A 112642-nucleotide genomic window follows, 5' to 3' on the forward strand; every position below is an offset into this window, starting at 1 on the left:
CATGAAATGTGTATCTACCTCGGCGCCTTGTGATGGCGCGATCCGATATGCGAATTCGCCAACCCGACGGCGCCATGCGCCGCCGGGCCGGTTCGATTCAATCGAGGATTAGCCTGGCGAAGCGTAGCGCGCGACATAAGCAGCCGTGCGTGCTTCGGTTGGACGGTCAAGCACATCTCCGGCGGTTCCCTGCTCGATGATAAGACCACCGTCGATGAACACGACCCAGTCCGACACCTCCTTCGCGAAGGGCAGCTCATGCGTAACCAGGATCATCGTCATGCCGTCGGCCGCAAGTTCCCGCATGACCCGTAGAACTTCGCCGGTCGATTCAGGATCGAGCGCCGATGTCGGCTCGTCGAACAGCAACACTGTTGGTTCCAGCGCGAGCGCCCGTGCAATCGCCACACGCTGCTGCTCGCCGCCCGACATCTGTTCCGGATAAGCCATCGCCCGTTTGGCAAGGCCCACTCTCGTCAGAAGTTTAACGGCCCGTTCCACGGCCTCTTTCTCGCCGATCTCGGCTGCATGCATCTGAGCGAGGACGACGTTCTCCACGGCCGTCAGATGCGGGAACAGATTGAAGCGCTGAAACACCATGCCGACACGTTGCCGAAGCTTTGCAAGGTTGCGGCAGGTCACCTCGCCGTTGGCGAAGATCGTCTCATCGCCGACAGTGATCGTTCCCTGATCGGGACGTTCAAGCAAATTGACGCAGCGCATGAGGGTGGTCTTTCCTCCACCGCTCTGGCCAATGATGCTCACGATCTTGCCGGCGGGAACCTCGAGATCGACGCGGTCAAGCACCAGGCGTCCATCGAAAGACTTGCGCAATCCGCTGATTTTGACGGCCGGACGTCCGAGCGGCTGCTTTGACACAAAGGCAGTTTTGACAGGAGTGGTCGTCATGGGTCAGACCTTCCCCTCGGCGAGGTAGGTCCTCGCTAATTTGAGCCGACGCCTTCTGGCCAACGACAATGGCACGCCCGCATGGATCTTGCGTTCCAGCAGAAGCAGACATTGCGACACCGGGTAGCAGATAGCGAAATAGGCCGCAGAGATCACGAGATACACTTCAAGCGCTCGGAATGTTTCCGAGGCTATCAACTGTGCCTGCGTCATCAGTTCGGCGGCGGAGATCGTGACAAGCAGCGAGGTCGACTTGATCAGGTCGACGAACATTGTGTTCGTACCGGGAAGCGCGAGCCGCACCGCCTGCGGCAGGACGACATGGGTGAACGTTTTGCCGCGCCCCAGCCCGAGAGCTTGAGACGCCTCTTGCTGTCCTTGGTGTACGCCGGCGATAGCGGCCCGAAAGATCTCGGACAGGTAAGCGGCGTAGAAGAGCACCAAGCTCAACACTCCAGCCTCGAAAACCTCCAGCCTGATGCCTACCGAAGGCAGGCCGAAGTAGGTGAGGAAAATGATCGCCAGAAGCGGTACGTTTTTAAAAAGCTCGGTATAGAACGCTGCAGGGACGCGGACGAGCCGCAGCCGGTTGAGCCTCATCAACGCAAGTGCAAGACCAAGAATCGTCGCGCCAATGAAGCTGGCCACGGTGTAGCCGAGGGTCCTGAGCAGACCCCCGGCAATGCTTCCGACGTAGTCATTCCAGGGAACCTGGAAAACATCGGTGAAGGATGACAGCGCCGTCATGCCCCGATCTCACTTCGCGATGGAAGGCGGGTTCCAGTCGGCGGGACGGTCAACGCCGCGCCGCTGTGCCGCCATCTCGGGCGATGGAACCAGGAACTGCATGGGATCGCCGCCCCATTTCGTGATCAAAGCCCCAAGGGATCCATCCTTGTACATGCCGTCGATCTGATCGGACACAGCCTTGGCCAGCTTCGGCGACTGCTTGGGAAGGTAGAATCCGGTCATGTAGGCTTGAAAATATTTGTAATCGGGGTGTGCGGCCACCTGTTCGTTTGTCGGCGGCTTCAGATATTCGATGCGGACCTTCATGTCGGGGCGCTGCTGTTGTTGATAGGTGATCAGCAACGGATCGAGAAAGCCAACGTCCAGACGCCCGGAAGAAATATCCTGGAACACACCTTCGGCGTTCGGGAACGTATGCGGTGATGCGTTAGGGACCTGCGCGATCGATTTCGCCCAGACATACCCCGTCACAGTGCCGAGATTTTTGCCTTCCAGGCTCGCAACATCCGGAAAGCTCGCCGTGCCGCTCACCGCCATGGCCGGCGGCGAATAGTACGGAGGGTCAGTGAACAGGCCGACCTTCTGGCGAGCGTCGGACCATGCAATTCCGCCAATGGTTATATCAGCCCGCTGTGTCTGGACGGAAGCCAGCATGCCTGGGAAGTCGGTGACGTTGATTTCCATTTTGAGGCCGAGCTTATCGGCCACGGCTGTGAGGATGTCGCTGTCGAGACCGACCAGCTTTCCATCCTTGGCCGCCGTATAGGGCATGTAAGGCTGCACCGTAACGACGAGCGTGCCCGGCTTCATCAGTTCCAGATCGTCGGCATTCGCAGTGGATGGCACCGCCGTCGCGAATAGCCCCAAACCCAAGACCGCCAAGGCAACCAACCCATTCGCCTGCGATTTTTTCATCAATTCAGCATGTTTCATTTGAAACCCCTCTTTGTGGTTATATATTGCTGATATATTGACAATATGCAGACATGATATGGAGTCAAGCAGATTCGTTGAGCGCCTTTTTTCTAGGCGGAAAAGCGTTTAGCTATGCGGAAACGGGCAGAGAGAGGAAAACGCTGAATATGTCGGCATTCGAAGTGGATTACGAAGCGGCGGAATCGACACTGGCGGAACGGACGTACATTCGGCTGCGCGACGACATCATTACGACGCTGCTTCCTCCCGGCACACTTCTGCGCGAAGCCGAGATCATGAAACGCATGGATGTCGGGCGCACCCCGGTCCGGGAGGCGATTCAGCGTCTGCAATATGATGGTTTCGTTGTCGTCAGCGCGCGGCGCGGCACATTTGTGAGCAAGATCGATATCAATGATCTTACTGCGGTTTATGAGGCACGAGCACGGATCGAGTCCTGGGCGACCCGGCTAGCTGCGGAAAGGCTGCGCGAGTTCGAGCGGCAAGAAGCGCGGCAACTGATCGATGAGCTCAAGCAAACAACCGGTCCGATGGCGCTGGAGGACATCCTTGCTCTCGATCGCCGGGTTCACCGCTTCATTTACAAAGTGGCGAAAAACCCTTTCCTGTCGGATACGCTGGATCACTACCACAATCTGTCGCTGAGAATCCTGTACGTCGCCATGAAACGGTTTCCAAGCTTGGTGCCGCGCCTTGAGGACGTCTTGCATGATCAGGTCCTCATGCTTGAGGCGGTATGCAAAGGTGACGCAGATGAGGCCGAAAAGATCGCGATGGCTCACGTCATGAGCTTTGAGAGCGAGGTCCGGAAGGTAATCTGAATTCGGATCTGGGAATTGGATGCAGCTTCAGCTGAACGAAGATATTTCCGGCAGAATGAGCCGTCCGAAACGATCTCGTGCTGCGAGTGGACTCGGGCATCGACACCTGCCTGAATTCCACATCTCAGTGAGAGGCCGGTGTGAGCCGGCCTCCTGAACGGATGAAAACCAGGATCAGTCCTTGGCGCGTTCGACGTAGGAATTGTCTTCCGTGGCGATGACGACGCGGGTGCCGGCATTGATGTGCGGCGGCACCATGGTGCGCACGCCGTTCGACAGCATGGCCGGCTTGTAGGAGGACGATGCCGTCTGACCCTTGACGACCGGTTCCGTCTCGGTGATTTCGAGCGTGACGTGGCGCGGCATCTGGATCGCCAGCGCAATGCCTTCATGCATTGACAGAACGCAGGTCATGCCTTCCTGCAGATAAGCCTTGTCGTCACCCATCGTCTCAACATCGACGACGACCTGATCGTAGTTTCCAGGGTTCATGAAGTGAAAGCCTTCGCCGTCCTCGTAGAGGAACTGATGGTTCACGTCTTCGACGAAGGCGCGCTCGACCTGTTCGGTGGTGCGCCAGCGCTCGGAAACCTTCACGCCGTCGACGATGCGGCGCATGTCGACCTGGGTGACCGGCGTGCCCTTGCCCGGATGAAAGTTCTGGGCGGTGAGGACGACGTAGAGCTTGCCGTCGACGTCGAGAACGTTGCCCTTGCGGACCGAAGAGGCGATGACCTTGACCATAAGACTTCCTTGTAACTCGGCTTTCAGCGTCGTAGAGGACTGTCGAGCCTCAAAGACGGAAATATTTTTCTTTGGGGCGCAACTAACCTAAAATCCGGGAAATAGCCATCCCCATACCGGCTTCTCCGGCGAAGAAAGCTTGGAATGAACTCTTCGGCCAAAGCGTCCCCCTGGTGGACCCCGTCCGTGCATGCCGATCGCCGTGCCTTTCTGCTCGGGCGCAATGCGATCCAGGCGGCGTTGCGCGGGTTTTTCGCGCGCGAGGATTTCATCGAGGTGGATACGGCGGCGCTGCAGGTCTCGCCCGGCAACGAGGCGCATCTGCATGCTTTTGCCACGGAAGCGCTGACGACGGACGGGCAGAAGGCGCCGTTCTACCTGCACACTTCGCCGGAATTCGCCTGCAAGAAGCTGCTTGCGGCCGGCGAAGAACGCATCGCGTGTTTTGCCCATGTCTATCGCAATCGCGAGCGCGGGCCGCTGCACCATCCCGAATTCACCATGCTCGAATGGTATCGGGCCGGCGAAAGCTATGAGAGCCTGATGATGGATTGCGTGCGCATCCTGGCGCTTGCGGCCGAAACCGCAAAGACCGAGATGCTTGCCTATCGCGGCGGCGAGAGCGATCCCTTTGCGGGGCCGGAGCGGATCAGTGTCGCCGAGGCCTTCGAGCGGCATGCCGGCATCGATCTTCTCGCCTCGGTCGCCGTCGACGGTTCGACCGATCGCGATCATCTGGCCGCCGAGATGAAGCGCGTCGACATGCGGGTTGCCGATGACGATGGCTGGGCCGATCTCTTCAGCCGGGTGCTGGTCGAAAAGATCGAGCCGCATCTCGGCTTCGGCCGTATCACCATCCTCGACCAATATCCCGTCTCGGAGGCGGCACTTGCGCGTCCCTCGGCGCGCGACCCCCGGGTTGCCGAACGTTTCGAGCTCTATGCCTGCGGCGTCGAGCTTGCCAACGGCTTCGGCGAGCTTACCAACGCCGGCGAACAGCGGCGGCGCTTCGAGATCGAGATGGCCGAGAAGGCGCGGGTCTACGGCGAGGCCTATCCGATCGACGAGGATTTCCTCGCCGCACTGTCGCTGATGCCCGAGGCAAGCGGCATCGCGCTCGGCTTCGACCGGCTCGTGATGCTGGCGACGGGCGCATCGCGCATCGATCAGGTGCTCTGGGCGCCGGTTGCGGAGTACGGAAGATGAATGCCGTCAAGCCGATCAAGAGTGTCGACGATCTCGTGAAGGCGGGGCTTGCCGCACCGGCCGACCGCAAGGCGCTCGAGGCGGTTGCCGCGCGTTACGCAATCGCCCTGACGCCTGTCGTCACCAGGCTGATCGATCGAGCCGATCCGGATGATCCGATCGCACGGCAATTCGTGCCGGATGCCGCCGAACTCACGGTCGTGCCCGAAGAACGCGCCGATCCGATCGGCGATCATGCCCACAGCCCGGTCGAGGGCATCGTCCATCGCTATCCCGACCGCGTGCTGCTGAAGGCCGTGCATGTCTGCCCGGTCTATTGCCGTTTCTGCTTCCGGCGTGAAATGGTCGGGCCGCAGGGCCTCGGCACGCTCGATGCGGCGGCGATGCAGGCAGCCCTCGATTATATCAACAGCCATCAGGAAATCTGGGAGGTCATCCTCACCGGTGGCGATCCGCTGGTGCTTTCTCCGCGCCGCCTCCGCGAGATCATGGAGGCGCTTGGGGAAATCGCGCATGTGAAGATCGTGCGTTTCCACACCCGTGTTCCCGTCGTCGATCCCGGGAAGGTCGACGCGGCGTTGATCGCGGCGCTGAAGGCGAGCGGCAAGACGGTTTATGTGGCGCTGCACGCCAACCATGTCAGCGAACTGACGAGCGAAGCGCGGGCGGCCTGCGCCCGTCTCGTCGATGCCGGCATCGCCATGGTCAGCCAGTCGGTGTTGCTCAAGGGCATCAACGACGATCCCGACATGCTTGCGGAACTGATGAAGGCTTTCGTCGAAATCCGCGTCAAACCCTATTACCTGCATCATCCTGATCTGGCGCCCGGCACCGGTCATTTCAGATTGACGATCGAGGAGGGGCAGAGGATCGTCGCCGCGCTGCGCGGGCGGATTTCCGGCCTCTGCCAGCCGACCTATATCCTCGATATCCCCGGCGGCCACGGCAAGGCCGTCGTCAGCGGAAGCACCGTTCGGGCGATGGGTGAGGGATGTTATTCCGTCTCGGACTATCGCGGCGGCGAGCATTCCTACCCGCCTGCGGATTGACACGAAGCGGCGCTTTCCGTGTCATTTCTGTACTCGTGACGCCCGAAATCGTGTCAAGTGCCGACGATAAATCGGCTTTAAAGCATTGGAATATAAAATGTATTTCCACTTTCGGCTCAGAGATCGCTAAAATCCTAACTATGAGCAACAGTCATATTTAACCAGACAAATTAGCGGAATGTTCTGTTTTCCGCACTAAAAGAACGCTCATGACAAGGCGATGAACGCCGGTTCGGGATCATGAGAATCTTGGAGTGATGGGATGAATACGACAATCCGCGACCTCGTAGCCAAATTCGGCAAGCTTCCTGTCGCAATCGACCAGGTCGCCGACGACGCCGATCTTTATGCGGCAGGTCTGACCTCCTTTGCTTCGGTGCAGCTGATGCTGGGCATCGAAGAGGCCTTCGACATCGAATTTCCCGACAATCTCCTGAACCGCAAATCCTTCGCCAGCATTTCGGCCATCGCCAAGACGGTCGATCTCATCCAGGACAGCCGGAAGGTCGCCTGATGAACTTCCCCGTCAAGATCATGCAGGACGGTCTTGTCTCAAGGGTCGCCCGTGTCGCCGAAGTCGCGGCTAGACATGCCGATGCCGTCGATCTCGAAGGCCGTTTTCCTCGGGAAGCCGTGGATGTCATGAAGGCCGAAAGGCTGCTCGGCATCCAGGTGCCGCGCCATCTCGGCGGTGAATCCGCCTCGATCACCGAGATCGCCGAATTGTGCTCGATGCTCGGCCAGGCCTGCGCGGCAAGCGCCATGGTCTTCGCCATGCACCATATCAAGCTGTCGAGCCTCGTCGAACACGGCGCCGACAGCGAATGGCATCGCAGTTTCATGCGCGCCATCGCTGCCGACCAGCTGCTGATCGCGTCTGCGACCACTGAAGGCGGTATCGGCGGAAACCTGCGCAACAGCATTTGCGCGGTCGAAGTCGACGGCGATATCTGCCGCCTCGAAAAGGACGCGACCGTCATTTCCTACGGTTCACATGCTGATGCCATCCTCATCACTTCGCGCAGCCATCCGCAGGCAGCGTCCTCCGATCAGGTGCTGACGGCCTTTACCAAGGACCAGTACACGCTCGAGAAGACGCATGCCTGGAATACGCTCGGCATGCGCGGCACCTGCTCCGACGGCTTCCTTTTCAAAGGCGAAGCGCCGGCGCGTCAGATCCTGCCGAAGCCTTTCGCCGAGATCGCGGCGCAATCGATGCTCGCCTCTTCGCACCTGTTATGGAGCGGCGTCTGGTACGGCATTGCGGTCGATGCGGTCGCCCGCGCCCAGGCCTTCGTGCGCGCCGCCGCCCGCAAGGCGCCGGATGCCCAGCCGCCGGGTGCGCTGCGCCTCGCCGAAGTTTCGAACCTGCTGCAGATGGTCAAATCCAATGTGGTTGCCGGCCTGAAGGCCTATGAGGACGCCAAGGCCGATCAGGACAGGTTGTCGTCGATGGGCTTTGCGGTGGCGATGAACAACGTCAAGATCGCCTCTTCCGAGACGATCCTGGAGATCGTCAACCACGCCATGCTGATCTGCGGCATCATGGGCTACAAGAACGGTACGCCCTTCAGCCTCGGACGCCATCTGCGCGACGCACATTCCGCGCAGCTCATGATTTCGAACGACCGCATCCTCGGCAACACGTCGAGCATGCTTCTCGTCCACAAGCAGGACACTAGCCTACTGGGGTAAAGCCATGGATATGCAGACCTCGTTTCTGGACCGGCTCTTCGAGTCCGGCCTGCTGATCGATACCGGCGTTGACGGTCTCTATGGCCGCAGCGGCCAGTTCGAAGATGTCATCACCGCCTTCGAACGGCTGATCGACACATTCGGCGGCGCCGATGGCGCCGAGGCGATGCGTTTCCCGCCAGGCATGAACCGCGCGCTCTTCGAAAAGAGCGGTTACATGAAGAGCTTCCCGCAGCTTGCCGGCACGGTGCACAGCTTCTGCGGCAGCGAGCTCGACCATATGAGCCTGCTGCAATGCATGGAAGTCGGCGACGACTGGAGCAAGGACCAGAAGGCGACCGACATCGTGCTGACGCCGGCTGCCTGCTATCCGCTCTATCCGACGATCGCCAAGCGCGGCAACCTGCCGAAGACGGGCGGCCTGTTCGATCTGCAGTCCTACTGCTTCCGCCATGAGCCGTCGAAGGATCCCGCCCGCCAGCAGCTGTTCCGTATGCGCGAATATATCTGCATGGGCACCGAGCAGCATGTCACCGATTTCCGCCAGCGCTGGATGGACCGCGGCGTCGAGATGATGAAGCAGGTCGGCCTCGACGTGACCATCGATGTCGCCAACGACCCGTTCTTCGGCCGTGCCGGGAAAATGATGGTCAACAATCAGCGTGACCAGAATCTGAAGTTCGAATTGCTGATCCCGATCACCTCGGCCGCCAATCCGACCGCCTGCATGAGCTTCAACTACCATCAGGATTCCTTCGGCTTGAAGTGGGGTCTCAATCTCGAAGACGGCAGCGTCGCCCACACCGCCTGCGTCGGCTTCGGGCTGGAGCGTATCGCGCTTGCGCTGTTCCACCATCACGGGCTCGACGTGAAGGAATGGCCGGCCAGCGTGCGGAAAACGCTGTGGGGCTGAGCCGGTCGATGACATCGGTATTTTCGGGAATCGACCCGGAAACCTATCGGGCGCATGCGCTGCATGCCAGTGAGCGCGCCTGGCCGGAAACCAACTGCTATGTCGATCTCTGGATCGAGGTGCTGGCATCATCGGGTGTCGCGCCCGAGGCGATGCTGGGTTTTACCCTGACTCAGGATTTCGAGGGCGACCAGTTCACCTTCTTCAAGGTGCCGCTCGAAGATCTCGAAGCGCTCTACGGCATTCGCGCCACCGAACTTGCCATCTATGACCGCGTCGAACGGCATGTCGAAGTGCAGATCGCGCGCGGGCGTCTCTGCCTGATCGAGATGGATTCCTTCTACATGCCGGATACGCGCGGCACCGCCTACCGGCAGGAGCACGGCAAGACGACGGTTGCGATCAACCGGCTGGATGTTGCGGCCAAGCGCGTCGATTATTTTCACAATGCCGGCTATTTCCGCCTTGAAGGCGAGGATTTCGACGGGCTGTTCCAGCTGCACCTGACGGAAAACGATCCGCCATTCCTGCCCTATACGGAATTTGCGCGCTTCCCGGAAAACCCCGCGAATGAAAAGCATCTGCGGGAGACCGCGCGGCGGCTTGCCGGGGTTCATTTCATCCGGCGTCCCGGCGAAAATCCGATCCGCGCTTTTGCAACCGTCTTTCCGCAGCAGGTGGAAGCGGTGGCGGAACGGCCGTTCGGCTTTTTCCACAAATATGCCTTCAACACGCTTCGCCAGGTGGGCGCCAATTTCGAGCTGGCGGCCGATCACCTCGCCTGGCTTTCCGCCGATGAATTCGCTGAAGCCGCCGAGCATGCCCGGCGCATTTCGGACGCGGCGAAATCCGTGCAGTTCCAGCTTGCCCGCGCCATTGCCCGCAGGAAGTTCGAGCCGCTGCAGGCAGCCCTTGATCCGGCCGCCGATGCATGGGATGCCATGATGACATCGCTTGCGGGGCGAATCTGAAGCCGGAGATCTGACCATGCGGGGGCGTTTGGCAAGCATCGGTGCCGAGGAAAGTCTGCTTTCCGAAGGCTGGAACCTGATCCTGACGGAGCCGGGCGCCTGCGCGGTGCCGCACGACATTCACCTTTCCGCCCAGTTCATTCCCGCGCCCGTTCCCGGCACCGTTGCGGCAGCACTCGAAAAGGCCGGTCTCTTCGACCGCGAAAATCCCGAGCCGCTGAACACCAGAGATGCCTGGTATCTCTGCCGGCTCTTCGATGCCGAACCCGGCGAGGCGATCCTGCGGTTCGCAGGGCTTGCCACACTTTGCCATGTCTTTCTCAACGGCCAGGAAATCCTCTTTTCCGAAAGCATGTTCACGGCGCACGAGATTCCCGTGACGCTGACGGGCGGCGACGAGCTGGCGCTCTGTTTCCGGGCGCTCGGCCCCCGCCTGTCCGAGCCCGGCCCGCGCGCCCGCTGGCGGCCGCAGATGATCACGCCGGCGGGCCTCAAGAATTTCCGCACGACGCTGCTCGGCCATATGCCGGGCTGGTGCCCTGACATTCATGCCGTCGGGCCATGGCGGCCGATTTCGCTGGTGCGGCGCAATCCGGTCTCGATCGACAATGTCTCCATCCGCGCCGTGTTGGACGAGAATGGCGTCGGCCGCCTCAGCGTCTCCCTGCACAGCAATGCCGAAGAGCCGGCAATGCTGCTGCGCTGCGGCGGCATGGAGCAGCCCTTCGAGAAGGTCGGCGACAATCATTACTCGGCTATCCTCAAGCTTCCCGACATCGAGCCCTGGTGGCCGCATACGCATGGCGTTCCGCGTCTCCACGAACTGACGCTTATTGCCGACGGCGTCGAGTATCCGCTCGGCACAACCGGCTTCCGGCGGATCGACGTCGACCGCGGCGCCGATGGTGACGACTTCGCGCTCACCGTCAACGGCGAGCGCATCTTCTGCCGCGGCGCGGTGTGGACGACGGCCGATATCGCGCGGTTGCCGGGCGGGCGGGCCGATTATGAGCCGTTCCTGCGGCTTGCGGCGCAAGCCGGCATGAACATGATCCGCATCGGCGGCACCATGATCTATGAAACGCCCGATTTCTTCGCGCTCTGCGACGAGCTCGGCCTGCTCGTCTGGCAGGATTTCATGTTCGCCAATTTCGACTATCCGCGCAACGACAAGGCTTTTCTCGGCCACGTGCATGCGGAGGTCGAGGAATTCCTGCACGGCGTCCAGGCGGCGCCTTCGCTCGCCGTGCTTTGCGGCGGCAGCGAAATCCATCAGCAGGCGGCGATGCTCGGTCTGCCCATGGAATTCTGGAGCGGGCCTGTTACCGACGAGATCATCCCGGCCATTGCCACGCGCATGCGTCCCGACGTGCCCTATGTGCCGAACTCACCCTATGGCGGGGCGATGCCGTTTTCGCCGAATGCCGGTATCGCCCATTATTACGGCGTCGGCGCCTATATGCGGCCGCTTGCCGATGCGCGCCGTGCCGACGTGCGGTTTGCCTCCGAAAGCCTCGCCTTTGCGCATGTGCCGCAGCAAAGGACGCTGCAGCGTCATCTCGATGTGCCGGCCGTCCACAGCCCGCTCTGGAAGGCCCGGGTGCCGCGCGACCGCAGTGCCTCCTGGGATTTCGAGGATGTTCGCGACTTCTACCTGCAGCTTCTTTACGGTCTCGATCCGGCCCAGTTGCGCCGCGAAGATCCGGAACGCTATCTCGATCTCTCTCGCGCCGCGACCTGCGAGGTGATCGAGGAGACTTTTGCCGAATGGCGGCGCAAGGGCTCCGCGTGCAACGGCGCGCTCGTCTGGACGCTGCAGGACCTGTTGCCCGGCCCCGGCTGGGGGGTGATCGATTCCACCGGAGAGCCGAAGCCGGTCTGGTATGCGATGCGCCGTGCATTTCGGCCGGTGCAGGTGGTCTTCACCGACGAGGGAACCAACGGTCTCGACGTGCATGTTATCAACGAGACGGATGCCGCACTCGACGTGGAACTCGAGGTCGCCTGCCTGCGCGGGGGAAAACAGCAGGTCGTCAGCGGCAGCAGGGCCTTCAAGCTGGCGGCAAGGGACACGGAGCGTCTTGCCTGCACGGCACTCTTCGGCGCCTTTTTCGATACGACCTATGCCTTCCGTTTCGGGCGGCCGTCACATGATGCAAGTGTCGCACGCCTGCGTTCGCTGGCAGACGGCGCCATTTTGGCGGAAAGCTTCCACTTCCCCTGCGGGCGGGGGAAGGCGCTGTATAATGCAGCTATCGAAGCAACACTCGGCAGAGACGGCGACGACTGGTTCGTCGATCTGAGGACCGACCGGCTGGCGCAATCGGTGCATATCGACGTCGAAGGCTATCGGGCCGACGACGACTGGTTCCATCTCGCTCCCGGCGCATTGCGGCGCGTGAAACTGCATGCGCTCCCCGGCGCGGAGAGCGATATACCGCCTGCGGGCGAGATCAGAAGTCTGGGCAGTTCGCATCGCCTCGCGCTCGAGGGCTGACGCCCCCGCCGATGACGACGCCGATCCATTGAGAAAGACCGTGATTTGAGAACGATATACCGCTTTCTCCGTGCCCACCTCCTGCAGCGGCTGATCCCACGGTCGCGTCTTGCCTTCAATCCGCGCAAGCCGGTGGAAATCGTCGGTTATCTCTCGATGGCCGTCGGCGTCGGCGAATCGGCAAGGCTCTGCGCCGGCGCATTGTCGGAGGCGGGGCGGGCGATTTCGCTCTCCGACGTCAGTACGCATCCTGACGAGAATTCCTTCGCCGGCTGGACGCCATCGCATCTTTCCACCGAGCCGGCGGGAAGCCGGATCTGGCATCTCAACCCGCCGATGCTGCCGCGCGCCATCCTGAAGAAGGGTGCCGGAAATTTCACCCGCGCCTACAATATCGGCTATTTCGCCTGGGAACTCGAAGTCGTGCCGGCCGAGTGGCGCAACGCGATGCACTACATGAATGCCGTCTTCGTGCCGTCGGAATTCACCCGCCGGGCGATTGCGCCGCTCACCAAGGCGCCCGTCATCGTCGTTCCGCATCCGGTGACCGAGGCGCCGGCGACGGAAGGCATGCGGGAGAGGTTCGGCATCGAGAAGGACGCTTTTCTCGTCAGCTTCATCTTCAGCGCCGGCTCCTCGATCAACCGGAAAAACCCGCGGGCCGTGATCGAGGCCTTCAGGATATTTGCCGCCGAATGCCCAAACGCCTTCCTGTTGATGAAGGCCAGCGGCGATGTGAACAGGGATGAAGGCCTGCGTGAACTGGTTGCTTCGGTCGCCGGCAACAGCCGGATCAGGATCGTCACCGACAGGCTGTCGAACGCCGATATCAACGGCCTGATCCGTTCTTCCCAAGCCTATCTTTCGCTGCATCGTTCCGAGGGTTTCGGGCTGACGGTTGCCGAGGCGATCATGCAGCGCACGCCGGTTGTTTCCACGGCCTGGTCGGGAACCGCGGATTTCTGCGACCCCGACAGTAGCTGGCTGGTCGCCTCTCCCCTCATTCCGGTGGTCGATACGCATCCCGAATTTGCCGGGCTTGAGGGCGCCGTCTGGGCGGATCCCTCACCCGCCGAAGCGGCGGGGTATCTGAGGGAAATTTTCCGCGCGCCCGAGCTTGCACGGGAGAAGGCCGAGAAAGCGCGGGAGTTCCTGCTGCGATACCTTGCCGAGAACAGCTACGAGAAGGCGCTCCAAAAGCTGGCTGCGATGCAGGCCAGCTAAGATGAGGTCACCACTCCGCTTTATTTTAACATTTTCGCATTAGAGATGACGGGTAGCCGGCTTAGGCCGATCCTGGCGGATGGATAGATGTCGAAGGGTATTATCGCAAATTCGGTGATGAATGCGGCGGCGGGCATGCTCCTGTTGCTGACGGGCTTCGTGTCTTCGATCATCACTGCGCGGCTGCTCGGGCCGGAAGCCAACGGCATAGTCGCCTTCTCGCTCTGGCTGGTGGTCACCGGCGCCTCGATTGCCGAGCTCGGCTCCAGCATCACGCTCTTGAAGACTCTGCCGCAGCTTTCGGCGGAGGGCTACGATACGCGCCGCCGGCGGGGTTTTGCCGCCATCCTCGTCAGCTTCATGATGTTTTCGACCGTCGTGCTGCTGGCGCTCTATGCCCTGTTCTTCCTGACCTCGGAGAAGATGCACTGGGCGGAGACCGCGCCGTCCGTCGCTCTGGTCACCGGCGTGCTGTTCTTCATCCAGGCGATCGGATCCTTCGTCAAATTCTACCTGATCGGCGAAAAGAAGCTCGGCGCCTTCTTCAAGCTGACGGTCGCCGTCTCGATCGTGCAGCTTGCCGGTGTTGCCGCCGGCGCGGTTTTCTATGGCGTCGAGGGCGTTCTCGTCGGTTATGCGCTCGGCCAGCTCGTGCTGTTTTTCGCCACGCTGCCGATCCTTCTTGCGCGGCGCGACTGGTGCGGGGTCTCACTGAAATATCTCGCCTCCTCCTCCGTCATCCTGTCGATCCAGTTCATCATCGATTCGATCTTCCTCAACCGGCTCGAACTGCTCTTCCTGCAGCAATTCTGGTCGGTGGAGATGGTCGGCTATTATGCCGTCGGCCTGTCGATCGCCAATATCGCCCTGCAACTGCCGATCCAGATGACCGGCAGCCTGCTGCCCTATTATTCCGAGCGGCGCCACAACAGCGACGATTCGACGTTGCCGGTCGAGGTCTTTGCCGCGGTCACTCGCAGCATGGCCTATATCGTGCTGCCGATGAGCCTCGGGCTTGCCGCGATCTCCAGCGAACTGGTGCTGGTGGTGTTCGGCGAAGCTTTCCGCCGCAGCGGAACGGTGGTGGCGCTGCTGGCGCTGGTCGCGCCCGCCTATACTTTCATGCAGATCCTCAGCCTCTATCTGCTGTCGATGGATAGGGCCCGCTCCCGCCTCAAGATCAGTGTGATAGGTGGCCTGCTGATGGTAGCGGGTTGTTTACTGATCGTACCTAGGCTTGCCGCAGAGGGTGCCGCACTCGTGCGCATCCTCGTCTTCGTTGCGATGTCGGTGATGATGATCAGGCAGACAGGATTTGGATCCCAGCTCTCGAGTCTCTACACAAGCCTGACGAAGGTGACGCTCGCCTCCGTGCTCTGTGCGTGTGGAGCGATCTCCGTGCTGGAATTCGTCCAGGGTCCGATCGGCCTCGTCGCCGCGATCATCGCCGGGACATTCTGCTATTTCGCGGCACTGCGCGTGTTGCGCGCCGTGCCGGCCGAGGATGTCGAGGTCATGCGCTCCATTCTCGAGAAGATGCCGTCCATGCTGCGGCGGCCTGTGGGACACGCGATCAATTTCATCGCGCCGCGGCTTCCCGGCGATCCCGACCGCGCCAAGGTCGCGCCGGGCGAATTTTCGCTCGAACCGGCCGAGGGCGCCGGACGCAGTGCTGCCCTGCCTGTCGTCTTCGCCGGCACGATCGGGCTGTTCATGGCTGAAAATCCCGAGGTCAAGAAGCGTTCGGCCGCCGTGCTGTTCGTCAGCCCCTGGGGTTTCGAGGAAATGTGCAGCCGCAAATTCTTCCGCGTCGCGGCCGAGCATTTCGCCGATATCGGCGTGCCGAGCCTGCGCTTCGACTATCGCGGCACCGGCGATGCGCTCGATTTCGGCGCGCTGCCGGCACGGCTGGAAACCTGGGAAAATTCGATCCGCGCCGCCGCCGCCGAGCTGAAATCGCTCTCCGGCTGCGACCGTATCATCCTTATCGGACAGGGCCTCGGCGCAACGCTTGCCCATCGCATCGGCGCCTCGATCGAAGGTGTCGACAGCCTCGTCATGCTGGCGCCGGTGCTGAGCGGCCGGGCCTATCTGCGCGAACTCAACATGTGGTCCAAGATCATCGATGCCGATCTCGGCCTCGGCAAGGAGCATGTCCAGACCGCGAAGGTGCAGATTGCCGGGCTGGTCATGCCCGAAGAGATCGCCGCCGAACTCGGCAAGCTCAACATCGCCTCGCCGCAGGGGCTTGCCGCGTCGCGTTATCTGATCCTCGAACGTCCCGCCAGGGCCGATGATAGCGGCTTTGCCGATGCGCTGAAGGCGCTTGGCGCCGACGTCGAACAGACGGTTTTCGAAGGTTATGACGAGCTCGCCACCAATCCGCTGTTTGCCAAGACGCCGACCGGTGTCGTCGAGCGGCTGAGGGCCTGGCTGGAGGCGACGACGACGGAAACACCAGCCGCCCACTCGCTTGATGTGATCGAGAGCCCGCCGCTTGCCGGCGAGGGTTTTACCGAAACGCCGGTGCGTTTCGGCAGCCACAATCATCTGGTCGGCGTCGTCAGCCGGCCGCTCGGCGAGACCAAGGGCAATGCCGTGCTCTTCCTGTCGACGGCCTATGACCGGCATGCCGGCTGGGGACGCACGACGGTGGATATGGCGCGCGAGCTCGCCCGCCAGGGCGTCGTTTCGCTGCGCTTCGATTCCGCCAATGTCGGAGACAGCCCGCCGCGGCCGGATGCGCCGGAACAGGTGCTTTATTCGAATACGCAGACCGCGGATGCGGTCGCCTCGCTCGATCTGCTCGAAAGTATCGTCGCGGGTCCGATCATGGTGGCCGGCCGATGCAGCGGCGGCTATGTCGCCTTCCGCGCCGGCGTCGCCGACGAGCGGTTGAAGGCCGTCGTCTCGATCAATCCCTTCGTCTATTACTGGGACCCTGAGATACCGGTGCGCAAAGAGCATGTCGTCTCGGTTCCCCGCAGCCTCGATGATTACGGTCAGCGCCTGGCGCGGGTGGATACGCTGAAACGGCTCATCAGCGGCCAAGTGGATGTGGTGTCGGCGCTGCAGAATATCGTCATCGCCGGCGGCCGGCGTCTGTCGCCTTTCATCGCGCCGCTGCTCGAGCTGCTTCCCGACCGGCGCCATATCGCCCGCGAAGTCCGGCATTCCTTCGCGCTGTTTACCAAGCGCAAGGTGCCGCTGACGCTGATCTACAGTGAGGGTGATGTCGGGCTCGACCACGTCTATTTTCATTTCGGGCCGCGCGGCGCCAAGCTTTCCCGCTATCCGAACGTGCGGCTGCTGATGCTGCCGGATGCCGACCACAATCTGACGCCGCCGCAATCGCGGAAATTCGTGCTCGACGAGATCATCCGCTTAGCGAGGGCGTGAGGGATTTTAGGATCAGATCCGGTCGGCGGCGGCGACGTTCAGCGACCGATAGAGATCGATGTAACGGCCGGCAACGATGTCCCAGGAATAGCCGCGTGCGGCGTCGAGAAGCTTGGTGCGGACGACGTCCGGTTGGCGTGCGAGAGCCTCATAGGCGGCTTCGATCGCTGTCGCGGCGGTCTCTGAATTGGTGAAATCGGCAAGCCGGATGACCGGATGTCGGCCGGCAAGCGTGGCAAAGGCATCGTTGGCGTTCAGCACCGGCAGCAGGCCGGCGCTCATCGCCTCCAGCGCCACCAGGCCGAAACCTTCATATTCCGAGGCGGAAGCAAAGAGCGAGGCCTCAGCGATGATGCGCCGAATAGTGCCGTTATCGGGGGAGACGTGCAGGGTGACGCGGCCGGAAAGCTTGCGGCCTTCGATCGCGGCTTCGACATCGGCCCGGATCAGATCGGATTCGGCCCCGACGATGTCGAGATGCCATTCCGGGTCGCGGGTCTTCAGTACGGCCATCGCATCGAGCAGATGGTCCAGCCGCTTGTTCACCGAGAACCGCCCGATGGTGACGATGCGGCGTCTTGCCTGGCGCGAAGCGGTGTCGGCGAACTTGCCGATATCGGCGCCGTTTTCGATCAGCAGGCTGTCGGGCACGATCTCGGCAAACTGCTTGAGGTCGGAAGCGCTGCAGCAGACGACGCGCCGGTAGGCCAGCGCCGAAGCGCGGGTCAGCGTCCGGAACCAGATCTTCTTGATCGTCGCGTATTTCCTGGTGTGGAAGAAGCCGCCATGGGTGGTGACGATCATCGGCTTGCCATGCAGCCGCCGGCCCCAGGCGAGCGCATCGAAGAAGAAGTCGATGGCATGGACATGCACCAGATCGGCATCGCCGAGATGGCGGAAAACCTGCGGCGCCAGCGGATAACGGCTGCTGCCGGACCAGGGAATGCGCACCACCTCGATGCCGTCGATATTCTCGCGCGGCGGCAGCTTGTCTTCAGGCGCGGTGAACAGCGAATCGAGGGTGACGACGCGGACACGATAACCGCGGCGCACGGTCTGGCGGCTGAGATTGGCGACGACGTCTTCCAGGCCGCCGCGATTGGGCAGGAACTGGCGCACGACATGGACGATCAGCGGCGCCTTTTCCGGCTGCAGCCTCTCGCGCACCGTATCTGCCTCGACGATCGCCATTTTCCACCTATCGCTGCGCACGCCGCCTCATGTCGAGGCGGGACTCTTATAGCAACGACCAGATATCTCAGGCGTTAAGCTGCGGTTTAAGCGGTATCCTGAAAGGCGATTCTTCGCGAAAAAGGTTAACCGCCTCTGATGGAGATCAGAAGGCCTTGAAGGTCAACGTCGTCAGCGAGCGGACGATGCCTGATATATTGGCGATGTTGTCGTTGATGAACTTGCCGATATCCTGGCCTTCCTCGATGTAGACCTTCAGCAGCAGGTCGTAGTCGCCGCTTGTGGAATAGAGCTCCGAGACCAGTTCGGTCTGGTAGATGGCGTCGGCGACCTCATAGGTCTTGCCGGGGGCGCATTGGAGCTGGACGAAGATCGGCTTCATGGGGATTTCCTGCAAAGTTGTTTGGCCGGCATAATGGTCGAAAGCGCCGTGCCGATGCAAGCCGTTCGTCACGCCGCCGGGTTGGCGGCGGCTTCCGCGACGATCCAATCGCGAAAGGCGGCAAGCGGCGCATAATCGGCACGCTCTCTGGGAAAGGCGAGATAATAGCGCTCGCGGCTCTCCATTTCTCGGTCGACGGCGGCGACGAGATCGCCGCGCCTGATCTCCTCCTGCATCAGGAATGTCGGCAACAGGGCGACGCCGAGACCGGCGATCGCCGCCTGTGCGGCGGTGGCGAACTGGTCGAACAGCATACCGTGGACGTTTTCGAAGGAAACGCCGTTGCCGGCAAACCATTGCTCCCAGGCATCCGGGCGCGTCGTCAAGTGCAGAAGCGGAACGGCAAGCAGATCCTGCGGCCCGGAGATCGCGTATTGTTTCAGAAAATCGGGACTGCAGGCCGGTACCGTGCGCTCGGACATCAGAAAGGCGAGTTCGGCGCCCGGCCAGTGCGGATGACCGAAATGGATGGCGGCGTCGATCGAATCGAGGCGGAAATCGAAGGGCGAAAGCCGGGTCACCAGATTGATGGTTACACCGGGATTGGCAGCGAGGAAGCGGCCAAGGCGCGGCGCCAGCCAGCGGGTGCCGAAGGTCGGCAGGATGGCGAGATTGAGCGTGCCGCCATGCGGATTGGCGCGCAGGTTCAGCGAGGCGCTCGATATGCGCCGCAGCGCCTCGCGGATCTCACGGGCATAACTGTCGCCGGCCAGCGTCAGCCGCATGGTCTGGCGTTCGCGCAGGAAGAGCTCGACGCCGAGCTGCTCCTCCAGCGCGCTCACCTGGCGGCTGACGGCGCTCTGCGTCAGATCGAGTTCGCGCGCGGCCGCCGTCACGCTGCCGGTGCGGGCAACCGCCTCGAAGGCGGCGAGATGTGAAATCGACGGCAGAAAACGCCTTGAAGCGAACATCGTCATTCCATTTCAGAATGAGCTATTTCCAAATTGTCGATATTTCCGGCTTTGTGGCTGAAGTAAAGAGGCTCATCCTGCAAAAACGGAATGAGCCGGAGTTCTCTGATGCCGCAAGCCTTCGTTTCCACAGACCGTATCCGCTCGCTTTTCACCGAAGCGATGTCGCAGATGTATCGGGCGGAGGTGCCGCAATACGGCACGCTGATCGAACTGGTGGCTGACGTGAATGCCGGTTGCCTCGAAAACGACCCCGATCTGCGCGAGCGTTTGACCCAAGCCGGCGAGCTGGAGCGCATCGACGTCGAGCGCCACGGCGCCATCCGGCTCGGCACGGCAGAGGAGCTTTTCACCATCCGCCGCCTGTTTGCGGTCATGGGCATGCAGCCGGTCGGCTATTACGATCTCTCGGTCGCCGGCGTGCCGGTTCATTCCACCAGCTTCCGGCCGATCGACGAGGCGGCGCTCAACGTCAATCCGTTCCGGGTCTTCACCTCGCTGTTGCGATTGGAACTGATCGAGGACGAAGGACTGCGCGCTGAAGCCGAAGCCATTCTGGCGGCGCGGCGCATCTATACGCCGCGCGCCGTCGCGCTGATCGAGCGTCACGAGCAGAATGGCGGCCTGACCGAGGCGGAAGCGCGGGAATTCGTCGCCGAGGCGCTTGAAACCTTCCGCTGGCACGGCGAGGCGACGGTCAGCGCCGAGACCTATAAGCGCCTGCACGATGCGCACCGGCTGATCGCCGACGTCGTTAGCTTCAAGGGACCGCACATCAACCACCTGACGCCGCGCACGCTCGATATCGACGCGGTCCAGGCCCGCATGCCGGAACGCGGCATCACGCCGAAAGCCGTCATCGAAGGGCCGCCGCGCCGTCATTGCGATATCTTGCTGCGGCAGACGAGTTTCAAGGCGCTGGAGGAAACGATCATCTTTTCCGGTGACAAGGATGCGGTTCAAGGGACGCATACCGCTCGTTTCGGCGAGATCGAACAGCGCGGCGTGGCGCTGACGGCCAAGGGCCGGGCGCTCTACGACCAACTGCTCGCCTCGGTTCGCGGCGAGGTGCAGGTCGGCGCCGGCGGCGCCAAGGCTGGCGCCTACGACGACGAACTCGCCACGCGTTTCAAGGCATTGCCGGACAGCTGGGATGAGCTGCGCAAGGCGGATCTCGCCTTCTTCCGCTATTCCGCGACGCCTGCGGGCATTGCCGCCGCGGTCGGCAGTACGCTGCCCAGCGATCCGGCGGCGCTGATCGCCAAGGGTTATCTTGCCTTCGCACCGATCGTCTATGAAGACTTCCTGCCCGTCAGCGCGGCCGGCATTTTCCAGTCGAATCTCGGCACCGATCAGCAGCAGAATTATGCGACGCATTCCAACCGCGATGCCTTCGAGGCGGCGCTCGGCGCCACCGTTCAGGACGAGCTGGCGCTTTATGCCGAGCGCCAGGCGACCTCGCTGGAGGCGGCGATGGAAGCGCTCGGCCTTGCAGGCCTGCAGCTGAAGACCGTTGCCTGAAATGTCGGCTTCAACACCTGGTTTTATGGGTTAGAGTAGCGCAATTTCGATCCGATCGGACCAAACCATGCTGAATGATCCGCGCTCCCACGGCCTTTGGGAAAAGACCGCCCCCGAACCGCCGGCCACCGCACCTCTGGAAGGCGCGGTCTCGGCCGATGTCGTCATCGTCGGCGGCGGTTACCTCGGCCTCTCCTCCGCTTTGCATCTTGCCGAAGCCGGCTCGAAGGTGGTGCTGCTGGAGGCGAAGGAGATCGGTTTCGGCGGCGCGGGGCGCAATGTCGGCCTGATCAATGCCGGCATGTGGGTGATGCCTGACGATCTGCCCGGCGTGCTCGGCCCGGTGCATGGCGAACGCCTGCTCGATCTGCTCGGCAATGCGCCGAAACTGGTCATGGCGCTGATCGACAAGCATGGCATCGCCTGCGAACTCGAACGGAACGGTACGCTACATTGCGCGGTCGGCGCGGACGGGCTGAAGGAGATCGAGGAACGCGCGGCGCAATGGTCTGCGCGCGGCGCGCCCGTGACGCTGCTCGATGCGGCGGAGACCGCCAAACGCATCGGCAGCGATGCCTATACCGGTTCGCTGCTCGACAAACGCGCCGGAACGCTGCAGCCACTTGCCTATGCCCGCGGCCTTGCCCATGCCGCCGTCAAGGCCGGGGTCGCCATTCACACATCCAGCCCCGTCATTGCAACGGAGCAAAACGGCAGCCGCTGGATCGTGAAGACGGCAAAGGGCGAGGTCAGCGCGGACTGGATCATCGTTGCGACCGATGCCTACAGCACCGGTCCTTTCGAGCAGGTGCGCAACGAACAGGTCTATCTGCCCTATTTCAATTTCGCCACCGCGCCGCTCGGCCATAATCTGCGTCAGTCGATCCTGCCGGGGCGGGAAGGCGCATGGGATACCAAGGAAATCCTCTCCTCCTTCCGCATGGACCAGGCCGGCCGGCTCGTTTTCGGCAGTGTCGGGGCGCTGCGCAATACCGGGCTTGCCGTGCACAAGGGCTGGGCGAAACGCGCATTGAAGCGGCTCTTCCCCGTTATTGGCGATGTCGAATTCGAGTGCGAATGGTATGGCCAGATCGGCATGACCGACAATGCGCTGCCGCGCTTCCACAAATTCGCGCCTGGGGTTGTCGGCTTTTCGGGTTACAATGGCCGCGGCATTGCACCCGGCACGGTCTTTGGTCGCACGCTGGCAGAGCATATCCTCGGCCGGCTTCCGGAAGCCGATCTACCGCTGCCGCTGACGGCACCCACCGAACCGAGCTTCCGCGCGCTCAAGGAAATATGGTACGAAGCCGGCGCTCAGGTCGCCCATTTCGCCGATGCCCGCTTCTAAAGCACAATAAGATTGGAAACACGACAATGACCATCGCCGTCCTCGATCTCGCCACCGAAACCGCCAAGCTGCTTGCCGAACTCGGCGTCGATGCCGGCCGCTATCACGGCGGCACGCTTTCCGTCACCTCGCCGGTCACCGGCAAGGAAATCGGCAAACTCAAGGAGCATTCCGTTTCCGAGATGAAGGCGGCGATCGAAGCGGCGCACCAGGCCTTCCTCGAATGGCGTGCCGTGCCGGCGCCGAAGCGCGGCGAACTGGTCCGCCTGCTCGGCGAGGAGCTGCGCGCCGCAAAGACGGCGCTCGGCCGTCTCGTCTCGATCGAGGTCGGCAAGATCACCTCCGAAGGCCTCGGCGAAGTGCAGGAGATGATCGACATCTGCGATTTCGCCGTCGGTCTTTCCCGCCAGCTCTACGGCCTGACGATCGCCACCGAGCGCTCCGAGCACCGGATGATGGAAAGCTGGCATCCGCTCGGCGTGGTCGGCATCATCTCCGCCTTCAATTTCCCGGTCGCCGTCTGGTCGTGGAATGCGGCGCTGGCGATGGTCTGCGGCAATTCCACTGTCTGGAAGCCTTCGGAAAAGACGCCGCTAACTGCGCTTGCCGTGCAGGCGCTGTTCGAAAAGGCGCTGAAGCGTTTCGTCGCCGAGGGCGGCACGGCGCCTGCCAATCTGTCGACGCTGATCATCGGCGGCCGCGATGTCGGCGAAGTGCTGGTCGACCATCCGAAGATCCCGCTCGTCTCCGCCACCGGCTCGACGGCCATGGGCCGGGCGGTCGGTCCGCGCCTGTCGCAGCGTTTTGCCCGCGGCATTCTCGAACTCGGCGGCAACAATGCGGCGATCGTCTGCCCGAGCGCCGATCTCGACCTGACGCTGCGCGGCGTTGCCTTCTCCGCCATGGGCACGGCCGGCCAGCGCTGCACGACGCTGCGCCGTCTGTTCGTGCATGAAAGCGTCTACGACCAGCTGGTGCCGCGCCTGCAGAAGGCCTATGGCTCCGTCACCATCGGCAATCCGCTGGAAAGCGGCACGCTTGTGGGGCCGCTGATCGACGGCCAGGCTTTCGAGAAGATGCAGGCCGCACTCGGCGAGGCGAAATCGGCCGGCGGCACGGTGACCGGCGGCGAGCGCGTCGGCAACGGTTTGACCGATGCCTTCTACGTTCGCCCGGCGCTCGTCGAAATGCCTGATCAGACCGGCCCGGTCGAACACGAGACCTTCGCACCGATCCTCTATGTGATGAAATACAGCGACTTCGACGCGGTGCTGGCGCTGCATAATGCCGTGCCGCAGGGACTGTCGTCGTCGATCTTCACCAACGACATGCGCGAGGCCGAAACCTTCGTCTCTGCCCGCGGTTCGGATTGCGGCATCGCCAACGTCAACCTCGGGCCGTCGGGTGCCGAGATCGGCGGCGCCTTCGGTGGTGAGAAGGAGACCGGCGGCGGCCGCGAATCCGGCTCGGATGCCTGGAAGGCCTATATGCGCCGCTCCACCAACACGATCAACTACGGCAGAACGTTGCCGCTGGCGCAGGGCGTCAAGTTCGACGTCGAATAGGCCGGCTACAAAAGAAAAGGCGGCGCTTGCGGAGCGTCGCCTTTGACCGAATTGAGATTTATTCCGTGGTAATATGAAATATTTTGTCAAGTTATTGTGATGTCTTTTCCGGCCAATCCAAACTTGAAATTGACAGTCAGGAAAAATATACGCCTCTGATCGCCCTTGGAGAGCTCGGGTGACATCGCTACGGAGGCCATCATGAACACTGCTCTTAACCGTTTTTCCCTCGCGCTTGCCGCTTCGCTTTTTTCCGCCACTGCGCTTGCAGGCAGCGCCAATGCGCAGGATGAAGGTCTCGTCGTTTACAATGCCCAGCACGAAAGCCTCGGCCGCGAATGGATCGATGCTTTCACAAAGGAGACCGGCATCAAGGTCACCATGCGCCAGGGCAGCGACATGCAGTTCGCCAACCAGATCATCCAGGAAGGCGACGCCTCTCCGGCTGACGTCTTCCTGACCGAGAATTCGCCTGCCATGACGCTGGTCGATGGCGCGGGCCTTTTCGCCCCCATCGAAAAGGAAACGCTGGATCAGGTTCCGGATCAGTATCGCCCGGCTGACGGCATGTGGACCGGCATTGCCGCCCGCACCACCGTTTTTGCCTATGACAAGACGAAGCTCACCGAAGACAAGCTGCCGAAGTCGCTGCTCGACCTCCAGGATCCGGCCTGGAAGGGCCGCTGGGGTGCGGCACCTGCCGGCGCCGACTTCCAGGCCATCGTCGCAGCCCTGCTGCAGCTGAAGGGCGAAGATGCCACCAAGGCATGGCTGAAGGGCCTCAAGGACAATGCCACGCCCTACAAGGGCAACAGCGTCGCCATGAAGGCCGTCAATGCCGGCGAAGTCGAAGGCGCGGTCATCTATCATTATTACTGGTTCGGCGATCAGGCCAAAACCGGCGAGAACAGCAAAAATGTCGGCATGCATTACTTCAAGAACCAGGATCCGGGCGCTTTCGTCAGCGTTTCGGGCGGCGGCGTCCTGAAGTCCACGCAGCACATGAAGGAAGCCCAGGCTTTCCTGAAGTTCGTCACCGGTAAGGCCGGCCAGGCGGTTCTCAAGGACGGCACCTCTTATGAATATGCCATCGGCAAGGATGCGCCTTCCAACGACAAGCTCACGCCGCTTGCCGATCTCAACGCGCCGAAGGTCGAAGCTTCGACCCTCGACAGCAAGAAGGTCGTGGAGCTGATGACGGCGGCCGGCCTGATCTAAAGCGTGGCGTGCCACACTTTAGATCTTTCGTTTTCCGCATGTCGTCGTCGCAAAACCGCGGCACACTTTTGCGCGACATGCTTTGACTTTTCTGCCGCAGGCTTGCCTCGGCCAAAACTGTTGCTTTTGGCTCAAGAAAACCTTAGGGCATGACGATATCCGGCAACCGTCTTTCAAAGGCGGTTGCCTTCCTTTTTCAGCGTGTGAAGGCATCGGCCTTGCTGCAGGACAACAGATTGCTCGCATCCGGCAACGAAGCGCCGGTGGCGCCGAGGACCGTGCGAATGGTTTTGCCGCGTGGACGCATGCCGCACGCTTCGGTGATCCTGCTTGCCACCGTGGTCGCGATCTTCAGCCTCGTGCCGCTCGGTTTCATCGGCTGGGTAACCTACGATGTCGGCTGGGAAACGGTGAAGGCCCTGGTCTTCCGGCCGCGCGTCGGCGAACTCCTGGTCAATACGGTTCTGCTTGAAACAATCACCATTCCGCTGTCGATCGCGCTTGCCGTGACGCTTGCCTGGCTGACCGAGCGGACGGACATCCCTTTCCCGCGGCTCTGGGCCTGGCTTGCAATTGCTCCGCTCGCCGTGCCCGCCTTCGTGCACAGCTATGCCTGGGTCAGCCTCGTTCCCGGCATGCGCGGCCTGCAGAGCGGTGTCTTCGTCTCGGTCATCGCCTATTATCCCTTCCTCTACCTGCCAGTTGCCGCAGCATTGCGCCGTCTCGATCCGGCGATCGAAGATGCGGCGGCTTCGCTCGGCCTCAATCCCTGGCGGGTGTTTTTCCGCGCCGTGCTGCCGCAGCTGAGGCTGCCCATCTGCGGCGGCTCGCTGCTGATCGCGCTGCATCTGCTGTCGGAGTACGGCCTGTTCGTGATGATCCGGTTCGACACTTTCGCGACTGCCATCGTCGACCAGTTCCAGTCCTCCTACAACAGCCCGGCCTCCAACATGCTCGGCGGCGTGCTCGTCGCCTGTTGTCTTTTTCTGCTCGGCCTCGAGGTGCTGGTGCGCGGCAACGAACGTTATGCCCGCGTCGGTTCCGGCTCGCCGCGTCCGGCGGACCGCCGCCGGCTGGGCTGGTTCGTGGTGCCGGCCGTTTTGCTGCCCATCATCCTGGCGGTGCTGACCCTCGGCGTGCCGCTGGTGACGCTTGGTCGCTGGCTCTATCTCGGCGGCGCCGACATCTGGCGCATCGAAGTCGGCAGCGCCTTCCTGCAGACGATTGTGCTTGCCATTGTCGGCGGCGTGCTGGCGACGATTGCCGCGGCACCGATGGCCTGGCTTTCGGTGCGGGCGCCCGGCCGGTTCCAGCGCGTGCTCGAGGCCTGCCATTATTATGTCGGCTCGCTGCCGGGCGTCGTCGTGGCGCTGGCGCTGGTGACGATCACCGTGCGTCTCGTGCTGCCGCTCTATCAGACCTTCGCAACGCTCATTGTCGCCTATGTGATGCTTTTCCTGCCGCGTGCCATGGTCGGGCTGCGTGCCAGCATCGCCCAGGCTCCGGTGGAGCTGGAGCGCGCCGCGATGGGCCTCGGCCGCACGCCGGGCCAGGCGGTACGGCAGATCACCATGCGGCTTGCAGCACCGGGAGCTGCTGCCAGCGTCGCGCTCACGGCACTCGGCATTACCAATGAACTGACGGCGACACTGATGCTGTCGCCCAACGGCGTCGATACGCTGGCGACGAAATTCTGGTCGCTGACCAGCGAGATCGATTACGTCTCGGCCGCACCCTATGCCTTCATGATGGTCGTTCTGTCGCTGCCGCTCACCCTGACACTCTATACCCAATCGAAACGGACCGTCGGCCAATGACGCTGCTTACGATCGAAAACATCAGCAAGCGCTACGGCCCGGTGCAGGCGTTGAAGGATATTTCGCTCGACGTCTCGGCGGGCAGCCGCACCGCCGTCGTCGGCCCGTCCGGCTCGGGCAAGACGACCCTGCTGCGCATCATTGCCGGCTTCGAGCAGCCCGATGTCGGCCGTGTGACGCTGGATGGCGAGGTGCTGGCAGACGGTGCGGCGACAGTGCCGGCGCACAAGCGCGGCATCGGCATCGTCTCGCAGGATGGCGCGCTGTTTCCGCACCTAAGCGTTGCCGAGAATATCGGCTTCGGGTTTGAGCGCGGGGCAGCCGATCGCGACAAGCGCATCCTCGATCTGCTCGATATGGTCGAGCTCGACCGCGGCATGCTGGTGCGGCGCCCGCATCAGCTGTCCGGCGGCCAGCAGCAGCGCGTGGCGCTCGCCCGCGCGCTCGGCCGCAAGCCGCGGCTGATGCTGCTCGACGAACCTTTCTCGGCCCTCGATACCGGGCTGCGCGAGAATATGCGCAAGGCGGTGGCGCGCGTGCTGCAGGCGGCCGGCATCACTACCATTCTCGTCACCCATGATCAGGAAGAGGCGCTGACCTTTGCCGATCAGGTGGCGGTGCTGAGGGAAGGACGGTTGATCCAGGCCGGGTCGCCGCAATCCTTGTATCTGCATCCGCGCGATCGCGAGACGGCGCTGTTTCTCGGTGACGCCGTGCTGCTTCCCGCCATCATCCGCAACGGTCTTGCCGATTGCGCCCTCGGCCACGTTGCCGTCGAGGGCAGTCGCCAGGGGAAGGCGGAGATCATGCTGCGGCCCGAACAGATCCGCGTCGTTGCCGATGAAATCGACCGCAGCTATGGCGGCCGTGTCGTCGAGGTGGAATTCGGCGGCGCGGTCTGCACGGTTGCGGTTTCGCTGGACGGCGTTGCCCTACCGCCGATCCTGATCAAAACCTCGAGCGTCGCGCTGCCGGCGCGAGGCGACCTCGTTCGCCTCGATATCGCCGGCAAGGCGCATGTCTTCGAGAACTGAGTGAGAGTCCCGGAAATCGATTTCGATTATCGGGACTATGTTTTAGCCGAACTTGCGCACCACTTCTTCCGGCTCGATGCCTTCGAGCCAGCCGCCGGTAAAGCCGGCGCGCTCGAGCCCGAGGCGGAAGACGGGCGATTGCCGCATCAGCTTCCAGATGAAGTCGGAGCGCTCGTTCTCGATCGTCATCACGACAAGACCCTGGTCGATGCCGACGGTGCGGTCGTCGACCCAGCCTTCCGGCCGCCTGGTCTTGACCGTTGGATTGAAGCCGCCGGGAAAGCCGCCTTCCAAAAGCAGGTTCGGATAGGTGGTCAGAAGCGCCTTGGTGCCGTCGAGAGCGGCCTGCTTGTCGTAGGGCAGGCAGGCGAGGGCGGCCCAGGGCGCGATCGTGCCGTCATCGGGGCCGAGCGGGGCGCCGCGGGCGGCATAACCCAGAACCTTCGGCTGGCGGCCGCCGCGCATGCGCCGTGTCGGCGGCGGGCCGTCACAGGCGGAAAATCCCCAGATATTCCTGTTATAACCGACGAACTGGCCGGGATTGCGCTCGGCATAATCACGCTGGACGTTGATGACAACCTGCGTGTTGCGGAAATAATCCCAGTTGCGCTCTGCCATCGGCTTGTCCCGAATGCCGCGGAAATCGATCCAGGCGTGCGAGAAGAGATGGATGAACAGCGGCCCGGCATAGAGGTAGGACTGTTCGCCGTGCAGCATCCAGGAATAGCTTGACGTAAAGGCGTCGTAGCATGACTGCGGAATGGGGTGCGTCGGCGAGCCGAGCGCCAGCGCATAGAGGATGATCGCCTCGTCGAAGCCGTGATAGCGCCAGCGCAGGAAGCCGGAAGAGGGCTTCCAGCCCATGGCAATGGTGTCGCCCTTGTTCAGTGCCCAGCGCCAGTCGACGCGCTCGTAGATGAAGGTGGCGAGTTCCCGGATTTCAACTTCCGTCTCGTCGTCTTCGCGATTGAAATATTGCGCTGCCGTCAGGATGCCGGCGACGAGCAGCGCCGTATCGATCGTCGAAAGCTCGCTGTTCCAGGCGCGGTTGCCGGTATCCATGTGCAGGAAGTGGTAGAAGAAGCCGCGGTAGCCGGTCGCGTGGCGCTCTTCGCCCTGGCGCGCTTCGGCAAAGAAACGCAGCGTATTGACCGTGCGCTCGGCTGCTTCCTGGCGGCTGATCCAGGAGCGCTCGACACCGACGGGATAGGAGGAGAGCGCAAAGCCGACGGCTGCGATGCTCGCCGGCACGCCGCCGATCGAGGTATCGGCCACCAGGCCATTTTCGGGGTTGGAGTATTTCAGGAAGTACTTGAATGCCGAATGCTGCAGCCTGTCGACGAGTGCTGCATCAATGTCTTCAATCCGTTGCAGCATAGGCTCCTACCCAACTGTTGCATCGCCCCATGCTCAACATGGTGGCCGTCCCCGGGCAAATCAAACCTTTTTGATTCGTAGGGATAAGAGAACACTGGGCGGAACTGGTCGTTAATAATTATTGGTGAAATAATATCTAGCAGAAGTCATATAAGCGCTGCAGCAAAAAAGCCACGCCGCTCCGGGCGGGCACAGGTTATTTTCCCGCAATACTTGTTCTCTCCGGCGCGCCTTGAAGCGGCCGACGAAGCCTTGGGCGCTACCGTCCGACCGCATAGGCTTGCATCAGGCGCGGGGTCGCTGCGGCGCGCATCAGTCCGTCGGCATCGCGTCTTGCTGCGGTCAGCCGGCCGATCGTCCATTCATCGGCCACCGTCAGCTTGTGGCCCTGGCGGGCGAGTGCGGCGAGCACATCGGCGCCGAAATTCGCTTCCACCATCAGGCTGCCGGGCTCGCGGGTGCGAGGATAAAAGGAGCTCGGGAAATGCGACGTATGGAAGAGCGGCTGGTCGATCGCCGCCTGCAGGTTCAGCTTGTGGTGCGCATGCCGCAGGAATAAGGAGAGCTGCCATTGCTCCTGCTGGTCGCCGCCCGGCGTGCCGAAGGCAAGCGTCGGACGGCCCTCGTAGAGGCCGAGCGAAGGCGTCAGCGTCGTGCGCGGCCGTTTGCCCGGGGCAAGCGAGGTCGGCAGGCCTGATTTCAGCCAGAACATCTGGGCGCGGGAATTGAGGCAGAAGCCGAGGCCGGGCACGGTCGGCGAAGACTGCAGCCAGCCGCCGGAGGGCGTGACGGAGACCATGTTGCCGTCGCGGTCGATCACGTCGATATGCACGGTGTCGCCACGCTTTTCGGAAAGATGCGCCATGGTCGGCTCATAGACGGTGCCGGTCCTGGAATCTGCGCCGAGCATCGTCATCGTCAGATCATGCTGCGCCTCCAAGTCGGGCACGATGCCGGGACGAAGATCGAAGCTGGCATCCGCGCTGATAAGCTTGCGGCGCTCGGCGGCATAGGCCTCCGACAGCAGATGCGCGACGGGGACCTCGGAAAAATCCGGATCGCCGTAATAAACCTCGCGGTCGGCGAAGGCGAGCTTCATCGCCTCGGCGACGGTATGGACGAAATCGGCGCCGGCCGGGTCCATCGCGGCGAGATCGAAGCCCTTGAGGATCGACAGGGTCTGCAGGAAAACCGGACCCTGGCCCCAGGGGCCGGTCTTGGCAATCGTCCAGCCGTGATAGTCATAGGTCAGCGGCGCCTCGATCGTCGCCGACCAACTCGCCATGTCGTTTGCGGTGAGCACGCCCTTGTGGCGCTTGCCGCTCGCATCCATCACCTCGGCGGTCTTGAGATAGTTGTCGATCGTCTCGGCGATGAAGCCGCGATAGAAGGCGTCGCGGGCCGCTTCCACCTGCGTTTCCCGGCCGTGTTTCGTTTCGGCCTCGGCAATGACACACTTCCAGGTTTCGGCAAGCACCGGGTTCTTGAAATTCGCATGCGCCCCGGGGACGCTGCCGCCGGGCAGCCAGGTCTCGTAAGAGGTCGGCCATTCCTTCTCGAAGAAAGATGCCAGCCCCTTGATGGTGGCGGAAACACCAGGCAGCAGGGGATGGCCGTGCCCGGCATAGTAGATCGCCGGCTCCAGCACCTCGCGCACGCTCATCGAGCCATAATCGCGCAGCATCAGCATCCAGCCGTCGAAGGAACCGGGGATGACCGTAGCAAGCAGGCCGTCGCCGGGAATGAGCGTCAGGCCTTCGCCCGCATAGTGCTCGATGGTGGCGCCGGCGGGTGCCGGTCCCTGCGCGCAGATGACCTCGACCTTGTCCTTCCTCTTCGAATAAATCACCGCCGGCAGGTCGCCGCCCGGGCCGCAGAGATGCGGCTCGACGATCTGCAGCACGAAGCCCGCCGCCACCGCGGCATCGAAGGCGTTGCCGCCCTTTTCGAGAATGCTCATGCCGACCGCCGAGGCGATCCAGTGTGTCGAGGTGACGACGCCGAACGTGCCGAGGATTTCTGGACGGGTCGTGAATGCCGTCATGTCAAATGTCCTTTCCGGGAAATCAGATCTCGTTCGGATCGGTCGAAGCTCAGGCGCGCGCGGAGAGAAAGACCTGCAGCTCGAAGGCAAAGTCCTTGTCGAAGGGATAGGTCGGATGCTGCTTGCGCAGCCGCGGCAGGCGCTCGACGAACTGGTCGACGACCCCTGTCGACAGCGCCATCAGGTTCGGATTGGCGATCGGCGCCAGCTCCGGCGAGAGGTAACCCGATTTGACGACGATAATCCTTGCCGTGTGCGGGTCGAGGCCGAGCCGGGTGAAATCGACGATATTGTGATAGGGCCGGCGTTTGGCGCAGAGCACGAGATCGATCCCGCCGATGGAAACGACGGCCTGGCGGTCGGTCGGGTCCGCGGTTTCGTGCAGGAATTTGATCGTGAAGCGGGCGGTCACCGGCTTACTGCCCTTGGTATCGAGCGAGGCGCCGACGCTGAGCTCCCGTTCGGCGCCGATGCCGGCGGCATAACAGGCCTCGGTCGCCGCCTTGTCGGTGATGCCGGCGAAGATGACGCCGGCAGCACCCCTGGCGATCAGTTCGGCCAGCACATCGGCCCGGTCCCCGACGCCGCCGCCTGTGGGGTTGTCGCCGGATTCGGCAAGCACGACGGGCGCGGTCGGGCTTGCGATCGCTCTCGCGACGCATTCCTCGACCGAGCCGGTTTCACAGCCGAAGACGAAGTCTTCGCGCACGTCCCAATAGGCCTTGGCGAGACGCTTGGCTTCCCGCTCCAGCACGGCACGATCGGTGCCGGTCATGATGGCGGCGGCGGTGGCGCGGGGTTCGTCGGCCCAGACATAACCGACCATCAGCGATGCATCCCAGACGCCGTCGATCGCATCGATCCCGGGCAGCAATTCATAGAGGCTCTTAGCCGGCTCATCGACGGTGCTGCTGCGCTCGCCGGGTAGGACGACCGGGATCGGCGCCCAGAGGACGACCGGCTTCTCGCCGGTCTTCAGGCTCTTCACCAGCATGGAGACCGAGCGGCGCATCGTCTCCTCGACATCGATATGCGGTGCGGTGCGATAGGTGGAATAGATGTCGAGCGCATCGATGATGCGCTGGGTGACGTTGCCGTGCAGGTCATAGCTGGCGGAAACCGTGCAACCCTCGCCGACCAGCGCCCGCGCCGCGCTGATCCAGTCGCCCTCGGCATCCTCCATGCCCTCGACATACATGGCGCCGTGCATGGCGAGATAGAGACCGTCGAGCGGCAGCAGCGGCTTCAGCCGCTCGAGGAATTCACCCTTGAAGGCCTCGTAAGTGGCGCGCGCAACCGGCCCTCCGGCAATGGCGCGGGCATGGATCGTCGGCAGGAACTCGGCATCGTAATCCTTGAGGAAGGCGAAGTAGGGTGATGCCAGCAGTGCGTCCCCACGCACCACACGAAAATCCTTCTCCTCGTTGAGGACGGGGTTGTATGTGCTGCATTCGATATGAATGCCACCGACGGCGATGCGCATGAGGAACCTCAGTTGGTGTTGGGAGCAATCAGGACGTTATGGGCGTTGATGCTGGCATCCCGGCGAGTGCCCGCGTCGACGCGCGGGGTGCGGATCGGTGTCGCTCGATGGCGTTCGTGCTGCAATAAACTGACCATTCGGGATCCGATCCGAAGACGCGTCCTTTTGCATCGACAATAGGTTTACAAACGAACCAATCAACCAAAATAAATTACAATCTAAAGCCGGCGTCGAGGTGGAAGATGCCGAAATCGGTGAGCCTCCGGCCGACTCGGTTTTTTCCGTCGGATGCCGCTGACCGATTGCTGCCGACAAACGCAGTCGCGTCGCCATAAGGAAAAAATCCCACTTCGGAATCCCGAAATTCCCTCGCTTCGGGATTCCGAAATTCGTCCTGTTGCGGGCAGTGTCGCCGCAGGGAAACATCCAATGATTTCAAACCCACAACCAATTTCGGGATTCCGAAGTGCTATATAGACTATGGTGGGGAGCCGGCGGGCTGATGTTTCATCGAAGAGGAAGTCGATGCCTACGCGCTAGGAGGCTATCCGCAGTATCCTTCTAGAATGGCGATGATTCACGACCTCATCAGGTATTCGACCACAGGACCCGCTGTCAGAATGCCAGGTATGTCTCCAATGCGATCGGCAACCCAGAAGCCGCAAAGAAGCGGTCCGGACCGTCATCGCCCTTGATGCGAGAGTTGGCGCTTAGCGCCACAAAGTGGCGAGCTAAAATGCTTGAGCATCAGTCATTTGCTGCTGCACCAGGATTTCAGGATGCAATCTGGATTCGGAAACGCATGAGTTTCGGAGCTATATGCTCTCTTGCCGTACCTGGCGCAACGGCGCCTATCGCGGCGCTACGCAAACGTTTAATTTTCTGGGAGAAACTGGAGCGGGCGAAGGGATTCGAACCCTCGACCCCAACCTTGGCAAGGTTGTGCTCTACCCCTGAGCTACACCCGCTCAATCCGCATCGGTCCGGGGTAGTTGTTGGACCGTGGGCGCCGCCTTGTGGCGACGGGCGCTATATGGCCTAACGGATTTTCAAATGCAACAGGGAAATGACGAAGAGGCGAAGAAAAATTCCGGCGGTCGCAGAGGCCGGGCGGAAAGGCCGCAAATGTGGGGGTAGAGCGTCGGTGGCGAAGATTGCCAAATGATGTGGACGGACTTAATCAGGACGCCTCGCCTTTTCCCTTCCTATCCAATGGATTGCCCGATGTCCGAAAATGCCCCGAAGACAAGAGACGAATTGTTTGCCTTTCTCGACGGGCTCGGCATCGCCCACAAGACGGTCGATCACGCGCCTGTCTTCACTGTGGCCGAATCGGTTGCTCTGCGCGACGAGATCCCCGGCGGGCATACCAAGAACCTCTTCGTCAAGGACAAGAAGGACAGGTATTTCCTGCTGACCGTGGAGGAAAATGCCGAGGTCGATCTCAAGCAGGTGCATAATTTGATCGGCGGGTCCGGCCGGGTTTCCTTCGGCAGGGCCGAGAAGCTGATGGAATATCTCGGGGTCGTTCCGGGAGCGGTCACCGCCTTCGGCGCGATCAACGATACGGCAGGGAGCGTCACCTTCGTGCTCGATGCCGATCTGATGGGCGAGGAGATCGTCAACTGCCATCCGCTCTCCAACGACGCGACGACCTCGATTGCGAGCGGCGACCTTATCCGTTTCATGGAAGCGACCGGACACAAGCCGCTTGTCTTGAAAGTGACGTCCTGACATACGATTTTAGCGCTGAAGCGCGTGGGGATCTTTTCAGTTCGCTTGCCGCGCTTTAGCCTTTGGTTTTGTGCATGTCTTTATCGCAAAACCGCTACACTTTTGCGCGACATGCTTTAGCAAAGACGCCGGCAGGATCGGCGCGGCGGGAGACACCTATGAGCGGCAGCGACAACCCCTATAACGGTTCCTTCGGAAATCAGATGACGGCGACGACAAGCTTCGGCGCAGCACCGGCACCGGCACCCGCGACTGCGGCCGGCAGCTACATCACGGACACGACGACCGCGAATTTCGGCAGGGACGTCATCGAGGAATCACGCAAGCAGCCGGTGCTGGTCGATTTCTGGGCACCCTGGTGCGGCCCGTGCAAACAGCTGACGCCGGTCCTGGAAAAAGTGGTCAACGAAGCCAAGGGCCGTGTCAGGCTGGTCAAGATGAACATCGATGACCATCCCTCGATTGCCGGCCAGCTCGGCATCCAGTCGATTCCCGCCGTCATCGCCTTCGTCAACGGCCGCCCCGCCGACGGCTTCATGGGCGCGGTGCCGGAAAGCCAGATCAGCCAGTTCATCGACCGTATCGCCGGACCGGCCGGCGCCGACGAAGCGGCCGAGATCGAAGCCGTGCTGACCGAAGCGGCAGAATTGCTGGCCGCCGGCAATATCAACGAGGCCGCCCAGCTCTACGGCGCGGTGATGCAGGCCGATCCCGAGAACGCCAAGGCGCTGGCCGGCATGGCCGAATGCATGATCGCCGCAAACCAGCATGAGCGGGCGCGCCAGGTGCTGAGCGAGCTGCCGGAAGAGCTTTCGAAAGACGCCGGAATCCAGGCGGTGCTGAAAAAGCTCGAACAGATCGAGGAAGCGCGCAAGCTCGGCGATCCCGTGGCGCTCGAACGCGACCTGGCTGCCAATCCCGACGACCATGAGGCGCGGCTGAAGCTTGCCAAGATCCTCAATGTCGAAGGCCGGCGCGACGAAGCGGCCGAGCACCTGCTGCTGATCATGCGCAAGGACCGCGCCTTCGACGATGACGGCGCCCGCCGCCAGCTGCTGCAGTTCTTCGAGGTCTGGGGCTTCAAGGATCCGGCGACGGTTTCCGCCCGGCGCAAGCTTTCGGCGATGCTGTTCTCCTAAGTTTAGGAGATCTGCCCTTGCGTTTTCCGGTGGGGGCACCACATTCTCGTCAGAACGGGCATGCCCGTTTACAAGAATGCGGGACGGTTTCATGCAAGTCGGTAATGCCAGATACCTGAAGCCGGGCGATCTGCCTGATACGATCGCTGTCTTCCCCCTGACCGGTGCCCTGCTTCTGCCGGCGGGGCAGCTTCCGCTCAATATTTTCGAGCCGCGTTATCTGGCGATGCTGGATGCGGCGCTGACCGGAAACCGGCTGATCGGCATGGTGCAGCCGGCGCTCGGCGAACACGAGGACAAGGGCGGCGAACCCCACCTTGCCGCGGTGGGCTGCCTTGGCCGCATCACCTCCTTCGCCGAGACCGGCGACGGGCGCTATATCGTCTCGCTGACCGGCGTCTGCCGCTTCCGGCTCTTGGAGGAGAAGGCGACCAGCGGTCCCTTCCGCACCTTCCGGATCGCCCCGTTCATCGCCGATCTCTCGGCCGCGAACGAGGAGGAGGCGGTCGACCGCGCAGCCCTTCTCACCGCCTTCAAAGCCTATCTCGATGCCAACAAGCTGGAAGCCGACTGGGAGAGTGTCGAGCGGGCGAGCAATCTGACGCTCGTTAATTCGCTGGCGATGATGTCGCCGTTCGGGCCGGCTGAAAAACAGGCGCTGCTCGAGGCGCCCGATTTGAAGACGCGGGCCGAGACGCTGATCGCCATTACCGAGATCGTGCTGGCGCGGGTCTTCGGTGACTCCGACACGGTTCTGCAGTAGGGTTCGGCCATGGACGAAAAACTCAGCCGCGTCGATCCGAAACTGCTCGAACTCCTGGTCTGCCCGCTCTCCAAGGGGCGGCTTTCCTATGATCGCGAACACAATGAACTCGTTTCGGAAAAGGCGCAGCTCGCCTATCCGATCCGTGACGGTATTCCGATCATGCTGGTGTCCGAAGCCCGCCGCCTCGACGAATAGCGTCTCTCACTCCCGTCCTTAAATCGTCTGGCCGGCCAGCAGCCGCGGATTGTCCTTGGCCGTCGTTCCGGCCGCCTGGCCGATGAAGAAGGATTTGAGGCGCGGCAGCCGGTCGACGATGCCGAGGCCAACGTCTCGGGCGATGCGGATCGGCGTCGCGTCGTTGGAAAACAGCCGGTTCAGCACGTCGGTCGTCATGCCCATGCGGAACGTGTCGAAGCGCCGCCAGGTCTGGTAACGCTCGAGAATGTTGATCGAGCCGATATCGAGGCCGAGGCGATCGGCCTCGACAATCGTTTCGGCGAGTGCCGCCACATCCTTGAAGCCGAGATTGAGGCCCTGCCCGGAAATCGGGTGAATGCCGTGGGCGGCGTCGCCGGCCAGGGCAAAACGCGGCGCAACGAAGGCGCGGGCCAGCGTTAGGCCGAGCGGGAAGGCGCGCTTGTCGCCGATGACCTTCAGTGCGCCGAGCTTGTGGCCGAAGCGGCGTTCGAGCTCTTCCTCGAAGACCAGATCGTCGGCGGCGACCAGCCGATCGGCATCATGCGTCCGCTCGGTCCAGACCAGCGAGGAGCGGTTGTTCTTGAGCGGCAGGATGGCAAAAGGGCCGGCCGGCAGGAAATGCTCCTCGGCGCAGCCGTCATGCGGCCGCTCGTGTTCGACCGTTGCAACGATGCCGGACTGGCCGTAGTCCCAGGTGACGGTCTTGATGCCGGCGAGATCGCGCAGCGTCGAGCGCACGCCGTCGCAGGCAACCAGCAGCCGGCTCTCCAGCGTGCTGCCGTCCGATAGCGTGACGGTGACATGGGTGTCCTGGGTCTTCAGTTCGGTGGCGCCGAGCCCGTGGCGGATGTCGATGCCGAGCCGCTCGCAGACGCCGCGCAGCGCTGCGACCATCACAACATTCGGGATCATGTGGGCGAAGGGCCGGCCCTCGGCCACTTCGCCGTCGAAGGTCAGAAACACCGGGCGCACCGGATCGGAGGTCTTGGAGTCGGTGACGATCATTTTGGTGATCGGCTGGGCTTCCGGCTCGATCTCGTTCCAGATGCCGAAGACCTCGAGCATTTTCGCCGCCGCGGCGATGACGGCGGAAGCGCGCGTATCGTTTTTCCAGACATGCTCGGGCGCCGCCTCGACGACCAAGACATTCAGATGCGGTGCTGCCTGTTTGACCGCGACGGCAGCGGAAAGGCCGACATAGCCCCCGCCCACAACCAGCATATCAAGCATCGCGCCGCTCCCGTACCTTGTGCCTCAGATGTGATCTATATAGATCATCGCAACTTCACTTCCTACCGTCGGGAGGCATACAAAATGACGCGCGAGACATCAGGGCCTTCGGCGATGGAGACGCTGCTTTCGACGCTCGACCTGGAGCCGATCGAGGTCGATATCTTCCGTGGGCGCAGCCCGCAGGCCGGCTGGCAGCGGGTCTTCGGCGGCCAGGTAATCGGCCAGGCGCTGATGGCGGCGCAGCGCACCATCGAGGGCGAGCGTTTCGTGCATTCGTTGCATGCCTATTTCATGCGCCCCGGCGATCCCTCGGTGCCGATCATCTATCAGGCGGAGCGGATCCGGGACGGATCGAGCTTCAACACGCGGCGTGTCGTCGCCATCCAGCATGGCAGGGCGATCTTCGCGCTATCGGCCTCCTTCCAGGTCGAGGAGCCGGGCTTCGACCACCAGATCGCCATGCCCGAAGTCCAGATGCCGGAGGCGCTGCTCGGCGAACAGCAGATCAAGGAGCAATATCTCACGCATGCGCCGGAGGCGATCCGAAAATACTGGCAGCGCGAGCGGCCGATCGAGATTCGTCCCGTCTCGCTGACGCATTATTTTTCCGACAGGAAACTCGACCCCAAGCAGGACGTCTGGGTGCGCGCCACCGGCCCGGTTCCCGACGACCGGCTCTATCAGGCCGCAGTGCTTGCCTATCTCTCTGACATGACGCTGCTCGATACCTCGCTCTATGCACACGGCACGTCGATCTTCGACCAGAGCCTGCAGGTGGCGAGCCTCGATCATTCCATGTGGTTCCACAGGCCCTGCAAGCTCGACGACTGGTTGCTCTATACGCAGGACAGCCCGTCGGCTTCGGGCGCCAGAGGGCTGACCCGGGGCAGTCTCTTTACCCGATCGGGTGAGCTGATCGCCTCTGTCGCGCAGGAGGGTTTGATTCGGAAAAAGGCAAATGAATAAATAATGTGCATCTTTGAAAATTTGCGCATTATTTGTGCGCTTATTGGTCGTTCATTTGCCTGTTTATTGGCGTCACTTCATATAAGTGTTACTTTTCAATAAGTTATATCCAGTCACGAATCTGGCACGCCCTTTGAATGTATATCGCCGGTCGCTGTTCAGGAACGTCAGCGGCAAGGAGAGTCGGCTCCGTGCCGAGGATAACGAAGGATGGGAAACCAGATGAAAATTGTGATGGCTATTATCAAGCCGTTCAAGCTCGATGAGGTCCGCGAAGCTCTTACGGCGATCGGCATTCAGGGGCTGACCGTGACCGAAGTGAAGGGCTATGGCCGCCAGAAGGGGCACACCGAAATCTATCGCGGCACCGAATATGCGGTCAGCTTCCTGCCGAAGCTCAAGATCGAAATCGCCGTTGCATCGGAACTCGTCGACAGGGCGGTCGAGGCCATCGCGGCATCGGCCAAAACCGGTCAGATCGGCGACGGCAAGATTTTCGTCTATTCGATCGACCATGCCGTGCGCATCCGTACGGGCGAAACCGATTCAGAAGCGCTGTAAGCGGCAGATCAAGGAGCTCTTTCCAATGTCAATTTCGAAGTTTTCTTCCAGCTTTGCGCTGATTTGCGCAGCAACCGCCGCGCTTGTGGCGCCGGCTGTCGCTTTCGCGCAAGAAGCAGCGCCAGCCGCTGCCGCTGCTGCTCCTGCCTTCACCATGGACAAGGGTGACAATGCCTGGATGCTCGTCTCCTCGGCGCTCGTCCTTTTGATGACCATCCCCGGCCTTGCGCTGTTCTACGGCGGCCTGGTCCGTGCCAAGAACATGCTCTCGGTGCTGATGCAGGTCTTCATGATCACCGCCGTCGTGGCGCTGCTCTGGGTGACCTACGGCTATTCGCTCGCCTTCACCGACGGCGGCTCGCTGAACAGCTTCGTCGGCGGCTTCTCCAAGGCGTTCCTCGCCGGCGTCAACACGTCGTCGCTCGCTGAAACCTTCTCGAAGGGCGTCGCCATTCCGGAATACACCTTCATCGTGTTCCAGATGACCTTCGCCTGCATCACCCCCGGCCTGATCGTCGGCGCGTTCGCCGAACGCGTCAAGTTCTCGGCCGTCATGCTCTTCGTCGTGCTCTGGGTCACCTTCATCTACTTCCCGATGGCGCACATGGTCTGGTTCTGGGGCGGCCCGAGCTCCTACACCTCGCCGGCCGGCCTGATCTTCTCCTACGGCGCAATTGATTTCGCCGGCGGCACGGTCGTTCACATCAATGCCGGTATCGCGGGCCTCGTCGGCGCCATCATGCTCGGCAAGCGCACCGGTTATAAGAAGGAAATCATGGCTCCGCATTCGATGACGCTGACCATGGTCGGCGCCTCGCTCCTCTGGGTCGGCTGGTTCGGCTTCAATGCCGGCTCCAACCTCGAAGCCAATGGCTATGCCTCGCTTGCCTTTATCAACACCTTCGTCGCGACGGCTGCCGCCGCCGTGTCCTGGTGCATCGTCGAAAGCCTCACCCGCGGCAAGGCTTCGATGCTTGGTGGCGCTTCCGGTGCGGTTGCCGGTCTCGTCGCCATCACCCCGGCGGCAGGCTTTGCCGGCCCGATGGGCTCGATCGTTCTCGGCCTCATCGTCTCGCCGGTCTGCTACTTCTTCGTCGACGTCGTGAAGAACAAGTTCAACTACGACGACAGCCTTGACGTCTTCGGCGTTCATTGCGTCGGCGGCATCATCGGTGCTCTCGGCACCGGTATCCTCGTCAATCCGGCGCTCGGCGGTGCAGGCATCGTCGATTATTCCACGGCCGATTTCGCTGCCTCCTATGCCGGCACGGCAACCCAGGTGCTGGCCCAGGCCAAGGGCGTGCTGACGACGCTCCTGTGGTCGGGCATCGGCTCGGCGATCCTCTACAAGATCGTCGACGTCGTCATCGGCCTGCGCGTCACCGTCGAAGCCGAGCGCGAAGGTCTCGACCTTTCGACCCACGGCGAAGCTGCCTACCACTCTTCCTGATCACAGGGTTTGCGGCGCCCGGCAGAAGGGCGCCGCTTTATGGCCCGTCGCGGCCTATCTAGAGCTTTTCCGGGTTAGACCCGGAAAAGCTGCCATAGACCGCATTTGGCCCGGACCTTCCAAGGTTCGGGCCTTTTTTCATTTCCCTGCCCGGAATGCCCGTCCAGGCGTGCATGGTTAACATCGCTTTAACCCGGCTCTGATTAGGTAGAGCGGACGCATTTTGGCATGGCGAAGCTTCGGTGATTCGCATGCCCTCAGGCATTGGACGGGTTAGACACATGGCAAGAAGCACGTCGCCGGCGATGGATGGCCGTCCGGATCGGTTCTCCTTCTCGGCATTCATGCTGCGGCAGATCCAGGCGCTCATCGGCTTTGCGATCTTTCTGCTGCTGGCACTCTGCGTCGCGGCGCTGGCGACATGGAACGTCGCGGATCCGAGCTATTCCTATGCCACCGCCAACCTGCCGACGAATATTCTCGGCTACAGCGGGGCTGCCTTTGCCGATATCGTCATGCAGTTCCTCGGCCTTGCCAGCGTCGTTTCGATGCTGCCGATCGTCGCCTGGGCGCTGACGCTGATCTCGGGCCGCCGCTTCAGCCGTATCCCCGCCCGTGCCGGCGCCTGGCTTGCCGGCACGGTGCTTTCCTGCGCCGTCATCGGCTGCTTTCCGCCGCCGCTCACCTGGCCGATCCCGAACGGCATCGGCGGCGTCGTCGGCGATATGATCCTGCGTTTTCCCGCACTCTTCGTCGGCGCCTATCCCACCGGCACCTTCGCCATGGTCGTCGGCTGCATTTTTGCAGCACCCACCGCCTGGATGATGCTCTTTGCGTCGGGCCTCGTCGGCCGCAGCGAGGCCGAGGAAGAGACCGAGGACGATTACGCCGGCACAACAAGCAAGGCCCGCGTCGTCGGCGACGAGGACGAGGACGACGAGTCGCGCTGGGTCGCTCTCAGCGGTGCGATGACGCATGCCTGGTACATGAGCCAGGGCCGGCTGCGCCGGCTCTTCGGCATGGGGCCGCGCAAGCGCCGCCAGGGCGATTTCGAATCACCCTATGATTTCAACGATGACGAGTTCGGCACGCTGAACGAACCGGTGCGCGCCAAGGCGCCGACCGTCCGCGGCGAGCGCATGGAGCCGTCGATGGAGCCGTCGATGGGAGCAAGGGCGGCGTCACCGCGGCGCATCGTCTCCGCGCCGTCGCTTTCCGTCGATGACGACGATGACGACGACGATCTGCCCTTCGATGCCGACATGCCGCCGCGCCCGGCCGATATCCTGCCCGACGATGATGACGACGACTGGATGATCCGCGCGCCGGCCAAGGCCGCCGGCAAGCCGGAACCGCGCGTCGTTCCCGTGGTGGCGCGTCCGAAGCCCAGCGCCCGCATCGAGCGGGAGGCGCAGGGCTCGTTCATCCGTCCCGAGGGTTTCCAGCTTCCCTCGATGCATCTGCTCGCCGAACCGAAGAATGTCGTGCGCGACTCCACGCTCTCGGCCGATGCGCTGGAGCAGAACGCCCGCATGCTCGAAGGCGTGCTTGAAGATTTCGGCGTCAAGGGCGAGATCATCCATGTCCGCCCCGGCCCCGTCGTCACGCTTTACGAACTGGAGCCGGCCCCCGGCATCAAGTCGTCGCGCGTCATCGGCCTTGCCGACGATATCGCCCGCTCGATGAGCGCCATTGCCGCCCGCGTCGCCGTGGTGCCCGGCCGCAACGCGATCGGCATCGAATTGCCGAACCAGACGCGCGAGACCGTCTATCTCCGCGAACTCATCGCCTCCCGGGATTTCGAAGGCAGCAAGGCGAAGCTCGCCATGGCGCTCGGCAAGACGATCGGCGGCGAAGCCGTCATCGCCGACCTCGCCAAGATGCCGCATCTGCTCGTTGCCGGCACCACCGGTTCGGGCAAATCGGTCGCCATCAACACGATGATCCTGTCGCTGCTCTATCGTATGACGCCGGAACAGTGCCGGCTGATCATGATCGACCCGAAGATGCTCGAACTCTCCGTCTATGACGGCATCCCGCATCTGCTTTCGCCTGTCGTTACCGATCCGAAGAAGGCGGTCGTCGCGCTCAAATGGACGGTGCGCGAGATGGAAGAGCGCTACAAGAAGATGTCGAAGATCGGCGTGCGCAACATTGACGGCTTCAACAGCCGCGTCGAGCAGGCCTTGTCGAAAGGCGAGGCGATCTCGCGCACGGTGCAGACCGGCTTCGATCGCCATACCGGCGAGGCGATGTACGAGACCGAGGAATTCGACCTCAGGCCGATGCCCTATATCGTCGTCATCATCGACGAGATGGCTGACCTGATGATGGTCGCCGGCAAGGATATCGAAGGCGCCGTGCAGCGTCTGGCGCAGATGGCGCGTGCCGCCGGCATCCACGTGATCATGGCAACCCAGCGTCCGTCGGTCGATGTCATCACCGGCACGATCAAGGCGAACTTCCCGACCCGCATTTCCTTCCAGGTGACCTCGAAGATCGACAGCCGCACCATTCTCGGCGAACAGGGCGCCGAACAGCTGCTCGGCATGGGCGACATGCTCTACATGGCGGGTGGTGGGCGTATCCAGCGCGTCCACGGTCCGTTCGTTTCGGATGTCGAGGTGGAAGAGATCGTCTCCTATCTCAAGACCCAGGGCTCGCCGCAATATCTCGATGCGATCACCGCCGATGACGACGAGGATGGCGATTACGCCGGCGGCGGTGGGGGCGGTCCGGCCGGCACATCAAACCTTTCGGATTCGGAAGATCCTTACGATCAGGCCGTCGCCATCGTGCTGCGTGACGGCAAGGCCTCGACCTCCTACGTCCAGCGTCGGCTCGGCATCGGCTACAACCGGGCCGCCTCGCTGATCGAGCGGATGGAGAAGGAAGGCATCATCGGGCCGGCCAACCATGCCGGCAAACGCGAAATTCTCGTTCCCACCGAAGGCGACATCCTCGACCGCTGAAATAATCGGCATATATTTCCGATAGGGCCGCTTTTGCGGAAACCTGACGGCATCGAAGCCGTTACTTGTCGCGAGGCCGATCGTAACGCCTTGAAGACGCCGCCTTTCGGCAGCATGCAGATCGCATAAAGGAGATTTAGATGAGTCACTCCGATACCTTCCTCTCCGGCCTGGCGATGACGCGCCGCGATCTGCTCGGCGCCTTTGCCGTCGCTGCGATGGCGAGCGCCATTCCTCTCGGTGCTTACGCACAGGCGGCAGCCCCTGCCTCCGGCACCGCGCAGGCGATCGCCGATCATTTTTCCGGCGTCACGACGATGCAGGGCGAATTCGTGCAGTTCGGTCCGCGCGGTGAACAGACCGGCGGCAAGTTCTTCATCCAGCGCCCCGGCAAGCTGCGCTTCAACTATGACGACCCGTCGCCGATGCGGGTGATCGCCGATGGTAAAAACGTCGCCATCGGCAATACCAAGCTGAAAACCTGGGATCTCTATCCGCTCTCCAAGACGCCGCTCAGCCTGCTGCTGGCGCAGCATATCGACCTGTCGGCTGGCATGGTGAAGGGCGTGAAGGAAGAGTCGGACCTGACGACGATCGCGCTCGGCAACAATACGGTGTTCGGCAACTCGACCATCACCATGATGTTCGACCCGAAGACCTACGACCTGCGTCAGTGGACGATCACCGACAATCAGGGCAAGGACACGTCGGTGATGATCTTCAACGTCAAGACGGGCGTGCAGTTCGACGATCGCGTGTTCCGCGTGCCCTATGAGACCATTCCGGGGACGCCTCAGTCGCGCGACTGACCTTTTCGGTTGATCGCAGACCGCTTTCGCACGCGCCCGGTTCCCTCGCGCCCACCTTTGTTTTAAAGCCCTTTCATGAGAGCGTGAAAGGGCGTCGGGCATGAGTTTTTCGATCACCACCTGGAACATCAATTCGGTGCGGCTGCGCATGCCGATCGTCGAGCAGCTCGTTCTCAAGCACAGGCCCGATATTCTCTGCCTGCAGGAAACCAAGGTGCCGAACGAGCTGTTTCCGGCAGCGCCGCTGCGGGCGATGGGCTACGATCACATCATCATCCACGGCCAGAAAGGCTATCACGGCGTGGCGATTGCCTCGCGCCTTCCGCTGACGGAGGATCACCGGCAGGATTATTGCGGGGTCGGCGATGCCCGCCACATCTCGGCGATCGTCGAGCGCGGCAATCGTCGTATCCGGCTGCATAATTTCTACGTTCCGGCCGGCGGCGACGAGCCGGATCGTACGATCAATCCGAAATTCGGCCACAAGCTCGATTTCATCGAGGAGATGAAGCAGCTGAAAGCCAATGGCGAGGCGAATACCTCGGCGATCCTCGTCGGCGACCTGAACATCGCGCCGCTGGAGCATGATGTCTGGTCGCACAAGCAGCTCCTGAAGATCGTCAGCCATACGCCCGTCGAGACCGACGGGCTGCTCGAGGTGATGAAGCGCGGCGGCTGGCACGATCTGATGCGCCAGCATGTGCCGGAAAGCGAAAAGCTCTTTACCTGGTGGAGCTATCGCGCCAAGGACTGGGAAGCTGCCGATCGCGGCCGCCGTCTCGACCATATCTGGTCGTCATCGGATCTCGGGCCGCACCTCAAGCGCATCGAAATCCTCAAGGAGGCGCGCGGCTGGGATCGACCCTCCGACCATGTGCCGGTGACGGCGCATTTCGATTTCTGATGCAGCGCTCTAATGCGGCTCAGCTGAAGCGGTAGAACTGGCTTGCGGCCTTTGCCGCAAGTTCGGCGAGATTGTCGCGGATGCGGTTCTCGATCAGCCGGGCGGCGTCCGGATATTCCTCGATCAGCCGGTGGAAGAGGGCGCGGGTGATGCGGATGATGCTGGTGTCCTCGCGCGCGATGGCCGTGAATTTGCGCTCCACCAGCGTGACCAGCGCCAGCTCGGAAACCAGCGTTCCGGGACCGGCGACCCCCTCCGTCTTCTGCATGCCGTCGCTGCTCATTGCGCTCAACTCCAGGCTGCCGCTGAGGATGACATAGGCGCTCTCGGCGGGTGAGCCCTGGCGAAACAGCATCTGGCCGGCAGCGATCATGCGCCGGTCGGCGCCGAAGGCGATCAAGCGCAGCTGATCCTCGTTCATGTCCTTGAACAGAGGAAGCTGGGCGAGCAGGTGGATGTCGTCGGTCAGCGCCATGCGGGCTTTTCGCCTTAAAGCAATTCCAGCAAAACCGCGTCGCGATTTTGTGTCCGAAATTGCGTGAAAACAAAGAGATAGAACATCTCCGTGATTTGGAGAAAAACGGAAATGCTCTAGGGTATGATCTTGTAGCCGCCGTTTTCCGTCACGAGGATTTCGGCATTGGAGGGATCGCGCTCGATCTTCTGGCGCAGCCGGTAGACGTGGGTTTCCAGCGTATGCGTCGTCACGCCTGAGTTATAGCCCCAGACTTCTTCGAGAAGCACGTCGCGGGTGACGACTTTCTGCTCGGCACGGTAGAGATAACGGATGATCGCCGCTTCCTTTTCCGTCAGCCGGATCTTCTGGCCGTTGTCGGTGGTGAGCAGCTTCTGGCTCGGCTTGAAGAGGTAGGGGCCGACGGTAAAGGTCGCGTCTTCGCTCTGCTCGTGTTGGCGCAGCTGCACACGGATGCGCGCGAGCAGCACGGCGAAGCGGAAGGGTTTGGTGACATAGTCGTTGGCGCCGGCTTCGAGGCCGAGGATCGTGTCCGAATCGGTATCGTGGCCGGTCAGCATGATGATCGGCGCCTTGAAGCCGCCCTTGCGCAGCAGCTTCACCGCTTCGCGGCCGTCCATATCGGGCAGGCCGACATCCATGATCAGCAGATCGACGGGTGTCGAGCGGGCGGTCGCAACACCCTTGCCGGCGTTGGCTTCCTGCAGAACCGAAAACTCCTCATACAGCGACAATTGCTCCGTCAGGGTCTGACGAAGGTCGTCGTCGTCATCCACCAGAAGAATGGTGCGTGCGGTCATGCCGTTGCGTCCTCATGTTAAGTTCCCTAGTCCTACGCCAAATTCCTGGTTTGGCAAGGATCGGGCGGCGGACTGTTGCCGCGCAGGTTTTCATATGATTTCAATTGGAGTCCCAGACAATCCAAGACATGCGAGAAAAATGGAAAAAACAAGGCGGGCGCCGGGGATGAAGCCGTCGACGATCGTCGTGCGGCCTGCGCCGGGAAAGAAGAGCCGGGCGATCGTCCGGCTCGGCGCGATCACCGTGCCTGCGGCGATCGGCCGGTCCGGCCGCACCGTGATCAAACGCGAGGGCGACGGCGCCACGCCGATCGCCTCGATGAGGCTACTCTCCGGTTTCCGGCGCGGCGAGCGGAACGGCCGGCTCGCCACGTCTCTTCCCATCCGCCGTATCCGCGCCGACATGCTCTGGTGTGATCAGCCTGACAATGCCAGCTACAACCGCCTCGTCAGGGCGCCATGCGGCGCAAGCCATGAGGAGATGCGGCGCAGCGACGGGCTCTACGATATCTGCCTGGTGATGGACTGGAATATCTCCTCGCGTGCGCGTTATCGCGGCTCGGCGATCTTCTTCCATCTGATCCGGCCGGGCTACGAGCCGACGGCCGGCTGTGTCGCGGTGAGTCTGCGCGACATGCGCCGCCTGCTGCCGCATCTTCGGAAGGGCACAATTGTCCGGGTGCTCTGATTGTTTTGTGGAGGCGGCTGCCTATATGCTTTCCGTGACCGAACGCTCCGGCTGAAAAGCGTTCCGGGACGTCCGCGCATGCGTGGGCGCAATTCATTGCCTCGTCCAATTCTTCAAACTTCCGGAGATATATTGTGACCGCTCAACCCATCATCACTTTCCATGACGGACATTCCATTCCCCAGGTCGGCCTCGGTGTCTGGCAGACGCCGCAGGAGATCGCCGCTCCCACCGTGCGCACGGCGATCGCCGCCGGCTACCGCCACATCGATACGGCGTCCGGTTACGACAACGAAGAGGGCGTCGGCGAAGGCATCCGCTCCTCCGGCCTCGACCGCAAGGATATCTTCGTCACCACCAAGCTCAGGAATACCGACCAGGGCTACGACAATGCGCTGCGCGCCTTCGACGGCAGCCTGAAGAAGCTCGGCTCCGACTATGTCGACCTCTATCTCGTTCACTGGCCGTCGCCGCATCGCGGCCTTTATACCGAGACCTGGAAGGCCTTCGTGCGCATCCGCGAAGAGGGCCGCGCCCGCTCGATCGGCGTGTCGAATTTCAATCCCGAGCATCTGGAGCGGATCATCGGCGAGACCGGCGTCGTTCCCGTCATCAATCAGATCGAGCTGCATCCCGATTTCCAGCAGAAGGCGGCGCAGGAAGCCCACAAGAAGCTCGGTATCGTCACCGAATCCTGGAGCCCGCTCGGCCAGGGCAAGTTCATCACCAATGCCGTCATCGGTGAGATTGCGGGCAAACACCGGAAGACGCCGGCCCAGGTCATCATCCGCTGGCACATCGACACCGGCCTCGTCGTCATTCCGAAGTCGGTGACGCCGTCGCGTATCGAGGAGAATTTCCAGGTGTTCGACTTCAAGCTCGATGCCGACGACATGGCGGCGATCGCCATGCTCGACAGCGCCGGCGCCCGCATGGGGCCGGACCCGCTGACGGCAACCTTCTGACCGTCGTTGCGCTCATGCCGATCAGCGGCCGCCCCGGAGGAGAGATCATCCGGGGCGGCGGTTGTTTAAAGGAGGAGTGCGGCCTTCCCGTCAATAATTGCAGTTCGAGGATCCGTTGGTCGGCGCAAAACCGTGGTCGCAGCTATCGTTCAGGCGCTGCGGCCGTCCGATCGAGCCGGTATAATAATCGTTGAAGGCGCGCGCCGGATACCAATAGCCGTTCGAGCTCTTGATATAGCCGGAGCGGGGGCTGCTATAGCCCCGATATCCGTTGAGATAGGGTATCTTGCTTTGCGCGATCTGGTGCAGCAGGCCGGAAGAGGCCATGACCGGCGGTATCGTCGGATGGATCGGCGCGGCGGCGATCGATGCCTGCGATGCAAACACGATCAGGCTGGCTTGCAGCAAGCTCCGTACTATTTTCCGCCTCATGGCCAGTACCCCGATGGCGCGGTGTTCGCCGGAGCCTGAACGGTATCAGTCGCGTATCGCGCTCTATATCAATGAGGCCACATGCGTTGCCGGATGTCGATTGCCCGAAAGGATGAAATCGGAAAGAGGGCCACGCACAAACGGGCTCATCCGCTCAATCATAACTGTCGGCGAGCGAAGCAGAGGCGCCATGAAATACGAAACCGCCCGATGCATCCGGAGCGCATCGGGCGGCTTTCACTCATTTCTGTCGGATGACAGATCAGTTCCACTCGCGGATATCGACGAAGTGACCGGCGATCGCGGCAGCTGCCGCCATTGCCGGCGAGACGAGATGCGTGCGGCCTTTGAAGCCCTGGCGGCCTTCGAAATTGCGGTTCGAGGTCGAAGCGCAGCGTTCGCCCGGCTTCAGGCGGTCGTCGTTCATCGCAAGACACATGGAGCAGCCCGGCTCGCGCCAGTCGAAGCCGGCGGCCTTGAAGATCTTGTCGAGGCCTTCGGCTTCCGCCTGTTCCTTGACGAGGCCGGAGCCCGGAACGATCATCGCGTCGACGGTGGCGGCCACCGTCTTGCCTTCGACGACCTTGGCGACTTCGCGCAGATCCTCGATGCGGCCGTTGGTGCAGGAGCCGATGAAGACGCGGTCAAGCGTGATGTCGGTCATCTTGGTGCCCGGCTTCAGGCCCATATAGTCGAGCGCGCGCCACTTGGAGGTGCGCTTGGTCTCGTCCTGAATATCGTCGGGGTTCGGCACAATGCCCTGGACGGAGATGACGTCCTCGGGCGAAGAGCCCCAGGAGACGATCGGCGGCAGGCTGGCGGCATCGAGCACGACGATGCGGTCATAATGAGCGCCTTCGTCGGTCTGCAGCGTCTTCCAATAAGCGATCGCCTGTTCCAGCGCCTCGCCCTTCGGCGCGCGGGGCTTGCCCTTGATGTATTCGAAGGTCTTTTCATCAGGGGCGATCAGGCCGGCGCGGGCGCCGCCTTCGATCGTCATGTTGCAGATGGTCATGCGGCCTTCCATCGACAGCGCGCGGATGGCTTCGCCGGCAAATTCGATGACGTGGCCGGTGCCGCCAGCGGTGCCGATCTCGCCGATGATGGCGAGGATGATGTCCTTGGCGGTGACGTGCGGCGGAAGCAGGCCGTCGACACGCACCAGCATGTTCTTTGCCTTCTTCTGGATCAGCGTCTGGGTCGCCAGAACATGCTCGACCTCGGAGGTGCCGATGCCATGCGCCAGAGCCCCGAAGGCGCCGTGCGTCGAGGTGTGGCTGTCACCGCAGACGATGGTCATGCCGGGCAGGGTGAAGCCCTGTTCCGGACCGACGATGTGAACGATGCCCTGGCGCTTGTCGCTTGCCGAATAATATTCGACGCCGAATTCAGCGGCGTTGGTGGCGAGCGCCTCCACCTGGATGCGGCTTTCCTCGTTCTTGATGCCGAGATGACGGTCGGGCGAGGTCGGAACGTTGTGGTCGACGACGGCGAGCGTCTTTTCCGGCGCGCGAACCTTGCGGCCGGTCATGCGCAGGCCTTCGAACGCCTGCGGCGAGGTGACTTCATGGACCAGATGGCGGTCGATGTAGAGAAGACAGGTGCCGTCTGCCTGTTCGTCGACCAGATGATCGTCCCAGATCTTGTCGTAGAGGGTACGCGGTGCGCTCATGGCGTTAAGTCCGTTTTTTGGAAGCTTTGGAAAATCGAGAATGCGGATCAGGCTCCGCGGCCGTCATTCGATCAACGAAGTCGGCTGTTGAGCGCACCGGACACGCAGGCAAAAAACCGCGCCGGCAGGCGATAATGGTCCTGCAGCACGAAAATATGCGCGCCTGTGCATCTGAACTTGGATTCCATGGCGCTGGATATAGCGATTTTTGATCGAAACGGCAATTCGAATCGTGAGGCGGCTAGAGCGGTTCAGCTTTTCATGGAATCGGAGAACCGCTCTAGGTTTTTATTTTTACGCAATTCCCGGCAAAAGCGCTTCGCGCTTTGCCTGGGAAAACCGCTGCGCACTTTTCCTGGAATTGCTTTAGCGCCGCGGCATCTGCTTCATCTTCTTCTCGATCCGCCGCAGGAAAAGCGACAGGCCGATCGTCAGGAGCAGGTAGATATAGGTGACGATAGAATAGGTTTCGAAGAAGCGGAAGGAGCCGGAGGCATAGACCTTGCCCATCTGCGTGATGTCGGCGACGCCGAGAACGGAGACGAGCGACGAATCCTTCACCATCGAGACGAAGTCGTTGGAGAGCGGCGGGAAGATGACCCGGATCGCCTGCGGAAAGACGACGAGCCGGAAGCGGCGGTAGCGCGACAGGCCGAGCGACTTGGCCGCCTCGATCTGGCCGATATCGACCGACTGGAAGCCGGCACGGAAGATTTCGGCGATGAAGGAGGAATAGCCGATCATCAAGGCGAAGATGGCGCGCCACATCAGCGACAGGTCCCGCACGAGGATCGGCTCGGCAATGCCTGCCTTCACCAAGGGCGTGATGGCGAAGTTATAGGCTGCAACAAAACCCGGCGCGCCGACAAAGGCGACATAAAAGAGCAGCACCAGCATCGGGATGCCGCGGATGATCTCGATGTAGAAACGGGCGATCTGGCGCAGCACGATGCTATCCGCCAGACCGAGCAGCGCGATACCGAGACCCAGCGCTGTTGCCAATATAAAGGCGACGAGTGTGACGAACACGGTAATGCCGGCGCCATTGACCACGGTCCGGAAGACCTGTGTGTAAATGCCGTTGGTGATGATGACGGCAGCGAGGACGATGCCGATCAGGGCAAGGACGACCAGCCACCAGGGACGGTCGTCCTTCTCGTGTCGCGGGGATGGTGGCAGTGCCATCTGCGATCGCTCGGGGATTATTCGCCCATCTTGTAGTCGAGGAACCACTTCTTGTTCAGCGCATCGAAGGTGCCGTCGGCCTTCAGCGCGGCGATGGCGGCATTGACGGGAGCGACGAGATCGGAGCCCTTCGGGAAGATGAAGCCGAAATCCTCGGTGCCGAGCGGCTCACCGACCACCTTCAATGCGCCGTTCGAGGAATCGACATAGCCCTTGGCAGCGACGCTGTCGGTGAGGACGAGATCGACGTCGCCTGTCTTCAGAGCCTGCACGGTTGCGCCGAAGGTTTCGAAAAGCTTGATACGTGGGTTCTGCTCGTTGCCGTCGAGGATTTCATAGACGGCGGTATAAAAAGGCGAGGTGCCGGGCTGGGCGCCGATCAGGCCGTCTTTGAATTCGCCGAAGGACTTGGCGTCGGTGAAGCGCTTCTCGTCGCCGCGCACCAGCATGAACTGCTGTGAGCGCAAATAGGGGTCGGAGAAATCCACCTTCTGCTTGCGGTCTTCCTTGATGGTGATGCCGGTCATGCCGATATTGTACTGGCCGTCGGAAACCGCCTGGATCATCGCGTCCCAGCTGGTGTTCTGATATTCGACCTTGAAATTCAGCCGCTTGGCGATCTCGTTCATCGCATCATATTCCCAGCCGATCGCCTTGCCGGATTTCGGGTCGACGAATTGCAGCGGCGGGTAAGCATTTTCGGTGACGACGACGACGCTCTTGCCGCCGAGATCCGGCAGTTCGGCGGCCGATGCGGCCAGGGGTGCAAGAGCAAGGGCGGCGAGGCTCGCTAGAACGGTACGACGAAACAACATTGAATGGTTCCCAAAAATTGAACGGCAAAATTGTCACGGAAGATAGGCCCGAGGCAAGGCCGCCGGCTGCGTGACCAAGCAAAAAATAGAAAAGGCGACCCGAAGGCCGCCTTTCCAAGCAAAGAATTTTGCTGCAAGCGAAGAATTTTGCTTCAAGCAAAGAATTTTGCGTGGCGCAGATCTTATTCTGCTGCCGGTTCCGCTGCAGCGGCTGCTGCTTCTGCGGCGGCCTTTTCAGCCGCGGCCTTGGCTTCCGCAGCTTCTGCTGCTGCCTTCTCGGCGGCGAGCGCCTGAGCGGCTGCGACCTTTTCGGCTTCGATGCGTGCCTTTTCCTCGGCAATGGCGGCGCGCTCGGCGTCGTTGAGCTTGCGGGCGCGGACGCCGGTGTCTTCAACGATACGGGCAGACTTGCCGCGACGGTCGCGGAGGTAATAGAGCTTGGCGCGACGGACCTTACCGCGGCGAACGACGTCGACGCTTTCGATCATCGGCGAGTAAACCGGGAATACGCGCTCGACGCCTTCGCCGTAAGAGATCTTGCGGACCGTGAAGTTTTCCTGCAGGCCGCCGCCGGAGCGGGCGATGCAGACGCCTTCATAGGCCTGAACGCGGGTACGGTTGCCTTCCGTGACCTTCACGTTGACGCGGACGGTGTCGCCCGGGGAAAATTCGGGAAGCGTACGCTTGGCTTCGATCTTGGCGGCCTGTTCGGCCTCAAGCTGCTGAATGATGTTCATCGTCTTAACCTTTGGTTCTTCTGAAACAGCCAGAGCGCTCGACACTGATCCTTCGGAACTGGCCTCAGGACTTTGCCCTTCAGGGCGGGAGCGGGTTCGCCATTCTTTGTTTGCTGGCAGACGGGGATAACCCCATTTCCGCGTGCGCCAATACACGAAAGACCGGGGCTTGTCATCCCTCGCACGACATTTTTGTGAAGGAGAGGGTGGAATCAGCCGCTTTTCTCGGCCTTAGCCCTTTCGAAGAGGTCCGGCCGCCGCTCCCGCGTCAGCCGCACCGCCTCTTCGTGCCGCCATTTGTCGATGGCGCCGTGGTTGCCCGACGTCAGGATGGAGGGGATTTCCCGGCCTTCCCACGCCTGCGGCCTGGTGTAATGGGGATGTTCCAGCAGCCCGCCTTCGAAGCTTTCGTGCAGGCCGGAAAGATCGTTGCCCATGACACCGGGCAGGATGCGGATGATCGCATCGAGCAGGATCAGGGCGGCCGGCTCGCCGCCGGACAGCACATAGTCGCCGATCGAGACCTCTTCCAGTCCACGCGCCTCGATCACCCGCTGGTCGACGCCCTCGAAGCGGCCGCAGACGATGATGACGCCGTCGCCGGACGCAAGCTCGCGCACGCGTTCCTGTGTCAGCGGCCGGCCGCGCGGGCTCATCAGCAGCCGCGGACGGGTATCGTTTTCCGAGGAACTGTCGATGGCGCGGGCGAGAACGTCTGGTTTCAGCACCATGCCGGCGCCACCGCCGGCCGGGGTGTCGTCGACGGTGCGGTGCTTGTCGGTGGCGAAATCGCGGATCTGCACCGCGTCCAGCGACCATTGCCCACGCTCCATCGCCTTGCCGGCGAGCGAGAAGCCCAGATGTCCCGGAAACATTTCCGGATAAAGTGTCAGCACGCTCGCCCGGAAGGCCATCACTTCTTCTTTTTCGGCTTGTCTGCGGTGAATTTCGAAAGCTCTTCGGGATCGTCGACCAGTCCCGCCGCCAGCGGATCGATCAGCAGCGTGCCGGCCTCGAGGTCGATCTCCAGCACCGAGGCTTCGGAGAAGGGGATCAGCACCGGGCGCTTGCCCGGACCCTTGAGTTCCAGCAAATCGCCGGCGCCGAAATCGAAGACGCCGGTGACCGTGCCGTAGCTGACGCCCTTGTCGTCAAGTGCTTCGAGCCCCTCGAGATCGGCGTAGTAGAACTCGTCGTCCTCCAGCTCCTCGTCCGGCAGGTTATCGCGCTCGATATAGAGTTCCAGGCCGTTCAGCGCCTCGGCGGCATTGCGGTCGTTGACGCCGCGGAAGCGGACGACGACGACATTCTTGGTCTCGCGGATTTCGAGGACTTCGAAGCTGCGGCCGTCCATGCTGTGCAGGTGGCCGTAGTCGCCAAGGGCGCCGGGATCGGCCGTGTAGGCCTTGGCGCGCACCTCTCCCCGGAGGCCTTGCGCACCGCCGATCGTTGCCATCAGAACGGGGTTTTCAAGCTTTGTCATGGGTTCCTTCATGTGAAGCCGAAAGACAGGTTTCTCATAAACGAAGTGCGCAGGATTGGAAACGAAAACGGGCGGCATGTCGCCATGCCGCCCGTTCGATCGAGGGACTATCCCGATTATTCCGCGGCGTCAGCAGCAGCAGCGGCGGCGTCAGCGATCTTCTGAGCCTTTTCTGCGGCGCGTTCCTGGGCGCGCTTGCCGGGCTTTGCCTTCTCAGGGTTGTTCTTGGCTTCGCGCTTGGCAACGCCGGCTTCATCGAGGAAACGCAGAACGCGGTCGGTCGGCTGGGCGCCGTTTTCGATCCAGTGCTTGATGCGCTCGGCGTTCAGCTGAACGCGCTTCTCGTCGTCCTTGGCGAGCATCGGGTTCCAGGAGCCGAGGTTTTCGAGGAAGCGGCCGTCACGCGGGCTGCGCGCATCGGCGAGAACGACGTGGTAGTACGGACGCTTCTTGGAGCCACCGCGGGCGAGACGAATTTTCAGTGCCATGTTCTTTACTCCTTAGGCTTTTCTTGACCGCTTCGTGGGCGGTAATGACTATCGGGCTGCGGCGCTCTGTTCAGCGTGATCCGCAGCGATCTGCTCATGATGCCGGATGACTTCCTTGATGACGAAGTTCAGGAACTTCTCGGCGAAATCCGGATCCAGATGCGCATCTTCGGCAAGCTGACGAAGACGGGCGATCTGGTATTCCTCGCGCGCCGGATCGGCCGGCGGCAACTTGTACTTGGCCTTCAGCACGCCGACCTCTTTGGTGCAGCGGAAGCGTTCAGCCAGAATGTGGACGAGCGCCGCGTCGATATTGTCGATCGACTGGCGGTAGCTCGAAAGCTGGGCTTTGACGTCTGGATCAATCATGGGGCAGGCGATCCTTTCACTTCTTCTTGGGCAATCCGGGCAGGCCCGGGAAACCACCACCAAGGCCCGGCAGCTTTGCGCCACCAAGACCGGGCAATCCGCCCGGCAAGCCTCCGCCTAGACCGGGCATACCCCCACCCGGTTTTCCCAAACCCGCGGCTTCCGCCTGCTTCTGCAGCGCTTCGAGCTGCTTCGGGTCGATATTCGAGAGATCGGGCATGCCGCCCATGCCGCCGAGGCCCCCCAGCCCCATCTTGCCGGCAAGGCCGCCCATCATCTGCTTCATCATGCCGCCTTTGCCCTTGCCGCCCATCATCTTCATCATGTCGGCCATCTGGCGGTGCATCTTCAGAAGCTTGTTGATGGCGGCGGCATCGGTGCCGGAGCCGGCGGCGATGCGCTTCTTGCGCGAATGCTTGAGCAGGTCGGGATTGGAACGCTCGGCCTTGGTCATCGACTGGATGATGGCGATCTGGCGGCCGAAAAGCCTGTCGTCGAGGCCGGCCGCGGCCATCTTGTCCTTCATGCCTGACATGCCGGGCATCATGCCCATGATGCCGCCCATGCCGCCCATCTTCTGCATCTGGCGCAGCTGATCGGCGAGATCGTCGAGATCGAACTTGCCTTTGGCCATCTTGGCGGCCATGGCGGCCGCCTTCTCGGCGTCGATGTTCTCCGCGGCGCGCTCGACGAGCGAGACAATGTCGCCCATGCCGAGAATGCGGTCGGCGATGCGGCGGGGATGGAATTCCTCCAGCTCGCTCATCTTCTCGCCGACACCGATCAGCTTGATCGGCTTGCCGGTGACGGCGCGCATCGAAAGGGCGGCACCGCCGCGGCCATCGCCATCCATGCGGGTCAGCACCAGACCGGTGATGCCGACGCGTTCGTCGAAGTTGCGGGCGAGATTGACGGCGTCCTGGCCGGTCAGGCTGTCGGCGACCAGCAGGATTTCATGCGGGTTCGAGCGCTTCTTGATGTCGGCCATCTCGACCATCAAGGGCTCGTCGATATGGGTGCGGCCGGCGGTGTCGAGGATGACGACGTCATGGCCGCCGAGTCTGGCCGCCTGCACGGCGCGGGCGGCGATATCGGTTGGCGACTGGCCTGCGATAACAGGCAGCGTGTCGATACTGGCCTGCGCGCCGAGCTGACGAAGCTGCTCCTGGGCCGCCGGACGGCGCGTGTCGAGCGACGCCATCAGCACTTTCTTCTTGTCGCGCGTCGACAGGCGATGGGCGATCTTGGCCGACGTCGTCGTCTTGCCGGAGCCCTGCAGGCCGACCATCATGACGACAACGGGGGCGGCCGCATGCAGGTCGATGCCGACACCTTCGCCGCCCAGCATCTCGATCAGTTCGTCATGGACGATCTTGACGACCATCTGGCCGGGCTTGATCGACTTCAGGATCTCGGCGCCGACGGCCTTTTCACGCACGCGGTCGGTAAAGGAACGCACGACGTCGAGCGCGACGTCGGCCTCCAGCAACGCACGACGAACCTCTCGCAGCGCTGCGGAAACATCGGCTTCCGAAAGCGCGCCACGGCCTGTCAGTCCATTCAGAATGGATCCAAGACGGTCCTGGAGGTTTTCAAACATCGGCTCTTCCTTGATACGTTTCGGGCGGGTTCGATATGCCCGGAAACGTCGTGCTTTTCCTTGACGAAAACAAGACGCAAAGCCAAAAAGCACCCGAGGGCGCATCGCGCTGTCGGGTGTTGACCTCCGGGATCTCAAAGTCCCGGTCGGCGGCTCGGAGTCATCAGGCTCGTCGCGGATTGGGCGCGATAAACAGGAAAGCCGTGGGAAAGTCAAGGCGAATGCGTGGAATGACCGCGTGGCGGGCTTTTCGGAAGCGCTGCGACCTGGCGCGAGCGATTAAAATTTCGGCCGGCAGTCCAAATTCGCGATATAGGCCAGTTGCAAAATATTCCACTTATGATTCTACTTTCTACTTAAGTGCATCCTGTAAAATGATTCGTAAATATCCTTGATGCCGAATGATTCGGCGGAGATATTGAATGATAAATCCTGATATTGAGAGCTGGGCGCTGGCGCGGGCTCACCATATTGTCCTGAACGAAGGCCTGAACCTTGCCAAGGCGGCACAGGACCTGGACCGCAAACGGTCCCGCTCGCTGGTCTACGAGCTGAGAAAGGTCATCACCGCCGCTATCGTCGAAGCACATGCGGCGTCTTTCGATTCCGACGGTGCGCGGCGTTAAAAGCCGAACTGCCGCGAAAGGGGTTGCCGGCGGCAAACCTGCCCGGTACTCACCCACTGGTAATTCCTTCGCATTTCCGCCATATACAGCGGAAAGACGGACGGAATGATATCATGAGCGCAACGGTCGAATTCGCGAGGATGAACGGGCTTGGCAACAAGATCCTGGTCGTCGACATGCGCGGCCGGCCGGATAAGGTGACGCCGGCGGCGGCGGTCGCGCTCAATGCCGATCCGCAGACCGAGTTCGATCAGATCATGGCGATCCATGATCCGAAGGCCGACGGCACCGATGCCTTCATCGATATCTTGAACTCCGATGGCTCGAAGGCGCAGGCCTGCGGCAACGGCACGCGCTGCGTCGTGCAGGCGCTTGCCGCCGAGACCGGCCGAAAGGCCTTCACCTTCCAGACGGTTGCCGGCATCCTCAACGCCGTCGAGCATGACGACGGGACGATTTCTGTCGATATGGGCCGGCCGGTCTTTGATTGGGACAGGATCCCGCTGGCGGAAGAATTCCACGACACCAGCCGCATCGAACTGCAGATCGGCCCGATCGACAATCCGGTGCTGCATTCGCCGTCGGCAATGTCGATGGGCAATCCGCATGCGATCTTCTGGGTGGACAGGGATGTGATGTCCTATGATCTCGCCCGCTTCGGACCGCTGCTCGAAAACCATCCGATGTTTCCCGAGCGCGCCAATATCACGCTGGCGCAGGTGACCTCGCCGACATCGCTGACGACGCGGACCTGGGAGCGCGGCGCGGGCCTGACGCTTGCCTGCGGCTCGGCCGCCTGTTCTGCCGCCGTCAGCGCCGCGCGCACCGGCCGTACCGGCCGCACTGTGACGATCAATGTGGCGAGCGCCAAGCCGCCGGCGACACTTTCCATCGAATGGCGCGAGCGCGACGACCATGTCATCATGACCGGCCCGGCCGAATGGGAATGGTCGGGCAGGCTCGATCCGTCGACGGGTCTCTGGTCGCGCGAGGATACCCGAGAGGCGGAGGCGCAGTGAGCGGCGTCGAGGTCATTACCTTCGGCTGCCGCCTCAACACATATGAATCCGAAGTGATGAAGGCGCAGGCTGAAAAGGCCGGGCTCAACAATGCCATCCTGGTCAATACCTGTGCCGTGACCGGCGAGGCCGTGCGCCAGGCACGCCAGGCGATCCGCCGGGCGCGGCGCGACAATCCGCATGCCCGCATCATCGTCACCGGCTGCGCCGCGCAGACGGAAAAGCAGACCTTTGCCGAAATGGCGGAGGTCGATGCCGTGCTCGGCAATGAGGAGAAGCTGACCAGCGCCTCCTATCGCAGCCTGCCGGATTTCGGCGTTTCGGCCGAAGAGAAGCTCCGCGTCAACGACATTATGAGCGTCAAGGCGACGGCGCCGCAGATGGTCAGGCATATCGACGGCCATGTGCGCGCCTTCATCCAGGTGCAGAACGGCTGCGACCATCGCTGCACCTTCTGTATCATCCCCTATGGCCGCGGCAATTCCCGCTCCGTGCCGATGGGGGCGGTCGTCGACCAGGCCCGCAAGCTCGTCGACAGCGGTTACCGCGAGATCGTCCTGACCGGCGTCGACGCCACCAGCTATGGCGGCGATCTGCCCGGCGCCCCGACGCTCGGGCTTTTGGCGAAGACGCTGCTGAAGCAGCTCCCCGATATCCGCCGCCTCAGGCTTTCCTCGATCGACAGTATCGAGGCCGATGCCCATCTGATGGATCTGATTGCCGCCGAGCCGCGCTTCATGCCGCATCTGCATCTGTCGCTGCAGCATGGCGACGACATGATCCTGAAGCGGATGAAGCGCCGCCATTTGCGCGCCGACGCGCTGCGTTTCATCGAGGAGGCACGCCGCCTTCGCCCCGAGATGAGCTTCGGCGCCGATATGATCGCCGGCTTTCCCACCGAAACCGAAGAGATGTTCGACAATGCCGTGCGGCTGGCCGAAGAGGCTGGTATCGCCCATCTGCATGTTTTCCCCTACAGCCCGCGTCCCGGCACGCCGGCCGCCCGCATGCCGCAGCTCGACCGGTCGCTGGTCAAGGATCGCGCCGCAAGGCTGCGCGCCGCTGGACATAGGCTGCATCAATCCCATCTCGACGGCATGATCGGAACCCGGCAATGGCTGCTTGTTGAAAACAACGGCCTGGCGCATACGGAAAACTTCACGCTGGTTGCCGCGCCCGGCCTTCGTCCCGGCGAACTTGTGCCGGTCACGATCACCGGCCACAATGGCAAGCATCTCGACATGCAATTGACGGCCGCTGCCGCGGCCTGACTTTCACGGAATCCCCATGGCGCTCAGTTTCATCAAAAAGGTCTTCACCTTCGGCAAGCCGGCTGAAGAGCCTGTGCCTGAGGTCGTGGAAAAGGAGCTGGAGCCACGTTCACGCGACGAAGATCTGCCGGTTGCTGACGATCCGGTGCTGGCCGAGGAAATGGATACGGCCGGCGGGCCGGCTGCCGATATTGACGAGGGCGGGGTCGAAGCACCTGTTGCTGAAGATGATGTCGAACCCTCAATCCTGCCAGCTGCGGACCAACTGAGCGATATGGGTGTCGTACCGCTTTCGTTGCTGGAAGCCGAGGCAGCAGCAGAGGCGGAGACTGAAATCCAGGCGGTCGCCGAAACCGTTGCGGAAATACCCGCTTCTGTCCCTCTGGGACATCTCCCCCACGAGGCGGGAGATCCTGTGGAGACCGGAGCGCTAGAACAGCCGGCTGACCTCGAAGAGATCGTCGAAAAGCTTCCGGAAGAGATTCCGGCTGAGGATGATGCGGGGCTGGATTCGCCCTTCCAGCCAATCTCCCCACTTGTGGGGGAGATGCCCGGCAGGGCAGAGGGGGGTATCGCACCCGCCGAGCCCTCCGAAACGACCGCGGCAGAACCGGAGACCGGCTCTCCCATTCTCCCAAAAGGCTTCGCCACCGGCCCACGGGTCGTAGAGCCGGCTCCGGTTGTCCTGCAGCCAAAACTCAGCTGGTTCCAGCGCCTGCGCAACGGCCTTGCACGCACCTCCTCGCAGCTGACCGGCCAGATCACCGCGCTCTTCACCAAGCGCAAGCTCGATGACGAGACACTGCAGGATCTCGAAGATCTGCTGATCCAGGCCGATCTCGGCGTCGAGACCGCGTTGCGCGTCACCGACACGCTGGCTTCGGAGCGCTACGGCAAGGATGTGACCGGCGAGGATGTCAGCCGGATCATGGCGTCCGAAATCGCCAAGGTGCTGAAGCCGGTCGCGAAGCCGCTGCAGCTCGACCTCTCGCACAAGCCGCATGTCATCCTCGTCGTCGGCGTCAACGGCACCGGCAAGACGACGACGATCGGCAAGCTGGCGGCAAAGCTTTCCGGCGCCGGGCTGAAGGTGATGCTGGCCGCCGGCGATACTTTCCGTGCGGCGGCGATCGAGCAGCTGAAGATCTGGGCTGAGCGGACCAATTCCGAATTCATCGGCACCAAGCTCGGCGCCGATGCGGCCGGTCTTGCCTATGACGCCTTCGAGCAGGCGAAGGCAAAAAAATGCGACGTGCTGATCGTCGATACGGCCGGCCGCCTGCAGAACAAGGCCGAGCTGATGGCCGAACTCGAAAAGATCGTGCGCGTGCTCGGCAAGCTCGATCCCGATGCGCCGCACACCGTGCTGCAGACGCTCGACGCCACCACCGGGCAGAATGCGCTGAGCCAGGTCGAGATCTTCCGCAATGTTGCCGGCGTCAACGGGCTGATCATGACAAAGCTCGACGGCACGGCGCGCGGCGGCATTCTTGTTGCCATCTCCGCCAAGCACAAGCTGCCGGTCTATTTCATCGGCGTCGGCGAGGGTGTCGAGGATCTGGAGCCGTTCGAGGCCGAGGATTTCGCGCATGCCATTGCCGGGCTTGGGCAATGATGCCACAGATATGCCGCCGAAAGCCTGCAAGGCACGGCCGGCCCGCAGGTTTCCAGGAAGAACAGGTTTGAAGAAGGCATGAGCACCGAAAGTGATATCACCCCATCCGCGGCCGACCGGCATCATCCGCTGCTGAAGCTGGCGCTGGAACTCGGGCCGCTGCTGATCTTCTTCTTCGCCAATCTGCGCGCCGAGTGGCTCGCTGTACAGTTTCCGGCCCTTGCCGCATTGGGCGGACCGCTGTTCATCGCCACCGCCCTTTTCATGTTGGCAACGATTGTTTCGCTGATCGTCTCGAAAGTCGTACTCGGCCATCTCCCGATCATGCCCTTTGTCTCCGGTCTGGTGGTGTTGAGCTTCGGGGCGCTGGCGATTTATCTGCAGAACGAGACCTTCATCAAGATGAAGCCGACGATCATCAACGCCCTCTTCGGTGTCGCGTTGCTCGGCGGGCTTGTTTTCGGAAAGTCATTGCTCGGCTATGTATTCAATACGGCCTTCGAGCTTGACGCCGAAGGCTGGCGCAAGCTTACCGTCCGCTGGGGGATCTTCTTCCTGTTCTGTGCGATTCTGAACGAGGTCGTCTGGCGCGGCTTCAACTGGTATTACCAGCCTGACATGAAAGCGGCGGACAATGCCTGGGTGGTCTTCAAGGTCTGGGGCAACCTCCCGATTACCCTCATCTTCACCATGTCGCAGATGCCGCTCATTCTGAAGCATAGCGTCACTCCAGAAACGGACGGCGAGAAGTGAGCGCTGCAGAGGCTGAATATCGTGTGAGACACCAGACCTACTGGTTCGTCGCCTGCCTTGCGGTGCTGGTCGCCCAGATCGTCGCCGAATATCTGATGGGCCGCGTGCCGATCTGCGCCTGCGGTTATGTCAAGCTCTGGGAGGGCGGGGTCAATACCAGCGGCAATTCGCAGCACCTGTCGGACTGGTACACGCCGTCGCACATCATCCACGGCTTCCTGTTCTACGGGCTCGGCCATCTCGTCCTGCGCCGCAAGCCGCTGGCGGCACGGCTGCTGCTGGCGCTGTTCATCGAATCCGGCTGGGAACTGCTGGAGAATTCGCCCCTCATCATCGACCGCTACCGCACGGCGACGATCGCGCTCGACTATTATGGCGACAGCATTCTGAACTCGGCGATGGACGCCGTCTTCATGTGTGTGGGCTTCTTCTTCGCATCGCGCGCGCCGGTCGCGCTGACGGTGGCGATCGCCATCTTTTTCGAAATTTTCACCGGCTATGTGATCCGCGACAACCTGACGCTCAACGTGGTGATGCTGATCTGGCCGGTGGAGGCGATCAAGGTCTGGCAGTGTGGTGGTTAAGACCCCTCCCCGACCCCTCCCCACAAGGGGGAGGGGCTTGGATGCCGCTCCCGCTGTTTTCTATCTCACCCTTGCATCCGCAGAAAGGCTGACGTTTCCCCCAGTTGGCGCAGCGCGTTAGTCCCTCCCCCTTGTGGGGAGGGGTTGGGGAGGGGTTTTGCGTAAAGCAATCGCCTACGAAACCGGCTTGCCGAGCGCCTTTTCCATCGCCGGAAACAGACCTTCCTTCAGGCTGACATCGTCGAACGGGCCGACGCGCTTATAGAGGATCGTGCCGTCGGGGGCGACCAGATAGCTTTCCGGAATGCCGTAGACGCCCCAGTCGATCGCCGCCTTGCCGTTCGGATCGATGCCGATCGCCTGGTAGGGATTGCCGAGCTCGCCGAGGAAACGCAGGGCGTTGTCGCTCTGGTCCTTGTAGTTGATGGCGACGATGTTCAGCCGTCCGTCTTTTGCCAGCTCTTTCAAAACAGGATGTTCGTCGCGGCAGGGGACGCACCAGGAGGCGAAGACGTTGACGAGGGTGAGCTTGCCCCTGATCGCTGCATCGGTCAGCGCCGGCAGGTTGGCGCCGTTGAGCGGCGGAAGGTTGAGCGTCGGCGCCTTGGTGCCGATCAGGGCGGAAGGGATTTCGGTGATGTTCTTGCCGTGGAAATCCTGGTCGTAGAGCATTTTCGCGGCGGTTGCCGCGATGCCGCCGAAGACGATCAGCGGCAGAAGCGCCAGCACGAAGCTGCCGCGCCCGCGCGGCTTGCCGGTCGGGATTTCCGGCGCCTCGCTCATTGCCCGTCCTCAGTGCGTGCCGAGCGACGACGGATGCCGGCGGCTTCGAGGCTCGCGAGTTCCCGGCGGCGCCCCCGCCCGTCGGCCCAGGTCCAGAGCGTGGCGGCGACCGTCACGAGGGCTGCGAAGCCGTAGGAGGCGTAGACGTAGAAGGCGTGCGTCAAGTCTGTTCCTCGCGACTGGCCATGCGGGCGGCGAGACGGCGCTGGGCGGCGATGCGGCGGCGCCAGATCTCGTTCCTCATCGCCATGATATGCAGGGTGAAGAAGAGCAGGGTGAAGGCGATCGCCATAACGAAGAGCGGCCGCAGGAATTCCGGATCGATCGCCGGGCCGTCGAGACGCAGCACGCTTGCCGACTGATGCAGCGTGTTCCACCATTCCACGGAGAATTTGATGATCGGGATGTTGACGAAGCCGACGAGGATCAGCACGGCGCTGACGCGTGCCGCCTTCGACGGATCGTCGATGGCGCGGCTGAGGGCAATCAGCCCGAGATAGATCAGAAAGAGAATGAAGACGGAGGTCAGCCGCGCATCCCAGACCCACCAGGTGCCCCACATCGGCTTGCCCCAGAGCGAGCCGGTAACGAGGGCAAGCAGGGTGAAGGCGGCGCCGAGCGGGGCTGCCGCCTTGGCCGAGACATCGGCCAGCGGATGGCGCCAGACGAGCGTGCCGATCGCCGATACGCTCATGATCGTGTAGCACATCATCGAAAGCCAGGCCGAGGGCACATGGATATACATGATGCGCACGGTCTCGCCCTGCTGATAATCGCCTTCGGTGGCGAAGCTCAGATAGAGGCCGACGATAAAACAGAGGGCGGTGATGCCGGCCAGCCAGGGAATGGCGCGCGCCGCCAGCGCCAGAAACCGCGTCGGGTTGGCGAGATCGCTGAATTTGCTGATGGCAAGGCTCGTTTCATTCATGACCGTTCCTTACCTTGATCCGGCTTTTCCCGCAATCGAATGGCTGGTCAATCCGCCGTGTTTCGCAGCGCCAGGGCAGCGGCAGCCGGGCCGATGACGGCAAAGAAGAGTGTCAGCGCGATCAGGATGAGAAAAGGCGGCAGGAACGGAGCGGGATCCTCGACCGCGGCATAGGTGGCGCTGACGCCGAAGATCAGCACCGGGATGGTCAATGGCAGCACGAGGATCGAGACCAGCAGGCCGCCGCGGGGCAGCGCCACGGCGACGGCGGCCCCGACTGCGCCAATGAAGGTGATGGCCGGCGATCCCACAAGCAGCGTCAGCATGGTCGCAGCAATCGCCGTCTCGTCCATATTCATGAAGAGGCCGAGCAGCGGCGAGGCGATGACCAGCGGCAGGCTGGTGGCCGTCCAGTGGGCGAGGCATTTGACCAGCACGGTAAGGACGAGCGGCGTTTCTTGCATCAGCATCAGGTCGAGCGATCCGTCGTCGCGCTCGGCCTGGAACAGGCGGTCGAGGCCGAGAAGGGCGGCAAGCAATGCGCCGATCCAGACGATGGCGGGGCCGATGCGCGACAGCAGCTTGAGATCGGGACCGACGCCGAAGGGAATGACGGCGACGATCGTCAGGAAGAACAGCACGCCGATCAGCGCACCGCCGCCGGCGCGGATCGAGAGCTTGAGGTCGCGGAGGAAGAGGGCGGTCATGCGGGGCGGTTCTCTGCGTGTGCGATGGACGGGGCACCCCCCTCTGCCCTGCCGGACCCGGGGTCGAGCCACAGGTCTCGACCCATCCTTCGGACCCCCACAAGGGGGGAGATCGGCAAGATGCACCGGCTTTGCGAAATCTTGATCACGCGCCAAGCATCTGCGGCCATCTGCGACGTTTGATTAGAGCAAGAGCGCGACCCCAGCCGATCTCCCCCCTTGTGGGGGAGATGCCCGGCAGGGCAGAGGGGGGTAGTCACACCGAGAAACATCATCCCCATACCCCATGATCCACGCCGGCAAAGCCCGTCATCTTCATTTCCTGCACATTCTCCAGCCCCAGCGGCTGATGCGTCGCCGCCAGCACAATGCCGCCCTGTGCCAGATGCGCGGTGATCAATTCGGCCAGCAGCCGGTCGGCGCTGGCATCGAGTGCCGCTGTGGGTTCGTCGAGGATCCAGACGGGGCGGTGGGCGACGAGCAGTTTGGCGAAGGCTATCCGGCGCTGCTGGCCGGCGGAGAGATAGCCGAAGGGAAGGTGGGTGATCCCCGAGAGGCCGACGGCCTCAACGGCTTCTTCAAGCGGGAGGCCGGCAGTGGGGTGGCCGAGAAAGGCCCGCCAGAATTCCAGATTCTCTGCAACCGTAAGTTCATTCTTCATTGCGTTTCGATGGCCAAGGTAGTGGCTGGCTTCGCCCGGATGCCGGTCTTTCCGGCCCTCTCCGTCGCGGAAGATGACGGTGCCTTTTTCCGGCTTGAGAAGGCCGGCGACGACACGCAGCAAAGTGGACTTTCCCGATCCATTTCTGCCCGTCAGCACAAGCGCCTCGCCGGCTGCCAAGTGAAAGGAAATGTTAACGAAAATCAGATCCTCACCGCGCCTTGCGGCCAAATTTTCGGCGGTGAGATGCATACGTCGGGTCTTTCCTGGTTTCGGCTTCCGGAGGGGTCAAAAAATGTCCGATTTTGACTGCGTTCGGGTATGGCAAGTTTTTAGGAAATTATCTATAAGACCTGCAACCACGCCAGCGGTCGGCGTGAATTTCATCCTTGCGCCGAACTTGGAGCGTCTGTTCCACGTGCGGACAGCGGAAATGGCCGTACCCGCATCCTGATGTGCATTAAGTGCATAGGCGTTCGCACGACTGTGTTGGCTATCAGAAACGGGGTCTCTCGTGTCTAAATCTCTTGACAGTTTCAATTGTCGTTCCACGCTTTCCGTGAACGGGAAAGACTATGTCTATTACAGTCTGCCCAAGGCTGAGGCAAACGGTCTGCCCGGCGTCTCGAAGCTTCCCTATTCGATGAAGGTGCTTCTCGAAAACCTGCTGCGCTTCGAAGACGGCCAGTCGGTCACCAAGGAGCACATCCTGGCCGTCGCCGAATGGCTTGATAATAAGGGTGCGGTCGAAAACGAGATCGCCTATCGCCCGGCGCGCGTGCTGATGCAGGACTTCACCGGCGTTCCCGCCGTCGTCGATCTTGCCGCGATGCGCGACGCGATGGTGTCGCTCGGCGGCGACCCCGAGAAGATCAACCCGCTCGTTCCCGTCGATCTCGTCATCGACCACTCCGTCATCGTCGACGAATTCGGCACGCCGCAGGCTTTCGCCAGGAATGTCGAGCTGGAATACCAGCGCAACGGCGAGCGCTACCGCTTCCTGAAGTGGGGCCAGCAGGCCTTCAAGAATTTCCGCGTCGTGCCTCCCGGCACCGGTATCTGTCATCAGGTCAATCTCGAATATCTCGGCCAGACCGTCTGGACCAAGGAAGAGGACGGCGAGACGATCGCCTATCCGGATACTTGCGTCGGCACAGACAGCCACACGACGATGATCAACGGTCTCGGCGTTCTCGGCTGGGGTGTGGGCGGGATCGAAGCGGAAGCCGCGATGCTCGGCCAGCCGGTCTCGATGCTGCTGCCCGAAGTCATCGGCTTCAAGCTGACCGGCAAGCTCAAGGAAGGCGTCACAGCGACCGACCTCGTTCTGACCGTCGTGCAGATGCTGCGCAAAAAGGGCGTCGTTTCGAAATTCGTCGAATTCTTCGGCCCCGGCATGGACAATATGCCGCTCGCCGACCGTGCGACGATCGGCAATATGGGCCCGGAATATGGCGCCACCTGCGGCTTCTTCCCGGTCGACGGCGAAACCATCAATTACCTTACCATGTCCGGCCGCACGCATGACCGGATCGCCCTCGTCGAAGCCTATTCGAAGGCGCAAGGCATGTGGCGTGAGGGCGACGGTTCCGAGCTCGTCTTCACCGACACGCTGGAACTCGATCTTAGCGACGTCGTGCCGTCGATGGCCGGCCCGAAGCGTCCGGAAGGCCGCATTTCGCTTGAGAACATCGCGACCGGTTTTGCCGGCTCCATGGATGCCGATTACAAGAAGCCCGGCCAGCTCAACAATCGCTATGCGGTTGAAGGCACCGACTTCGATCTCGGCCACGGCGACGTGGCGATCGCTGCCATCACGTCCTGCACCAACACGTCCAACCCGTCAGTGCTGATCGCCGCCGGCCTTCTTGCCCGCAACGCCGTTGCCAAGGGCCTGAAGACCAAGCCGTGGGTGAAGACCTCGCTGGCACCGGGAAGCCAAGTCGTCGGCGAATATCTCGCCAAGTCGGGCCTGCAGGCAGATCTCGACAAGCTCGGCTTCAACCTCGTCGGATTCGGGTGCACCACCTGCATCGGCAATTCCGGCCCGTTGCCGGCGCCGATCTCGAAGACGATCAACGACAAGGGCCTGATCGTATCCGGCGTGCTCTCGGGCAACCGTAACTTCGAAGGCCGTATCTCGCCTGACGTGCAGGCGAACTATCTGGCCTCTCCGCCGCTCGTCGTTGCTTATGCGCTTGCCGGCACGGTGCAGAAGGATCTGACCAAGGAGCCGATCGGCGAGGACCAGAGCGGTAACCCCGTTTATCTCAAGGACATCTGGCCGACCTCGAAGGAGGTGCAGGAATTCATCCTGAAATACGTGACCCGCGAACTCTACGAAAGCAAATATGCCGATGTCTTCAAGGGCGACGTCAACTGGCAGGCCGTCCAGGTCCCGCCGGGCCAGACCTATGCCTGGGACGACAATTCGACCTATGTGCAGAACCCGCCCTACTTCGTCGGCATGGGCAAGAAGGGTTCCGGCGTTTCCGACATCAAGGGCGCCCGCGTTCTCGGCCTGTTCGGCGACAAGATCACCACCGACCATATTTCCCCGGCCGGTTCGATCAAGGCGGCATCGCCGGCAGGCGCCTACCTGCTCGGCCACGAGGTCGCCGTTGCCGACTTCAACCAGTACGGTACGCGTCGCGGCAACCATGAAGTGATGATGCGCGGCACCTTTGCCAATATCCGCATCCGCAACCACATGCTCGGCCCGAACGGCAAGGAAGGCGGCTACACCATCCACTACCCGTCGAAGGATGAGACCTCGATCTACGACGCGGCGATGCAGTACAAGGCCGAGGGCGTGCCGCTGGTGATCTTCGCCGGTGTCGAATATGGCAACGGCTCGTCGCGCGACTGGGCTGCCAAGGGCACCAACCTGCTCGGCGTCAAGGCGGTGGTCGCACAGTCCTTCGAGCGCATCCATCGCTCGAACCTGGTCGGCATGGGCATCATTCCCTTCGTCTTCGAAGAGGGCACGACCTGGCAGAGCCTCGGCCTCAAGGGCGATGAACTCGTCACCATCGAAGGTCTGGAAAAGATCAAGCCGCGCGAGAAGAAGATCGCCAAAATCACTTATGGCGACGGCACCGTGAAGGAAGTTCCGCTGCTGTCGCGCGTCGATACGCTCGACGAGGTGGTCTACCTCAACAATGGCGGCATCCTGCAGACGGTTCTGCGCGATCTCGCTGCCTGATTTTTAAGAGACTCGACTGATAATGGCCGCCGGAGAGCAGTTTCCGGCGGCTTTTCTTTTGCGGCGACAGTATTTGGTGGGCTCACGATGATTTGTTTTCTACGGGTTCCGGTGGCGCCGCGTCTCACCCGTTCGTGACTTTTCGTTTGGACCCGGAAGGATTATTCGTACGTTTCATATGTCAGGGCCTCCGGTTCCAACTCGCCGTCGGCGCTGAAAAAGAGGTGCAGGTGAATGTCCCCCCGTTTTCTGATTCCGCTGATCGCCGGCGTTGTTCTCTCGGGCCCCTTACAGGCCGAAGACGGCACGCCGAAAGGTGTCGTCGAACTGTTCACGGCGCAGGGCTGCTCTTCCTGTCCTCCGGCTGATGCGGCTTTCCGGAAGCTGGTGAACCAGGGCGATGTCATCGCGCTCGCCTATCATGTCGATTACTGGAACTATCTCGGCTGGGCCGATACGCTGAGCTCCAAGGAAAACACCGAGCGGCAATACGGCTATGCCAGGACGATGGGCCGCAGCAACGTCTACACGCCGCAGGCGATCGTCAACGGACGCGGCCACCTGGCCGGCGCCGATCTCAACGGCATCAACGGCAAGATCGACACCTATAGCAGCGAAGGCAACGGGCTGACCGTCCCGATCAGCGCGGCGATGCGCGGCGACGAGCTGGAGATCAAGATTGGCGCGGGGCAGGGCAAAGCCAATGTCGTGATGGTCTATTTCGACAAGGAAAAGACGATCGAGGTCGAAAAAGGCGAGAACAGCGGGAAGAAGCTGTCCTATCTGCACAGCGTCACCAATGTCGAAACGGTCGGTATGTGGGACGGCAAAGCGACCAGTCTGACGCTGCCGGCGAGCGTCCTGCAGCGGCCGCAGCTCGAAGGCTGCGCGATCCTGCTACAATCGGCGACCGACAACGGCGATCCGGCTGCGATCCTTGGCGCGACTGTGGTGATGGCTGGAAAAAATATCTGAGATTTCATCCGGTTGCGGATGAAGTACCGGGCGGCCCGGCTGAGCGTATTCGGGGCTGGGGTTAAGGTCGATACGCTCCGCCGGGCCCTTTGGCGCGCTGGCGCCAAACCGGGGATTCATAATTCTCCTGCAAATGAGGCGCTGTTTTGACTGAAATGCGGCGCTGCGGAGAAAGCGTTAGCGCTATCAGGTGCGGCCGAATGTGACGGGCGGTACTCTTGCAATTTGCGGCGGGTCGGGCACACTGTCACTCTCCTGTCACAAGCGGAGGCCTTGGGAGACCTGATGACAGATCAGCCGGATTTGCGACACGGCGAAAGCCGTTCCGTCGACAATAGTTCCTCAGTCGTCGTCGATCTCAGGGAATACAAACAAAGCAAGGACCCGCTTCCGGTGACTTTTCATCGGCGCGAACTGGACGCGATCCTGTGGATCTACGGCCGCATGGTCGGCGACGGCGAATGGCGCGACTACGCGATCGATCACCTGAAGGACAAGGCGGTCTTCTCCGTCTTCAAGCGCTCCGGCGAAATGCCGCTCTTCCGCATCGAGAAAAATCCGAAGATGGCGGCCAAGCAGGGCGCCTATTCGGTGATCAATATCCACGGCACGATCCTGAAGCGCGGTCACGAGCTGAATCAGGTGCTGAAGGTGTTCGACAAGGCCCTGAAGCTCGTCGACAAGTAGGCGGTATCAGCCGGCAAACAGCGTGCCGGGATAGGTGGACGGATCCGGATCGGTTGCCATGCCTTCGCCGAGGGCGCGCTGCATGAGCATCGTGTCGAGCCAGCGGCCGTGCTTATAGCCGGTGCCCCTCATCAGGCCAACCTCCACGAAGCCTGCCTTGAGATGAAGCGCGATCGAGGCAGGGCTGGCACCGCCGATGACGGCGGTCATTTGACGGAAACCGAGATCGGTGCAGCGGTTGATCAGCTCGGCCATCAACACTTTGGCGATGCCGCGTCCGCGCGCCTCAGGGGCCAGATAGATCGAATCCTCGACCATCCAGCGATAGGCGGGGCGCGTGCGAAAGGCCGAGGCGTAGGCATAGCCGAGCAGGCCTCCGTCGGCATCGACGGCGGCGATATAAGGATAGCGCTGGGTGACGATCGCCGAAAAACGCTGCGCCATCTCGGCCTCGGAAGGCGGCACGATCTCATAGCTCGCGACGCCGTTGAGGACGGAGTCGCGATAGATCTCGGCAATGGCGGGGATATCAGCTTGCGAGGCGTCACGCAGGAGGAAGGACATTTGGGTGGCTGGTCCATCGGGAAGGCAAGGTCTCTCTAAAACCACTCCTCCGAAACCGGCGCAACAAAAAAGGCGGCCGAAGCCGCCTTTTCGATCTCAGTGTGCCTGCTTATTTGCGGTTGCCCATGAACTGCAGCAGGAACATGAAGAGGTTGATGAAGTCGAGATAGAGCGTCAGTGCGCCCATGATCGCCTTGCGGCCGGCGACAGCGACGTCATCGGCTTCCAGGTACAGTTCCTTGATCCGCTGTGTGTCGTAGGCGGTGAGGCCTGCGAAGATCAGAACGCCGAGCACCGAGATCGCGAACTGCACGGCCGACGAAGCCAGGAAGATGTTGACCAGCGATGCGATGATCAGGCCGAAGAGACCCATGATCAGGAACGAGCCCATCGCCGACAGGTCACGCTTCGTCGTGTAGCCGTAAAGCGACAGCGCGCCGAAAGAGGCGGCGGTGACGAAGAAGGTCTGCACGACGCTCTGGCCGGTGTAGATCAGGAAGATCGACGAGAGCGACAGGCCGACAAGCGCGGCATAGATCGCGAACGTCGTCTGGGCGGCGCTCACCGTCATGCTATGGATCCGGAAGCTCAGGAAGAACACCAGAGCCAGCGGCGCCAGAATGACCACCCACTTCAGCGGGCTCACATAGATCGCCTGGCCGAAAGCGGTCAGTTCGCCGTTGGCGAAAGCGAATTGGAACGACAGATATGCGGCCACACCGGTGATCGCCAGACCCAGCGCCATCAGGTTGTAGACCTTGAGCATATAAGCGCGCAGGCCTTGATCAATCATCTCGCCGGTCTGAGCGCGGCTTTGATAGTTACGAAGATCAGCCATAGTTTCCTCTTACAAGCTCCGATGGAGATACGGTGTCGGGGTTTTCGACCCGGGCGCCGCTGCGGAGCTCCAGCATGCCTGCGGATAATATGAGGCTTTCGCCCCTCGCAAACAAGAGCCTTGCGAGGGCTCGGCCGGTTAAATCGCCGTAAGGTGAAGGGTTTGGGTGCCGCTGCCGGCTCAAAGCTCGCGCAAGACGGGTGCCGCTTTCTGCCCGAGGATGCGCCAGGTGCCGATCAGGCCGATGCCGACGGTCAGGACCAGCGCGGTCACCAGTGTCAGCCCCGCGACGTCGGGCAGAAAGGCCGAGGGCAGGCGCATGATGCGGGCGACGATGAACCAGGCGGCGACGCCGCCGGCGATCAGCGCGAAGATCGCGGTCGCAAGCCCGAGGATCAGATATTCGTAGCTGAAGGCGCGGATCAGCATGGCGCGGGTGGCGCCGAGTGTCTTCAGCACCACCGCATCGTGGGTGCGCGCCCGGTTTCCGGCGGCAAGGGCGCCGGCAAGGACGAGGATCGAGGCGATGAGGGCGACGGAGGCGGCGGCGCGGATCGCGGTCGCCAGCTGCGCGACCAGCTGATTGACGATATCGATCGCATCCTTGACGCGCACACTGGTGATCGTCGGATAGGTGTTGGTGACGGATTTCAGGATCGCCGCCTCTTCGGCCGGTGTCGAGGAGGGATCTGTCAGGGTCGCCAGCCAGGCATGCGGGGCGCCGCGGAAGGTGTTCGGCGAGAAAACCATGACGAAATTGATCGACAGCGATTCCCATTGGACGCGGCGCAGATTGGCGATCTTCGCGGTGATATTGCGGCCGAGCACATTGACGGTGACCTTGTCGCCGATCTTGAGGCCGAGTTCATGGGCCTCTTCCGAGGAGAAGGAGACGAGCGGCTCGCCGCTGTAATCCTTGTCCCACCAGCTGCCTTCGGTGAGGGCGGCGTTTTCAGGCAGAGTGTTGGCATAGGTGATGCCGCGGTCGCCGTTCAGCACCCAGCGGCCGGCGGCCGGCACGTCCATCTTGGTGACGTCCTCGCCGTTGAAGGCGACGATCCGGCCGCGCAGCATCGGCACTTCGACGAGCTTTCCCTGCGGCGCCTGCGCCTGGACGAGATCGCGGAAGGCGTCGACCTCGGCGCTCTGGATATCGACGAAGAAGAAGTTCGGCGCACCCTCGTTCATGCGGCCGGTCAGCTGCTGGCGCAGGTTGCCGTCGATCAGGGTCAGCGTCACCAGCAACGCCAGGCCAAGGCCGAGCGAGAGCACAACCGAGGGCGTCAGCGCGCCGGGGCGGTGGATGTTGCCGATCGCAAGCCGCAGCGCCGGCGAATTGACGCGCGGGCTGCGGCGCGCAAGCCAGGCGATCGCTGCTGCGACGAGGCGCAGGACGACGAAGGCGAAGACGATCGCGCCGACGAAGACGAAGGCGATGAAGCGGTCATAGGCGGTGAGGACGGCGAGGCCGGCGAGAGCGGCCATGAACAGCGCGGCAAGCAGGATATAGGGCCAGGACGGCAGGCGGCGGGCTTCGAAGCCCTGCTCGCGAAAGAGTGCGGTCGCCGGCACTTCGCGGGCATGGCCGAGCGGCAGGATGGCGAAGGCCGGCGTCGTCAGGATGCCGAAGAGCGTCGCAAGCAGCAGGGCGCCGGGATAAAGGGTCGGCGTGGTCGAGACCGGCAGGAATTGCGCCAGGAACTGCGCGGCGAAGATCGGCGACAGGGCGCCGATGATCAGACCGATCAGGATGCCGCCAAGCGCGATGATGGCGATCTGGAAGAGATAGATCAGCACGACGACCTGCGCCGGCGCGCCGAGACATTTGAAGGTGGCGATGGTGGTGCGTTTGGCATCGAGGAAGGCGCGCACGGCATTGGCGACGCCGACGCCGCCGACGATCAGCGCGGTGAGGCCGACCAGCGTCAGGAACTGCGAGAAACGGGTGATGTTTTCGGTGAGCGAGGGTGCGGCACGGTCGCTGGTGCGAACCGCCCAGCCGGCGGAGGGGAATTCCTTGGCGGCGCGCGCCTGGATGCCAGACATCTGACCCTTGTCTTCGAGCCGGATCTTGTAAGCATGTTCGACAAGACTTCCCGTCTGGATGAGCCCTGAGGCTTCAAGCGCCCGGCGGCTGACCAGCAGGCGCGGTGCAAAGCCGAAACCTTCCGACAGTGCATCCGGCTCGGTTTTGACAGTGCCTGTTATGCTGAGCTTGACATTGCCGAGCAGCAATTCGTCGCCGACCGCAAGCCCGAGCCGATCGAGAAGCAGCGGCGCTGCCACCGCGCCATAGGTGCCGCCCTGGCCTGAAAGCAGGGCTGCGAGCGGATAGTCCGGCTCGGCGACGAACTTGCCGTAGAGCGGGTAGGCGTCGTCGACCGCCTTGACCTCGACCAGCGCCTGGTCGGAACCGTCAGGCTTGCGGGCCATCGAGCGCAGGCCCGTCGAGACCGACACCGTGCCCAGGCCTTCGAGGAAACCCAACTCCTGAGGCGTGGCTTCGCGGTTGTTGAGCTCGAAGCGGACGTCGCCCGCCAGCAGTTCCTGCCCCTGTGAGGCGATCGTGTCGGTGATCGACTGCGAAACGGAATTGACGGCAGCGATCGCGCCGGTGCCGAGGGCGATGCAGGCCAGGAAAATGTAGAAGCCGCGGATGCCGCCGCGCAGCTCGCGCAGCGCCAGGCGAAAAGCGAGCGACACGCGCGGTGTGATGATCCTCATGCGATCGCCGCCTCGCTGCGGCGGGCAGCGCTGTCGCCCTCGATCCTGCCGGAACGGACGCGAATCTGGCGCGAGCATCGGTTTGCAAGCGAGACGTCGTGGGTGACGAGAAGCAGGGTCATGCCGCGTTCGGCCTGCTTGGAGAACAGAAGGTCGGCGATCTGGCGGCCGGTCTCGGTGTCGAGATTACCGGTGGGCTCGTCGGCGATCAGCAAAGCGGGCGAGGGGGCGAGCGCCCTGGCGATCGCCACGCGCTGCTGTTCGCCGCCGGAAAGCTGACCGGGATAATGGTTCAGCCGTTCACCGAGGCCGACCGAATTCAGCTCGCGATGGGCGATCTCGAAGGCGTTGCCGACATTGGCGAGTTCCAGCGGCACGGCGACGTTCTCAAGCGCCGTCATATTGGCGATCAGGTGGAAGGACTGGAAGACGATGCCGATGTTGCGGCCGCGGAAATCCGCCACCTGATCTTCGCTCAGCGCGTGGAGCGGCGTGTCGTTGATGTTGATTTCGCCGCTGTCGAGCTTCTCCAGACCGGCAAGCACCATCAGCAGGGTGGATTTGCCGGAACCGGACGGGCCGACGATGCCGACGGATTCGCCGGCCGCGATATCGAGATCGATGCCCTTCAGCACATGGACGGAGGCGGCCGCACTGCCAAGGGTCAGATCGGCGCCCTTCAACTCGATGATGGTTTTTGCCAACAGAAATCGCCCTATATAATCCGTAATCGAATGGCCGCATAACAGCACTTCGCCAATCTAGGGAAGCCAGAATGAGATTTAAAGTTGCCGCCCTTCAATTCACCGTCATTGCCGTTTCGCTGATCTTTGCCGCTGCAGCCAATGCCCGGACGATCAATCTCGTCGGTTTTGGGGACAGTTTGATGGCGGGCTACCAACTGCCGCCTGGCGACGGTTTTCCGGAAAAGCTGCAGGCGGCCCTGAAGGCGAAGGGACTCGACGTCACCATTGCCAATGCCGGGGTCTCCGGCGACACGACGACAGGAGGCCTTGCGCGCATCGACTGGTCGGTCCCCGACGGCACGGATGGGGTCATTCTGGAGCTTGGCGCCAACGATGCGTTGCGTGGTATCCCGCCGGAGGAGAGCGAGAAGAACCTCGACCAGATGATTGCCCGGTTAAAGGAGCGCGGGATTGCGGTGCTGCTCGCCGGCATAGTGGCGCCGCCGAATATGGGGGCGGATTATGCCGCACGATTCAACCCGATCTATCAGAAACTTTCGGAAAAACATGGGGTTCCGCTTTATGCCTTCTTTCTTGACGGTGTTGCGCTCGATGCGGGGCTGAAACTCGACGACGGCATGCATCCGAATGCCAGGGGTATCGACGTCATGGTCGGGAAGATGGAAGCCGATGTCACAAATTTCGTCGAAACGATTTCTACTGTGAAGAAATAGGGGCTTGCGCGGTCATTGATTGCGTGATTCCGTGTAAGCACCTGCAAAAGATTCGGGGAGTGCTCGTGATGCCGAGACTGTTTACCGCCCTCGAAATTCCGCGCAATGCGGCGATGAGCCTTTCATTGCTGCGCGGTGGCCTCCCCGGAGCACGATGGATCGATGTGGAGAATTACCACATCACCCTGCGCTTTATCGGTGATGTCGACGGCCGCACGGCCGATGAAATCGTCGAACGCCTCGACCGGATCGACCGGCCGGAATTCCAGTTCCGGCTCGAAGGGATCGGCTCCTTCGGCTCGAAGAAACCGCATTCGGTCTGGGCCGGCGTTTCGCAATCGCCTGAAATGTATGCCCTGCAGGGTGAGATCGAGCGCATCTGCCAGCGCATCGGCCTGCCGCCGGATCCGCGCAAATTCACGCCGCACGTGACGCTGGCCCGGCTCAAATCCTCGCGGCTCGACGACGTCGTGCAATATCTGGCGGGTCGCGGCAATTTTCACACGGCGACCTTCACTGCGCCGCGCTTCGTGCTGCTGTCGTCGCGCGAATCGGTCGGCGGCGGCCCTTACCTCACCGAGGAAGTGTTTCCGCTGCACGAGGCACGTTCGACGCCCAGCGCTTCGAGCAGGCTGCTGCAGCCGGTCAAGAGCCTGGTATAGACCAGCTCGAAACCATCCGGGCCGCCATAATAGGGATCGGGAATATCCTCTCCCGTTCTCAGCGCGATCTCACCAAAGAGATGGATGTTCGCCCCAGGCCGTGCGCTCTTGCCGAGCGCCGCTAGATTTTGCCGGTCCATGGCCAGAATCAAGTCGAAATCCGAAAGGTCGCTCGGTCTGATGCGGCGGGCGCGCTGTGCTGATATATCGATGCCGTGGCTTTTCGCGGTGGCGATCGAACGCCGGTCGGGCGGCTCGCCTTCATGCCAGCCGCCGGTGCCGGCCGAATCGATCGTAAAATGGCCGGTCAAACCTGCTTCGGCGACGAGATGGCGAAGAATTCCCTCCGCGAGCGGAGAACGGCATATATTGCCCATGCAAACGAAGAGGATGCTGATGCGTTTCATCGGTAGACCTGTCGACAGATGAGAGGACGATGGCATGAAAATCGAAAAACTGGAACGGACGGCGGTCGAGGCTGAGCTGGCCGGGCTTGCAGGCTGGGCGCTCAACGATGCCGCCTCTTCAATATCGAAGACATTCAAGTTTTCAAATTTCATCGAGGCTTTCGGATTCATGACGGAGGCAGCACTCGCCGCCGAAAAGCTCAACCACCATCCCGAATGGTTCAACGTCTACTCCCGTGTGGATGTGACGCTGAACACGCATGATGCCGGCGGACTGACGGAGCTGGATTTCAAGCTCGCCAAAGCCATGGAGAAGGCTGCGGCGCGACGTATTGTTTGAAAGCGGGGCCGATTGAAAGCCGGGCCGCCATCACCATATGTTCGCTTGGACGAAAGGGATGCAGGGATGGATGAGGTCAAATTCGGGGAAATCCTGTTGCCGGGCGATGAGGACACCCAGAGCCGGCGGGAGAAGACCGTAAGGCAGAAATTCTGGCCGACCTTCCGGCGGGCGGTGCGGCAAATCCCCTTCTCTCGCGATGTCGTCGCCGGTTTCTATTGCGCGCTCGATCCGCAAACGCCGACCAAGGTGCGCGGCGTGCTGCTTGCAGCGCTCGCCTATTTCGTCATGCCGATCGACATGATTCCCGATGTTTTCGCCGTCATCGGCTTTTCCGACGATATCGCCGTGCTCTCGGCTGCTTTCGCCATGGTGCGCGGCCATATCCGGCCCGGCCACTACGAAGCGGCCGACCGCGTTCTCGCCGACCGGCCGGAAGCGATGAAGACGATCTGAATCCTGTGCTAAATTAAAGAGTCAGGCGATTTCGCGTTCCAGCACCTTGCGAAGCTTGCCGAAGGCAAGCCGGATGCGCGATTTCACCGTACCGAGCGGCAGCCCGGTTGATTCGGCGATCTCCGAATGCGATTGACCGAGGAAGAAGGCGGCGCGCAGCATGTCGCGCTGTTCCTCCGGCAATTGGCCGACGGCGGCGCGTATCTTGGCGTCGCGATCGTCATTGGCGACGATTTCTTCCGCGCCGATCTCGGCCGGCGGCTGCAGGGCCGGGTCGGTTTCATCGAAGATGCGGGTATTGGTGCGGCGCTGCAGGTCGATGCGGCGGTTGCGGGCAATGCGGAAAAGCCAGGTCGAGAGTGAAGATCGCGTCGCGTCGTAGAGATCCGCCTTGTGCCAGAGCACGATCATGATCTCCTGCACCAGCTCCTCGGCCTCGCCCGACGTCATTTTCTGGCGCATCAGCCAGGCCTTCAGTCGAGGGGCGAAATAGTCGAACAGGATGGAAAAGGCCTGCTGGTCGCGATCCCTGGCGACGGCCTTCGCGAGGGCAGCGAAACGCTGTCTTTCCTCGGCATCCATGTCTCCTCACGAGCCCCCTGCGGCGAAATTTCGTCCCGGATTTCCAAGTCTTAATGAGGTACAACGGAAATGGGAAAGGTCAAACTCTTGCCTGAATCTTTGTGTCTTAAATTCAGCCGAACGGACGGCCAGTGCCATCGGGGCACCGTGTCGCGGCCGATACCGTCAAAGGGTCGAAAATGACATTCGAGCTGAAATGACACAGGCGAATACAAATCGCAGCTATTGTTGACCATTTGGTAACCTGAATTAAGTCAAAATAAAGCAGATCGTGATTATGCGGCGCCCGCTATGATCGCTTCGGGCCTTGAATCGCAAGAACCGGCAGGAATCCATGTTTGTAAAAAGTATCGTATCCGCTCTCGCACTCACCCTTGTTATGGCCGGAGTTGCGACAGCGCAGCAGGCCGCGCCGAACCGCATCCAGCAGTTCCAGGCATGGGGCGCCTACTCCTACAAGTCGGGCAACAGCACCGTCTGCTACGTGCTGTCCGTTCCGACGGCAAAGCAGCCGGCAAGCGTCGACCACGGCGACAATTTCTTCATCGTCTCCCAGCGTCCGGGCCAGAACATCTCCTATGAGCCGCAGGCGATGATGGGCTACACGGTCAAGGAAAATTCGAAGATCAACGTCGTCATCGACAACAAGACCTTCGTGATGTTCACCAAGGACAAGGCCGGCTGGGTCGAGAACGCGGCGCAGGAGCCGGCCCTCGTCGCGGCGATGAAGACCGGTCATTCGATGACGGTCAACGCCGTCTCGCGCAAGGGCACCGGCACCTCCTACAGCTATTCGCTCTCGGGCATTTCGGCTGCGCTGAAGCAGATCGAAACCTGCAAGTAAGCGTTTTTTGTTCGCAGAGCGACGAGGGCCGGCCTTGCGCCGGCCCTCGTCGTTTCCATCTATAGTGACGCGCGGGCAAAATGATGCTAAAGGCCGCGCAAACAGCGGACAGATCGCGATATCCGTCGCCGTTCCGCCATTCAATTTCTGTTAATGTGCCGTCATGCACCCACCAGTCTTCCGGCTTTAGCCCTGAAGTTCGCAGGGCTTGCGGGGCGGTTACGTGTTCGAATTCGGGATGAAAGACTATGTCCGTCATGGATGCGATCGTTGTCACCAAGCCGCAGGCGCGCACGTCCGCCAACCTCGAGAAGCCGTCGCTGATCGGGCTGTCGCGCGAGGAGATGGCGGCGGCACTCCGTGAAAAGGGCGTGGCCGAGAAGCAGATCAAGATGCGCGTGGCGCAACTCTGGAACTGGATCTATGTGCGCGGCGTCTCCGATTTCGACCATATGACCAATGTCGCCAAGGACATGCGGGAGATGCTGAAGCAGCATTTCACCATCGAGCGTCCCGAGATCGTCGAGGAGCAGGTCTCCAATGACGGCACGCGCAAATGGCTGCTGCGTTTTCCCGCCCGCGGCGCAGGCCGCCCGGTCGAGATCGAAGCCGTCTATATTCCGGAAGAGGGCCGCGGCACGCTCTGCATCTCGAGCCAGGTCGGCTGCACGCTGACCTGTTCCTTCTGTCATACCGGGACACAGCGGCTGGTACGCAACCTGACGGCGGAGGAAATTCTATCGCAGCTGCTGCTTGCCCGCGACCGGCTCGGCGACTTCCCGGATCGCGAAGCGCCGCAGGGAACGATCATGCCTGCCGAAGGCCGCAAGGTCAGCAACATCGTCATGATGGGCATGGGCGAGCCGCTCTATAATTTCGATGCTGTCAAGCAGGCATTGCTGATCGCCACCGATGGCGACGGCCTGTCGCTGTCCCGGCGCCGGGTTACGCTTTCCACCTCGGGCGTCGTGCCGGAGATCTTCCGCACCGGCGACGAGATCGGCGTCATGCTGGCGATTTCGCTGCATGCGGTGCGCGACGACCTGCGCGACATTCTGGTGCCGATCAACAAGAAGTATCCGCTGAAGGAGCTGATCGACGCCTGCCGGGCCTATCCCGGCCTTTCCAATGCACGGCGCATCACCTTCGAATATGTGATGCTGAAGGACGTCAACGACAGCCTTGAGGACGCCAAGGGGCTGATCAAGCTGTTGAAGGGCGTGCCGGCGAAGATCAACCTCATCCCGTTCAATCCCTGGCCCGGCACCAACTATCAGTGTTCGGATTGGGAGCAGATCGAGAAGTTCGCCGATTTCATCAATTCGGCAGGCTATGCCTCGCCGATCCGCACGCCGCGCGGCCGCGATATTCTTGCCGCCTGCGGTCAGCTGAAATCGGAATCCGAACGCATGCGCAAGACCGAGCGTCTGGCCTTCGAGGCGATGATGATCGCCAATCACGGCGCCGACGACTGATCAGCAAGTTTGATCCTCGCTACAATTCTCCTGCATTGATTTAAGCATGCGCTTTTCCTAATAGTGCCGCCAAAATCATTCAGGAGGACACCCATGCGCCCGATTCTGCTCGCTCTTGCCGCCACTTTGGCCCTTTCCCTGCCCGCAAAGGCTGACAATGTGACGGTTGCCGTGACGGCGATCGTCGAGCACCCGGCGCTGGACGCGGCCCGCAAGGGCGTTCTCGATGTGCTGACGGCTGCCGGCTACAAGGAAGGCGAGAACCTGAAATTCGTGTTCGAATCGGCGCAGGGCAATCCGGCCACCGCTGCCCAGATCGCTCGCCAGTTCGCCGGCGACGAGCCCAATGTCATCGTGCCGATCTCCACACCTTCGGCCCAGGCGGTCGTTTCCTCGACGCGTGACATTCCGGTCGTCTTCACTGCCGTCTCCGATCCGCTCGGCGCCCAGCTCGTCAAGAACATGGACAAGCCCGGCGGCAACGTCACCGGCCTATCCGACATGTCGCCGGTGGCCGAGCATCTGGCGCTGATCAAGGAAATCGTGCCGAACGCGAAAACGATCGGCTATCTCTATAATTCCGGCGAGGCGAATTCCGTTTCGCTGCTCGCTGTCTTGAAGGCTGAGGCCGAAAAGGCCGGCCTGAAGGTCGTTGAATCAGCCGCCACGAAATCGGCCGAGGTCCAGGGTGCGGCGCGCGCGCTCGTCGGCCGCGCCGATGTGATCTACGTCCCGACCGACAACACGATCATCTCCGCGCTCGAAGGTGCTGTCGCGGTTGCCGAAGAGAGCAAGCTGCCGCTCTTCACCGCCGATACGGATTCGGTTTCGCGCGGTTCGATCGCCGCCCTCGGCTTCAACTATTACGATGTCGGCAAGCAGACCGGCGACATCGTCGTGCGGGTGCTGAAGGGCGAAAACCCCGGCGACATCGCGGTCAAGACCGCCGCCGGTAGCGACCTCGTCGTCAACAAGGCCGCAGCTCAGAACATGGGCGTCACCCTGCCGCAGAGCGTGCTTTCGCGCGCCAACAAAGTCATCGAATAATCGGCCATAATTTCATCGGCTTATCCGCATTCAGCCGCCCCGTTTGCACGGGGGCGGCTCCCTGTATTAAAAGGCTCCGGTTTCGCGACGGGCGGAACGGACACAAAAAGGGGCTGAAAGCCTTGAGCCAAATCGCATTCTGGGGAGCCGTCGAGCTCGGCCTGGTCTATTCCTTCGTCGCTCTCGGCGTTTATCTCGCTTTCCGCGTTCTCGACTTTCCCGACTTGACGGTGGACGGTTCCTTTCCGCTCGGCGCGGCGGTGACCGCCGTGCTGATCATATCAGGCGTCAATGCCTGGCTCGCGGCGCTGATCGCCATGGCGTCCGGTGCCGGCGCCGGCATGGTGACGGCGCTGCTCAACGTGCGCTTCAAGATCCTCAATCTGCTGGCCTCGATCCTGACGATGATTGCGCTGTTTTCCGTCAATCTCAGGGTGATGGGTAAACCCAATGTCGCCCTTATCAATGCCGATACGATGATCAGCCCGTTCTTCGGCCATGGCCTGCGTGATTTCTACGTGCGGCCGCTCTTCGTCGGCGTGCTCGTGATCGTCGCGCTCATCCTGGTCTGGCGCTTCCTGGAAAGTGATGCCGGGCTTGCCATGCGGGCGACCGGCGCCAATGCAAGGATGGCCCGCGCCCAGGGCGTCGATACCAACCGGCAGATCTATCTCGGCATGGCGATCTCCAATGCGCTGGTCGCCTTCGGTGGTGCGCTGTTTGCTCAGACGAACGGCTTTGCCGACGTCACCTCCGGCGTCGGCACGATCGTCGTCGGGCTTGCCGCCGTCATCATCGGCGAGACGTTGCTCGGGCGGCGCGGTCTGCTGATCGCCTTGATCGGCTGCGTGCTCGGCTCGATCCTCTATCGCATCGCGATCCAGCTGGCGCTTTCGAGCGATGTCATCGGCTTGCAGGCATCCGACCTCAATTTCGTGACGGCGGTGCTGGTGACCGTGGCGCTCATCCTTCCCCGTCTTCGCGGAGGTGCCGCATCGTGATCAGCGTCAAGGACATCAAGGTTGTCTTCGGGCGCGGCACGCCGCTGCAGAAGCAGGCGCTGAACGGCGTCAGCCTGACCATCGAGCAAGGCTCCTTCGTCACCGTCATCGGCTCCAACGGCGCCGGCAAATCGACATTGCTCGGCGTGCTCGCCGGCGACGTCATTCCGAGCGAAGGGCAAGTGCTGATCGGCAAGCACGAGGTCACACGCAAATCGACGGCGGCGCGCGCCGGGCTGGTGGCGCGTGTGTTCCAGGATCCGCTGACGGGAAGCTGCGGCGCCTTGTCAATCGAGGAAAATCTCGCTCTGGCGGCCCGGCGCGGCGAGAAGCGCGGACTTGTATCGGCGCTCGGCGGTATCAGGCGCGACTATTTCAAGGAACGGATCGCCGAGCTCAATCTCGGTCTGGAGAACCGCCTGAAAGACCGCATGGATCTGCTCTCCGGCGGGCAGCGGCAGGCCGTTTCTCTCGTCATGGCGACGCTGGCGGGATCGGAAGTGCTGTTGCTCGACGAACATACGGCAGCACTCGATCCTGGGATGGCTGAGTTCGTGATGAACCTGACGCAGAAGATTGTTGCCGAGCGCAAGCTGACGACGATGATGGTAACGCACTCGATGCGGCAGGCGCTGGATTACGGCCACCGCACGATCATGCTGCATGGCGGCGAGATCGTTCTCGATGTGGCGGGTGACAACAGAAAGAACCTGCAGGTCGAGGACCTGATCGCCATGTTCCGCAAGATGCGCGGCCAGACGCTCGATGACGATGCTTTGTTGATCGGCTAAACCAACAGCGTGCTGATCGGCCAAGGGCGTCAGTATCTCCGATCCTTTTGGGCGCTAGACAGGCATGTCGATTTATAGTGTGGCTGTTGCGCCTAACGACGAGCGGAGTAGTATTTAGTCCCGACGCCTAGCTTAGGATGTCGTGCTGAAAGCAGATAGTTATGATCTGATCGCGAAGTAACTGCAACAATATAATTGCTTCTTCGAATTTGAGCGGAAATATGGGCGAAATACTTCCAACACCAAATGAAATCAATGATGCGTTATCATACATAAAACAAAACGCACCAAAATTGATTGAAAATTACAAAATTGCTGCCCTGGAGCTTTCTAAGGCGTCGAAAGATTACAGCTTAAGTGACGAAGAAAGAGCAGCTAGCATAATTTTGCCTGATGATTTCATAAATCTGCGAAATTTCATAAACGATGCGTACAAGGGAAGATCTTCTATGTATTTGTTGTTCCTATATATGGGAATACGCGAAATTATTATTTCATCCGAGGCGTAAAGATGACCGAGACAGCGGGCTGATCGGCTGAATTCGGCCTATCGAGCCTGGGTGAGCAGGATCTTCGCGGCGAAGATCGAGAAGACGCCGGCGAAGGTATAGTCCATGCCGCGCAGCACTTTCCTGTTGTTCTGCAGCCAGGAGGCCAGCCAGTCGGCGGCAAGGACCACGCCGGCATTGACCGGCATGCCGATCAGGATGAAGCAAAGCCCAAGGAAAAGCAGCTTCTGCGTGACGGCCGGATCGCCGGCGCTGACGAATTGCGGCAGGAAGGTCATGAAGAAGATGATGACCTTGGGGTTCAGCAGATTGACCCAGAAGCCGGACGAGATGTTCGAAAGTGCGGTGCCCTTCTGCTCCTCGACCTTGGCGACGGTGAGCTTCGAGCCGAAGCGGATCGCCTGTAGCGCCAGCCAGAACAGATAGGCAGCACCGCCGGTCTTCAGGATCAGGAAGGCGGTCGGTGAGGCGGTGATCAGCGCCGAAATGCCGAAAGCGACCAGCATGGTGTGGACGACGATGCCGAGGCTGGTGCCGACGACGACGAAAAGGGCCGCTTTCCTGCCCTGGGCCAGCGAACGGCTGATCGACAGCGTCATGTCTGGACCCGGGGTCGCCGCGAGCAACAGCGTCGCGGCGGCAAAGGCCAAAAGGGTCGAGAGGCTCGGCAGGAAATCCATGGCACACTCTGAAAGCCGGGAAGATCGAAGGATTTCTTACCCGGCTTTCAGAAAATTACCAATCAAACCTTCTAATAGCGCCGATCACTTCTGTTCCAGGTAGGCCTTGAACTTCTCCGCATAGTCCTTGTGCCAGCGTGACAGCGGCGGGCGGTTTTCGATAATGTCGCCGGCCGCCCAAGCCATGCGGCGCTCGTCGACCGGACGGGCGACGTCATTGTCGGGGCAGAGGATATAGAAGTCGCCACGCTCGAGGCTCTCGACCATGAAGTCGACCGTCTGTTCCGGCGTCCAGGCGGCGGCCGGTTTTTCCGAGCGGTCGCCCTGGGTGAGGCCGGTGAAGACGAAGCCGGGGATCAGAAGATGCGCTGAGATCTTTCCGCCCTCGACGTTGCGAAGTTCATGCTCCAGCGCTTCGGTGAAGACCTTCACGCCCGATTTGGAGATATTGTAGGCGGGGTTGCCGGGTGGTGTGGTGATGCCCTGCTTGGAGCCGGTGTTGATGATGAGGCCGGGCTCGCCATGCGACAGCATCTTCGGACCGAAGGTGCGGGTGCCGTTGATCACGCCCATCAGGTTGACGGCGAAGATATGGTCCCAGTTCGCCTGCGGGCTGAAGATCGAGGTTTCCGGGCCGATGCCGGCATTGTTCATCAGCACATGCACGCGGCCGAAGCGCTGAAGCACGGCGCGTTCGAGCGCCTCGAGCGCTTCCCGGCTGGCGACGTCGGTCTCGACCGCCATCACATTTTCTTCGCCGGCAATGGCCTTGAGTTCGTCGGCGGCGCCCGCCAGCCGGTCGCCGCCGAGATCGGCGATGGCGACGCTCATACCGCGTCCAGCGAAATATTTCGCCGCGGCAAGGCCGATGCCCGAGGCGCCGCCGGTGATGACGGCGACATTGGATGTCTTGAAAATATCTTGAATATTCGTCACGGGCGGCCTCCTCGGACATTGTGCGGACGCTGCCGAATATGGGCTCCGTGTTTGTGCTGTCAAATAGCAACCCTATGCAAGTTTTCCGGCGCCTCTTGCTGAGAATAGCTTTTCGAAATCGATTCACGTTTTACGTGTATCGTGCTAAGGTTTGTCTTGAATGGAGGAGTGTGTCATGGAAATTAAATCACTCTTAGGTCAAATGAAAGAATATGATTCTCTATTAGGTTATTTAGGAATCTTGATTCCTGTCTGGTCGTTTTGGCTTCGTAGAGAATACGCGAAAAAGATAGAGTTCGACATATCGGCGAATATCCTCTGGTTTCAGAATGAGCCCTATATCGTTGAGTTCGACATCTCTCTTGATAACAAAGGAAAAGTCAAAATAAAGATACCATATATTTCATTGTCCGTTCGGACTCTCCATGAAGGTGACGAGTACTCCAAATTCAAGCAATCTCATCTCAATTTTCCGACCAAGCTTATTGATATGCAGAACATTCTCATTGGAGAAGATTTTGACTTTACTTTTGTCGAGCCGGGCATCAAGCAGCACTATCGTTTTGTGGCCGAGGTTCCGAAGGAGGCAAAGTATCTTCTCGCGACCGGAAAATTCGAATATAGGAAAGGTTGGCCGCACACTACCTCAAGACTGATCCAACTCTATAGGCAACGATAGACTCAGAACGAGTTGCGTGATCGATCTCTGATACGCCGGCAACAAAGGTTGCACTTAGGTTCTGCTGCCCTTGCGTCACGCGCCAATCTCGCTAAAAGTGCCGCGATACCGGGTTTTCGCCGGCCTTTTATGCAACGGACCTCATCATCATGGCATCATACAAAGACGTGAAGAAAGTCGTTCTCGCCTATTCCGGCGGTCTCGACACCTCGATCATCCTGAAGTGGCTGCAGACCGAGCTCGGCGCCGAAGTCGTCACCTTCACCGCCGATCTCGGCCAGGGCGAAGAGCTGGAGCCGGCGCGCAAGAAGGCCGAAATGCTCGGCATCAAGGAGATCTATATCGAGGATGTGCGCGAGGAATTCGTGCGCGATTTCGTCTTCCCAATGTTCCGCGCCAATGCCGTCTACGAAGGCGTCTACCTGCTCGGCACCTCGATCGCCCGGCCGCTGATTTCCAAGCATCTGATCGATATCGCCCGCAAGACGGGTGCGGATGCGATCGCCCACGGCGCGACCGGCAAGGGCAACGACCAGGTTCGCTTCGAACTGTCCGCCTATGCCCTGAACCCCGATATCAAGATCATCGCGCCGTGGCGCGACTGGGCGTTCAAGAGCCGCACCGATCTGCTGGCCTTTGCCGAACAACATCAGATCCCGGTTGCCAAGGACAAGAAGGGCGAAGCGCCGTTCTCCGTCGATGCCAACCTGCTGCATTCCTCTTCCGAGGGCAAGGTTCTCGAAGACCCCTCCCAGGAGGCGCCTGAATATGTGCATATGCGCACCATTTCGCCTGAGGCTGCACCCGACAAGGCGACGGTGATCAAGGTCGGCTTCCGCAAAGGCGATGCGGTCACGATCAACGGTGTCGAGATGTCGCCGGCGACGCTCTTGGCGACGCTCAACAATTACGGCCGCGACAACGGCATCGGCCGTCTCGATCTCGTCGAGAACCGCTTTGTCGGCATGAAGTCGCGCGGCGTCTACGAAACACCAGGCGGGACGATCCTGCTCTCTGCGCATCGCGCCATCGAATCGATCACGCTCGACCGGGGTGCGGCCCATCTCAAGGACGAGATCATGCCGCGTTACGCCGAGCTGATCTATTACGGCTTCTGGTTCTCGCCGGAGCGCGAGATGCTGCAGGCGCTGATCGACAAGAGCCAGGAGCATGTCGAAGGCGAAGTGACGCTGAAGCTCTACAAGGGCAATGTCATGGTCATCGGCCGCGAAAGCGAAAAGTCGCTCTATTCCGACAAGCTCGTCACCTTCGAGGACGACCAGGGCGCCTACGACCAGAAGGATGCAGCCGGCTTCATCAAGCTCAATGCGCTGCGCCTGCGCACGCTCGGCAAACGCAACCTCGCGAAGTAATCACGCTTCGCTTTCGAATTCGATAGGAGCCCGCCGGCATTGCCGCGCGGGCTCTTTTATTGCGCGGCGATTCGCGCGGCGGCGGCATTCATATGCAGCCTGACGTCACCACGGCGCGGTCCCCAGCTTTCGGCCGAAAGCGGCAGGCCGACAAGCTCCGATATGCGCGCCGCCGCGATGGCAGGATCAAGCCGCATTGCCTCTCCGCGATCCGTTACGGCAAAGCCATCGTCGGCCTGATCGAGGCAGGTCACCGCCAGCCCGGCGCTGACCGTGATACCGCCGTGCTCCAACGCCAGATCGTGTGCAATGGCCTCGCGCAACACGCCGAGATCGAGCGGGGCCAGCCTGAGGCTACCCTGCCACTCGTTTGGCGCATTGGTGGGATCAACGACTTTGATGCCGGGCAGTGCGGGACTTTCCCCTTTGAGTGGGCCTGCGCCGTGCCGGGTGGTGTAGCAGCGCGTCGCATATGTTGCGTTGAGTTCGGTGATACCGGCCTCGGCTGATATGGCGAGCATGTTCGCGACGCCGGTATTCGAGCGGGTGACATGGGGAAAGCCGCCGCTGTCCTGATCGAGCAGCAAACCTTGGGCGGCCTCGAAGATCACAGCGCCGCGCTCGCACAGCCGTCGGTCGGGCCAGAGCGTGACGCGGTCGAGATAGGCGGCGCAATCGGCCTCGAAGCGGGCGATGGTGGTTTCGTCAGCCAGGGCGGCGGCAAGTTCTGCGGGTAAGGCGGTGATGCCGAGCGCGGCAAGCCGGACCGGCACCCAGGCGTCGCGGATGGAGACCAGGCGGTCGTGCAGATCGGGGCAGAACAGATCTTTCGTCGACAGGGCGAATTCCGGGCGCAGATTGCGCTCGACGGTCTCGCCGAAGCCGAGGCCGCAACTGCCGTGACGGGCGGCGCCGCGCGCCAGCTCCAGGGCCTGATTGATGATCACGTCGAACGGCGTCGTCACCGAGGCGCGCGGATCGCTGCTGATGTCGGGCTTGACATCAAGCGCATCGAGGGCCGCCAATTCGTCGAGCAGCAACATCGGATGGGCGACGAAGAAGCGGCTGAAATGCGTGGCGGCCCCGGCAAAGCTGCCGGAGCCGATATGGTGAAAGACATGGCGGGCGCCGGCCTCACCAACCACCGTGTGGCCGGCTTGCGCACCGCCGTTGCTGCGAACCACCACGGCCGCCGGTGTCGCCGCGGCAAGGCGATCGACCATCAGTCCTTTGCCTTCGTCGCCGTAAAGCGCGCCGATCACGGCCTGTGCTTGGGTACTCATTATTCCGCTCCTCAAAAAGGGCGCCCGAAGCGATCGCGCCGGGGCTCTTGGAATATCTGATTTAGAAGAAAGGCAGCAGACGCCGCTTCGGGCGTTCGCCGATGGCTTTAGCGACGACTGCGGCTGCCGCACCGGGCCAGCTGGCGGCCACGTCGCCGGGGTCGCGACCCTCGGTGATCTCGATGATCGACACCACCAACTCGGCAATACGCCTGTAATCATCGAGCACGAAGGTGCGGCCGGGCAGCAGCTGCTGCCAGCTCGCGAGCACCCGGTCGAGCCTGGTGGCCGCATAGCCTTCGCGGATGACGATGTGGAAGACTTCGTAGGATCTCTGCGCCATCGCGAGGCATTCCCGGGCGCTCAGACCGCGTGGCGCTTCGATGCCGAAGATGCGGGCGATCTGATGGGCGGCCAGGCCATTGTGCACCGGCTCGTCGCCGATGGTGAAGAGATAGCCCTTGCGGCCGCGTCTTTCGAAGGCATCGGTCGAGGTCTTGAGAGCCGCCAAAAGATGGGCGGCGCTGTAGCTCTCGCCGTCATTGCCGCCGCCATTGCCTTCCAGCCACAAGGCGCGGATCTGGCTGGCAAGCGAGATATCGGCCTCGAACTGGGTGGCCTGCAGAGGTGCGGCATCGGTAAACGCATCTCCGACCGCCGCCACCATGATGTGCGGATCGGATACCGGGCGGCGGTCGTAGATCTCCGATGTCAGGGTGATGAGCCCGCCGCGCATCAGCTCGTGGGCGATCATGCCCATCGAGCCGGTCACATCAGAAGCCAGAATGATCGGGGTCGATTGCGGATTGTAGGCGCTGTCGCGGCTCTCGCGGGTGGCAAAACGCGCCGGGTCGAATTGCGGATCGATGCCGGTGGCGCCAAAGACTTCGGACCGGCTGCGGCCATCCACATGGCGTGCATTGTAGGCGGCCCAGTCGGCCGTGCTGAAACGTCCCATACCCATGGCGTCACTCCTTTTGCTTTTGCCCTGGCGATTCGGCGTGGGCGTCACCCGCTGCCGTTCGATGCCTATGATATAAACTTGCAAAGTGCATTTTGCAAGTTGCTATTTGCAAATTGTTATTTTTATGATTGGCGGCTATGAGAGCCGGAACATGCAAGCGGGGAGATGCTGATGGCAGAGGCTGAATTCGCACGGCCGATCGTGACGGTCGACATCGTCCTGCTGACGCTGCACGAGGGGCGGTTGTGCGCGGCGCTGCTGCCGCGGTCCGCCGAGCCGTTTGCCGGCGTTCCGGCGCTGATCGGCGGCTATGTGCATACGGACGAGGACGCCGATGCGGAGGCAGCCGTGCGGCGCATCCTCAAGGCCAAGGCCGGGCTCGAGGGCATATTCTTCGAGCAGCTCGGGACCTTCGCTTCGGCGCGGCGCGACCCCCGCGACTGGTCGGTGTCGATCGCCTATTTTGCCCTGGTTCCGCCGGGAGCGCTGACGGGCGGCGCCGGCCCACTCGCATTACGGCCGATCGAGGCGGTTGGCGAATTGCCCTTCGACCACAATGAGATCGTCACCGCCGCCCTGGAGCGGCTGCGCGGCAAGGGCGCATATTCGACCATTCCGGCGAGGCTGCTTCCGGAGATCTTCACCATGTCGGAACTGCAGGCAATTTATGAAACGGTGATGGGTGAACGGCTGGACCAAAGCGCCTTTCGCCGGAAGATCAACGATCTCGATCTGCTCGAAACGGTCGAGGGCGAAAAACGGCAGACCGAGCGGGCGCGGCGGCCGACGACACTCTATCGGCTGAAGACGCCATTGGCCCTGTTCGATCGGAGAATTTGAACGAAATATTCGCTTCGCCCGGAAGCTGCCGCTGGCGGTATCTCCCTTTTCGTCGCGGTGTAGCTCGCCTTGACGGATGCCAATCTTGACGGATGGCTGGGATCGCTTACTCTGCTGCGATCATCCTCCGGAGCATTTCCATGACGCAGTCCTTGCTCTTCGGCGCCTTTCTGGCGGCGCTGTTCTACGTGCTCATTCCAGGACCCGCCTTCCTGCAGCTGCTCGGCATCGGCGCCGGGCAGGGCCGCAAGGCCGGCGCCTTCTTCATGATGGGGCATCTGGTCGGCGATCTCATCTGGTCGTCGCTGGCGCTGATCGCGATCGTCGGGGCAAAGACGATCGGAACCTTCGTCTTCGACCTGCTCGGCCTTGCCTGCGGTTTCTACCTCGCCTGGATCGGCTGGAGCGCCGTTAATGCCAAGCCGAAAGCGGAGGGGCAGGCGCTTGTCATGGTCGAGCGGCCGGTTCGCCGCGGTCTGATCTTCGGCGTCACCAATCCGAAGGGCTATCCGGTGGCGCTCGCCACCTTCACGGCGCTGGTCGCGGGCTCGGCCGGGGCGCTCGATTTCGAGGCCTTGCCGGTGCTGCTCGGCGTGTCGTTCGTCGGTTTCGTCACTGCCGACATCATCCTGATCGGCATCATCGGCGCAGGCGCGGTCCGCCGCTTCTATCGCGCCCATGAGCGGCTGATCGTGCGCTGCTCCGGTGTCCTTTTCATGGGTTTTGCCGCCCAGGCGCTCTGGCATGCCACGCCAGGCCTGCTCGGCTGGCGCAAGGCCTGACCTAGAACAGAATGCATCCTGTTCTGATCAGCCGTCCAGGAAGTTGACGATCGATTTCAGCGTCTGGACCTCATCGGGGTCGCCGATCGACGTGGCGATCTGCAGCTGGTTCTTGTAATAATCGAGGAAATTGAAGCTGGTGCCGTCGGTGACGCTGGAGAGATCGATGACGTTGCCGAGCGGATCGATTGCATGCATCGGCAGCGGTTCGGAGATCGCGGCGTAGGTATTCCGATCGATCAGGCCGCTATCGAAACTCTGGCGTGCGTAATTGCGCAGCTCTCCAGGGCTGACCGCGGTGAAATCCGGGCCTTCGCCAACTTCGTCTTCGATCTGGAATGAGGCCGGGGCGGGAGCTCTGGTCTCGATTTCAATATCAGAGGTCTTCGAACTTTTTGCGTTATTAGGATTGTTTTTAAAAAGCAAACTCTGAGAAGACCGCACAGAAAAAATTTCCATGGCGCATGTCCCCTTACAAGAAGAACATCGGAAAACTAGCGCCTGCGCGTGATTCGCGTCAATCGTTAACGATTGGTTAATTTTCACGTATCAATTGTTGTCCACCAGATTTGGCAGGCGCCCGCCAAATTCGGCAGGCGAGGCAAAAGGTCCTTCCCGGCAACATACCAATTCTACGACAGCCCGCCTATATTGACGATCCATCTGCATGCCAAAAGGAATTCTCCGATGCCTTCTCCACATGATTTCAATCCGGCGCTGGTGACCTGGGACGGTCTTCACGGCCTGCCGCGTTTCGATGCTGTTGATGACGGTGATTTTGCCGCCGCCTTCGAAGCCGCGCTTGCCGCGCATGAGAAGGAGATCGACGAAATTGCCGGAAACGGCGATGCGCCGACTTTCGAGAATACGGTCGTGGCGCTGGAGATTGCCGGCGATGCGCTGTCGCGTGTCTCGGCGCTGTTCTGGAACAAGGCCGGCGCGCATACCAATGATGTGATCCAGGCGCTGGAGCGGGAGATCTCGCCGAAGATGTCGCGTCACTATTCGAAGATCGGGATGAATGCAGCGCTTTTTGCCCGCATCGACACGCTCTGGGAGAATCGCGAGAGCCTTGGCCTGACGCTCGAACAGACACGCGTGCTGGAACGCCACTGGAAAGGCTTCGTCAAATCGGGCGCCAAGCTCGAAAAGGCCGAGCAGGAAAAACTCGCCGCGATCGATGAAAAGCTTGCCGGCCTCGGGACGCAGTTCGGCCAGAACGTCCTGGCCGACGAAAAGGCCTGGGCACTGGTACTTTCGGACAGCGCCGAGCTCGAGGGCCTGCCGGAATTCCTTCGTGACGCGATGGCGGCGGCAGCGCGCGAACGCGGCGAAGAGGGCAAATATGCGGTGACGCTGTCACGCTCGATCATCGAGCCGTTCCTCACCTTCTCGGAGCGCCGCGATCTGCGCGAGCAGGCTTTCAAGGCGTGGGTGGCGCGCGGCGAAAATGACGGGGAGACGGACAACCGCGCGGTCATCAGGGAAACGCTGGCGCTGCGCCATCAGGTAGCGACGCTGCTTGGCTACGGCAATTTCGCCGAGCTGAAGCTCGACAACACGATGGCGAAGACGGCGGATGCGGTGAACGGCCTGCTCAAGGCCGTCTGGGCGCGGGCGGTGAAGCGCGCCGGCGAGGAGGAGACCGATATCGCCGCGTTGATCGCCGAAGAGGGCCGGAACCACGAGGTGATGCCCTGGGACTGGCGCCACTATGCCGAAAAGATCCGGGCGCGGAAGTTCGATTTCTCCGAGGCCGAGCTCAAGCCTTATCTGCAGCTCGAGAAGATCATCGAGGCTTGCTTCGACGTGGCCGGCCGGCTGTTCGGCATCCGCGCCGTCGAAAAGAAGGACGTGGCCGCCTATCATCCGGATGTCAGGGTGTTTGAAATCAGGGACCGCGAGGACCGGCTGGTTGCCCTGTTCCTCGGCGATTATTTCGCCCGCGGCTCGAAACGTTCCGGCGCCTGGATGAGCTCGTTGCAATCGCAGCACAAGCTGGAACTCAAGAACGGCCGCCACGGCGAGCTGCCGATCATCTACAATGTCTGCAACTTCGCCAAGCCGGCGGAAGGCAAGCCGGCGCTGCTGTCGCTCGACGACGCGCGCACGCTGTTCCACGAATTCGGCCACGCGCTGCACGGCATGCTGTCGAACGTCACCTATCCCTCGGTTTCTGGCACCGGCGTTTCGCGCGATTTCGTCGAGCTGCCGTCCCAGCTCTACGAGCACTGGCTGACGGTGCCCGCTATTCTGAAGCGCTACGCCGTTCATGTCGAAACCGGCGAGCCGATGCCGCAGGCCTTGCTCGACAAGGTCCTGGCCGCCCGCACCTTCAATGCCGGCTTCAACACCGTCGAGTTCACCTCGTCGGCGCTTGTCGATATGGCGTTTCACACGAGAACGACCGTCGAGGATCCGATGGCGGTGCAGGCGGAGGTGCTGGCCGAGATCGGCATGCCGAAGTCGATCGTCATGCGCCATGCGACACCGCACTTCCAGCACATCTTCTCCGGCGGTTATTCGGCCGGCTATTACTCCTATATGTGGTCGGAGGTGCTCGACGCCGATGCCTTTGCCGCCTTCGAGGAGACGGGCGACGCCTTCAACGGCGAGATGGCGCGCAAGCTCAAGGAAAACATCTATTCCGTCGGCGGCTCGGTCGATCCGGAGGACGCCTACAAGGCCTTCCGCGGCAAGCTTCCGAGCCCGGATGCGATGCTTCTGAAAAAGGGACTTTCGACCTTCGAGGAATTGACAGGCAGCGACGCCTAAGACAATTTGATGACACGCTATGATGCGGCGGGGCGAAAGCCCTGCCGCAGCTTTTGCGCGTTTCCCCCTTTCGCAAGCGCAAAAAAAACTGTATGGACGCCCCAAACTAATAGGCGCGTCCTCAAGAGCGTGCGCCCCAGCCTCAGAGATTTCACAAATGGCACTTCGCAATATCGCGATCATCGCGCACGTTGACCATGGCAAGACGACCCTGGTGGATGAGCTTCTCAAGCAGTCCGGCTCGTTCCGCGAAAATCAGCGCGTCGCTGAACGCGTGATGGACTCGAATGATCTCGAAAAGGAACGCGGCATCACCATTCTCGCCAAGGCGACGTCGGTCGAGTGGAAAGGTGTTCGCATCAACATCGTCGATACCCCCGGCCACGCCGACTTCGGTGGTGAAGTCGAGCGCATTCTCTCGATGGTGGACGGCGCGATCGTTCTCGTCGATTCTTCCGAAGGCCCGATGCCGCAGACGAAGTTCGTCGTGTCCAAGGCGCTGAAGGTCGGCCTTCGCCCGATCGTCGCGATCAACAAGATCGACCGTCCCGACGGCCGCCACGAAGAAGTCATCAACGAAGTCTTCGACCTCTTTGCAAACCTCGACGCGACCGACGAGCAGCTCGACTTCCCGATCCTCTACGGTTCGGGCCGCGACGGCTGGATGAACGTCAATCCGGAAGGCCCGAAGGATCAGGGTCTTGCACCGCTTCTCGACCTGGTGCTCAAGCATGTTCCGGAGCCGACCGTCGAAGAAGGCCCGTTCCGCATGATCGGCACGATCCTCGAAGCCAACCCCTTCCTCGGCCGTATCATCACCGGTCGCATCGCGTCGGGCTCGATCAAGCCGAACCAGGCCGTCAAGGTTCTCGGCCAGGACGGCAAGCTGATCGAAACCGGCCGAATCTCCAAGATCCTCGCCTTCCGCGGCATCGAACGCACGGCGATCGAAGAAGCACATGCGGGCGACATTGTCGCGATCGCCGGTCTCTCCAAGGGGACTGTCGCCGATACTTTCTGTGATCCGGCCGTCTCGGAAGCCATGAAGGCTCAGCCGATCGATCCGCCGACGGTCACCATGTCCTTCATCGTCAACGACAGCCCGCTGGCGGGCACCGAGGGCGACAAGGTCACGAGCCGCGTCATCCGCGACCGTCTCTTCAAGGAAGCTGAAGGCAACGTCGCCCTGAAGATCGAAGAAGCCGAAGGCAAGGATTCGTTCTACGTATCCGGCCGCGGCGAACTTCAGCTCGCCGTTCTCATCGAAACCATGCGTCGCGAAGGCTTCGAGCTTGCCGTTTCGCGTCCGCGCGTCGTGATGCACAAGGATGAAAGCGGCCAGCTTCTGGAGCCGATCGAAGAGGTCGTCGTCGACGTCGACGAAGAACATTCCGGTGTCGTCGTTCAGAAGATGTCGGAACGCAAGGCCGAAATGGTCGAGCTGCGTCCGTCGGGCGGCAACCGCCTTCGCCTGCGTTTCTATGCACCGACCCGTGGCCTGATCGGCTACCAGTCGGAGCTGCTGACGGATACGCGCGGCACGGCGATCATGAACCGCCTGTTCCATGACTACCAGCCCTACAAGGGTGTGATCGGTGGCCGCGTCAACGGCGTGCTGCTCGCCAATGCTTCCGGCGAAGCCGTCGCCTATGCCATGTTCAACCTGGAAGATCGCGGCCCGATGATCATCGAGCCGGGCGAAAAGGTCTATGCCGGCATGATCATCGGCATCCATTCGCGCGACAACGACCTTGAAGTCAACGTGCTGAAGGGCAAGCAGCTCACCAACATCCGCGCCGCCGGCAAGGACGAAGCGGTGAAGCTGACGCCGCCGATCCGCATGACGCTTGATCGTGCGCTTTCCTGGATCCAGGACGACGAGCTGATGGAAGTGACGCCGAAGAACATTCGCCTGCGCAAGATGTATCTCGACGCCAACGATCGCAAGCGTTTCGAAAAGTCCAAAGCGGCTCTCTGAGCGCTTGGAAATACAATTTGAAACCCCGGCCTTCGAGCCGGGGTTTTTTATTGTGCGCCGCGCTGATTCCGACTTGTGACAATCGTTAAAAAAGCGTTAAATTTTATCTGTCGTCCACATATCAAGTCTGTGGGCAATCGATCACGATGCGCCGGCCGCATATGGTTAATTGCCTTTGGCAGGGCCAGAGTAAACGTTATGAAGACGTTGTCGATCGATGTCCGGCGGGCCGAACCGCACGATGCCCGGGCCATATCGGAAACCCACAGGCTCGCCTGGCAGCACACCTATGCGGGCATCATCCCGCATCGGGCGCTGACGCAGATGATCGAGCGGCGCGGCGAAAACTGGTGGCGCAAGGCGACCCGCGGGCCGGCAACGCTGCTGGTTCTCGATGTTGCCGGAACGGTCGCCGGCTACGCGACGCTGGGCCTCAACCGCGCCCGCGCTCTGCCGCAGGAAGGCGAGATTTACGAGCTTTACCTTCGCCCCGAGTATCAGGGCATCGGCCTCGGCAGAATGCTGTTCGGTGAGGCGCGCCGGCTCTTGAAGTCGCTCGGCTGCAAGGGGCTGGTCGTCTGGTGCCTCGAAGAAAACGAGACCGCCGGCCGCTTCTACCGCAATCATGGCGGTGTCGACTTCTGCGAAGGCATGGAAAGTTTCGACCACAAACAGTTGAAGAAGATCGGCTTCATCTGGAGCTGACCGGTTTGGTCAGCGTTGGCCGATCGCCCATTCCAAAGATTTGACCTCTTTGCGCCGGTGCCATCACGCATTGGTGATCTCCAATGTTGCGTTGCCACATGAAACTGATTATCTGGCTGCGAGCAATTCAACTTCGCGGGAGTTTCCTATGCGCATCGATGCCATTTCAATCGGTAATAACCCACCTGAGGACGTCAACGTTATCGTCGAGGTTCCTGTTGGCGGCCATCCCATCAAGTATGAGATGGACAAGGAAGCCGGTACGCTGGTGGTCGATCGTTTCCTCTATACGCCGATGACCTATCCGGGCAATTACGGCTTTGTGCCGCATACGCTGTCGGAAGACGGCGACCCGATCGACGTCCTGATCGCCAGCACCCGCCCGCTGGTTCCCGGCTGCGTCATCAATGTGCGCCCGATCGGCGTTTTGAAGATGGAAGACAATTCCGGCAAGGACGAGAAGATCATCGCCGTGCCGTCGCCGAAGCTGACGCTGCGCTACGAGAAGGTGAAGGATTACACCGATCTTCCGGAAATCACGCTGAAGCAGATCGAGCACTTCTTCGAGCACTACAAGGATCTGGAGCCCGGCAAGTGGGTGAAGATCTTCGGCTGGGGCGACTCCAAGGAAGCCGGCCAGCTTATCCTCGAAGCGGTCGAGCGCGCCAAGAAGACGAAAGGCTGATTGTTCAGCCGAAAAGCGTTTCGAGTTTTTTTGCCAAATCCTCCGGGTCGCCGTCGATCCGGAGGATTTTTTTGCGCGCGGTGTCGCCGGAGACGAGGCTGATGCTGATTTGGGGATGCGCAGCGATTGGGCGACCAGAAGGATCAGCGCCTTGTTGGCCTTGCCCTTTTCCGGGACCGATGTGACGCGCGCCTTCAGGTGCGTTTCGCCCTCGCCATCCAGCTCGATGCCATCGATCGCATCACGCCCGCCATTCGGCGTCAGCCGGACGGCGAGGCGCAGATGATCACCGAAAAGGCTCCAGGGGCGGCTCAAGCGACCAGCGGGTACAGCGTCGTCCAAAGCAAGGTGCGCAGGAAGAAGATGATCAGCAGCAGGATGATCGGCGAAATGTCGATGCCGCCAAGGTTCGGCAGAAAACGGCGGATCGGCTTCAGCACCGGTTCAGTGACGTTATAGAGGAACGTGCCGACCGAGTTGACGAACTGGTTGCTGGAATTGATAACGTTGAACGCATAGAGCCAGGAAAAAATGGCGCTACCAATCAGGATCCAGGTGTAAATATTCAAAGCCAAATCAATGGTTTGAAACAGCGCAAACATGGTCGTCTCCAATTCGTTGTTGACAGACATGTAGACATTGGCGACTAAACGAGCAAGTGCCGTGTGGAGACGCGCGGTGAATCATGTTTAACGGGCGGCTTTGCAGCTATTCCGGCGCCCGTCTCCTCGGAAAACACCCATGTCGTTTTCGCCCACCGGAGACCGTTTTGCCGCGTTCCGGCATTCGTCCTACACGCGGTTCTTCTTCGCGCGCTTCCTGCTTTCCTTCTCGCAGCAGATCGTCAGCGTCGCCGTCGGCTGGCAGATGTACGACCAGACGGGCAGCGCGATCTATCTCGGTTTGATCGGTCTCGTGCAGTTCCTGCCGTCGCTGCTGCTCATTCTCGTCACCGGTTCGGTGGCCGACCGGTACAATCGCCGGGCGATCGCGGCCCTCTGCTCGCTGGTGAGCGCGCTCTGCACGCTGGCGCTGCTCGTCATGACTGTCATGGGGAGCTTCACGCCCCTGCCTGTTTTCGCCGTGCTCCTGATCTTCGGCATCGAACGCGCCTTCATGTCGCCGGCCGTGCAATCGCTGGCGCCCAATCTGGTGCCGGAGGAGGCGCTCTCCAATGCGATCGCCTGGAATTCGTCGTCCTGGCAGCTCGCGGCGATCACTGGGCCGGTGCTCGGCGGTCTGCTCTACGGCGTCAGCGCACCGACCGCCTATACGGTGGCGGTGATCTTTTCCGTGCTCGGTGCGGCTCTTCTCTACATGATCCCGAAACCGGTGCAGAAGACGACGGGCGAGACCAAGAGCTGGGCGATGATCCTCGGCGGCTTCAGCTTCATCCGCGCCGAAAAGGTGGTGCTCGGGGCGATCTCGCTCGATCTCTTCGCCGTGCTGCTTGGCGGTGCGACGGCACTGATGCCGATCTTCGCCCGTGATATCCTGACACTCGGTCCCTGGGGCCTCGGACTGTTGCGCGCCGCACCCGGCCTTGGCGCGATCGTCATGGCGATCTTCCTTGCCGCCTATCCGCTCAAACATCGCGCCGGCATCTACATGTTCATCGGCGTCGCCCTGTTCGGCGTCGGCACGATCATCTTCGGCGTGTCGACCAACACCGAAGTCTCGATCGCGGCGCTGGCGCTGATGGGGGCGGCCGACATGGTGTCGGTCTATGTCCGCGAGAGCCTGATTGCGCTCTGGACGCCGGATCAGCTGCGCGGCCGCGTCAATGCGGTCAACATGGTTTTCGTCGGTGCCTCGAACGAACTCGGGGAATTCAGGGCGGGCACGATGGCGGCGCTCTTCGGTGCGGTGCCGGCGGTTGTCATCGGCGGGATCGGAACGCTTGCTGTGGCGGCGATCTGGGCTTCGAGTTTCCCGAAATTGCGGCAGATCGATACGCTCGACGCGCCCAGCACATAACCGCGATAGAGCGTCCTGCCGAGCGACGCTTTATGCGGGAAGCGTGATCGGGGAAGCGGCTTTCGCCGTCTTGCCTTCGAAGACGATATCGAGGAATTCGCTCAGCCAGGCTTTCAGCGGCGCGTCGAACAGCATGCGGCCTTCGAGATGTTCGCGGCCCTGCTGGGCGTCGGCAGAATGAAGCGATGGGCGCCATGCACGACCCAGCGATGCATCATCACCCGGGTGAGTTCGGCATGGAACTGCAGGCCCCAGGCGTTGCCGTCGTAGCGGAAGGCCTGGTTGGGGTAGGCATCGCCTTCGGCCAGCAGGTCGGCGCCGCGCGGCAGTTCGAAACCCTCGCGGTGGAAATGATAGACCATTTTCGGCCAATGCATCAGCAGCCGGCCCTTCTCGGTCGGGTGCAGCGGATACCAGCCGATCTCCGTCGAGCCGTCGGCATTCGACTGCACCTTGCCGCCGAGTTGACGCACCAGCATCTGCGCGCCGAGGCAGATACCGAGATAGGGGCGTTTTTCCCGCAGCGGAATGTCGATCCAGTCGATCTCCTTCTTGACGAAGTCCTCGGGATCGTTGGCGCTCATCGGCCCGCCGAAGACGACGGCGCCGGCATGGTCTTCGAGCGTCGTCGGAAGCGGTTCGCCGAGAACCGGGCGACGGATATCGAGGCGGTAGCCCTTTTCGACGAGCAACTGGCCGACACGGCCGGGGCTCGACCGCTCCTGATGCAGGACGATGAGGATCGGGCGCCGGTCTCGGTTCAGCTTTTGCTCAGTCGCTATCATCTTGCGCAACCTGGACATCCGTCACCCTGGCGGCGGCCTCCTGCCGCTTCTGGATGCGCTCGCGGGAGGAGACGCCGAGTAGATCGGCGATACGCCAGATCACATGGTCTTCCATTTCGCTGCGTTCGCCATCGGCATAGACGATGTCCCAGAGAATGCCGATCAGCTCCAGCCGTTGCTCGGTATTGAGATGGCGTTTCAGGTCGGCGGTGAAGCGATAATAGTCGACGGCGGAGCTTTCGGCTTCAAGGCCGGCGGCGATCAGGGCGTCAAGCTGTTTGCCGTCGAGTGCATACTGCTCCTTCAACAGCTTGCGCAGCCGCTTCTTCTCGCTGGCTTTGATCTGACCGTCGGCCTCCATCACCTGCATGCAGAGTGCTGCCACTGCAATGCGCGGATCATCGGGGGCAAAACCCTTCTTCGGGTGGTCTGTGGTAAGCTTCTGGAAGAATGCCTGAAAGCGTTCGAACATGCGGTTTTCGTTCCATTTCAGAAAAGGCGGAGCCGTGTCCTGGGTTCCGGTTCCGCCCTCGGATCGCGAACGCCGGGATCATCCGGCAACCCGCCAAAGAAAGGCTTTGCCTCGTTCGGTGCGGGTCCCTTATCGCCGGCGGCCGGTTCGACAGGCTTCTGTTCGACAGGCTTCTGTTTGGCTGGCGCCGGTGCCGGGCGCACCGCCTCGGCAATCGTCGCGGCGCGTTCCAGCTCGATGATGCGATGATCGTTGACCGGGCTTTCCGGCCTGACGTCGCGCAGCGGCGGCAGGGTCTTCAGGGCGGTTTCGATCGCGGCGGGCGCCGCACCGTCTTCGAGCGGACCTTCGATCTGGCCGAAGGGCGCCTTCCACTCGAAGGCGTCGAGGCGGCCGGTCACGGGCGATATCGGCAGCCATTTGTCGGAGACGAAGCCGTCCGCCACCCAGGCCGGATCGCGCGGCGCCTTCAGCGCCTGGGCCAGCCAGTGGCGCACCCGGCCCTGGTCTCCGGTTTCGGCTTCCTCGATATCGGCCAACAGCAGGAGGGCGGCTTCACGCGGCTGCATGCGCGCCGCCGCTTCCGCCTTGGCACGGGCCTTGGCGAATTCCTGCGCGTCGAGCGCTGCCTGGGCGACGACGAGAAGGGATTCGACATTGTTCGGGCGCAGCCCCTCCAGCCGTTCGGCACGCTTCAGCCGGTCGAGCGTGGAATCGCCACTGCGCGCCCTGACATAGGCCTGGCCGATCTCGGGGTGCGGTGCTGATTTCCATGCCTGTTCGAGGATCGAGGCAGCTTTGCGCACGCCGCCTTCGCGGAACAGCGCCTTTGCGGCAATAAGGGCTGCCGGAATGAAATCGGCGGCGAGTTTCAGCGCCTGCAGGGCGTCGTCGCGGGCACCGGCCGGGTTGCCTTCCAGCTTCTCGCCGGCCCGCGCCGTCAGGAGGACGGCATGCAGACGGTTGGCTTCGGCTTTTTCGACGACGCGGGCGGCCTTCTGCTGCTCGAGCAGGCGGATCGCGTCGTCCCAGCGGCCGGCCTGGCTGCGATATTCGAGCGTCGCCTGGGCGGCCCAGGGCAAATACGGCGCGTTGTCGGCAGCCTTTTCGGCATATTGGCGGGCGGCCTCATTGGCGCCGAGCCGGCGGGCTTCCAGATAGAGGCCGCGCAGGCCGAGCTCGCGCGTCTCGGGATCGTTGGCCATGGCCTCGAATTTGGCGCGCGCCTCGTCATGGCGGCCCTCGATCAGGGCGGCCTGAGCCTCGAGCAGGTTGATCAGCGGCTCCTGATCGGCGCGGATCAGGCCGCGCGAGCGGGCGGCCATCTTGCGGGCGAGAGCCGAATTGCCGGCGCCGGCGGCGATCAGGCCTGTTGATAGCGCCTGATAACCGCGGTCGCGCTTGCGGGCGCGGAAATAACGCGTCACCGAATGCGGCGAGGTCCAGACCAGGCGGATGAACCACCAGACGACCATGACGGCAGCGATCAGAGCGATGATCGCGCTGGCGGCGACGATCAGTTTCGTCTGATAGATCTGGCCCTCCCAGATCAGCGAGAGGTCGCCGGGACGATCGGCAAGCCAGGAGAAGCCATAGGCGAGAGCCAGCACGAAGAGGGCGAAGACGACAAGACGGATCAGCATGGTCTTATCCTTCCTTGCCGGTGCCGGACACCGCTTTCGACAGCGCCCCGCCGACCAGTTCCTCGACGCGGATGCGCGCTTCGAGCGACTGCTTGAAAGCGGCGGATGCCTGCTTGCCCACGGCCGGCAGAGAGTTCCATTCAGCGGAAGCGCCTGACAGATCGCCGTTCTTCACCTTCTCCTCCATGCGGGCGGCGATCGCTTCGACGCTTTCGCCCTCGATATTGCCGACGGGACGGACCGTTACCAGCGACTTGGCGCTCGACATCAGCCTGTCCGACCAGCTCTGGTTCGGATCCGGCTGGTTGACGGCTTCGACGATCGCGGTCGCAACGTCGGGAGCCTGCCGCACGAGCTCGGCGCGCGAGGGAATGCCGGTCTCGGCAAAGGCGCGCAAGTCGGCAACGGCCGGATCGTCGGGTGCGACGCCGGCGAAGGTATCGAGCTCGGCCAGGAACGGGCCGCCGCGATCGATCGCCGCCTTGAGGGCGGCTGCCGCGATCGCCTTGGCAACGGCGACATCCTCGCGCGGCTCGTTCAGCTTCTTTTCGGCTTCTTCGAGGCGCTTGGCGATATCGGCGCCGCTGGTCGTCTGCTGTTCGGAGGACTGGGCAAGCGTGGCGCGCAGCTGGTCGAGCTGGCCGTTCAACTCGGCAATCTTCTGGTTGAGTGCCTCGACGTTTGCCGAATCGGCCGGTGTGCCGGCCGCGGGGGCTTTCGCAGCCGTTTCCAGCACAGCGACGCGCTTGGCAAGCGCGCCGTCATCCGGGCTCGCCGGGTTGGCGGCGAGATTGGCGACGGCCTGTTTCAGGCCGTCGATCTCGCCGGCAAGATCGGCGGTCTCCGGCGACGTCGTCTGCGGCGCGGAGGAGCCCGGGAGGTAACCGGCATATTGAATGGCGCCTGCACCAAGCAGCGCCACGAGGCCGCCGAAGATGCCGGCGGCGATGAGGCCGGAGGTGGCGCCGCGCTGCGGCGCGGGCTGTTCGGGAGCGGGCGTGAAGGACGGTTCCGGGGTTGCCGGCTCCTCAGCCTGCGCCTCCGTTTCAGGCTGGTCTTGGCGTTCGGCCGGCTCGGCTGGCTCATGCTCGGCCGGCTCATGTTCGGCTATCGGCGCAGCTTCGGCTTCGGGCGGCGTGCCGGCCTCGGCGGGGGTGCGGTCGGCGTCGCCGACATCATTCTCCACCGGCTTTTCAGTATCGGCTGCAGAGGCGAAATCCTGTGCTTCGAGGTCGATCGTGACCGGCTCGTCGGCGCTCTTGGAATGGCGTGGCGGGTTTCCCGATACCATGAGGTCCTCATTATCCTGCATTGCAACGAAACTAGACAGTGATGCCAATTAAGGGAAGAGGTTAGATCAAATTTGGGCGGCTAAAGCATTCAAAGCAGCGACAAAAGACTTTTCTCATCCGGCATCGGCGCAATCGCCGCATTTTTTTTCAGAGCCGCCGGGATGGCTTCCGCCACCGCCTCGCTGAGGCAGAGAAGCCGGATTCCGCCGTGTTCCGCCAGGGCGGAGCAGAGTTCGGCCAGGCCAAAGAAATCGTCGGCCGTCTGTCTGGAGTAGAAGAGAACCGCATCCGGCCGACCGCCCGCAAAAATCGCTTCGATCTCGGCCGGGCCTGGGGCAACCGGTTGCATGCGATAACATTCCGCGACGGAAAAACGGATACCGAGTTCGCTCAATCTTGCTTCGAACGTTTCCGCGCGCGGCATGCCGGCAAGATAGAGCAAGCCGTCGGCGCCCTGCGTTGCGATGAGATCGGCGAGATCGCGGCCGTTGCCCTGGGATGCGGCGACCGATCGGAAGCCGAGGCTGCGCGCCTCCTCTGCCGTTGTTTCTCCCACCGCGAAAAGCGGGCGGCCAAGATGCGGATTAAGTTGCTCACCGAGCGCTGAAACGACCCTGATGGCTTCGGCGCTGGTCACGGCGATTGCGCCGCTGGTGGTTGCGAGCGCGCCCGCGGCGGCGGCGCTGTCATGGACCGGCCGACGCAGCGGCAGCAGCAGCGGCTCGTGGCCCATATCGCGCAGACGTCGTGCGGTTCTCGTCGCCGAATGGGCGGGGCGGGTAACGAGCACGCGCATGGCCGCGTCAGTGCCAGTCGTCGAAGAAGGCGCTGCCGGCCCTTGCGCGCACGTCTTGGCCGGCGCGGGTGCCGAGTGCTGCCGCATCGCGGCGATGGCCGTCGGTCGTCACCGCATGCTGGCTGCGGCCGTCAGGGGTGATGATCAGGCCGGAGAAGCGGATGAGGTCGCCTTCGCAGACGGCGTAACCGCCGATCGGCGTGCGGCAGGAGCCGTCGAGAGCGGCGAGGAAGGCGCGTTCGCAGGAGACGGTGTCGAAGGTCGTGGCATCGTTGATCGGCGCCAGAAGATCGTCAATCCCCGTGTCGCCGATGCGGCTTTCGATGCAGATCGCCCCCTGTGCCGGCGCCGGCGGGAAAGTGTCGGGGTCGAGGATATCGGTAATCACCTCGACCTTGCCGAGGCGTTTCAGGCCGGCAAGCGCCAGCAGAGTTGCGTCCACCTGACCCTCTTCGAGCTTCCGCAGGCGCGTTTCGACGAGGCCGCGGAAGGTGACGACATTGATGTCTGGCCGCATGCGGCGGATGAGCGCCTGGCGACGCAGCGACGAGGAGCCGACGGTGGCGCCATGCGGCAGGTCGATCAGCTTGGGCGCGGTGCGGCCGACGACGGCATCGCGGATATCTTCACGCGGCAGATAGGCGGAGAGATGCAGGCCCTCCGGCAGGTGCGTCGGCATATCCTTGGTGGAGTGCACGGCGAAATCCAGTTCGCCCGCGGCAAGCTTCTGTTCGAGCTCCTCGGTGAAGAGGCCCTTGCCGCCGATCTCGGAAAGCGACCGGTCGGTGATGCGGTCGCCCTTGGTCGAGAGCACGACGATCTCGAACATTTCCTCGGGCAGATGATGCGCCGCCATCAGCCTGTCGCGGGCCTCATGCGCCTGGGCAAGCGCCAGCGGGCTGCCGCGCGTGCCGATCCGGAAAGGTTTTGTTTGCATCCGCTCTATTCCGTTGTTACCGGAGTTCTCGTAAACGGGTTTCCATCCCATCGCAATCAACGAACAGGCTACATGGTTCCCTTTCTGCGCATCCTTGGCATCGAAACGAGCTGCGACGAGACCGCCGCCGCGGTCGTCGAGCGCGATGCGGAGGGGCATTCCACCGTGCTGTCCGACGTGGTGCTGTCCCAGCTCGACGAGCATAGCGCCTATGGCGGCGTGGTGCCGGAGATTGCCGCGCGCGCCCATGTCGAGGCGCTGGACGAACTGATCGAGGAGGCGCTGACGCGCGCCAATGTGTCGCTCGACGAGGTCGACGCCATTGCCGCGACGTCGGGGCCGGGGCTGATCGGCGGGCTGCTGGTGGGGCTGATGACCGGCAAGGCGATCGCCAGAGCCGCCGGCAAGCCGCTTTATGCGGTCAACCATCTCGAAGGCCATGCGCTGACGGCGCGGCTGACGGACGGGCTCTCCTTTCCCTATCTGATGCTGCTCGTCTCCGGCGGCCATACCCAGCTCATCCTGGTGCGCGGCGTCGGGCAATATGAGCGCTGGGGGACGACGATCGACGATGCGCTGGGCGAAGCCTTCGACAAGACGGCAAAGCTGCTCGGCCTGCCCTATCCCGGCGGACCGGCGGTGGAGCGGATGGCGCAGAACGGCAATGCCGATCGTTTCGACTTTCCGCGGCCGCTGGTCGGCGAGGCCAGGCTCGACTTCTCCTTCTCCGGCCTGAAGACGGCGGTGCGGCAGGCGGCACAGGATATCGCGCCGCTCAGCGATCAGGATGTCGCGGATATCTGCGCCTCGTTCCAGAAGGCGATTTCGCGGACGCTGAAAGACCGCATCGGCCGCGGCCTGCAGCGGTTCAAGACGGAATTCCCTGCAACTAGCGAAAAGCCGGCGCTCGTCGTTGCCGGCGGCGTCGCCGCCAATCTCGAACTGCGCGGCACGCTGCAGGCGCTGTGCGACAAGAATGGCTTCCGCTTCGTCGCGCCGCCGCTCAGGCTCTGCACCGACAATGCCGTGATGATCGCCTGGGCGGGACTGGAGCGGATGGCGACCGGCGCCGCACCGGATGCGCTCGACGTGCAGCCGCGCTCGCGCTGGCCGCTCGATTCCAATGCGGAAACGCTGATCGGTTTCGGAAAACGGGGGGCCAAGGCATGAGCGAAAACATCGCCGTTGTCGGATCGGGGGCTTTCGGCACGGCGCTTGCCGCCGTCATCGCCCTTGCCGGCCGCAGCGCCGTGACGCTCGTCGGGCGCAATCCGGCACTGATGGAAGATCTGAAGAGCGAACGGCTGCACGATGCGGTGCTGCCCGGCATTTCTCTGCCCGACACGCTGGAATTTTCCGCCGAGGCGGATGCGATCACCGGCGCCTCCATCGTCCTTTTTGCGATGCCGTCGCAGGCGCAGGCCGATGCGGCGCGGCAATATGGCCCCTATCTTGCCAAGGATGCCGTGGTCGTCACCTGCGCCAAGGGCATCGAGCGGGCGACGGGCAATCTTCTGACCGACATGCTGGAACGGGAACTGCCGGATCATTCCATCGCGGTGCTCTCGGGCCCGGGTTTTGCCGCCGATATCGCCAAAGGCCTGCCGACGGCGATGGCAATCGCGGCCGATGACATTGAGACCGCGGAGCGGCTGGCTCAGGCGATATCGGGCCGGACCTTCCGGCTTTATGCCTCCAATGACCGGATCGGCGTGCAGCTCGGCGGCGCGCTCAAGAATGTGCTGGCGATCGGCTGCGGCATCGTCGAAGGCCGCGGCATCGGCGATTCCGCGCGTGCGGCGCTGATTGCGCGCGGGCTTGCGGAAATGTCGCGTTTCGTCGTCGCCAAGGGCGGCCAGGCGGATACGGTGCGCGGGCTTTCCGGTCTCGGCGATCTGGTGCTGACGGCGACGAGCCATCAATCGCGGAACCTGCGCTTCGGCATCGCGCTCGGCCGCGGCGACAAGACCGATCCGCTGCAGGGCGCACTGGTGGAAGGCGCGTTTGCCGCTTCCGTCGCCGCGCGGCTTGCGGCCGAATTGAAGGTCAGCATGCCGATCACCGATGCCGTTTCCGCCATCATCGACGGCAGGCTCGATATATCAGAGGCGATCGAGCAACTGATGACACGCCCGATCACCACCGAATAGGAGACAGACATGCTTTTCGCCCTTCTCTGCAAGGACAAGCCGGGACATCTGAACGTGCGCATGGAGACGCGTCCGACACATCTTGACTATCTGAACGGGCTGAATGCCGAGGGCACGTTGAAGATTGCCGGCCCGTTTCTCGATGACGACGGCAAGGCCTGCGGCAGCCTGATCATCGTCGAAGCGGAATCGAAGGAGGCGGCGCGGGCGCTTGCCGATGCCGACCCTTACGCCAAGGCCGGACTGTTCGAAAGCGTCGAGGTCAAGGCCTACAACTGGGTCTTCAACAAGCCGGAGGCGTGAGCATGGCGCACTGGCTTTATAAATCCGAGCCCGCTTCCTGGTCCTGGGAGCAGCAGAAGGCTGCCGGCGAAAAGGGCACGGAATGGACCGGCGTCCGCAACTATCTGGCGCGCAACAACATGCGGGCGATGCAGATCGGCGACAAGGGATTCTTCTATCATTCCAATGACGGGCTGGAGATCGTCGGCATCGTCGAAGTCGCGGCGCTGTCGCATCCCGATTCCACTGCCAAGGACGATCCGAAGTGGGATTGCGTCGATATCCGTGCCGTCATGGATATGCCGAAGCCGGTGACGCTGAAGGATGTCAAGGCGAGCGAGAAGCTTGCCAAGATGGCGCTCGTCACCTCGATGCGGCTTTCGGTGCAGCCGGTGACCGAGGAGGAATATCTCGAAGTCTGCCGCATGGGCGGGCTGGACAATCCGCCGCGTTGAAAACCGATCCGCAAGCCTTCATCCGCGCCAATACCAGCGTTATGGCGCCGCCGCACGTGCCGGAGATTTTGCTCTATCTGGCAAGCGAGGCGCATGAGCTGTGGCTGAAGACGGAGGAGGAGCTGGAGGCGATCGGCCTGCCGCCGCCCTTCTGGGCTTTCGCCTGGGCAGGCGGGCAGGGGCTGGCGCGCTACATCCTCGATCACCCGGAAACGGTGCGCGGCAAGCGCGTGCTCGATTTCGCCAGCGGCTCCGGCCTCGTCGGCATTGCGGCTGTCATGGCCGGCGCCCGGGAGGTCACGGCCTGCGATATCGATCCCTGGGCGGAAGCTGCGGTCCGGCTGAATGCCGAGGCGAATGGCGTTCCTCTCGGATTTACCGGCGCCGATCTGATCGGGCAGGCGATCGATGCGGATATCGTGCTGGCCGGCGACGTCTTTTACGACCGCGCTTTCGCCGATGCGCTTGTTCCCTGGTTCGCCGGGCTGGCTGATAACGGCAAGCCGGTGCTGGTCGGCGACCCCGGCCGCAGTTATCTGCCGAAAGACCGGCTGGAATTCTGCGCGGCCTATGAGGTGCCGGTAACGCGGGCGCTGGAGGACAGCGAAATCAAGAAGACGACGGTGTGGCGGTTCGGGTCCGGTTCCTAAAATATTCTAAGGCCGGATGACGCAGACATTGGCCTCGTAGGTGCAGGGATCGTCCTGGATGGCGACGTCGATGACCTTCGCCTTCGGGGGCCGCGGCTCGGGCTGTGCTGCCGCATAGTAGCCGTAGCCGCCGACGTAAGTCCCGCCATCGACCTGATAGGCATAGGAAGAGCCGGCATAGATGTTGTCGTCAGCCGGCGCCGCGCCTGTGACGATGATGAGATTGCCGCGGGTCAAGCGATGTGTCGCCGGCGAGGAAAACCGTTTCAGCATCGGCATCCCCCTGCCGGACCGGCGGCCGAAAGCGCGGTCGATACGGATGCCGCGATCTCGCCAGCTGATGCGTTCGCCGAGCCGCAATCCGTTGTGGAAAGCGTGGCGATGGCCGGGAAAGCGATCATGGCGGCGATCGCCGGCGGCGGCCGGCAGTGCGACGAGCGTGGACAGGGCAAGCAGGGTGACGACGGACAGACTGCGAAACATGGGCGCCGACCTCCGAAAATCCAATCGTTAACAAATCGTTAACGCCAGATTGCGCCAAAAGCCGGAGCTTGTCCATGTGCAGGGAAAGAACGAGATAAATATTGAGCGTAAAAGGACCAGTTTTGTGAGAGGGGTTCAGTTTCTCGTGGAAGCGCAAAATCCCTCTAATCTTTTGTTTTTACCCTATTACCGGCAAAATCGCGCCGCGCCTTGCCTGGGAAAGCCGCTTCGCATTTTCCTGGGGTAGCTCCTGCCGGCAAACTTCCCGGTGGCCCGAATCGATTAAATTCGAAGCAGACAGCGATTGTGCTTGTCGTCGGCGTTTCCGGTGATTAAACGTCGCAATCGATGCAACGCACACAGAGAATTTTGTCATTCGTGTGGTTGACTGAGCATGCTCCGAAATCCGGGAGCGCAGAGAAGCCGCCGCGAGGTTCTGATGGCGAACGTGACAAATAACCGGCCCCTGTCGCCGCATTTGCAAATTTACAAACCTATTCCCACCATGATCATGTCCATCGTCCACCGCATTACCGGTGGGGCGCTTTACGTCGGCACGCTGCTGGTCGCCTGGTGGCTGATCGCGGCGGCAAGCGGCCAGGGCTCCTATGATTGGGCCAACTGGGTGCTCGGCAGCCTGCTCGGCAAGCTCGTGCTGCTCGGCTACACCTGGGCGCTGCTGCACCACATGCTCGGCGGTTTCCGCCACTTCATGTGGGATCTCGGCTACGGCTTCGAGAAGGAATTCTCGACCAAGCTCGCCATCGCCAACGTCATCGGGTCGCTCTGTCTGACCGTGCTGGTCTGGGTGATCGGCTTCCTCATTCGCTTCTGAAGGTCCTCTCATGGATATGCGCACCCCCCTCGGCAAGGTTCGCGGGCTCGGCTCCGCCAAGGACGGCACGGATCATTTCTGGCGTCAGCGGCTGACGGCCGTCGCCAATGTTCCGCTCATCCTCTTCTTCCTCTTCTTCATGATCGCCTATGCCGGCGCACCCTATGCGGATGTGGTTCGCGCGCTGTCGAACCCCTTCGTCGCCGTCGTCATGGGGCTGATGGTGATCTCCGGCGTCATCCATATGAAGCTCGGCATGCAGGTCATCATCGAGGATTACGTGCATGGCGAGTTCGGCAAGATCGCGCTGCTGATGCTGAACACGTTCTTTGCGATCCTGATCGCCGGCCTCTGTCTCTTCGCCATTCTGAAAATCGCATTCGTAGGATAAGCTCGATATGGCACCGACTTCACCCGCCCAGAACGGCAAGGCCTACAAATATGTCGATCACTCCTACGACGTGATCGTCGTCGGCGCCGGCGGCGCCGGCCTGCGCGCCACGCTCGGGATGGCCGAGCAGGGTTTCCGCACGGCCTGCATCACCAAGGTATTCCCGACCCGTTCGCACACGGTCGCGGCGCAGGGCGGTATCGCCGCCTCGCTGCGCAACATGACGCCGGACAGCTGGCAGTGGCACCTCTACGACACCGTCAAGGGTTCCGACTGGCTCGGCGACGTCGACGCCATGCAGTATCTCACCATGGAAGCGCCGAAGGCGGTCTATGAGCTCGAGCATTACGGCGTGCCGTTCTCGCGCAACGAGGAAGGCAAGATCTATCAGCGCCCGTTCGGTGGCCACATGCAGAATTACGGCGAAGGCCCGCCGGTGCAGCGCACCTGCGCCGTCGCCGACCGTACCGGCCACGCCATTTTGCATACGCTCTACGGCCAGTCGCTGCGCAACAACGCCGAATTCTTCATCGAGTATTTCGCGCTCGACCTGATCATGTCGGAAGACGGCAGCCGCTGCACCGGCGTCGTTGCCTGGTGCCTCGATGACGGCACCATCCATCGCTTCGCCGCCAAGATGGTGGTGCTGGCGACCGGCGGCTACGGTCGCGCCTATTTCTCGGCAACCTCCGCCCATACCTGCACCGGCGACGGCGGCGGCATGGTGGCGCGCGCCGGCCTGCCGCTGCAGGACATGGAATTCGTCCAGTTCCACCCCACAGGCATCTATGGTTCGGGCTGTCTGATCACCGAAGGCGCGCGCGGCGAAGG

The 112642-nt window shown here is 62.0% G+C and carries 111 protein-coding genes, 1 tRNA gene and 2 pseudogenes (2 of these 114 cut by a window edge); 64 read left to right on the forward strand and 50 right to left on the reverse strand.

Translation table 11 applies throughout. The annotated features are described in order from the left end of the window. From CO667_RS08160 to CO667_RS08175, 4 genes are all read right to left on the reverse strand, one after another. Positions 1 to 3, reverse strand: the start of a protein-coding gene (locus CO667_RS08160; RefSeq protein ID WP_097617896.1) for an FAD-dependent oxidoreductase. 1194 nt of this gene lie to the left of the window's left edge; 3 of the gene's 1197 nt are visible here — the first part of the coding sequence; it begins with the start codon at positions 1 to 3; the stop codon falls past the left edge of the window. Between the two features lie 105 nt (positions 4 to 108). Further along, a complete protein-coding gene (locus CO667_RS08165) occupies positions 109 to 909 on the reverse strand; it encodes an amino acid ABC transporter ATP-binding protein (RefSeq protein WP_097617897.1) in 801 nt (266 codons plus the stop codon). Positions 910 to 912: 3 nt separating this feature from the next. Beyond that, complete coding sequence (locus CO667_RS08170) at positions 913 to 1656, reverse strand: amino acid ABC transporter permease (RefSeq protein WP_097617898.1); 744 nt, start codon at positions 1654 to 1656, stop codon at positions 913 to 915. Positions 1657 to 1665: 9 nt separating this feature from the next. Beyond that, a complete protein-coding gene (locus tag CO667_RS08175) occupies positions 1666 to 2592 on the reverse strand; it encodes a transporter substrate-binding domain-containing protein (RefSeq protein ID WP_097617899.1) in 927 nt (308 codons plus the stop codon). A 149-nt stretch (positions 2593 to 2741) separates the two neighbouring features. On the opposite strand from CO667_RS08175, the gene CO667_RS08180 reads away from it, so the two are divergent. Beyond that, positions 2742 to 3416, forward strand: a complete 675-nt coding sequence (locus CO667_RS08180) for a GntR family transcriptional regulator (RefSeq protein WP_097617900.1) — start codon at positions 2742 to 2744, stop codon at positions 3414 to 3416. 174 nt (positions 3417 to 3590) lie between these two features. On the opposite strand, the gene efp is transcribed toward CO667_RS08180, so the two are convergent. Next, positions 3591 to 4160, reverse strand: coding sequence for an elongation factor P (gene efp, locus CO667_RS08185; protein ID WP_028758989.1), 570 nt, complete (start codon positions 4158 to 4160; stop codon positions 3591 to 3593). A 144-nt stretch (positions 4161 to 4304) separates the two neighbouring features. Here efp and epmA point away from each other — a divergent pair, with 144 nt between their 5' ends. The 9 genes from epmA to CO667_RS08230 all read left to right on the forward strand — a co-directional run bounded on the left by epmA (position 4305) and on the right by CO667_RS08230 (position 17114). Next, entirely contained in the window at positions 4305 to 5366 is a 1062-nt protein-coding gene (gene epmA, locus CO667_RS08190; protein ID WP_097617901.1) for an EF-P lysine aminoacylase EpmA, read from the forward strand. Further along, positions 5363 to 6415 (forward strand): lysine-2,3-aminomutase-like protein, encoded by a 1053-nt coding sequence (locus CO667_RS08195; RefSeq protein ID WP_097617902.1) that lies wholly within the window; start codon positions 5363 to 5365, stop codon positions 6413 to 6415. The genes epmA and CO667_RS08195 overlap by 4 nt, the downstream gene beginning before the upstream one ends. Positions 6416 to 6677: 262 nt before the next feature. Further along, entirely contained in the window at positions 6678 to 6929 is a 252-nt protein-coding gene (locus CO667_RS08200) for an acyl carrier protein (protein ID WP_097617903.1), read from the forward strand. Beyond that, the gene (locus CO667_RS08205; RefSeq protein ID WP_097617904.1) at positions 6929 to 8110 is read left to right on the forward strand and encodes an acyl-CoA dehydrogenase family protein; all 1182 of its coding nucleotides are present in this window, start codon (positions 6929 to 6931) and stop codon (positions 8108 to 8110) included. Before CO667_RS08200 ends, CO667_RS08205 begins: the two co-directional genes overlap by 1 nt. Before the next feature lie 4 nt (positions 8111 to 8114). Continuing rightward, positions 8115 to 9023: an amino acid--[acyl-carrier-protein] ligase gene (locus CO667_RS08210; protein WP_097617905.1), complete on the forward strand. Its 909-nt coding sequence runs from the start codon at positions 8115 to 8117 to the stop codon at positions 9021 to 9023. Then, complete coding sequence (locus CO667_RS08215; protein ID WP_179874102.1) at positions 9014 to 9994, forward strand: DUF1839 family protein; 981 nt, start codon at positions 9014 to 9016, stop codon at positions 9992 to 9994. The genes CO667_RS08210 and CO667_RS08215 overlap by 10 nt, the downstream gene beginning before the upstream one ends. 16 nt (positions 9995 to 10010) lie before the next feature. After that, positions 10011 to 12491, forward strand: coding sequence for a glycoside hydrolase family 2 protein (locus tag CO667_RS08220; RefSeq protein WP_097617906.1), 2481 nt, complete (start codon positions 10011 to 10013; stop codon positions 12489 to 12491). 45 nt (positions 12492 to 12536) lie between these two features. After that, entirely contained in the window at positions 12537 to 13715 is a 1179-nt protein-coding gene (locus CO667_RS08225) for a glycosyltransferase family 4 protein (protein ID WP_097617907.1), read from the forward strand. A gap of 87 nt (positions 13716 to 13802) precedes the next feature. Further along, positions 13803 to 17114, forward strand: coding sequence for an alpha/beta fold hydrolase (locus CO667_RS08230; RefSeq protein WP_097617908.1), 3312 nt, complete (start codon positions 13803 to 13805; stop codon positions 17112 to 17114). Positions 17115 to 17126: 12 nt separating this feature from the next. Here CO667_RS08230 and CO667_RS08235 read toward each other — a convergent pair whose 3' ends face one another. From CO667_RS08235 to CO667_RS08245, 3 genes are all read right to left on the reverse strand, one after another. Continuing rightward, positions 17127 to 18305, reverse strand: a complete 1179-nt coding sequence (locus CO667_RS08235) for a glycosyltransferase family 4 protein (RefSeq protein WP_097617909.1) — start codon at positions 18303 to 18305, stop codon at positions 17127 to 17129. A 145-nt stretch (positions 18306 to 18450) separates the two neighbouring features. Continuing rightward, a complete protein-coding gene (locus CO667_RS08240; RefSeq protein WP_097589936.1) occupies positions 18451 to 18687 on the reverse strand; it encodes an Lrp/AsnC ligand binding domain-containing protein in 237 nt (78 codons plus the stop codon). Positions 18688 to 18755: 68 nt separating this feature from the next. Then, positions 18756 to 19664 (reverse strand): LysR family transcriptional regulator, encoded by a 909-nt coding sequence (locus CO667_RS08245; protein WP_097617910.1) that lies wholly within the window; start codon positions 19662 to 19664, stop codon positions 18756 to 18758. 84 nt (positions 19665 to 19748) lie between these two features. On the opposite strand from CO667_RS08245, the gene CO667_RS08250 reads away from it, so the two are divergent. From CO667_RS08250 to CO667_RS08275, 6 genes are all read left to right on the forward strand, one after another. Continuing rightward, positions 19749 to 21179 (forward strand): VOC family protein, encoded by a 1431-nt coding sequence (locus CO667_RS08250; protein ID WP_097617911.1) that lies wholly within the window; start codon positions 19749 to 19751, stop codon positions 21177 to 21179. 67 nt (positions 21180 to 21246) lie between these two features. Beyond that, entirely contained in the window at positions 21247 to 22530 is a 1284-nt protein-coding gene (locus CO667_RS08255; RefSeq protein WP_097617912.1) for an FAD-binding oxidoreductase, read from the forward strand. A 26-nt stretch (positions 22531 to 22556) separates the two neighbouring features. Continuing rightward, on the forward strand, positions 22557 to 24095 hold the full coding sequence (locus CO667_RS08260) for an aldehyde dehydrogenase family protein (RefSeq protein ID WP_097617913.1): 1539 nt from the start codon (positions 22557 to 22559) through the stop codon (positions 24093 to 24095). 201 nt (positions 24096 to 24296) lie between these two features. Beyond that, a complete protein-coding gene (locus CO667_RS08265) occupies positions 24297 to 25313 on the forward strand; it encodes an iron ABC transporter substrate-binding protein (protein ID WP_097617914.1) in 1017 nt (338 codons plus the stop codon). Positions 25314 to 25462: 149 nt separating this feature from the next. Then, positions 25463 to 27130, forward strand: a complete 1668-nt coding sequence (locus CO667_RS08270; protein WP_097617915.1) for an iron ABC transporter permease — start codon at positions 25463 to 25465, stop codon at positions 27128 to 27130. Further along, the gene (locus CO667_RS08275; RefSeq protein ID WP_097617916.1) at positions 27127 to 28164 is read left to right on the forward strand and encodes an ABC transporter ATP-binding protein; all 1038 of its coding nucleotides are present in this window, start codon (positions 27127 to 27129) and stop codon (positions 28162 to 28164) included. The genes CO667_RS08270 and CO667_RS08275 overlap by 4 nt, the downstream gene beginning before the upstream one ends. A gap of 42 nt (positions 28165 to 28206) precedes the next feature. Here CO667_RS08275 and CO667_RS08280 read toward each other — a convergent pair whose 3' ends face one another. The 4 genes from CO667_RS08280 to CO667_RS08300 all read right to left on the reverse strand — a co-directional run bounded on the left by CO667_RS08280 (position 28207) and on the right by CO667_RS08300 (position 34036). Continuing rightward, complete coding sequence (locus CO667_RS08280) at positions 28207 to 29541, reverse strand: glucoamylase family protein (RefSeq protein ID WP_097617917.1); 1335 nt, start codon at positions 29539 to 29541, stop codon at positions 28207 to 28209. 259 nt (positions 29542 to 29800) lie between these two features. Further along, positions 29801 to 31585, reverse strand: coding sequence for a gamma-glutamyltransferase family protein (locus tag CO667_RS08285; RefSeq protein WP_097617918.1), 1785 nt, complete (start codon positions 31583 to 31585; stop codon positions 29801 to 29803). Between the two features lie 49 nt (positions 31586 to 31634). Next, entirely contained in the window at positions 31635 to 33068 is a 1434-nt protein-coding gene (locus CO667_RS08290) for a M81 family metallopeptidase (protein ID WP_097617919.1), read from the reverse strand. 893 nt (positions 33069 to 33961) lie between these two features. Further along, positions 33962 to 34036 (reverse strand) — tRNA-Gly (locus tag CO667_RS08300). A 256-nt stretch (positions 34037 to 34292) separates the two neighbouring features. Here CO667_RS08300 and CO667_RS08305 point away from each other — a divergent pair. The 4 genes from CO667_RS08305 to CO667_RS08320 all read left to right on the forward strand — a co-directional run bounded on the left by CO667_RS08305 (position 34293) and on the right by CO667_RS08320 (position 36902). After that, complete coding sequence (locus tag CO667_RS08305; RefSeq protein WP_097617920.1) at positions 34293 to 34802, forward strand: prolyl-tRNA synthetase associated domain-containing protein; 510 nt, start codon at positions 34293 to 34295, stop codon at positions 34800 to 34802. Positions 34803 to 34960: 158 nt separating this feature from the next. Then, positions 34961 to 35941 carry a thioredoxin gene (gene trxA / locus CO667_RS08310; RefSeq protein WP_097617921.1) on the forward strand — a complete coding sequence of 327 codons (981 nt, stop codon included), beginning with the start codon at positions 34961 to 34963 and terminating at the stop codon, positions 35939 to 35941. 76 nt (positions 35942 to 36017) lie between these two features. Continuing rightward, positions 36018 to 36704, forward strand: a complete 687-nt coding sequence (locus tag CO667_RS08315) for an LON peptidase substrate-binding domain-containing protein (RefSeq protein WP_179874094.1) — start codon at positions 36018 to 36020, stop codon at positions 36702 to 36704. Positions 36705 to 36713: 9 nt separating this feature from the next. After that, a complete protein-coding gene (locus CO667_RS08320) occupies positions 36714 to 36902 on the forward strand; it encodes a Trm112 family protein (RefSeq protein WP_003567459.1) in 189 nt (62 codons plus the stop codon). Positions 36903 to 36920: 18 nt separating this feature from the next. Here CO667_RS08320 and CO667_RS08325 read toward each other — a convergent pair whose 3' ends face one another. Beyond that, positions 36921 to 38135, reverse strand: a complete 1215-nt coding sequence (locus tag CO667_RS08325) for a ubiquinone biosynthesis hydroxylase (protein WP_097617922.1) — start codon at positions 38133 to 38135, stop codon at positions 36921 to 36923. 84 nt (positions 38136 to 38219) lie between these two features. Here CO667_RS08325 and tesB point away from each other — a divergent pair, with 84 nt between their 5' ends. The 6 genes from tesB (at position 38220) to CO667_RS08355 (ending at position 45800) form a co-directional block, all read left to right on the forward strand. Next, positions 38220 to 39104 (forward strand): acyl-CoA thioesterase II, encoded by an 885-nt coding sequence (tesB, locus tag CO667_RS08330; protein ID WP_097617923.1) that lies wholly within the window; start codon positions 38220 to 38222, stop codon positions 39102 to 39104. Positions 39105 to 39314: 210 nt separating this feature from the next. Beyond that, complete coding sequence (locus CO667_RS08335; protein ID WP_003543684.1) at positions 39315 to 39665, forward strand: P-II family nitrogen regulator; 351 nt, start codon at positions 39315 to 39317, stop codon at positions 39663 to 39665. A gap of 25 nt (positions 39666 to 39690) precedes the next feature. After that, entirely contained in the window at positions 39691 to 41115 is a 1425-nt protein-coding gene (locus tag CO667_RS08340) for an ammonium transporter (protein WP_097617924.1), read from the forward strand. Positions 41116 to 41396: 281 nt separating this feature from the next. Further along, positions 41397 to 44087, forward strand: a complete 2691-nt coding sequence (locus tag CO667_RS08345) for a DNA translocase FtsK (RefSeq protein ID WP_097617925.1) — start codon at positions 41397 to 41399, stop codon at positions 44085 to 44087. A 140-nt stretch (positions 44088 to 44227) separates the two neighbouring features. Further along, a complete protein-coding gene (locus CO667_RS08350) occupies positions 44228 to 44896 on the forward strand; it encodes an outer membrane lipoprotein carrier protein LolA (RefSeq protein ID WP_097617926.1) in 669 nt (222 codons plus the stop codon). Between the two features lie 100 nt (positions 44897 to 44996). Next, positions 44997 to 45800: an exodeoxyribonuclease III gene (locus tag CO667_RS08355; protein ID WP_097617927.1), complete on the forward strand. Its 804-nt coding sequence runs from the start codon at positions 44997 to 44999 to the stop codon at positions 45798 to 45800. A 19-nt stretch (positions 45801 to 45819) separates the two neighbouring features. Here CO667_RS08355 and CO667_RS08360 read toward each other — a convergent pair whose 3' ends face one another. Beyond that, positions 45820 to 46275: a cyclic nucleotide-binding domain-containing protein gene (locus tag CO667_RS08360; protein WP_097617928.1), complete on the reverse strand. Its 456-nt coding sequence runs from the start codon at positions 46273 to 46275 to the stop codon at positions 45820 to 45822. A gap of 116 nt (positions 46276 to 46391) precedes the next feature. Next, complete coding sequence (locus tag CO667_RS08365) at positions 46392 to 47075, reverse strand: response regulator transcription factor (RefSeq protein WP_003582964.1); 684 nt, start codon at positions 47073 to 47075, stop codon at positions 46392 to 46394. A gap of 166 nt (positions 47076 to 47241) precedes the next feature. On the opposite strand from CO667_RS08365, the gene CO667_RS08370 reads away from it, so the two are divergent. Both CO667_RS08370 and CO667_RS08375 read left to right on the forward strand, forming a co-directional pair. Further along, the gene (locus CO667_RS08370) at positions 47242 to 47763 is read left to right on the forward strand and encodes a L,D-transpeptidase family protein (protein WP_097617929.1); all 522 of its coding nucleotides are present in this window, start codon (positions 47242 to 47244) and stop codon (positions 47761 to 47763) included. 134 nt (positions 47764 to 47897) lie between these two features. Further along, complete coding sequence (locus CO667_RS08375) at positions 47898 to 48728, forward strand: aldo/keto reductase (protein ID WP_097617930.1); 831 nt, start codon at positions 47898 to 47900, stop codon at positions 48726 to 48728. A 90-nt stretch (positions 48729 to 48818) separates the two neighbouring features. On the opposite strand, the gene CO667_RS08380 is transcribed toward CO667_RS08375, so the two are convergent. From CO667_RS08380 to ffh, 10 genes are all read right to left on the reverse strand, one after another. Further along, complete coding sequence (locus CO667_RS08380; protein ID WP_097617931.1) at positions 48819 to 49160, reverse strand: cell surface protein; 342 nt, start codon at positions 49158 to 49160, stop codon at positions 48819 to 48821. A 262-nt stretch (positions 49161 to 49422) separates the two neighbouring features. Next, positions 49423 to 50832, reverse strand: coding sequence for a 3-isopropylmalate dehydratase large subunit (gene leuC, locus CO667_RS08385; protein WP_097617932.1), 1410 nt, complete (start codon positions 50830 to 50832; stop codon positions 49423 to 49425). Between the two features lie 366 nt (positions 50833 to 51198). Beyond that, the gene (locus tag CO667_RS08395) at positions 51199 to 52017 is read right to left on the reverse strand and encodes an amino acid ABC transporter permease (protein WP_097617933.1); all 819 of its coding nucleotides are present in this window, start codon (positions 52015 to 52017) and stop codon (positions 51199 to 51201) included. Positions 52018 to 52034: 17 nt separating this feature from the next. Continuing rightward, positions 52035 to 52832 carry a basic amino acid ABC transporter substrate-binding protein gene (locus tag CO667_RS08400; RefSeq protein ID WP_097617934.1) on the reverse strand — a complete coding sequence of 266 codons (798 nt, stop codon included), beginning with the start codon at positions 52830 to 52832 and terminating at the stop codon, positions 52035 to 52037. A 182-nt stretch (positions 52833 to 53014) separates the two neighbouring features. Next, on the reverse strand, positions 53015 to 53569 hold the full coding sequence (gene rplS, locus CO667_RS08405; RefSeq protein ID WP_028758031.1) for a 50S ribosomal protein L19: 555 nt from the start codon (positions 53567 to 53569) through the stop codon (positions 53015 to 53017). Between the two features lie 212 nt (positions 53570 to 53781). Next, positions 53782 to 54483 (reverse strand): tRNA (guanosine(37)-N1)-methyltransferase TrmD, encoded by a 702-nt coding sequence (trmD, locus tag CO667_RS08410; protein WP_097617935.1) that lies wholly within the window; start codon positions 54481 to 54483, stop codon positions 53782 to 53784. Beyond that, positions 54483 to 55052 carry a ribosome maturation factor RimM gene (gene rimM, locus CO667_RS08415; protein ID WP_097618103.1) on the reverse strand — a complete coding sequence of 190 codons (570 nt, stop codon included), beginning with the start codon at positions 55050 to 55052 and terminating at the stop codon, positions 54483 to 54485. The genes trmD and rimM overlap by 1 nt, the downstream gene beginning before the upstream one ends. A gap of 116 nt (positions 55053 to 55168) precedes the next feature. Beyond that, a complete protein-coding gene (gene rpsP, locus CO667_RS08420; protein WP_085738669.1) occupies positions 55169 to 55540 on the reverse strand; it encodes a 30S ribosomal protein S16 in 372 nt (123 codons plus the stop codon). A gap of 48 nt (positions 55541 to 55588) precedes the next feature. Then, positions 55589 to 55909 carry a chorismate mutase gene (locus CO667_RS08425; protein WP_037101839.1) on the reverse strand — a complete coding sequence of 107 codons (321 nt, stop codon included), beginning with the start codon at positions 55907 to 55909 and terminating at the stop codon, positions 55589 to 55591. 16 nt (positions 55910 to 55925) lie between these two features. Continuing rightward, positions 55926 to 57509, reverse strand: coding sequence for a signal recognition particle protein (gene ffh / locus CO667_RS08430; protein ID WP_097617936.1), 1584 nt, complete (start codon positions 57507 to 57509; stop codon positions 55926 to 55928). 422 nt (positions 57510 to 57931) lie between these two features. On the opposite strand from ffh, the gene CO667_RS08440 reads away from it, so the two are divergent. The 6 genes from CO667_RS08440 (at position 57932) to CO667_RS08465 (ending at position 63377) form a co-directional block, all read left to right on the forward strand. After that, positions 57932 to 58135: a hypothetical protein gene (locus CO667_RS08440; protein WP_097617937.1), complete on the forward strand. Its 204-nt coding sequence runs from the start codon at positions 57932 to 57934 to the stop codon at positions 58133 to 58135. 113 nt (positions 58136 to 58248) lie between these two features. After that, positions 58249 to 59154 carry a diaminopimelate epimerase gene (gene dapF, locus CO667_RS08445; RefSeq protein ID WP_097617938.1) on the forward strand — a complete coding sequence of 302 codons (906 nt, stop codon included), beginning with the start codon at positions 58249 to 58251 and terminating at the stop codon, positions 59152 to 59154. Further along, entirely contained in the window at positions 59151 to 60425 is a 1275-nt protein-coding gene (mtaB, locus tag CO667_RS08450) for a tRNA (N(6)-L-threonylcarbamoyladenosine(37)-C(2))-methylthiotransferase MtaB (protein ID WP_097617939.1), read from the forward strand. Before dapF ends, mtaB begins: the two co-directional genes overlap by 4 nt. A gap of 16 nt (positions 60426 to 60441) precedes the next feature. Continuing rightward, the gene (ftsY, locus tag CO667_RS08455; RefSeq protein ID WP_097617940.1) at positions 60442 to 62040 is read left to right on the forward strand and encodes a signal recognition particle-docking protein FtsY; all 1599 of its coding nucleotides are present in this window, start codon (positions 60442 to 60444) and stop codon (positions 62038 to 62040) included. A 78-nt stretch (positions 62041 to 62118) separates the two neighbouring features. Beyond that, the gene (locus CO667_RS08460) at positions 62119 to 62793 is read left to right on the forward strand and encodes a septation protein A (protein WP_097617941.1); all 675 of its coding nucleotides are present in this window, start codon (positions 62119 to 62121) and stop codon (positions 62791 to 62793) included. Next, positions 62790 to 63377 carry a DUF2585 domain-containing protein gene (locus CO667_RS08465; protein ID WP_097617942.1) on the forward strand — a complete coding sequence of 196 codons (588 nt, stop codon included), beginning with the start codon at positions 62790 to 62792 and terminating at the stop codon, positions 63375 to 63377. Before CO667_RS08460 ends, CO667_RS08465 begins: the two co-directional genes overlap by 4 nt. Positions 63378 to 63551: 174 nt before the next feature. On the opposite strand, the gene CO667_RS08470 is transcribed toward CO667_RS08465, so the two are convergent. From CO667_RS08470 to ccmA, 5 genes are all read right to left on the reverse strand, one after another. Next, entirely contained in the window at positions 63552 to 64160 is a 609-nt protein-coding gene (locus CO667_RS08470) for a DsbE family thiol:disulfide interchange protein (RefSeq protein WP_097617943.1), read from the reverse strand. Beyond that, positions 64157 to 64324 carry a heme exporter protein CcmD gene (gene ccmD / locus CO667_RS08475; RefSeq protein WP_097617944.1) on the reverse strand — a complete coding sequence of 56 codons (168 nt, stop codon included), beginning with the start codon at positions 64322 to 64324 and terminating at the stop codon, positions 64157 to 64159. Before ccmD ends, CO667_RS08470 begins: the two co-directional genes overlap by 4 nt. After that, complete coding sequence (locus CO667_RS08480) at positions 64321 to 65088, reverse strand: heme ABC transporter permease (RefSeq protein WP_097617945.1); 768 nt, start codon at positions 65086 to 65088, stop codon at positions 64321 to 64323. The genes ccmD and CO667_RS08480 overlap by 4 nt, the downstream gene beginning before the upstream one ends. Positions 65089 to 65135: 47 nt before the next feature. After that, entirely contained in the window at positions 65136 to 65795 is a 660-nt protein-coding gene (ccmB, locus tag CO667_RS08485; protein ID WP_097617946.1) for a heme exporter protein CcmB, read from the reverse strand. Between the two features lie 271 nt (positions 65796 to 66066). Further along, positions 66067 to 66708 (reverse strand): heme ABC exporter ATP-binding protein CcmA, encoded by a 642-nt coding sequence (gene ccmA / locus CO667_RS08495; RefSeq protein WP_097617948.1) that lies wholly within the window; start codon positions 66706 to 66708, stop codon positions 66067 to 66069. 262 nt (positions 66709 to 66970) lie between these two features. Between ccmA and acnA the strand changes: the two genes are divergently transcribed. From acnA to CO667_RS08510, 3 genes are all read left to right on the forward strand, one after another. Continuing rightward, complete coding sequence (gene acnA / locus CO667_RS08500) at positions 66971 to 69661, forward strand: aconitate hydratase AcnA (RefSeq protein WP_097617949.1); 2691 nt, start codon at positions 66971 to 66973, stop codon at positions 69659 to 69661. 234 nt (positions 69662 to 69895) lie between these two features. Next, positions 69896 to 70636: a thioredoxin family protein gene (locus CO667_RS08505; RefSeq protein WP_097617950.1), complete on the forward strand. Its 741-nt coding sequence runs from the start codon at positions 69896 to 69898 to the stop codon at positions 70634 to 70636. A gap of 285 nt (positions 70637 to 70921) precedes the next feature. Beyond that, positions 70922 to 71323 (forward strand): DUF2794 domain-containing protein, encoded by a 402-nt coding sequence (locus CO667_RS08510; RefSeq protein ID WP_097617951.1) that lies wholly within the window; start codon positions 70922 to 70924, stop codon positions 71321 to 71323. A 6-nt stretch (positions 71324 to 71329) separates the two neighbouring features. Here CO667_RS08510 and CO667_RS08515 read toward each other — a convergent pair whose 3' ends face one another. The 4 genes from CO667_RS08515 to CO667_RS08530 form a co-directional block, all read right to left on the reverse strand. Then, positions 71330 to 71887: a GNAT family N-acetyltransferase gene (locus CO667_RS08515; RefSeq protein WP_097617952.1), complete on the reverse strand. Its 558-nt coding sequence runs from the start codon at positions 71885 to 71887 to the stop codon at positions 71330 to 71332. A gap of 109 nt (positions 71888 to 71996) precedes the next feature. After that, positions 71997 to 72725 (reverse strand): Bax inhibitor-1/YccA family protein, encoded by a 729-nt coding sequence (locus CO667_RS08520; RefSeq protein ID WP_097617953.1) that lies wholly within the window; start codon positions 72723 to 72725, stop codon positions 71997 to 71999. A 180-nt stretch (positions 72726 to 72905) separates the two neighbouring features. After that, the gene (locus tag CO667_RS08525) at positions 72906 to 75449 is read right to left on the reverse strand and encodes an ABC transporter permease (RefSeq protein ID WP_097617954.1); all 2544 of its coding nucleotides are present in this window, start codon (positions 75447 to 75449) and stop codon (positions 72906 to 72908) included. Next, positions 75446 to 76153 carry an ABC transporter ATP-binding protein gene (locus tag CO667_RS08530; protein ID WP_097617955.1) on the reverse strand — a complete coding sequence of 236 codons (708 nt, stop codon included), beginning with the start codon at positions 76151 to 76153 and terminating at the stop codon, positions 75446 to 75448. Before CO667_RS08530 ends, CO667_RS08525 begins: the two co-directional genes overlap by 4 nt. 71 nt (positions 76154 to 76224) lie before the next feature. Between CO667_RS08530 and CO667_RS08535 the strand changes: the two genes are divergently transcribed. Continuing rightward, entirely contained in the window at positions 76225 to 76869 is a 645-nt protein-coding gene (locus CO667_RS08535; RefSeq protein ID WP_097617956.1) for an arylesterase, read from the forward strand. A gap of 68 nt (positions 76870 to 76937) precedes the next feature. Further along, a complete protein-coding gene (thpR, locus tag CO667_RS08540; RefSeq protein ID WP_097617957.1) occupies positions 76938 to 77531 on the forward strand; it encodes an RNA 2',3'-cyclic phosphodiesterase in 594 nt (197 codons plus the stop codon). Here thpR and CO667_RS08545 read toward each other — a convergent pair. Beyond that, the gene (locus CO667_RS08545; RefSeq protein WP_097617958.1) at positions 77438 to 77938 is read right to left on the reverse strand and encodes a low molecular weight protein-tyrosine-phosphatase; all 501 of its coding nucleotides are present in this window, start codon (positions 77936 to 77938) and stop codon (positions 77438 to 77440) included. The two genes, thpR and CO667_RS08545, sit on opposite strands and share 94 nt — an antisense overlap. 34 nt (positions 77939 to 77972) lie before the next feature. Between CO667_RS08545 and CO667_RS08550 the strand changes: the two genes are divergently transcribed. After that, entirely contained in the window at positions 77973 to 78278 is a 306-nt protein-coding gene (locus CO667_RS08550; RefSeq protein ID WP_097617959.1) for a 4a-hydroxytetrahydrobiopterin dehydratase, read from the forward strand. A gap of 66 nt (positions 78279 to 78344) precedes the next feature. Continuing rightward, positions 78345 to 78734, forward strand: a complete 390-nt coding sequence (locus CO667_RS08555) for a YkvA family protein (RefSeq protein ID WP_097617960.1) — start codon at positions 78345 to 78347, stop codon at positions 78732 to 78734. Between the two features lie 21 nt (positions 78735 to 78755). On the opposite strand, the gene CO667_RS08560 is transcribed toward CO667_RS08555, so the two are convergent. Next, positions 78756 to 79316: a sigma-70 family RNA polymerase sigma factor gene (locus CO667_RS08560; protein ID WP_097617961.1), complete on the reverse strand. Its 561-nt coding sequence runs from the start codon at positions 79314 to 79316 to the stop codon at positions 78756 to 78758. Between the two features lie 334 nt (positions 79317 to 79650). Here CO667_RS08560 and CO667_RS08570 point away from each other — a divergent pair, with 334 nt between their 5' ends. The 6 genes from CO667_RS08570 to CO667_RS08595 all read left to right on the forward strand — a co-directional run bounded on the left by CO667_RS08570 (position 79651) and on the right by CO667_RS08595 (position 84983). Beyond that, positions 79651 to 80160 carry an invasion associated locus B family protein gene (locus CO667_RS08570; RefSeq protein ID WP_017962430.1) on the forward strand — a complete coding sequence of 170 codons (510 nt, stop codon included), beginning with the start codon at positions 79651 to 79653 and terminating at the stop codon, positions 80158 to 80160. A gap of 248 nt (positions 80161 to 80408) precedes the next feature. Continuing rightward, the gene (gene rlmN / locus CO667_RS08575; protein WP_097617963.1) at positions 80409 to 81635 is read left to right on the forward strand and encodes a 23S rRNA (adenine(2503)-C(2))-methyltransferase RlmN; all 1227 of its coding nucleotides are present in this window, start codon (positions 80409 to 80411) and stop codon (positions 81633 to 81635) included. A gap of 93 nt (positions 81636 to 81728) precedes the next feature. Next, entirely contained in the window at positions 81729 to 82682 is a 954-nt protein-coding gene (locus CO667_RS08580) for an ABC transporter substrate-binding protein (protein WP_097617964.1), read from the forward strand. Positions 82683 to 82804: 122 nt separating this feature from the next. Beyond that, positions 82805 to 83683 carry an ABC transporter permease gene (locus tag CO667_RS08585; protein WP_097617965.1) on the forward strand — a complete coding sequence of 293 codons (879 nt, stop codon included), beginning with the start codon at positions 82805 to 82807 and terminating at the stop codon, positions 83681 to 83683. Continuing rightward, positions 83680 to 84474 carry an ABC transporter ATP-binding protein gene (locus CO667_RS08590; RefSeq protein WP_097617966.1) on the forward strand — a complete coding sequence of 265 codons (795 nt, stop codon included), beginning with the start codon at positions 83680 to 83682 and terminating at the stop codon, positions 84472 to 84474. The genes CO667_RS08585 and CO667_RS08590 overlap by 4 nt, the downstream gene beginning before the upstream one ends. Positions 84475 to 84695: 221 nt before the next feature. Continuing rightward, the gene (locus CO667_RS08595) at positions 84696 to 84983 is read left to right on the forward strand and encodes a hypothetical protein (protein WP_097617967.1); all 288 of its coding nucleotides are present in this window, start codon (positions 84696 to 84698) and stop codon (positions 84981 to 84983) included. Between the two features lie 38 nt (positions 84984 to 85021). On the opposite strand, the gene CO667_RS08600 is transcribed toward CO667_RS08595, so the two are convergent. After that, on the reverse strand, positions 85022 to 85663 hold the full coding sequence (locus CO667_RS08600) for a LysE family translocator (RefSeq protein ID WP_097617968.1): 642 nt from the start codon (positions 85661 to 85663) through the stop codon (positions 85022 to 85024). Positions 85664 to 85747: 84 nt separating this feature from the next. Next, positions 85748 to 86599 carry an SDR family NAD(P)-dependent oxidoreductase gene (locus CO667_RS08605; protein ID WP_097617969.1) on the reverse strand — a complete coding sequence of 284 codons (852 nt, stop codon included), beginning with the start codon at positions 86597 to 86599 and terminating at the stop codon, positions 85748 to 85750. A 175-nt stretch (positions 86600 to 86774) separates the two neighbouring features. Here CO667_RS08605 and CO667_RS08610 point away from each other — a divergent pair, with 175 nt between their 5' ends. Beyond that, a complete protein-coding gene (locus tag CO667_RS08610; RefSeq protein ID WP_097617970.1) occupies positions 86775 to 87278 on the forward strand; it encodes a hypothetical protein in 504 nt (167 codons plus the stop codon). 149 nt (positions 87279 to 87427) lie between these two features. Then, positions 87428 to 88651, forward strand: a complete 1224-nt coding sequence (locus tag CO667_RS08615) for an argininosuccinate synthase (protein WP_097617971.1) — start codon at positions 87428 to 87430, stop codon at positions 88649 to 88651. A gap of 56 nt (positions 88652 to 88707) precedes the next feature. Here the strand turns inward: CO667_RS08615 and CO667_RS08620 are convergent, their stop codons facing one another. Next, positions 88708 to 89934, reverse strand: a complete 1227-nt coding sequence (locus CO667_RS08620; RefSeq protein ID WP_097617972.1) for an adenylosuccinate synthetase — start codon at positions 89932 to 89934, stop codon at positions 88708 to 88710. Between the two features lie 61 nt (positions 89935 to 89995). Then, the gene (locus tag CO667_RS08625) at positions 89996 to 90898 is read right to left on the reverse strand and encodes a hypothetical protein (RefSeq protein WP_097617973.1); all 903 of its coding nucleotides are present in this window, start codon (positions 90896 to 90898) and stop codon (positions 89996 to 89998) included. A 171-nt stretch (positions 90899 to 91069) separates the two neighbouring features. Here CO667_RS08625 and CO667_RS08630 point away from each other — a divergent pair, with 171 nt between their 5' ends. Both CO667_RS08630 and CO667_RS08635 read left to right on the forward strand, forming a co-directional pair. After that, a complete protein-coding gene (locus CO667_RS08630; protein WP_097617974.1) occupies positions 91070 to 91738 on the forward strand; it encodes an NUDIX hydrolase in 669 nt (222 codons plus the stop codon). A 140-nt stretch (positions 91739 to 91878) separates the two neighbouring features. After that, complete coding sequence (locus tag CO667_RS08635; RefSeq protein WP_097617975.1) at positions 91879 to 92520, forward strand: LysE family translocator; 642 nt, start codon at positions 91879 to 91881, stop codon at positions 92518 to 92520. A gap of 27 nt (positions 92521 to 92547) precedes the next feature. Here CO667_RS08635 and CO667_RS08640 read toward each other — a convergent pair whose 3' ends face one another. Then, a complete protein-coding gene (locus CO667_RS08640; protein ID WP_097617976.1) occupies positions 92548 to 92979 on the reverse strand; it encodes a hypothetical protein in 432 nt (143 codons plus the stop codon). Positions 92980 to 93207: 228 nt separating this feature from the next. On the opposite strand from CO667_RS08640, the gene CO667_RS08645 reads away from it, so the two are divergent. The 4 genes from CO667_RS08645 to ppa all read left to right on the forward strand — a co-directional run bounded on the left by CO667_RS08645 (position 93208) and on the right by ppa (position 98663). After that, positions 93208 to 95295 (forward strand): M3 family metallopeptidase, encoded by a 2088-nt coding sequence (locus CO667_RS08645; RefSeq protein ID WP_097617977.1) that lies wholly within the window; start codon positions 93208 to 93210, stop codon positions 95293 to 95295. A gap of 157 nt (positions 95296 to 95452) precedes the next feature. Further along, positions 95453 to 97273 carry a translational GTPase TypA gene (gene typA, locus CO667_RS08650; protein ID WP_097617978.1) on the forward strand — a complete coding sequence of 607 codons (1821 nt, stop codon included), beginning with the start codon at positions 95453 to 95455 and terminating at the stop codon, positions 97271 to 97273. Between the two features lie 198 nt (positions 97274 to 97471). Further along, positions 97472 to 97978, forward strand: coding sequence for a GNAT family N-acetyltransferase (locus CO667_RS08655; RefSeq protein ID WP_097617979.1), 507 nt, complete (start codon positions 97472 to 97474; stop codon positions 97976 to 97978). Positions 97979 to 98126: 148 nt separating this feature from the next. Continuing rightward, positions 98127 to 98663 carry an inorganic diphosphatase gene (gene ppa / locus CO667_RS08660; protein WP_012559229.1) on the forward strand — a complete coding sequence of 179 codons (537 nt, stop codon included), beginning with the start codon at positions 98127 to 98129 and terminating at the stop codon, positions 98661 to 98663. Between the two features lie 4 nt (positions 98664 to 98667). On the opposite strand, the pseudogene CO667_RS08665 reads toward ppa, so the two are convergent. After that, positions 98668 to 98978, reverse strand: a pseudogene (locus tag CO667_RS08665) (DUF167 domain-containing protein). After that, the gene (locus CO667_RS08670; RefSeq protein WP_245433086.1) at positions 98975 to 99265 is read right to left on the reverse strand and encodes a YggT family protein; all 291 of its coding nucleotides are present in this window, start codon (positions 99263 to 99265) and stop codon (positions 98975 to 98977) included. The pseudogene CO667_RS08665 and the gene CO667_RS08670 overlap by 4 nt, the downstream one beginning before the upstream one ends. A 139-nt stretch (positions 99266 to 99404) precedes the next feature. Here CO667_RS08670 and CO667_RS08675 point away from each other — a divergent pair, with 139 nt between their 5' ends. After that, positions 99405 to 100640, forward strand: coding sequence for an MFS transporter (locus tag CO667_RS08675; protein ID WP_097617981.1), 1236 nt, complete (start codon positions 99405 to 99407; stop codon positions 100638 to 100640). Positions 100641 to 100670: 30 nt separating this feature from the next. On the opposite strand, the pseudogene CO667_RS08680 reads toward CO667_RS08675, so the two are convergent. The 6 genes and pseudogenes from CO667_RS08680 to hemC all read right to left on the reverse strand — a co-directional run bounded on the left by CO667_RS08680 (position 100671) and on the right by hemC (position 106565). Then, positions 100671 to 101443: pseudogene (locus tag CO667_RS08680) on the reverse strand (glutamine amidotransferase). After that, positions 101412 to 101897, reverse strand: a complete 486-nt coding sequence (locus CO667_RS08685) for a TerB family tellurite resistance protein (protein WP_097617982.1) — start codon at positions 101895 to 101897, stop codon at positions 101412 to 101414. The pseudogene CO667_RS08680 and the gene CO667_RS08685 overlap by 32 nt, the downstream one beginning before the upstream one ends. A gap of 17 nt (positions 101898 to 101914) precedes the next feature. Then, positions 101915 to 103540 carry a heme biosynthesis protein HemY gene (locus tag CO667_RS08690; RefSeq protein WP_097617983.1) on the reverse strand — a complete coding sequence of 542 codons (1626 nt, stop codon included), beginning with the start codon at positions 103538 to 103540 and terminating at the stop codon, positions 101915 to 101917. A 4-nt stretch (positions 103541 to 103544) separates the two neighbouring features. After that, positions 103545 to 104852, reverse strand: a complete 1308-nt coding sequence (locus CO667_RS08695) for a COG4223 family protein (RefSeq protein ID WP_179874095.1) — start codon at positions 104850 to 104852, stop codon at positions 103545 to 103547. Between the two features lie 68 nt (positions 104853 to 104920). Then, a complete protein-coding gene (locus tag CO667_RS08700; RefSeq protein ID WP_097617985.1) occupies positions 104921 to 105628 on the reverse strand; it encodes a uroporphyrinogen-III synthase in 708 nt (235 codons plus the stop codon). A gap of 7 nt (positions 105629 to 105635) precedes the next feature. Further along, positions 105636 to 106565, reverse strand: coding sequence for a hydroxymethylbilane synthase (gene hemC, locus CO667_RS08705; RefSeq protein WP_097617986.1), 930 nt, complete (start codon positions 106563 to 106565; stop codon positions 105636 to 105638). A gap of 72 nt (positions 106566 to 106637) precedes the next feature. On the opposite strand from hemC, the gene tsaD reads away from it, so the two are divergent. From tsaD to CO667_RS08730, 5 genes are read left to right on the forward strand one after another with little or no spacing between them, the layout of a single operon-like run. After that, positions 106638 to 107735 (forward strand): tRNA (adenosine(37)-N6)-threonylcarbamoyltransferase complex transferase subunit TsaD, encoded by a 1098-nt coding sequence (gene tsaD / locus CO667_RS08710; protein WP_097617987.1) that lies wholly within the window; start codon positions 106638 to 106640, stop codon positions 107733 to 107735. Continuing rightward, positions 107732 to 108715 (forward strand): NAD(P)H-dependent glycerol-3-phosphate dehydrogenase, encoded by a 984-nt coding sequence (locus tag CO667_RS08715; RefSeq protein ID WP_097617988.1) that lies wholly within the window; start codon positions 107732 to 107734, stop codon positions 108713 to 108715. Before tsaD ends, CO667_RS08715 begins: the two co-directional genes overlap by 4 nt. Positions 108716 to 108724: 9 nt before the next feature. Then, positions 108725 to 109018 (forward strand): YciI-like protein, encoded by a 294-nt coding sequence (locus CO667_RS08720; protein WP_097617989.1) that lies wholly within the window; start codon positions 108725 to 108727, stop codon positions 109016 to 109018. A 2-nt stretch (positions 109019 to 109020) separates the two neighbouring features. After that, entirely contained in the window at positions 109021 to 109452 is a 432-nt protein-coding gene (locus CO667_RS08725) for an EVE domain-containing protein (protein ID WP_097617990.1), read from the forward strand. Then, the gene (locus tag CO667_RS08730; RefSeq protein ID WP_097617991.1) at positions 109449 to 110102 is read left to right on the forward strand and encodes a methyltransferase; all 654 of its coding nucleotides are present in this window, start codon (positions 109449 to 109451) and stop codon (positions 110100 to 110102) included. Before CO667_RS08725 ends, CO667_RS08730 begins: the two co-directional genes overlap by 4 nt. A 6-nt stretch (positions 110103 to 110108) precedes the next feature. On the opposite strand, the gene CO667_RS08735 is transcribed toward CO667_RS08730, so the two are convergent. Then, the gene (locus CO667_RS08735; protein WP_097617992.1) at positions 110109 to 110585 is read right to left on the reverse strand and encodes a hypothetical protein; all 477 of its coding nucleotides are present in this window, start codon (positions 110583 to 110585) and stop codon (positions 110109 to 110111) included. 439 nt (positions 110586 to 111024) lie between these two features. On the opposite strand from CO667_RS08735, the gene sdhC reads away from it, so the two are divergent. The 3 genes in view from sdhC to sdhA are tightly spaced (at most 10 nt apart) and all read left to right on the forward strand, a layout consistent with a single transcriptional unit that may run on beyond the window. Further along, the gene (gene sdhC, locus CO667_RS08740; protein ID WP_097610275.1) at positions 111025 to 111420 is read left to right on the forward strand and encodes a succinate dehydrogenase, cytochrome b556 subunit; all 396 of its coding nucleotides are present in this window, start codon (positions 111025 to 111027) and stop codon (positions 111418 to 111420) included. Positions 111421 to 111430: 10 nt separating this feature from the next. Further along, entirely contained in the window at positions 111431 to 111811 is a 381-nt protein-coding gene (sdhD, locus tag CO667_RS08745; RefSeq protein ID WP_003567272.1) for a succinate dehydrogenase, hydrophobic membrane anchor protein, read from the forward strand. Between the two features lie 7 nt (positions 111812 to 111818). Further along, positions 111819 to 112642, forward strand: partial view of a succinate dehydrogenase flavoprotein subunit gene (sdhA, locus tag CO667_RS08750; protein ID WP_097617993.1) — the 5' end (the start) only. The gene runs 1018 nt beyond the window's last position; the window shows 824 of its 1842 coding nt (coding positions 1-824); its start codon is at positions 111819 to 111821; the stop codon falls past the right edge of the window.

The organism is Rhizobium sp. L43 (assembly GCF_002531725.1).
Taxonomy (GTDB): domain Bacteria; phylum Pseudomonadota; class Alphaproteobacteria; order Rhizobiales; family Rhizobiaceae; genus Rhizobium.

Bases quoted from the DNA above. Each gene is read 5' to 3' on its own strand.
- CO667_RS08675 (WP_097617981.1), top strand. From the start codon at position 99,405: ATGTCGTTTTCGCCCACCGGAGACCGTTTTGCCGCGTTCCGGCATTCG.
- rlmN (WP_097617963.1), top strand. From the start codon at position 80,409: ATGTCCGTCATGGATGCGATCGTTGTCACCAAGCCGCAGGCGCGCACG.
- CO667_RS08370 (WP_097617929.1), top strand. From the start codon at position 47,242: ATGAAGCCGTCGACGATCGTCGTGCGGCCTGCGCCGGGAAAGAAGAGC.
- CO667_RS08260 (WP_097617913.1), top strand. From the start codon at position 22,557: ATGACCATCGCCGTCCTCGATCTCGCCACCGAAACCGCCAAGCTGCTT.
- CO667_RS08305 (WP_097617920.1), top strand. From the start codon at position 34,293: ATGTCCGAAAATGCCCCGAAGACAAGAGACGAATTGTTTGCCTTTCTC.
- rpsP (WP_085738669.1), bottom strand. From the start codon at position 55,540: ATGGCACTGAAAATTCGTCTCGCCCGCGGTGGCTCCAAGAAGCGTCCG.
- CO667_RS08180 (WP_097617900.1), top strand. From the start codon at position 2,742: ATGTCGGCATTCGAAGTGGATTACGAAGCGGCGGAATCGACACTGGCG.
- CO667_RS08265 (WP_097617914.1), top strand. From the start codon at position 24,297: ATGAACACTGCTCTTAACCGTTTTTCCCTCGCGCTTGCCGCTTCGCTT.
- CO667_RS08335 (WP_003543684.1), top strand. From the start codon at position 39,315: ATGGGAAACCAGATGAAAATTGTGATGGCTATTATCAAGCCGTTCAAG.
- CO667_RS08175 (WP_097617899.1), bottom strand. From the start codon at position 2,592: ATGAAACATGCTGAATTGATGAAAAAATCGCAGGCGAATGGGTTGGTT.
- efp (WP_028758989.1), bottom strand. From the start codon at position 4,160: ATGGTCAAGGTCATCGCCTCTTCGGTCCGCAAGGGCAACGTTCTCGAC.
- rplS (WP_028758031.1), bottom strand. From the start codon at position 53,569: ATGAACATCATTCAGCAGCTTGAGGCCGAACAGGCCGCCAAGATCGAA.
- CO667_RS08535 (WP_097617956.1), top strand. From the start codon at position 76,225: ATGAGATTTAAAGTTGCCGCCCTTCAATTCACCGTCATTGCCGTTTCG.
- CO667_RS08255 (WP_097617912.1), top strand. From the start codon at position 21,247: ATGCTGAATGATCCGCGCTCCCACGGCCTTTGGGAAAAGACCGCCCCC.
- leuC (WP_097617932.1), bottom strand. From the start codon at position 50,832: ATGAGCGCACCGCGTACCCTCTACGACAAGATCTGGGACGATCATCTG.
- ccmB (WP_097617946.1), bottom strand. From the start codon at position 65,795: ATGACCGCCCTCTTCCTCCGCGACCTCAAGCTCTCGATCCGCGCCGGC.
- CO667_RS08700 (WP_097617985.1), bottom strand. From the start codon at position 105,628: ATGCGCGTGCTCGTTACCCGCCCCGCCCATTCGGCGACGAGAACCGCA.
- CO667_RS08270 (WP_097617915.1), top strand. From the start codon at position 25,463: ATGACGATATCCGGCAACCGTCTTTCAAAGGCGGTTGCCTTCCTTTTT.
- CO667_RS08735 (WP_097617992.1), bottom strand. From the start codon at position 110,585: ATGTTTCGCAGTCTGTCCGTCGTCACCCTGCTTGCCCTGTCCACGCTC.
- CO667_RS08340 (WP_097617924.1), top strand. From the start codon at position 39,691: ATGTCAATTTCGAAGTTTTCTTCCAGCTTTGCGCTGATTTGCGCAGCA.
- CO667_RS08515 (WP_097617952.1), bottom strand. From the start codon at position 71,887: ATGTCCTTCCTCCTGCGTGACGCCTCGCAAGCTGATATCCCCGCCATT.
- CO667_RS08220 (WP_097617906.1), top strand. From the start codon at position 10,011: ATGCGGGGGCGTTTGGCAAGCATCGGTGCCGAGGAAAGTCTGCTTTCC.
- CO667_RS08470 (WP_097617943.1), bottom strand. From the start codon at position 64,160: ATGAGCGAGGCGCCGGAAATCCCGACCGGCAAGCCGCGCGGGCGCGGC.
- CO667_RS08580 (WP_097617964.1), top strand. From the start codon at position 81,729: ATGCGCCCGATTCTGCTCGCTCTTGCCGCCACTTTGGCCCTTTCCCTG.
- trxA (WP_097617921.1), top strand. From the start codon at position 34,961: ATGAGCGGCAGCGACAACCCCTATAACGGTTCCTTCGGAAATCAGATG.
- CO667_RS08210 (WP_097617905.1), top strand. From the start codon at position 8,115: ATGGATATGCAGACCTCGTTTCTGGACCGGCTCTTCGAGTCCGGCCTG.
- sdhD (WP_003567272.1), top strand. From the start codon at position 111,431: ATGGATATGCGCACCCCCCTCGGCAAGGTTCGCGGGCTCGGCTCCGCC.
- tsaD (WP_097617987.1), top strand. From the start codon at position 106,638: ATGGTTCCCTTTCTGCGCATCCTTGGCATCGAAACGAGCTGCGACGAG.
- CO667_RS08600 (WP_097617968.1), bottom strand. From the start codon at position 85,663: ATGGATTTCCTGCCGAGCCTCTCGACCCTTTTGGCCTTTGCCGCCGCG.
- CO667_RS08685 (WP_097617982.1), bottom strand. From the start codon at position 101,897: ATGTTCGAACGCTTTCAGGCATTCTTCCAGAAGCTTACCACAGACCAC.
- CO667_RS08250 (WP_097617911.1), top strand. From the start codon at position 19,749: ATGAGCCGGAGTTCTCTGATGCCGCAAGCCTTCGTTTCCACAGACCGT.
- ccmA (WP_097617948.1), bottom strand. From the start codon at position 66,708: ATGCATCTCACCGCCGAAAATTTGGCCGCAAGGCGCGGTGAGGATCTG.
- CO667_RS08555 (WP_097617960.1), top strand. From the start codon at position 78,345: ATGGATGAGGTCAAATTCGGGGAAATCCTGTTGCCGGGCGATGAGGAC.
- CO667_RS08615 (WP_097617971.1), top strand. From the start codon at position 87,428: ATGGCATCATACAAAGACGTGAAGAAAGTCGTTCTCGCCTATTCCGGC.
- CO667_RS08325 (WP_097617922.1), bottom strand. From the start codon at position 38,135: ATGCTTGATATGCTGGTTGTGGGCGGGGGCTATGTCGGCCTTTCCGCT.
- ppa (WP_012559229.1), top strand. From the start codon at position 98,127: ATGCGCATCGATGCCATTTCAATCGGTAATAACCCACCTGAGGACGTC.
- CO667_RS08235 (WP_097617909.1), bottom strand. From the start codon at position 18,305: ATGGCGATCGTCGAGGCAGATACGGTGCGCGAGAGGCTGCAGCCGGAA.
- dapF (WP_097617938.1), top strand. From the start codon at position 58,249: ATGAGCGCAACGGTCGAATTCGCGAGGATGAACGGGCTTGGCAACAAG.
- CO667_RS08205 (WP_097617904.1), top strand. From the start codon at position 6,929: ATGAACTTCCCCGTCAAGATCATGCAGGACGGTCTTGTCTCAAGGGTC.
- CO667_RS08670 (WP_245433086.1), bottom strand. From the start codon at position 99,265: ATGTTTGCGCTGTTTCAAACCATTGATTTGGCTTTGAATATTTACACC.
- CO667_RS08170 (WP_097617898.1), bottom strand. From the start codon at position 1,656: ATGACGGCGCTGTCATCCTTCACCGATGTTTTCCAGGTTCCCTGGAAT.
- CO667_RS08395 (WP_097617933.1), bottom strand. From the start codon at position 52,017: ATGGCACTGCCACCATCCCCGCGACACGAGAAGGACGACCGTCCCTGG.
- CO667_RS08200 (WP_097617903.1), top strand. From the start codon at position 6,678: ATGAATACGACAATCCGCGACCTCGTAGCCAAATTCGGCAAGCTTCCT.
- epmA (WP_097617901.1), top strand. From the start codon at position 4,305: ATGAACTCTTCGGCCAAAGCGTCCCCCTGGTGGACCCCGTCCGTGCAT.
- CO667_RS08505 (WP_097617950.1), top strand. From the start codon at position 69,896: ATGTCCCCCCGTTTTCTGATTCCGCTGATCGCCGGCGTTGTTCTCTCG.
- CO667_RS08695 (WP_179874095.1), bottom strand. From the start codon at position 104,852: ATGCAGGATAATGAGGACCTCATGGTATCGGGAAACCCGCCACGCCAT.
- rimM (WP_097618103.1), bottom strand. From the start codon at position 55,052: ATGACAAAGCTTGAAAACCCCGTTCTGATGGCAACGATCGGCGGTGCG.
- CO667_RS08355 (WP_097617927.1), top strand. From the start codon at position 44,997: ATGAGTTTTTCGATCACCACCTGGAACATCAATTCGGTGCGGCTGCGC.
- CO667_RS08365 (WP_003582964.1), bottom strand. From the start codon at position 47,075: ATGACCGCACGCACCATTCTTCTGGTGGATGACGACGACGACCTTCGT.
- CO667_RS08610 (WP_097617970.1), top strand. From the start codon at position 86,775: ATGGAAATTAAATCACTCTTAGGTCAAATGAAAGAATATGATTCTCTA.
- CO667_RS08570 (WP_017962430.1), top strand. From the start codon at position 79,651: ATGTTTGTAAAAAGTATCGTATCCGCTCTCGCACTCACCCTTGTTATG.
- CO667_RS08315 (WP_179874094.1), top strand. From the start codon at position 36,018: ATGCGGGACGGTTTCATGCAAGTCGGTAATGCCAGATACCTGAAGCCG.
- CO667_RS08245 (WP_097617910.1), bottom strand. From the start codon at position 19,664: ATGACGATGTTCGCTTCAAGGCGTTTTCTGCCGTCGATTTCACATCTC.
- CO667_RS08635 (WP_097617975.1), top strand. From the start codon at position 91,879: ATGACGCAGTCCTTGCTCTTCGGCGCCTTTCTGGCGGCGCTGTTCTAC.
- tesB (WP_097617923.1), top strand. From the start codon at position 38,220: ATGACGCGCGAGACATCAGGGCCTTCGGCGATGGAGACGCTGCTTTCG.
- typA (WP_097617978.1), top strand. From the start codon at position 95,453: ATGGCACTTCGCAATATCGCGATCATCGCGCACGTTGACCATGGCAAG.
- CO667_RS08595 (WP_097617967.1), top strand. From the start codon at position 84,696: ATGGGCGAAATACTTCCAACACCAAATGAAATCAATGATGCGTTATCA.
- CO667_RS08645 (WP_097617977.1), top strand. From the start codon at position 93,208: ATGCCTTCTCCACATGATTTCAATCCGGCGCTGGTGACCTGGGACGGT.
- CO667_RS08400 (WP_097617934.1), bottom strand. From the start codon at position 52,832: ATGTTGTTTCGTCGTACCGTTCTAGCGAGCCTCGCCGCCCTTGCTCTT.
- CO667_RS08360 (WP_097617928.1), bottom strand. From the start codon at position 46,275: ATGGCGCTGACCGACGACATCCACCTGCTCGCCCAGCTTCCTCTGTTC.
- CO667_RS08460 (WP_097617941.1), top strand. From the start codon at position 62,119: ATGAGCACCGAAAGTGATATCACCCCATCCGCGGCCGACCGGCATCAT.
- CO667_RS08350 (WP_097617926.1), top strand. From the start codon at position 44,228: ATGAGTCACTCCGATACCTTCCTCTCCGGCCTGGCGATGACGCGCCGC.
- CO667_RS08520 (WP_097617953.1), bottom strand. From the start codon at position 72,725: ATGGCTGATCTTCGTAACTATCAAAGCCGCGCTCAGACCGGCGAGATG.
- hemC (WP_097617986.1), bottom strand. From the start codon at position 106,565: ATGCAAACAAAACCTTTCCGGATCGGCACGCGCGGCAGCCCGCTGGCG.
- CO667_RS08380 (WP_097617931.1), bottom strand. From the start codon at position 49,160: ATGAGGCGGAAAATAGTACGGAGCTTGCTGCAAGCCAGCCTGATCGTG.
- ftsY (WP_097617940.1), top strand. From the start codon at position 60,442: ATGGCGCTCAGTTTCATCAAAAAGGTCTTCACCTTCGGCAAGCCGGCT.
- CO667_RS08690 (WP_097617983.1), bottom strand. From the start codon at position 103,540: ATGCTGATCCGTCTTGTCGTCTTCGCCCTCTTCGTGCTGGCTCTCGCC.
- CO667_RS08165 (WP_097617897.1), bottom strand. From the start codon at position 909: ATGACGACCACTCCTGTCAAAACTGCCTTTGTGTCAAAGCAGCCGCTC.
- CO667_RS08230 (WP_097617908.1), top strand. From the start codon at position 13,803: ATGTCGAAGGGTATTATCGCAAATTCGGTGATGAATGCGGCGGCGGGC.
- CO667_RS08280 (WP_097617917.1), bottom strand. From the start codon at position 29,541: ATGCTGCAACGGATTGAAGACATTGATGCAGCACTCGTCGACAGGCTG.
- CO667_RS08620 (WP_097617972.1), bottom strand. From the start codon at position 89,934: ATGAGTACCCAAGCACAGGCCGTGATCGGCGCGCTTTACGGCGACGAA.
- CO667_RS08275 (WP_097617916.1), top strand. From the start codon at position 27,127: ATGACGCTGCTTACGATCGAAAACATCAGCAAGCGCTACGGCCCGGTG.
- sdhC (WP_097610275.1), top strand. From the start codon at position 111,025: ATGGCGAACGTGACAAATAACCGGCCCCTGTCGCCGCATTTGCAAATT.
- CO667_RS08715 (WP_097617988.1), top strand. From the start codon at position 107,732: ATGAGCGAAAACATCGCCGTTGTCGGATCGGGGGCTTTCGGCACGGCG.
- CO667_RS08425 (WP_037101839.1), bottom strand. From the start codon at position 55,909: ATGATTGATCCAGACGTCAAAGCCCAGCTTTCGAGCTACCGCCAGTCG.
- CO667_RS08550 (WP_097617959.1), top strand. From the start codon at position 77,973: ATGAAAATCGAAAAACTGGAACGGACGGCGGTCGAGGCTGAGCTGGCC.
- CO667_RS08630 (WP_097617974.1), top strand. From the start codon at position 91,070: ATGGCAGAGGCTGAATTCGCACGGCCGATCGTGACGGTCGACATCGTC.
- CO667_RS08285 (WP_097617918.1), bottom strand. From the start codon at position 31,585: ATGACGGCATTCACGACCCGTCCAGAAATCCTCGGCACGTTCGGCGTC.
- ffh (WP_097617936.1), bottom strand. From the start codon at position 57,509: ATGTTTGAAAACCTCCAGGACCGTCTTGGATCCATTCTGAATGGACTG.
- thpR (WP_097617957.1), top strand. From the start codon at position 76,938: ATGCCGAGACTGTTTACCGCCCTCGAAATTCCGCGCAATGCGGCGATG.
- CO667_RS08625 (WP_097617973.1), bottom strand. From the start codon at position 90,898: ATGGGTATGGGACGTTTCAGCACGGCCGACTGGGCCGCCTACAATGCA.
- CO667_RS08480 (WP_097617945.1), bottom strand. From the start codon at position 65,088: ATGAATGAAACGAGCCTTGCCATCAGCAAATTCAGCGATCTCGCCAAC.
- CO667_RS08320 (WP_003567459.1), top strand. From the start codon at position 36,714: ATGGACGAAAAACTCAGCCGCGTCGATCCGAAACTGCTCGAACTCCTG.
- CO667_RS08655 (WP_097617979.1), top strand. From the start codon at position 97,472: ATGAAGACGTTGTCGATCGATGTCCGGCGGGCCGAACCGCACGATGCC.
- CO667_RS08510 (WP_097617951.1), top strand. From the start codon at position 70,922: ATGACAGATCAGCCGGATTTGCGACACGGCGAAAGCCGTTCCGTCGAC.
- CO667_RS08290 (WP_097617919.1), bottom strand. From the start codon at position 33,068: ATGCGCATCGCCGTCGGTGGCATTCATATCGAATGCAGCACATACAAC.
- CO667_RS08640 (WP_097617976.1), bottom strand. From the start codon at position 92,979: ATGGAAATTTTTTCTGTGCGGTCTTCTCAGAGTTTGCTTTTTAAAAAC.
- CO667_RS08195 (WP_097617902.1), top strand. From the start codon at position 5,363: ATGAATGCCGTCAAGCCGATCAAGAGTGTCGACGATCTCGTGAAGGCG.
- CO667_RS08560 (WP_097617961.1), bottom strand. From the start codon at position 79,316: ATGGATGCCGAGGAAAGACAGCGTTTCGCTGCCCTCGCGAAGGCCGTC.
- CO667_RS08545 (WP_097617958.1), bottom strand. From the start codon at position 77,938: ATGAAACGCATCAGCATCCTCTTCGTTTGCATGGGCAATATATGCCGT.
- CO667_RS08240 (WP_097589936.1), bottom strand. From the start codon at position 18,687: ATGAAGCCGATCTTCGTCCAGCTCCAATGCGCCCCCGGCAAGACCTAT.
- CO667_RS08345 (WP_097617925.1), top strand. From the start codon at position 41,397: ATGGCAAGAAGCACGTCGCCGGCGATGGATGGCCGTCCGGATCGGTTC.
- CO667_RS08720 (WP_097617989.1), top strand. From the start codon at position 108,725: ATGCTTTTCGCCCTTCTCTGCAAGGACAAGCCGGGACATCTGAACGTG.
- CO667_RS08525 (WP_097617954.1), bottom strand. From the start codon at position 75,449: ATGAGGATCATCACACCGCGCGTGTCGCTCGCTTTTCGCCTGGCGCTG.
- CO667_RS08440 (WP_097617937.1), top strand. From the start codon at position 57,932: ATGATAAATCCTGATATTGAGAGCTGGGCGCTGGCGCGGGCTCACCAT.
- trmD (WP_097617935.1), bottom strand. From the start codon at position 54,483: ATGGCCTTCCGGGCGAGCGTGCTGACACTTTATCCGGAAATGTTTCCG.
- CO667_RS08725 (WP_097617990.1), top strand. From the start codon at position 109,021: ATGGCGCACTGGCTTTATAAATCCGAGCCCGCTTCCTGGTCCTGGGAG.